This is a genomic window from Flavobacterium sp. F52 (assembly GCF_000278705.1).
Taxonomy (GTDB): domain Bacteria; phylum Bacteroidota; class Bacteroidia; order Flavobacteriales; family Flavobacteriaceae; genus Flavobacterium; species Flavobacterium anhuiense.
The window spans coordinates 115343-230685 of record NZ_AKZQ01000026.1 but is presented as its reverse complement, the minus strand read 5'-3'; the positions used below and the strand labels follow the sequence as shown (position 1 = coordinate 230685).

General features: G+C 32.9%; 114 protein-coding genes (1 of these 114 cut by a window edge). 61 read left to right on the top strand and 53 right to left on the bottom strand.

The features are described from left to right. Together FF52_RS23180 and FF52_RS12495 are read left to right on the top strand one after the other, a co-directional pair. Positions 1–192 carry the 3' end of an HNH endonuclease gene (locus tag FF52_RS23180; RefSeq protein WP_008465944.1) on the top strand. It extends 672 nt beyond the left edge of the window, so only the last 192 of its 864 coding nucleotides appear in the window; its start codon lies beyond the left edge, outside the window; its stop codon occupies positions 190–192. An 11-nt stretch (positions 193–203) separates the two neighbouring features. Next, complete coding sequence (locus FF52_RS12495; protein WP_008465943.1) at positions 204–986, top strand: hypothetical protein; 783 nt, start codon at positions 204–206, stop codon at positions 984–986. A 231-nt stretch (positions 987–1217) separates the two neighbouring features. Here FF52_RS12495 and FF52_RS12490 read toward each other — a convergent pair whose 3' ends face one another. From FF52_RS12490 to FF52_RS12465, 6 genes are all read right to left on the bottom strand, one after another. After that, positions 1218–1685: an OsmC family protein gene (locus FF52_RS12490; RefSeq protein ID WP_008465942.1), complete on the bottom strand. Its 468-nt coding sequence runs from the start codon at positions 1683–1685 to the stop codon at positions 1218–1220. A 257-nt stretch (positions 1686–1942) separates the two neighbouring features. Beyond that, positions 1943–3127, bottom strand: coding sequence for an aldose epimerase family protein (locus FF52_RS12485; RefSeq protein ID WP_035691472.1), 1185 nt, complete (start codon positions 3125–3127; stop codon positions 1943–1945). Positions 3128–3235: 108 nt separating this feature from the next. Further along, positions 3236–4744: an L-arabinose isomerase gene (gene araA / locus FF52_RS12480; RefSeq protein WP_008465940.1), complete on the bottom strand. Its 1509-nt coding sequence runs from the start codon at positions 4742–4744 to the stop codon at positions 3236–3238. 153 nt (positions 4745–4897) lie between these two features. Beyond that, positions 4898–5599: an L-ribulose-5-phosphate 4-epimerase gene (locus FF52_RS12475; RefSeq protein ID WP_008465939.1), complete on the bottom strand. Its 702-nt coding sequence runs from the start codon at positions 5597–5599 to the stop codon at positions 4898–4900. Further along, the gene (locus tag FF52_RS12470; protein WP_008465938.1) at positions 5583–7274 is read right to left on the bottom strand and encodes a ribulokinase; all 1692 of its coding nucleotides are present in this window, start codon (positions 7272–7274) and stop codon (positions 5583–5585) included. Before FF52_RS12470 ends, FF52_RS12475 begins: the two co-directional genes overlap by 17 nt. 274 nt (positions 7275–7548) lie before the next feature. Next, positions 7549–9093, bottom strand: coding sequence for an alpha-N-arabinofuranosidase (locus tag FF52_RS12465; RefSeq protein WP_008465937.1), 1545 nt, complete (start codon positions 9091–9093; stop codon positions 7549–7551). 534 nt (positions 9094–9627) lie between these two features. Here FF52_RS12465 and FF52_RS12460 point away from each other — a divergent pair. Next, entirely contained in the window at positions 9628–10317 is a 690-nt protein-coding gene (locus FF52_RS12460; protein WP_008465936.1) for an NUDIX hydrolase, read from the top strand. 10 nt (positions 10318–10327) lie between these two features. Here the strand turns inward: FF52_RS12460 and FF52_RS12455 are convergent, their stop codons facing one another. After that, the gene (locus tag FF52_RS12455; protein WP_008465935.1) at positions 10328–11320 is read right to left on the bottom strand and encodes a GntR family transcriptional regulator; all 993 of its coding nucleotides are present in this window, start codon (positions 11318–11320) and stop codon (positions 10328–10330) included. 109 nt (positions 11321–11429) lie between these two features. Between FF52_RS12455 and FF52_RS12450 the strand changes: the two genes are divergently transcribed. The 5 genes from FF52_RS12450 (at position 11430) to FF52_RS12430 (ending at position 17719) form a co-directional block, all read left to right on the top strand. Next, positions 11430–12482 carry an aldose epimerase family protein gene (locus FF52_RS12450; RefSeq protein ID WP_008465934.1) on the top strand — a complete coding sequence of 351 codons (1053 nt, stop codon included), beginning with the start codon at positions 11430–11432 and terminating at the stop codon, positions 12480–12482. A gap of 33 nt (positions 12483–12515) precedes the next feature. Further along, complete coding sequence (gene galK / locus FF52_RS12445) at positions 12516–13676, top strand: galactokinase (RefSeq protein WP_008465933.1); 1161 nt, start codon at positions 12516–12518, stop codon at positions 13674–13676. A 16-nt stretch (positions 13677–13692) separates the two neighbouring features. After that, on the top strand, positions 13693–14751 hold the full coding sequence (locus FF52_RS12440; RefSeq protein ID WP_008465929.1) for a UDP-glucose--hexose-1-phosphate uridylyltransferase: 1059 nt from the start codon (positions 13693–13695) through the stop codon (positions 14749–14751). Between the two features lie 251 nt (positions 14752–15002). Further along, a complete protein-coding gene (locus tag FF52_RS12435; RefSeq protein ID WP_008465926.1) occupies positions 15003–16691 on the top strand; it encodes a sodium/sugar symporter in 1689 nt (562 codons plus the stop codon). A gap of 248 nt (positions 16692–16939) precedes the next feature. Continuing rightward, the gene (locus FF52_RS12430) at positions 16940–17719 is read left to right on the top strand and encodes an SDR family oxidoreductase (RefSeq protein WP_008465924.1); all 780 of its coding nucleotides are present in this window, start codon (positions 16940–16942) and stop codon (positions 17717–17719) included. Between the two features lie 140 nt (positions 17720–17859). On the opposite strand, the gene FF52_RS12425 is transcribed toward FF52_RS12430, so the two are convergent. Then, entirely contained in the window at positions 17860–18723 is an 864-nt protein-coding gene (locus FF52_RS12425; RefSeq protein ID WP_008465922.1) for an AraC family transcriptional regulator, read from the bottom strand. 171 nt (positions 18724–18894) lie between these two features. On the opposite strand from FF52_RS12425, the gene FF52_RS12420 reads away from it, so the two are divergent. The 5 genes from FF52_RS12420 to FF52_RS12400 all read left to right on the top strand — a co-directional run bounded on the left by FF52_RS12420 (position 18895) and on the right by FF52_RS12400 (position 23469). Further along, positions 18895–20550, top strand: coding sequence for a UxaA family hydrolase (locus FF52_RS12420; RefSeq protein ID WP_008465921.1), 1656 nt, complete (start codon positions 18895–18897; stop codon positions 20548–20550). A gap of 36 nt (positions 20551–20586) precedes the next feature. Continuing rightward, on the top strand, positions 20587–21351 hold the full coding sequence (locus FF52_RS12415) for an SDR family NAD(P)-dependent oxidoreductase (protein ID WP_008465919.1): 765 nt from the start codon (positions 20587–20589) through the stop codon (positions 21349–21351). A gap of 152 nt (positions 21352–21503) precedes the next feature. After that, positions 21504–22358, top strand: coding sequence for a fumarylacetoacetate hydrolase family protein (locus tag FF52_RS12410; RefSeq protein WP_008465917.1), 855 nt, complete (start codon positions 21504–21506; stop codon positions 22356–22358). 9 nt (positions 22359–22367) lie between these two features. Next, positions 22368–22703 (top strand): L-rhamnose mutarotase, encoded by a 336-nt coding sequence (locus FF52_RS12405; protein WP_008465916.1) that lies wholly within the window; start codon positions 22368–22370, stop codon positions 22701–22703. Between the two features lie 160 nt (positions 22704–22863). After that, positions 22864–23469 (top strand): hypothetical protein, encoded by a 606-nt coding sequence (locus tag FF52_RS12400; protein ID WP_008465914.1) that lies wholly within the window; start codon positions 22864–22866, stop codon positions 23467–23469. Positions 23470–23483: 14 nt separating this feature from the next. Here the strand turns inward: FF52_RS12400 and FF52_RS12395 are convergent, their stop codons facing one another. After that, positions 23484–24734 (bottom strand): NAD(P)/FAD-dependent oxidoreductase, encoded by a 1251-nt coding sequence (locus tag FF52_RS12395; RefSeq protein ID WP_008465912.1) that lies wholly within the window; start codon positions 24732–24734, stop codon positions 23484–23486. A gap of 101 nt (positions 24735–24835) precedes the next feature. Between FF52_RS12395 and FF52_RS12390 the strand changes: the two genes are divergently transcribed. The 35 genes from FF52_RS12390 (at position 24836) to dusB (ending at position 59074) form a co-directional block, all read left to right on the top strand. After that, entirely contained in the window at positions 24836–26356 is a 1521-nt protein-coding gene (locus tag FF52_RS12390) for an HAL/PAL/TAL family ammonia-lyase (RefSeq protein ID WP_008465911.1), read from the top strand. A 251-nt stretch (positions 26357–26607) separates the two neighbouring features. After that, positions 26608–27819: a WG repeat-containing protein gene (locus tag FF52_RS12385; RefSeq protein WP_008465910.1), complete on the top strand. Its 1212-nt coding sequence runs from the start codon at positions 26608–26610 to the stop codon at positions 27817–27819. A 95-nt stretch (positions 27820–27914) separates the two neighbouring features. Next, on the top strand, positions 27915–28646 hold the full coding sequence (gene fabG / locus FF52_RS12380) for a 3-oxoacyl-ACP reductase FabG (RefSeq protein ID WP_008465909.1): 732 nt from the start codon (positions 27915–27917) through the stop codon (positions 28644–28646). Between the two features lie 83 nt (positions 28647–28729). Beyond that, positions 28730–29965, top strand: coding sequence for a beta-ketoacyl-[acyl-carrier-protein] synthase family protein (locus FF52_RS12375; RefSeq protein ID WP_008465908.1), 1236 nt, complete (start codon positions 28730–28732; stop codon positions 29963–29965). Further along, positions 29958–30212, top strand: coding sequence for an acyl carrier protein (locus FF52_RS12370; protein WP_008465907.1), 255 nt, complete (start codon positions 29958–29960; stop codon positions 30210–30212). The genes FF52_RS12375 and FF52_RS12370 overlap by 8 nt, the downstream gene beginning before the upstream one ends. Then, the gene (locus FF52_RS12365) at positions 30213–31097 is read left to right on the top strand and encodes a lipid A biosynthesis acyltransferase (RefSeq protein WP_008465906.1); all 885 of its coding nucleotides are present in this window, start codon (positions 30213–30215) and stop codon (positions 31095–31097) included. A 287-nt stretch (positions 31098–31384) separates the two neighbouring features. Continuing rightward, on the top strand, positions 31385–32287 hold the full coding sequence (locus FF52_RS12360) for a hypothetical protein (protein ID WP_008465905.1): 903 nt from the start codon (positions 31385–31387) through the stop codon (positions 32285–32287). A gap of 17 nt (positions 32288–32304) precedes the next feature. Then, entirely contained in the window at positions 32305–33438 is a 1134-nt protein-coding gene (locus FF52_RS12355; RefSeq protein WP_008465904.1) for a beta-ketoacyl-ACP synthase III, read from the top strand. Next, complete coding sequence (locus FF52_RS12350; protein ID WP_008465903.1) at positions 33438–33869, top strand: hypothetical protein; 432 nt, start codon at positions 33438–33440, stop codon at positions 33867–33869. Before FF52_RS12355 ends, FF52_RS12350 begins: the two co-directional genes overlap by 1 nt. An 8-nt stretch (positions 33870–33877) precedes the next feature. Continuing rightward, positions 33878–34342 (top strand): hypothetical protein, encoded by a 465-nt coding sequence (locus FF52_RS12345; protein WP_008465902.1) that lies wholly within the window; start codon positions 33878–33880, stop codon positions 34340–34342. 322 nt (positions 34343–34664) lie between these two features. Beyond that, complete coding sequence (locus FF52_RS12335) at positions 34665–35069, top strand: hypothetical protein (RefSeq protein WP_008465900.1); 405 nt, start codon at positions 34665–34667, stop codon at positions 35067–35069. Further along, positions 35070–36068 carry a BtrH N-terminal domain-containing protein gene (locus FF52_RS12330; protein ID WP_008465898.1) on the top strand — a complete coding sequence of 333 codons (999 nt, stop codon included), beginning with the start codon at positions 35070–35072 and terminating at the stop codon, positions 36066–36068. It begins immediately after the preceding gene. 63 nt (positions 36069–36131) lie between these two features. Next, on the top strand, positions 36132–36830 hold the full coding sequence (locus FF52_RS12325; RefSeq protein WP_008465897.1) for an ABC transporter ATP-binding protein: 699 nt from the start codon (positions 36132–36134) through the stop codon (positions 36828–36830). Beyond that, complete coding sequence (locus tag FF52_RS12320; RefSeq protein WP_035691470.1) at positions 36820–38103, top strand: ABC transporter permease; 1284 nt, start codon at positions 36820–36822, stop codon at positions 38101–38103. The genes FF52_RS12325 and FF52_RS12320 overlap by 11 nt, the downstream gene beginning before the upstream one ends. Then, positions 38078–38527 (top strand): acyl-CoA thioesterase, encoded by a 450-nt coding sequence (locus tag FF52_RS12315; protein ID WP_008465892.1) that lies wholly within the window; start codon positions 38078–38080, stop codon positions 38525–38527. The genes FF52_RS12320 and FF52_RS12315 overlap by 26 nt, the downstream gene beginning before the upstream one ends. A 49-nt stretch (positions 38528–38576) precedes the next feature. Next, entirely contained in the window at positions 38577–39077 is a 501-nt protein-coding gene (locus FF52_RS12310; protein ID WP_008465890.1) for a hypothetical protein, read from the top strand. A gap of 116 nt (positions 39078–39193) precedes the next feature. Continuing rightward, a complete protein-coding gene (locus FF52_RS12305; RefSeq protein WP_035691469.1) occupies positions 39194–40342 on the top strand; it encodes a beta-ketoacyl synthase N-terminal-like domain-containing protein in 1149 nt (382 codons plus the stop codon). A gap of 5 nt (positions 40343–40347) precedes the next feature. Then, complete coding sequence (locus FF52_RS12300) at positions 40348–40986, top strand: hypothetical protein (protein WP_008465886.1); 639 nt, start codon at positions 40348–40350, stop codon at positions 40984–40986. Positions 40987–41001: 15 nt separating this feature from the next. Then, positions 41002–41619: a hypothetical protein gene (locus FF52_RS12295; protein ID WP_008465884.1), complete on the top strand. Its 618-nt coding sequence runs from the start codon at positions 41002–41004 to the stop codon at positions 41617–41619. 2 nt (positions 41620–41621) lie between these two features. Next, complete coding sequence (locus FF52_RS12290) at positions 41622–41879, top strand: phosphopantetheine-binding protein (protein ID WP_008465883.1); 258 nt, start codon at positions 41622–41624, stop codon at positions 41877–41879. A gap of 139 nt (positions 41880–42018) precedes the next feature. Then, the gene (locus tag FF52_RS12285; RefSeq protein ID WP_008465879.1) at positions 42019–43215 is read left to right on the top strand and encodes a beta-ketoacyl-[acyl-carrier-protein] synthase family protein; all 1197 of its coding nucleotides are present in this window, start codon (positions 42019–42021) and stop codon (positions 43213–43215) included. Then, on the top strand, positions 43215–44279 hold the full coding sequence (locus FF52_RS12280; RefSeq protein ID WP_008465878.1) for a beta-ketoacyl synthase N-terminal-like domain-containing protein: 1065 nt from the start codon (positions 43215–43217) through the stop codon (positions 44277–44279). The genes FF52_RS12285 and FF52_RS12280 overlap by 1 nt, the downstream gene beginning before the upstream one ends. Further along, entirely contained in the window at positions 44276–45052 is a 777-nt protein-coding gene (locus FF52_RS12275) for a polysaccharide deacetylase family protein (RefSeq protein WP_008465877.1), read from the top strand. Before FF52_RS12280 ends, FF52_RS12275 begins: the two co-directional genes overlap by 4 nt. 120 nt (positions 45053–45172) lie before the next feature. After that, positions 45173–45799 (top strand): outer membrane lipoprotein carrier protein LolA, encoded by a 627-nt coding sequence (locus FF52_RS12270; RefSeq protein ID WP_008465876.1) that lies wholly within the window; start codon positions 45173–45175, stop codon positions 45797–45799. Next, positions 45765–46400, top strand: coding sequence for a hypothetical protein (locus FF52_RS12265; protein WP_008465875.1), 636 nt, complete (start codon positions 45765–45767; stop codon positions 46398–46400). Before FF52_RS12270 ends, FF52_RS12265 begins: the two co-directional genes overlap by 35 nt. Before the next feature lie 37 nt (positions 46401–46437). Continuing rightward, complete coding sequence (locus FF52_RS12260; protein ID WP_008465874.1) at positions 46438–47025, top strand: porin family protein; 588 nt, start codon at positions 46438–46440, stop codon at positions 47023–47025. Positions 47026–47027: 2 nt separating this feature from the next. After that, positions 47028–47639 (top strand): outer membrane beta-barrel protein, encoded by a 612-nt coding sequence (locus FF52_RS12255; RefSeq protein WP_008465873.1) that lies wholly within the window; start codon positions 47028–47030, stop codon positions 47637–47639. A gap of 5 nt (positions 47640–47644) precedes the next feature. Then, the gene (locus tag FF52_RS12250; RefSeq protein WP_008465872.1) at positions 47645–48016 is read left to right on the top strand and encodes a 3-hydroxyacyl-ACP dehydratase; all 372 of its coding nucleotides are present in this window, start codon (positions 47645–47647) and stop codon (positions 48014–48016) included. A gap of 2 nt (positions 48017–48018) precedes the next feature. Beyond that, on the top strand, positions 48019–48504 hold the full coding sequence (locus tag FF52_RS12245) for a hypothetical protein (RefSeq protein ID WP_008465871.1): 486 nt from the start codon (positions 48019–48021) through the stop codon (positions 48502–48504). A 16-nt stretch (positions 48505–48520) separates the two neighbouring features. Continuing rightward, positions 48521–49696 (top strand): DUF2062 domain-containing protein, encoded by a 1176-nt coding sequence (locus FF52_RS12240; protein ID WP_008465867.1) that lies wholly within the window; start codon positions 48521–48523, stop codon positions 49694–49696. Positions 49697–49785: 89 nt separating this feature from the next. Continuing rightward, positions 49786–53460, top strand: coding sequence for a 1-acyl-sn-glycerol-3-phosphate acyltransferase (locus FF52_RS12235; RefSeq protein ID WP_008465865.1), 3675 nt, complete (start codon positions 49786–49788; stop codon positions 53458–53460). Then, entirely contained in the window at positions 53460–54977 is a 1518-nt protein-coding gene (locus tag FF52_RS12230; protein WP_008465863.1) for a phytoene desaturase family protein, read from the top strand. Before FF52_RS12235 ends, FF52_RS12230 begins: the two co-directional genes overlap by 1 nt. A gap of 6 nt (positions 54978–54983) precedes the next feature. Then, on the top strand, positions 54984–56648 hold the full coding sequence (locus tag FF52_RS12225) for an acyl-CoA--6-aminopenicillanic acid acyl-transferase (protein WP_008465861.1): 1665 nt from the start codon (positions 54984–54986) through the stop codon (positions 56646–56648). After that, the gene (locus FF52_RS12220; RefSeq protein WP_008465859.1) at positions 56645–57934 is read left to right on the top strand and encodes a phenylacetate--CoA ligase family protein; all 1290 of its coding nucleotides are present in this window, start codon (positions 56645–56647) and stop codon (positions 57932–57934) included. Before FF52_RS12225 ends, FF52_RS12220 begins: the two co-directional genes overlap by 4 nt. A gap of 147 nt (positions 57935–58081) precedes the next feature. Further along, positions 58082–59074, top strand: coding sequence for a tRNA dihydrouridine synthase DusB (gene dusB / locus FF52_RS12215; RefSeq protein ID WP_008465858.1), 993 nt, complete (start codon positions 58082–58084; stop codon positions 59072–59074). Positions 59075–59131: 57 nt separating this feature from the next. On the opposite strand, the gene FF52_RS12210 is transcribed toward dusB, so the two are convergent. From FF52_RS12210 to rbfA, 5 genes are all read right to left on the bottom strand, one after another. Then, on the bottom strand, positions 59132–59344 hold the full coding sequence (locus FF52_RS12210) for a hypothetical protein (protein ID WP_008465857.1): 213 nt from the start codon (positions 59342–59344) through the stop codon (positions 59132–59134). Positions 59345–59360: 16 nt separating this feature from the next. Next, the gene (locus FF52_RS12205) at positions 59361–59903 is read right to left on the bottom strand and encodes a DUF6934 family protein (protein WP_008465856.1); all 543 of its coding nucleotides are present in this window, start codon (positions 59901–59903) and stop codon (positions 59361–59363) included. An 81-nt stretch (positions 59904–59984) separates the two neighbouring features. After that, entirely contained in the window at positions 59985–61412 is a 1428-nt protein-coding gene (locus FF52_RS12200) for an MATE family efflux transporter (protein ID WP_008465854.1), read from the bottom strand. 172 nt (positions 61413–61584) lie between these two features. Then, positions 61585–62784 (bottom strand): ABC transporter permease, encoded by a 1200-nt coding sequence (locus FF52_RS12195; RefSeq protein ID WP_008465853.1) that lies wholly within the window; start codon positions 62782–62784, stop codon positions 61585–61587. 1 nt (position 62785) lies between these two features. Then, on the bottom strand, positions 62786–63178 hold the full coding sequence (gene rbfA / locus FF52_RS12190; protein WP_008465852.1) for a 30S ribosome-binding factor RbfA: 393 nt from the start codon (positions 63176–63178) through the stop codon (positions 62786–62788). A 124-nt stretch (positions 63179–63302) separates the two neighbouring features. Between rbfA and FF52_RS12185 the strand changes: the two genes are divergently transcribed. Further along, complete coding sequence (locus tag FF52_RS12185) at positions 63303–63722, top strand: CBS domain-containing protein (RefSeq protein WP_008465851.1); 420 nt, start codon at positions 63303–63305, stop codon at positions 63720–63722. A gap of 29 nt (positions 63723–63751) precedes the next feature. On the opposite strand, the gene FF52_RS12180 is transcribed toward FF52_RS12185, so the two are convergent. From FF52_RS12180 to FF52_RS12090, 18 genes are all read right to left on the bottom strand, one after another. Continuing rightward, the gene (locus FF52_RS12180) at positions 63752–65005 is read right to left on the bottom strand and encodes a murein hydrolase activator EnvC family protein (protein WP_008465850.1); all 1254 of its coding nucleotides are present in this window, start codon (positions 65003–65005) and stop codon (positions 63752–63754) included. Between the two features lie 24 nt (positions 65006–65029). Beyond that, a complete protein-coding gene (locus FF52_RS12175; protein ID WP_008465848.1) occupies positions 65030–65809 on the bottom strand; it encodes a DUF4292 domain-containing protein in 780 nt (259 codons plus the stop codon). 7 nt (positions 65810–65816) lie between these two features. Then, positions 65817–67169: a tetratricopeptide repeat protein gene (locus FF52_RS12170; protein ID WP_008465847.1), complete on the bottom strand. Its 1353-nt coding sequence runs from the start codon at positions 67167–67169 to the stop codon at positions 65817–65819. A 48-nt stretch (positions 67170–67217) separates the two neighbouring features. Continuing rightward, entirely contained in the window at positions 67218–68234 is a 1017-nt protein-coding gene (locus FF52_RS12165) for a sugar phosphate nucleotidyltransferase (protein ID WP_008465846.1), read from the bottom strand. Positions 68235–68290: 56 nt separating this feature from the next. Next, a complete protein-coding gene (gene dut / locus FF52_RS12160; RefSeq protein ID WP_008465845.1) occupies positions 68291–68725 on the bottom strand; it encodes a dUTP diphosphatase in 435 nt (144 codons plus the stop codon). Between the two features lie 27 nt (positions 68726–68752). Continuing rightward, a complete protein-coding gene (locus FF52_RS12155) occupies positions 68753–70213 on the bottom strand; it encodes a lipopolysaccharide biosynthesis protein (RefSeq protein WP_008465844.1) in 1461 nt (486 codons plus the stop codon). Positions 70214–70309: 96 nt separating this feature from the next. Next, complete coding sequence (locus tag FF52_RS12150; protein WP_008465841.1) at positions 70310–70756, bottom strand: GNAT family N-acetyltransferase; 447 nt, start codon at positions 70754–70756, stop codon at positions 70310–70312. Positions 70757–71419: 663 nt separating this feature from the next. Then, the gene (gene atpG / locus FF52_RS12145; protein ID WP_008465839.1) at positions 71420–72280 is read right to left on the bottom strand and encodes an ATP synthase F1 subunit gamma; all 861 of its coding nucleotides are present in this window, start codon (positions 72278–72280) and stop codon (positions 71420–71422) included. An 84-nt stretch (positions 72281–72364) separates the two neighbouring features. Further along, entirely contained in the window at positions 72365–73942 is a 1578-nt protein-coding gene (gene atpA / locus FF52_RS12140; RefSeq protein ID WP_008465838.1) for a F0F1 ATP synthase subunit alpha, read from the bottom strand. A gap of 37 nt (positions 73943–73979) precedes the next feature. Beyond that, the gene (gene atpH, locus FF52_RS12135; RefSeq protein WP_008465837.1) at positions 73980–74513 is read right to left on the bottom strand and encodes an ATP synthase F1 subunit delta; all 534 of its coding nucleotides are present in this window, start codon (positions 74511–74513) and stop codon (positions 73980–73982) included. 4 nt (positions 74514–74517) lie between these two features. Continuing rightward, positions 74518–75018, bottom strand: a complete 501-nt coding sequence (locus FF52_RS12130) for a F0F1 ATP synthase subunit B (RefSeq protein ID WP_008465836.1) — start codon at positions 75016–75018, stop codon at positions 74518–74520. Between the two features lie 90 nt (positions 75019–75108). Continuing rightward, complete coding sequence (gene atpE, locus FF52_RS12125; RefSeq protein ID WP_008465835.1) at positions 75109–75306, bottom strand: ATP synthase F0 subunit C; 198 nt, start codon at positions 75304–75306, stop codon at positions 75109–75111. Between the two features lie 34 nt (positions 75307–75340). Beyond that, entirely contained in the window at positions 75341–76516 is a 1176-nt protein-coding gene (gene atpB, locus FF52_RS12120; protein WP_008465834.1) for a F0F1 ATP synthase subunit A, read from the bottom strand. A gap of 568 nt (positions 76517–77084) precedes the next feature. Then, on the bottom strand, positions 77085–77312 hold the full coding sequence (locus FF52_RS12110) for an AtpZ/AtpI family protein (RefSeq protein ID WP_008465831.1): 228 nt from the start codon (positions 77310–77312) through the stop codon (positions 77085–77087). Then, positions 77293–77691 (bottom strand): bactofilin family protein, encoded by a 399-nt coding sequence (locus tag FF52_RS12105; RefSeq protein WP_008465829.1) that lies wholly within the window; start codon positions 77689–77691, stop codon positions 77293–77295. Before FF52_RS12105 ends, FF52_RS12110 begins: the two co-directional genes overlap by 20 nt. Before the next feature lie 12 nt (positions 77692–77703). Continuing rightward, positions 77704–80316, bottom strand: coding sequence for a tetratricopeptide repeat protein (locus FF52_RS12100; RefSeq protein WP_035691465.1), 2613 nt, complete (start codon positions 80314–80316; stop codon positions 77704–77706). A gap of 90 nt (positions 80317–80406) precedes the next feature. After that, on the bottom strand, positions 80407–81102 hold the full coding sequence (locus tag FF52_RS12095) for an ABC transporter ATP-binding protein (protein ID WP_008465826.1): 696 nt from the start codon (positions 81100–81102) through the stop codon (positions 80407–80409). A gap of 93 nt (positions 81103–81195) precedes the next feature. Next, positions 81196–82656, bottom strand: coding sequence for a DUF5687 family protein (locus FF52_RS12090; RefSeq protein WP_008465823.1), 1461 nt, complete (start codon positions 82654–82656; stop codon positions 81196–81198). 127 nt (positions 82657–82783) lie between these two features. Here FF52_RS12090 and FF52_RS12085 point away from each other — a divergent pair, with 127 nt between their 5' ends. From FF52_RS12085 to FF52_RS12075, 3 genes are all read left to right on the top strand, one after another. Next, on the top strand, positions 82784–83836 hold the full coding sequence (locus FF52_RS12085) for a 2Fe-2S iron-sulfur cluster-binding protein (RefSeq protein ID WP_008465821.1): 1053 nt from the start codon (positions 82784–82786) through the stop codon (positions 83834–83836). Positions 83837–83961: 125 nt separating this feature from the next. Further along, positions 83962–84270: a hypothetical protein gene (locus FF52_RS12080; protein ID WP_008465820.1), complete on the top strand. Its 309-nt coding sequence runs from the start codon at positions 83962–83964 to the stop codon at positions 84268–84270. A 137-nt stretch (positions 84271–84407) separates the two neighbouring features. Then, positions 84408–84839: a hypothetical protein gene (locus FF52_RS12075; RefSeq protein ID WP_008465819.1), complete on the top strand. Its 432-nt coding sequence runs from the start codon at positions 84408–84410 to the stop codon at positions 84837–84839. A 201-nt stretch (positions 84840–85040) separates the two neighbouring features. On the opposite strand, the gene FF52_RS12070 is transcribed toward FF52_RS12075, so the two are convergent. After that, positions 85041–86060, bottom strand: a complete 1020-nt coding sequence (locus FF52_RS12070; protein WP_008465818.1) for a glycosyltransferase family 9 protein — start codon at positions 86058–86060, stop codon at positions 85041–85043. Between the two features lie 43 nt (positions 86061–86103). Further along, entirely contained in the window at positions 86104–86709 is a 606-nt protein-coding gene (locus tag FF52_RS12065) for a DUF4254 domain-containing protein (RefSeq protein ID WP_008465817.1), read from the bottom strand. A 110-nt stretch (positions 86710–86819) separates the two neighbouring features. Between FF52_RS12065 and upp the strand changes: the two genes are divergently transcribed. Continuing rightward, positions 86820–87473, top strand: coding sequence for a uracil phosphoribosyltransferase (gene upp / locus FF52_RS12060; RefSeq protein ID WP_008465816.1), 654 nt, complete (start codon positions 86820–86822; stop codon positions 87471–87473). On the opposite strand, the gene FF52_RS12055 is transcribed toward upp, so the two are convergent. Beyond that, a complete protein-coding gene (locus FF52_RS12055; RefSeq protein WP_008465815.1) occupies positions 87468–88397 on the bottom strand; it encodes a DUF6427 family protein in 930 nt (309 codons plus the stop codon). The two genes, upp and FF52_RS12055, sit on opposite strands and share 6 nt — an antisense overlap. A 141-nt stretch (positions 88398–88538) precedes the next feature. On the opposite strand from FF52_RS12055, the gene FF52_RS12050 reads away from it, so the two are divergent. Beyond that, positions 88539–88769 (top strand): DUF6341 family protein, encoded by a 231-nt coding sequence (locus FF52_RS12050; protein ID WP_008465813.1) that lies wholly within the window; start codon positions 88539–88541, stop codon positions 88767–88769. Between the two features lie 43 nt (positions 88770–88812). On the opposite strand, the gene purD is transcribed toward FF52_RS12050, so the two are convergent. After that, positions 88813–90087: a phosphoribosylamine--glycine ligase gene (gene purD / locus FF52_RS12045; RefSeq protein WP_008465812.1), complete on the bottom strand. Its 1275-nt coding sequence runs from the start codon at positions 90085–90087 to the stop codon at positions 88813–88815. A gap of 134 nt (positions 90088–90221) precedes the next feature. Between purD and FF52_RS12040 the strand changes: the two genes are divergently transcribed. After that, on the top strand, positions 90222–91532 hold the full coding sequence (locus tag FF52_RS12040; protein ID WP_008465811.1) for a phenylacetate--CoA ligase family protein: 1311 nt from the start codon (positions 90222–90224) through the stop codon (positions 91530–91532). Between the two features lie 44 nt (positions 91533–91576). Next, positions 91577–92098: an ORF6N domain-containing protein gene (locus FF52_RS12035; protein WP_008465810.1), complete on the top strand. Its 522-nt coding sequence runs from the start codon at positions 91577–91579 to the stop codon at positions 92096–92098. A gap of 60 nt (positions 92099–92158) precedes the next feature. Here FF52_RS12035 and FF52_RS12030 read toward each other — a convergent pair whose 3' ends face one another. The 14 genes from FF52_RS12030 to FF52_RS11965 all read right to left on the bottom strand — a co-directional run bounded on the left by FF52_RS12030 (position 92159) and on the right by FF52_RS11965 (position 106683). Further along, positions 92159–92932 carry a glycosyltransferase family 2 protein gene (locus tag FF52_RS12030; RefSeq protein ID WP_008465808.1) on the bottom strand — a complete coding sequence of 258 codons (774 nt, stop codon included), beginning with the start codon at positions 92930–92932 and terminating at the stop codon, positions 92159–92161. Positions 92933–92961: 29 nt separating this feature from the next. After that, entirely contained in the window at positions 92962–93945 is a 984-nt protein-coding gene (locus FF52_RS12025; RefSeq protein ID WP_008465806.1) for a UDP-glucuronic acid decarboxylase family protein, read from the bottom strand. Continuing rightward, positions 93942–95264 carry an O-antigen ligase family protein gene (locus FF52_RS12020; protein ID WP_008465805.1) on the bottom strand — a complete coding sequence of 441 codons (1323 nt, stop codon included), beginning with the start codon at positions 95262–95264 and terminating at the stop codon, positions 93942–93944. Before FF52_RS12020 ends, FF52_RS12025 begins: the two co-directional genes overlap by 4 nt. Next, positions 95224–96312 (bottom strand): DUF1972 domain-containing protein, encoded by a 1089-nt coding sequence (locus tag FF52_RS12015; RefSeq protein WP_008465804.1) that lies wholly within the window; start codon positions 96310–96312, stop codon positions 95224–95226. The genes FF52_RS12020 and FF52_RS12015 overlap by 41 nt, the downstream gene beginning before the upstream one ends. Then, positions 96309–97421, bottom strand: a complete 1113-nt coding sequence (locus FF52_RS12010) for a glycosyltransferase family 4 protein (RefSeq protein WP_192811810.1) — start codon at positions 97419–97421, stop codon at positions 96309–96311. The genes FF52_RS12015 and FF52_RS12010 overlap by 4 nt, the downstream gene beginning before the upstream one ends. Position 97422: 1 nt before the next feature. Continuing rightward, positions 97423–98658 carry an O-antigen ligase family protein gene (locus FF52_RS12005; protein WP_008465802.1) on the bottom strand — a complete coding sequence of 412 codons (1236 nt, stop codon included), beginning with the start codon at positions 98656–98658 and terminating at the stop codon, positions 97423–97425. Continuing rightward, complete coding sequence (locus FF52_RS12000; RefSeq protein WP_008465801.1) at positions 98658–99464, bottom strand: glycosyltransferase family 2 protein; 807 nt, start codon at positions 99462–99464, stop codon at positions 98658–98660. Before FF52_RS12000 ends, FF52_RS12005 begins: the two co-directional genes overlap by 1 nt. After that, positions 99465–100739 carry an oligosaccharide flippase family protein gene (locus tag FF52_RS11995; protein WP_008465799.1) on the bottom strand — a complete coding sequence of 425 codons (1275 nt, stop codon included), beginning with the start codon at positions 100737–100739 and terminating at the stop codon, positions 99465–99467. Positions 100740–100804: 65 nt separating this feature from the next. After that, positions 100805–101329 (bottom strand): hypothetical protein, encoded by a 525-nt coding sequence (locus FF52_RS11990; RefSeq protein ID WP_008465798.1) that lies wholly within the window; start codon positions 101327–101329, stop codon positions 100805–100807. A gap of 42 nt (positions 101330–101371) precedes the next feature. Then, entirely contained in the window at positions 101372–102349 is a 978-nt protein-coding gene (locus tag FF52_RS11985; protein ID WP_008465796.1) for a hypothetical protein, read from the bottom strand. Between the two features lie 7 nt (positions 102350–102356). Beyond that, complete coding sequence (locus tag FF52_RS11980; RefSeq protein ID WP_008465794.1) at positions 102357–104036, bottom strand: DUF6909 family protein; 1680 nt, start codon at positions 104034–104036, stop codon at positions 102357–102359. Positions 104037–104395: 359 nt separating this feature from the next. Next, positions 104396–104608 (bottom strand): hypothetical protein, encoded by a 213-nt coding sequence (locus FF52_RS23890; RefSeq protein ID WP_052017598.1) that lies wholly within the window; start codon positions 104606–104608, stop codon positions 104396–104398. Between the two features lie 69 nt (positions 104609–104677). After that, positions 104678–106165 (bottom strand): GH3 auxin-responsive promoter family protein, encoded by a 1488-nt coding sequence (locus FF52_RS11970; RefSeq protein WP_008465793.1) that lies wholly within the window; start codon positions 106163–106165, stop codon positions 104678–104680. Positions 106166–106176: 11 nt separating this feature from the next. Next, on the bottom strand, positions 106177–106683 hold the full coding sequence (locus FF52_RS11965) for a hypothetical protein (protein WP_008465791.1): 507 nt from the start codon (positions 106681–106683) through the stop codon (positions 106177–106179). 213 nt (positions 106684–106896) lie between these two features. Between FF52_RS11965 and FF52_RS11960 the strand changes: the two genes are divergently transcribed. After that, a complete protein-coding gene (locus FF52_RS11960) occupies positions 106897–107076 on the top strand; it encodes a Sec-independent protein translocase subunit TatA/TatB (RefSeq protein WP_008465789.1) in 180 nt (59 codons plus the stop codon). A 91-nt stretch (positions 107077–107167) separates the two neighbouring features. Here the strand turns inward: FF52_RS11960 and FF52_RS11955 are convergent, their stop codons facing one another. Next, positions 107168–109291, bottom strand: coding sequence for a Tex family protein (locus tag FF52_RS11955; RefSeq protein ID WP_008465787.1), 2124 nt, complete (start codon positions 109289–109291; stop codon positions 107168–107170). A gap of 116 nt (positions 109292–109407) precedes the next feature. Between FF52_RS11955 and FF52_RS11950 the strand changes: the two genes are divergently transcribed. After that, entirely contained in the window at positions 109408–109677 is a 270-nt protein-coding gene (locus FF52_RS11950; RefSeq protein WP_035691457.1) for a DUF1294 domain-containing protein, read from the top strand. 140 nt (positions 109678–109817) lie between these two features. Here the strand turns inward: FF52_RS11950 and rpiB are convergent, their stop codons facing one another. Both rpiB and FF52_RS11935 read right to left on the bottom strand, forming a co-directional pair. After that, positions 109818–110249, bottom strand: coding sequence for a ribose 5-phosphate isomerase B (gene rpiB / locus FF52_RS11945; RefSeq protein ID WP_008465784.1), 432 nt, complete (start codon positions 110247–110249; stop codon positions 109818–109820). A gap of 804 nt (positions 110250–111053) precedes the next feature. Further along, complete coding sequence (locus FF52_RS11935) at positions 111054–111287, bottom strand: putative signal transducing protein (protein ID WP_008465783.1); 234 nt, start codon at positions 111285–111287, stop codon at positions 111054–111056. Positions 111288–111397: 110 nt separating this feature from the next. On the opposite strand from FF52_RS11935, the gene rnr reads away from it, so the two are divergent. Genes rnr through FF52_RS11920 form a run of 3 tightly spaced genes read left to right on the top strand, consistent with a single transcriptional unit; the run spans position 111398 to position 114966 of the window. Continuing rightward, positions 111398–113581 carry a ribonuclease R gene (rnr, locus tag FF52_RS11930; protein ID WP_008465782.1) on the top strand — a complete coding sequence of 728 codons (2184 nt, stop codon included), beginning with the start codon at positions 111398–111400 and terminating at the stop codon, positions 113579–113581. Positions 113582–113603: 22 nt separating this feature from the next. Beyond that, positions 113604–114272, top strand: a complete 669-nt coding sequence (locus tag FF52_RS11925; protein ID WP_008465781.1) for a head GIN domain-containing protein — start codon at positions 113604–113606, stop codon at positions 114270–114272. 13 nt (positions 114273–114285) lie between these two features. Further along, the gene (locus FF52_RS11920) at positions 114286–114966 is read left to right on the top strand and encodes a LysE family translocator (protein ID WP_008465780.1); all 681 of its coding nucleotides are present in this window, start codon (positions 114286–114288) and stop codon (positions 114964–114966) included. Positions 114967–115343 lie beyond the last annotated feature (377 nt).

The window sequence follows — 115343 nt, the reverse complement described above, 5'->3', positions numbered from 1 at the left end:
CCACATTTAGGAGAAGGATTTATAGAATGTCATCATAAAAATCCAATAGCAACTGGAGGAATTAGAATTACGAAGGTCGAAGACCTAGCAATTGTTTGTTCTAATTGTCATAGGATGCTTCATAGAAAAAATAATATTGGAAAGTATTATTCTGTGGACGAATTAAAGTTAATTATAAAGAATAAAATTTAAAAATCTAAAAAATGAGTTTAAATAAGCCTTTCCACAGAAATTATCGCCCTTTAAAGCAAAGCCCTAACTCGGGATATAGTAGCTGGGCTTATATTGTAGACCATTCTTATTCTGACAATCCAGAATATTACACAAGAGCTTTTTCAATTATTCAAGAAGATATAATTAAATTGTTTGAATTTGTTGAGCCTTCAGACATTAACAATTCAACATATTCTTTCAGAATACATGAATTGTTAATCAGAATTTGTATTGAAGTTGAAGCAAATTTCAAAGCAATATTGCGAGAAAACATCTTTAATCCAGTGGATAGATATAATGTAATCCGTCAAGAAAATAGTTGGAACATAAATGATTTTGCTATTGTAAATAAAACTCATCATTTAGATGATTATTCAATCAAACTTCCTTTTTGGAAAGGAACCACAAATATTAGAAAACCTTTTTACGAATGGAAACAAAACAGACCTTTACCATGGTATCAAGCTTACAACAAGTCTAAACATGATAGGGTTCATAATTTTGAAATTGCTAATTTCAGTAATTTAATTGATGCTTATGCGGGTTTATGTGTACTACTCTCTTCTCAATTTAGAACTGAAGATTTTAATCCAGGCAACCAAAGTCTTGGAGTAAATACAGATTCTTATTTTGGAGGAGGCTTCGGTATTGGTAATTTCTTAATTGTTGACTGGCCTGATGATTGGAGTGACTCTGAACTTTATGATTTTGATTGGTCAAATCTTAAAAATGAAACAATTCGCTTTAATAAAATTGATTATAATACAATTTAAAAAGGCATAATATCCCTTAATTGTTTATTTAGTTTCTGATATGCAAACGATAATTTCTTCAAATCCTCAATAAACAAGTTCGACAATTCAACTGTAAAGGGTACTTAAAAACCTCTTCTTAACGGAAGAGGTTTTTTTATGTCTTTTTTTAAACCATATAAGACCTGTAAGTAAATATAACTTTGCGTATAATTCAGTTTTTATTGATTGAACTTATATCACTTATATGGTTCAAACCTCACAACTCGCCTCATGCAAAACAGGAAAATTGCAGGAATTAGCAATAAAACACAACTCATTTGCTTTTTGATGCAGTTCTAAAGCCAATTCAATTTTATCCGAATTTGAGATTTTTACTTTTGGATATAATTTTGCTTCAATAAAACGTCCACTCCCGTCCGGATTTACTTCTAATGTTGCTTCTGCATTGTCTGAATATTCTAAAACTTCTATTCCGTTTTGAGAACAGACGTATAAATAGGACATCATATGGCAGGAAACTAAACTGCTTAACAGTAAATCTTCGGGATTGTATAATTCTGGATCACCTTTGAAGGCTTTTGCCGCTGAAACATCTAAAACTGGTTTTCCTTCAATTTTAATTTGATGGGTTTTGCTATAGAATCTTTTAGAAGAATCAACTGCATTTTTTTGTGAGGCCCAATTTACTTCTGCTTTGAATATATGTTTGAAGGTCATAAATAATTATTATTTTTTGCCACGACCCGAATGATATTGAACAGGCGAAGCAATTCACGAATTTACGCAAATTGAATCGCTTTAAAACGCTGCTTTTTTAATTTCACTAATTAAAATCAATACTAATTACTAAGAAATTCGTGAATTGCTTCGCCTGTTCAATATCATTCGGGTCGTGGTAGAAAAACTTAAATAAAAAAACCTCGAAAGCATTTCCTTTCGAGGTCTTTAGAAAATTAATTAACAAATTCTAAAAATTATTTTTGAACTGAAAACTTAAAGGTTGTTTTCGTTTTATAATTTTCTCCTGGGTTTAGAACCGTTGTTGGGAAGTTTTTTTGGTTTGGAGAATCTGGATAATGTTCTGTTTCTAAACATAATCCTGTTCTGTGTGCAAAAGTTCCTCCGTTGGGCATTGGCAATGTTCCATCAAGGAAATTTCCAGAGTAAAACTGAATTCCAGGTTCGTCTGTTGTCATTTCCATAACTCTTCCGCTTGCTGCGTGATATACTTTTGCAATGATTGTTTTCCCTTTTTCAGGATTGTTCAATACCCAGCAATGGTCGTAACCTTTTCCTTTTTCTAACTGATCATTTTTAGCATTGATGTCTTTTCCAATTAATTTTGGAGTTCTGAAATCGAAAGGAGTACCTGCAACATCATCTAATTTTCCTGTAGGAATTAAATCAGCATCAACTGGAACTAATTTATCAGCATTTAAAGTCAATTCATGATCTAAGATGGTTTTGGTAAAATCTCCAGATAAATTGAAATAAGAATGCTGTGTTAAGTTTACAACTGTTTTCTTATCAGTTGTTGCTTCGTATAAAACTTCCAACTGATTATCTTTTGTCAATGTGTAAGTCACAAAAACTTTCAAAGTTCCCGGATAACCTTCTTCCATATCTTTACTTACATAAGATAATTTTAAAGAAGCCGTTTCACCAGATTTAACCTCATCGGCTTTCCAAACTACATTGAAGAATCCTTGCGGACCGCCGTGTAAAGCATTTGGCGCATTGTTGATAGCTAACTGATATTCTTTTCCATCTAAAGTAAATTTTCCTTTAGCAATACGATTTCCGAATCTTCCAATCAAAGCTCCAAAAAATGGATTTTCTTTTTCATATTGTGCCAAAGAATTAAATCCTAGTACAACATTTTCTGAAACGCCAGCTTTATTGGGCACTTTCAAATCGGTAATTCTTCCTCCAAAAGTGATTATGTCCACTTCCATCCCATTTTGGTTTTTCAGTTTATAGCTCTCCACTTTTTCGCCTTTGGCTGTTGTTCCGTATTCTGATTTTTCGATTGTAACTTCTGCTTTTTTATCTGAAGAAACTGTAGTGTTATCCATTTTTTTATCGCTTTTGCATTGAACTGTAACTGTAGCAATACCTAGCATGCTTAGTATGAAAAGGGAACGTTTTAATACATTCATAAATGATAGTTTTTTAAGTTAGTAAAGTCTCAAAGTCGAAAGTCTTAAAGTCAATTCCTCAAAGTAACTAAATCTTTAAGACTTTATGACATTAGACTTTTGACTAATTTAAAGTCCGTGCTGAAACAAATGATAGTATGCTTCGTTGGCATTGATTTTATCTTTAAACTCTCTTATCGTAGTTTTTTCATCAATAACCAACAATTCGATTCCGGCAATATCGGCAAAATCTTCCATATATTCTGTTGTTAAAGACTGGCTGTAAACCGTGTGGTGTGCTCCACCAGCCAAAATCCAAGCTGTTGCCGCAACTTCAAGATTTGGTTTGCAATCCCAAAGAACGCGTGCAACTGGAAGTTTTGGTAATTCTGCCATTGGTTTTACTGCTTCAACTTCGTTTACAATTAAACGGAAACGAGTTCCCATATCAACCAAAGAAACATTGATGGCATCTCCTGCAGGTGAATTAAATACCAAACGAGCTGGATCTTCTTTTCCGCCAATTCCTAAAGGATGCACTTCGCAAGAAGGTTTCCCGTCAGCAATTGATGGACAGATTTCCAACATGTGAGAACCTAAAACATATGATTTTTGAGGTGTGAAATGGTATGTGTAATCTTCCATGAAAGAAGTTCCGCCTTCAAGACCAACACACATCACTTTTAAAGCTCTAACCATTGCAGCTGTTTTCCAGTCTCCTTCTCCACCAAAACCATAACCATCGGCCATTAATCTTTGTGTTGCAATTCCTGGCAATTGTTTCCAAGCACCAAGATTTTCGAATGTATCTGTGAAAGCTCCAAAACCTCCTTCTTCAAGGAAAGCTCTTAAACCTAATTCGATTTTTGCCGCTTCAACCAAAGAACTTCTTTGAGCGCCGCCTTCTTTTAAAGAATCTGTCAAGTTATAAGAAGACTCATAAACGGCTAATAAATCAGCTAATTGTTTGTCCGTTACTTTCTCTATATGTTTAGTCACATCCGAAGAATCGTATCCATTTACCGAAACGCCAAAACGAATTTGTGCCTCAACTTTATCACCTTCTGTAACGGCAACTTCACGCATATTGTCTCCAATACGAGCAACTTTTAGATTTTGAAGTTCGTCCCATCCAAGAGCAACTCTTGACCAGATGCCTAATTTTTTCTGAACTCTCTCGTCTTCCCAGTGCCCAACCACAACTTTACGTTTTTTACGTAAACGAGACATAATGAAACCGAATTCACGATCTCCGTGAGCCGATTGGTTCAAGTTCATGAAATCCATGTCAATGCTTCCCCACGGAATTTCGGCATTGTATTGCGTGTGTAAATGGCATAATGGTTTTTTAAGGATATTTAATCCGCCAATCCACATTTTTGCCGGTGAGAAAGTGTGCATCCAAGCAATAATTCCGATACAGTTTTTAGCTGAATTTGCAGCCAAACAAACATCTAAAATTTGCGAAGGCGATTTCACCACATCTTTATAAACTACTTTTACTGGAATTGAAGACGAAGCATCTAATCCTTTTGCAATAATTTGCGAATGTTCTGCTACTTTTCTAAGCGTTTCTTCACCGTATAATTCTTGGCTGCCTACTACAAACCATACTTCTTTTTGAGATATATCAATCATTTTGTTTAATCGTTTATTTGTTTAACCGTCAAATCGTTTTTCTTTATCTAAAAATTCACGATTAACGAAAGTCTTTTCTCTATGTTCTTTATTCTATTTTCTTTATTCTATTTTCTTTAATCTAAAATCTGCACTCTAAAATCTAAAATTATTTTACTGCCCGTAATACGAATCTTTTCCGTGTTTACGATTGTAATGTTTCTTTATTAATGAATCTTTTAATCTTGGTGCATTTGGATTTATTTGCAAAGTCAGATAAGCCATTTCTGCCACGACTTCTAAAACCTTACTATTGTAAACTGCTTTTGCTGCGTTTTTTCCCCAGGCAAAGGGACCGTGATTTCCAATAAGGATCATTTCTACTTCTTCATAAGAAAGATTTTTTTCTTTGAAACAATCCAGAATCTGAATTCCAGTATTGTGTTCATAATTTCCTTCAATTAAAGAATCTGCCATTGGCGGTGCGCATGGAATATCAGCCGTTAGGTGATCCGCGTGTGTGGTTCCGAAAATCGGAATATCCAATTGAGATTGCGCCCAAGCCACAGAATAAGTTGCGTGAGTATGCGCAACGCCTCCAATATTTGGCCAATGTTTGTATAAATAGGCGTGCGTTTTGGTATCTGACGACGGACGCAGATTTCCTTCTATAACATTATTGTCAAAATCGACAATTACGATATCTTCCGGTTTTAAATCTTCGTAAGGGACACCGCTTGGTTTTATAGCAAAAACACCATTTTTTCGGTCAACGGCACTTACGTTCCCAAAAGTGTATACCACCAAATTCAATGCATTTAGTTGCATGTTGGCTTCATAACACTCTTGTTTTAAATCTTTATAAAGAGAGCTCATGTTGCGATATTTTAAGGTTTGGATCTGCAAAAGCACTTAGTTTTTCGTACCCTAAAAGCAGTTTGTGATAGGCTTCAACTTTGTCTGTCTGAGGGAAATATTCTCCATCAAAATCACTTCCGATTTTTTGGCTTGCTTCGATTACGTTTGGATAAATTCCGGCTGCAACGGCTGCGTAAATTGCCGCACCTAAAGCTGGAGTTTGGTCTGAAGCCTCAATTTTAATCGGCTTGTTTAAAACATTTGCCAAAGTCTGCATGATAAAAGGTGATTTACGAGCAACACCGCCAATTCCGATAACGCTGTCGATTTTTACACCTTCTTCTTCAAAACGATCTACAATTTTCTTCGCTCCAAAACAAATTGCGTTTACTAAAGCTTTGAAAATATGTGGTGCTTTTGTTCCTAAAGAAAGGTTAGAGATAGCACTTTTTACTTCTTGGTTCGCATCTGGAGTTCTTCTTCCATTAATCCAGTCTAAAGCAATTGGAAGACTTTCAGAAACTGGAATTTTCTCCGCTTCTTTCGTCAATTCTACGATTAACTTATCGCTGAATTCTTCTCTTAATTGTTCTTTTTGAGCATCATTTAAAACAGAAGAAGTTTGTAATAAATGCTCTGTTGGCCACATTAATAGTTCTTTGTACCAAGCCAATAAATCGCCAAAAGCAGATTGTCCTGCTTCTAAACCGATAAAACCTGGAATAACAGAACCATCAACTTGTCCGCAAATTCCGCGAACGGTTTTTGTTCCAACCTCATCATAAGAACCCACTAGGATATCGCAAGTTGAAGTTCCCATAACACGAACTAAAGTATTTTCTTCAATTTTAGCTCCAACTGCACCCGAATGCGCGTCGAAAGTTCCAACAGCCACAACAGTTTCAGTTGAAAGTCCTAAACGATCTGCCCATTCTTGGCTTAATTTTCCAGCAACCAAATCTGATGTATAGGTTTCATCGTATAAGTTGCCGCGAAGCTCTGCTAAGTATGGATGTAATTTTTCTAAGAATTCAACTGGCGGTAATCCGTTCCAGTCTGTATGCCACATGGCTTTATGACCTGCAGCGCAACGGCTTCTTTTGAAAGTTTTTAAATCTTTATCTTCAATTAATAAATAGGTCATTAAATCGCAGTGTTCCATCCAAGTATGTGCAGCATTTTTAACCGCTTCATCTTGTCTTGCAATGTGAAGGATTTTTGCCCAAAACCATTCAGAAGAATAAATTCCGCCCACATATTTCGTAACGTCTTCTCCACCCCAACTTACTGCCAGTTCGTTGATTTCGTTTGCTTCGTTTATTGCTGTATGATCTTTCCACAACACCATCATCGCGTTTGGATTTTCCTCAAAACCTTTTGTCAGGGCTAATGGTGTTCCGTCTTTTGTAACCGGAACAGGAGAAGATCCTGTTGTATCAATACAGATTCCACGAACCAATGACGGATCGACTTTACTTTCTTTGACAACATTCTGTATCGTAATTTCCAATCCTTCGATATGATCTAAAGGATGCTGGCGAAACTGATTTATAGAGGCGTCACAATATTGTTTGTTTTTCCATCTTTTGTAATGAGAAACATTCGATGCCAGCTCCTGTCCATTCTCAGTATCAATCAGCACCGCGCGAACAGAATCTGTTCCGTAGTCCAATCCTATTACATAATTTTTCATTCGTATTTTATTTTAAAATATTGACAAATATAGACATAAATATTTTATAAGTGTACAAAAAACACTTAATTGAAAATGCATAATTAATTTTTGCTATAAATGCATTAAAACAGCATTTTAGCACTAAATCAGAAAATAAATGTTAATGACACATTTATAATATTGCGATTATTTCATCCTAAAACAAAAGTCAATTGTTTTAAAAATTGCATTTTGTTTGCTTAAGCTGTAAAATCCGTTCTTTTTTCCGAACAGATTTTAAGATTTTCATCAATTACTTTCCTTCTAAAACCAACACAGAATAAGGAGGCAATGTTATTTCAAGTTTCCCTTTTTTATTTTCAAAACCTTTAAAAGCAACTGGGACAATTTTATTTGGATTTTCGAAAGAATTATAATCCTGAAGTTTTGAAGCAGTGATTACACTTCCTGAAAAACCTTTTACACCAAGATCTTTTACATCAATTTCTATTTTGTTCTTATTTACTGGGTCAATATTTACCAGCGAAATATGAACAGAACCGTTCTGATCTTTTGAAGCTGAAGCCGAAACTGCTGGGATACTTTGTCCCTCAAAAACATAAGAAGGCGATTTAAAATCTATTGGCAATAATTTGGCATCCTGATGCACGCTGTACATTTTCATCACATGATAGGTCGGCGTCGTGATCATTTTTGCTTTGTCTGTTAAGATTACCGCTTGGAGCACATTAACACATTGGGCTAAGTTTGCCATACGAACACGATCTGCGTGGTTATTGAAAATATTTAAAGTCGCCCCAGCCAAAACTGCATCTCTCATCGTATTCTGCTGATATAAAAATCCTGGGTTTGTTCCTTTTTGAACATCATACCAGCCGCCCCACTCGTCAACAATCATGGCTACTTTTTTTTCTGGATCATATTTATCCATAACGGCAGCATGTTTTGTCACTAATTCTTCCATTTTCAAGGCAGACTGCATCGTTAAAAAATATTCTTTTTCGGTAAAATCAACATCCGAACCTTTTTTCTCCCAATTGATTACTGCATAATGGTGAACACCAACACCGCCAAGCATATTTAAAGGAATGTTTTTCATTAAAACTTCTGTCCAATTATAATCGGAACTGTTGGCTCCAGACGCAATTCTTGTAATTCCGCCTGTATTTCCCCAATCAGACATAAAAGTGGCAAACTTTTTATATTCGTTTGCATAATAATCTGCAGTCATATTTCCTCCGCATCCCCAAGCTTCATTTCCTATTCCCCAGTATTTTACTTTCCAAGGCTCGGTTCTTCCGTTTTTCTTGCGAAGATCACTCATTGGGCTTTTTCCTCCGAAATTGGTGTATTGCACCCAGTCTGCTAATTCCTGAACTGTTCCGCTTCCAACATTTCCGGATAAATACGGTTCTGCTCCAAGCAATTCGCACATATTTAAAAAATCGTGTGTCCCGAAACTATTGTCTTCCGTAACACCTCCCCACCATTGGTTTACAATCGTTGGGCGCTGTTCTTTCGGACCTATTCCATCTTTCCAGTGGTATGTATCGGCAAAACATCCGCCTGGCCATCTTAAATTTGGAATTTTTAAATCTTTTAGTGCTTTTACAATATCATTTCTGACTCCATTTGTATTTGGAATTTTAGACGTATCTCCAACAAAAAATCCTCCGTAAATACAATGTCCCAAATGTTCTGCGAAGTGACCATATATATTTCTATTTATAGTTGGCGCCGAAGCATCATTTTTTACTGAAATAATTACGGACTCTTTCTGTGCAGATATGTTTTGAATGCAAAGCGCAGTAAACAATATCAGTGATAGCTTTTTCATGGTTTTTTAGTTTTTTGGTTTTAGAAATAAGACATAGCTTATTTTTCAATGCTTTTGGTTTTTTAAATTATAAGTGTTTGTTTAACATTTGTAAATTTAAATAAAAAAAAGCCACATAAAAAAATAAAAACATCAAAACAACTGGTTGCAAAAAATGGATTTCGCAATTAGATCTTAAAAACCAACATAAATACAGAGTTCTTTAGAATATGAAAATGTAAAAACCAAAAAAAATCGACAAAAAACCTTTTGACAGTGGTATTTGTAACAAAATTTAAAAAATTTTGAATCTTGAACGCGAAATAATAATCCTTAGATCAATTCTCTTTTAAAAATGTTTCTACCTTTGACTTGTCATTTTGATATAAAACTGAGGACGAAATATAAAAGAACTGCCTTTCATCATGATCTTATTAAAATTGATTGTCAGAAATTCTTTTTTTTGCAACCTTAGTATTAAGTGTAAAATTTACATTAATAATTTATGATACGTTTTAAGAAGTTTATATATTTACCTATCCAAATTAATTATATATGCTAAACAGTTATAGTTCTGCTGATAAAGTTTTACTGGCGGTGGACTGCATCATTTTCGGATTTGACAATGAGGGTCTGAAAATCCTTTTGATTCAAAGAGATTTTGAGCCTGAAAAAGGAAAATGGTCCTTGATTGGAGGATTTCTAAAACACGATGAAGTTTTAGATGCTGCTGCAACCCGAATTTTAAATACCTATACTGGTCTCAACGATATTTATATGGAGCAGCTGTATGCTTACAGCGAAATTGATCGCGACCCGGTAGAAAGAACCATTTCGGTTTCTTATTTTGCTTTGATTAATATCGAAAACCATAATGCAGAACTAATTAAAAATTATCACGCAGAATGGTTTCCTATTAATGATGCGCCAAACTTAATTTTTGACCATAACGAAATGGTCAAAAATGCCATTAAGAGACTGCGCTACAAAACTTCCATCAAACCAATTGGTTTCGAATTGCTTCCTGAGAAATTCACCATGCGTCAGCTTTTAGAATTGTATGAAGCTATTTTGAGCAAAGAACTCGACAAAAGAAATTTCATCAGTAAAATTAATTCTCTTGAAATTCTAAATAAATTAGACGAAAAAGACATGCAGTCTTCTCGAAAAGGTTCTTATCTGTACACTTTTAACAAAGAGAAATACGAAGAAAAACTACTAAATAATTTTGTGCTCAATTTATAATTGGCATTTCCTATAAAGAATTCCTGAGTATAAGAGCAGATTTGTTTTCAATCTGCTCTTTTATTCCCTGCAAAACCATATCGGCCAGAATTTTTCCCATTAATTCAAAATTGGTCGAAATTGTCGTAATTCCGTTTGCCGCAATTTTTTTCAATGGCGTTTCATTGTACGATATAATTCCGAAGTCTTCTCCTAATTTCAAGTTTCTGCTCATTGCATTTTCTATCACCAAAAGCAAATCACGGTCGTGCGGAATAATATATAAATCTCCCAAAGCAATAGACTGATCACTGAAATCTGAAATAATTTCATAATCAAAACTGTAGGCTTGGCAAAAAGATTCAAAACCCAGTTTCATTCCTGGAGGCTCTCTAAATCCAGGGAAAATTAAAATCAGTTTCTTATATTTTGACAATCGAGATTTACCTTTCATTAACCCTTCGTAAATATCTTTTTGGTGGTTCTGGTAAATCGCTGGGAACATTTTTAACTCTGGATTGGTCTGATCCAATATAATTACATCGTTTACTGGTAGGGTTTTTATCGAGTCGACAATATCGGTTAGGTTGGTCGGCATGATAATATATTTTGTATAATTTCCATTACTGTCATTTATGAGTTTTTTGAAAACCTGAACATTAAAATGATGGAAGAAAATATCAACCTGCACATTTTTTCCAATGTTTTTTAAAAACGAATTATAAATATCTTCTTTAAAAATATTCAATTCATCAAAAAGCAAGAAAATCTTCTGAGTTATAGTGATTTCAACACTTTTAACATAATATCCTTTGCCCGGAATGGCATAAATTATTCCTCTTTTCTTTAATTCGTCATACGCCAATAAGACCGTGTCTCGAGACAAGGAAAAAGCCAAACAGACTTTATTGACAGATGGAAGCCTATCTCCTTTAATTAAATTCCCTTCTTCAATTGCTTTTTCGATTGAAAGAATTATCTGCCTATATTTTGGCAGACCAATATTATTTTGAATTGAAATCATGCTCTACGATAAAGTCGTTTTGACTATTTATAATTAAAAACTGGTAGGTACTGGTATGCAAATATAGAAAATGTTTCTACTTTTGGATTTCATTTTTGCTAAAAATTATATGAAAATAAAACACATATCGCATTTAAAAGAGATTCATAATTGCAAATTGTTTGGTTTAATGCCCAATCAGGAAGAAATTTATTCTTTTGATTTGGTTAACAAAAATGGAATGAAAGTTCAAATTATCAATTATGGTGCAACGGTTACTTCCATCCAGATTCCGATCAATGGAAAACTTATAGATATTGTTTTAGGCTTTGATAATTTAGAAGCATATTTAGAATCTTACAATTTGCCAAGCGCACCGTATTTTGGAACAACGGTTGGCCGTTATGCCGGACGAATTCACAATGCTACTTTTAGCCTTAACGATAAAAAATTTCAACTCTGCAGTAACAATAACGGCAATTCACTGCATGGCGGAGAAATGGGGTTTGGGAGAAAAGTCTGGAATGTAACTGATGCAAAAACTGGTGAAAATCCTTCCATTACTTTTGGACTATTGAGCGAGCATTTAGATGAAAATTTTCCTGGCGAAATGACTGTTTATTTAACGTATACTCTGACAGAAGAAAACGAATTAAAACTAGAATATAAAGCAACTTCAACCGAGGATACCATTATAAATTTGACACATCACAGTTATTTTAACCTTGACGGTCACGACGGAAATGTTCTAGAACAGCAAATGTTTATCAAATCGGCTAAAATGCTGGAAACAAATCCAGATAATATTCCAACCGGAAATTATACTGATTTAACAAATCATGATTTTGATTTTAGAATTCCAAAACAATGCCCGTTTCCAATTGACAATTCTTTTGTGGTAAATTCTAAAACTGAAATTGTTGCGCAACTAATCAGTTTAAAAAATAAATTAAGACTGAACGTTTACACCGATCAGCCAAGCGTACATATATATGTAGGCGGAAATTGTTTCGGAAAACTGAAAGGAAAAGAAAATGTTGATTACAATACTCAAAGCGGAATCTGTTTTGAAACGCAGAATTTTCCAGATGCGCCAAATCATGCTCATTTCCCGAATGCTATTCTTAAAAAAGGAGAACAATACTCTCAAAAGACACTTTACAAATTTGAAACCTTAAACTAACTATTTACACAATACACCAATTACACAACAATAATGAATGATATTTTAATACAAAATACTGTTGCTTTTTTTGAGAAGTCTTTCGGTTCTTCTCCGCAGAAAACGGTGCTTTCTCCAGGAAGAATCAACATCATTGGAGAGCATATTGATTACAATGACGGTTATGTTTTACCTGCTGCGATTGACAAAGTGATTTGCTTTGCTTTTGAAAAAAACAACACAAAGACCTCTAAAATAATTGCTATTGATTTAAACGAAGAATTTGAAATCGATTTGACTCAGGAAGTAAAACTGAGCGATGTCGTTTGGACCAATTATATTCGTGGCGTTATCAAACAATTGCAAGATAACGGATTTTCTTTTGAAGGTTTCAATTGTGTTTTCAGCAGTAATATTCCGGTTGGTTCTGGATTATCTTCTTCGGCAGCTTTAGAATGCGGAATGATTTTCGGGATCAAATCTCTTTTCGATTTAAAAATTGAAAAAAAAGACATTGCACTATTAGGACAAAAAGCAGAACATTGGGTTGGAATCAACTGCGGAATTATGGATCAGTTTTCGAGCGTTCATGGTCTTGAAAATAAAGTAATCCAATTAGATTGCAACACTTTAGAATTTGAATATCATAATGCCAACTTTAAAGACTATTCTTTGATTTTATTTGATTCTAATGTTAAACATTCGCTCTTTACATCAGAATATAATACCAGAAGAATTGAATGTGAAGAAGGTTTATCGATCATAAAAAGTCATTTTCCAGAAGTAAAAACTTTTAGAAATGCTACAGAAGAACAGGTTTTGAGCCTTAAAGATAAAATGACTGAAAAAGTTTTTGCTAGAGTTCATTTTGTAGTAAAAGAAATCAATCGCGTTATCAAAGCTTGCAAAGCTTTAGACCAAGGAAATATTGAACTTTTAGGAGAATTGCTTTTTGAAACACATTACGGATTGTCGCAAGAATATGAAGTAAGCTGCGAAGAATTAGACATGCTTGTTGATACAGCAAAAGAAGATGATGCCATTATTGGTTCCCGACTTATGGGAGGCGGTTTTGGAGGCTGCACTATCAATTTAGTTAAAAAAGGACATGAAAATGAGGTTAAGCGTAAGTTTTCAAAGCTTTATTTAGATACATTTGGAATTGAATTAAAATTCTATGATGTAAAAATATCAAACGGAACAACGCTACTTTAAAACCACACACACTACAATGAAAAATTTTGACATTAACGAAGATCCGCACAGACGCTTCAATCCATTAATTAACGAATGGGTATTAGTATCGCCACATCGTGCAAAACGCCCTTGGCAGGGACAGAATGAAACTATTTCAACCGAAGAACTTCCTAAATATGACCCAACGTGCTATTTGTGTCCAGGAAATGTTCGTGCTAACGGAATGAATAATCCGCAATACGAAAACAGTTTTGTTTTTGAAAATGATTTTGCCGCTATGAAAAAGGACGAAATCATTTTTGAAGATGATATTAAACATACTTTTTTTAAGGCAAAGCCAGAACAGGGTATTTCTAGAGTAGTTTGCTTTTCTCCAAGACATGACCTGACTCTTCCAGAAATGGAAATTGCCGATATTGAAAACATCATCAAAACTTGGCAGAAAGAATATACCGATTTAGGAAACATTAAATATATCAACCACGTTCAGATTTTTGAAAACAAAGGAAGTGTTATGGGCTGCAGCAATCCGCATCCGCACGGACAAATTTGGGCTCAATCTTCTCTTCCTACTCAAGTTGAAAAAACACAAAACAGCTTAAAATCATATTACGATAAAAACGAGAGAACTTTATTGGAGGATTATGTTAAAGCTGAATTGAAAGCTGGCGAAAGAATCGTAATCGAAAATGATCATTTTGTTGCGCTAGTTCCTTTTTGGGCAATCTGGCCTTACGAAACAATGATTGTAAGTAAAAGAGCCGTAAACAAAATCACCAATTTTACTGCTGAAGAAAGCACCGCTTTCGCGAAAATCTTAAAGCAGTTAACCACGAAGTACGACAATTTATTTAATACTTCTTTTCCATATTCATCAGGAATTCACCAATCGCCAACAGACGGTTTACTGCATCCAGAATGGCATTTCCACATGCATTTTTATCCGCCGTTATTAAGATCAGCAACCGTAAAGAAGTTTATGGTTGGATACGAAATGCTAGGGGAATCGCAAAGAGACATTACACCAGAAAAAAGTGCTGAAATTTTGAGACAGCTTTCGGATGTACATTACAAAAGCACTGTAAAAGTATAATAGCCTTCTCGTTGTAATAAAGCCAAAAATAAAAATTTAACATAATAATTATCAAATAAATGTAAAAAACACATTTACTAATGACTGATTTCTAAATTTTTATTTTACATTTGGCTTCTGCTTTTATTTTCGCAAAAAAATAACAGAAATAAAACACATCTTGCATTTTTAACAAGATTTAACAACATAAAAACAAATTTAAAACCACATAAACAAACAACCTATAATAATTATTTAAAATACTACTAACAATGAACCAAAACCTCGCTTTCGCAGACTATGCGGTTTTTATTATTTATTTTATCGTAGTCTCTGTCTACGGTTACACCGTTTACCGCAAACGTAAACAGGACGAACATGATGCTAAAGCTTACTTTTTGGCTGAAGGAAATTTAACTTGGTGGGCAATTGGAGCTTCTCTTATTGCTTCTAATATTTCGGCAGAGCAATTCATCGGGATGAGCGGTGAAGGTTTCTTCTTAGGAATCGCTGTCGCTGCTTACGAATGGCTTGCTGCCGTTGCCCTTATTATCGTGGCGGTATGGTTTATTCCTGTTTATCTTAAAAACAAGATTTACACGATGCCACAGTTCTTAAAAACACGTTACAACGAATCTACTGCGCTTATCATGGCAGTATTCTGGCTGTTTTTATATGTTTTTGTAAACCTTACTTCTATTTTATATTTAGGAGCAGTTGCGATTAACAAACTTGCTGGTGGAGAATACCTTCACGTAATTATGCTTGGATTGGCTATTTTTGCTTTGTTTATTTCTCTTGGAGGAATGAAAGTTGTAGCCTATACAGACGTTATACAGGTAGCTGTATTAATTATCGGAGGTTTGGTGACTTCTTATATTGCTTTAACAACAGTTGCGGAAGCTTTTGGTGTTGGTCAAAATGCAATTGCCGGTTTTAAAGTTTTAATGCAGCAGGCTCCCGAACATTTCAAAATGATTATTCCGAAACCAACTGCGACGTCTTCTCAGCTTGAGATCGACAAATATTTAACTTTCCCTGGATTGTTATCTTATGCTGCTGGTATCTGGATTATTAACTTAAACTACTGGGGATGTAATCAATACATTACGCAGAGAGCACTTGGAGCAGATTTACAAACAGCTCGTACAGGAATTTTGTTTGCTGGTATGCTTAAATTATTAATGCCGCTTATTGTAATGCTTCCTGGTATTGCTGCTTACGTTTTATACACAAGCGGACACTTACCTCAATTAGAGGGAGGAGTAAAAGATGAGGCATATTCTGCTATATTAACATTCCTTCCAACCGGATTAAAAGGACTTTCAGTTGCTGCTCTTACTGCTGCAATCGTAGCTTCTTTGGCAGGAAAAGTAAACAGTATTTCTACAATCTATACATTAGACGTTCATAAAAAATACATTCAAAAAAATGCTGGCGAAAAACAGCAGGTAAACATCGGTCGTCTTGCCGTTTTTGTTGCTATGCTTTTGGCCGTTTTATTTACATGGAATGACGTTTTAGGAATTGGTGGCGTTGGAGGATTTACCTACATCCAAAAATACACTGGATTCATCAGCCCTGGAGTTTTTGCCATGTTCTTCTTGGGTATGTTCTGGAAAAGAACTACTGGAACAGCGGCAATCGTCGGTGTAATCTTAGGATTCTTATTATCTGTTTTATTCAATGAATACGCTCCAGCTTTATTTGGAAACGATACACTTTTATACACAGCTTACCATAATGGAAAAGGAGCTTTCGAAATTCCGTTCCACATCTGTATGGGATTATCATTCTTATTCACAATGATTGCAATGATCTTAATAAGTTTTGCTGGTCCAAAAGTAAACCCTAAAGCATTCGAAATTGATTCTGAAATGTTTAAAGTAAAACCGCAGACAACAGTCTTAATCGTTATTACGCTATTGATTATTGCTGCGCTTTATGTTAAGTTCTGGTAATAAATTATCAGTTCTATTCTCTCTATTTTTACAGCTGTTGTTTGTCATGAACAACAGCTGTAAATTTTTAAAAATGTTTTAACACATAGAAGCATAGATTTTTAGCCCATAAGAAAGAGCAAAAAACAAATCTAGATTTGAACCATAACTATGTGCTTTAAAAAAAATGAAATGCCTTTTTAGGCAAATTAAAACTATGTTTCTATGTGTTTAAAAATGTTAGCAATAAATTATAATAAAATAAAATCATGCAGTTATCATTAACCCAAAAAATCATTATCGTTACGGGAGGCGCAAAAGGAATCGGTTTAGGAATCGTTAAGGTTTTAGCCGAAGAAAATGCAATTCCGTTTATCGTTGGACGTAACGAAAATGATAACATCAAAGCCGTAGAAGAATTAAAAGCCATCGGAAAGGAAGCGCATCAAGTTGCTGCCGATTTAACAAAACCAGAAGACTGCAAAAAAGCCGTTGAAGCTGTAATCGCAAAATTCGGAAGAATTGACGGACTTGTAAACAATGCCGGAGTTAATGACGGTGTTGGATTAGAAAACGGAAATTATGAAGATTTTGCCGCTTCGCTTCACAAAAACTTAGTGCATTATTATTTGATGGCACAGCATGCACTTCCGTATTTGAAAGAATCGAAAGGAGCTATTGTAAACATTGGTTCTAAAACTGCCGAAACGGGTCAAGGCGGAACCTCAGCTTATGCCGCTTCAAACGGTGGAAGAAATGCGTTAACTAGAGAATGGGCTGTTGAATTATTGAAATACCGCATCCGCGTAAATGCCGTAATTGTGGCAGAATGTTACACACCTCTTTACGAAACGTGGATTAATACTTTTGAAAATAAAGAAGAAAAATTAGCTGCAATCACCAAAAATATTCCGTTAGAAAACAGAATGACAACAGCTGAAGAAATCGCCAATATGGTGGTTTTCCTTCTTTCAGAAAAATCAAGCCACACCACTGGACAGATTATTTATGTTGATGGCGGTTACACACATTTAGATAGATCTATTTAGTTTTTTCGCAATTTTTTTCGCCACGAATTCACGAATTTTTATAAATCATAATTCGTGAAATTTAAGCTAATTTCACACACATATACTTCATCATTTTAATTCGTGAATTCGTGGCTATTTTTTTTAAGGATTGAGCAAAATTATATAGCACTATTCTTAAAATCCGAAGGCGTAATTCCTTTAACCTTTTTGAAGAGTTTATTAAAGTTTGAAGCTGTTTTATATCCACATGCGTATGCAATCTCAGACATACTTTTGTCAGTTTCCAACAATAATTTACAGGCATTTGAAATTCGGATTTCGTGCAGATAATCCACAAAATTTTTCTTGGTTTTTACTCTAAACATTCTGCAGAAAGAAGTCCGCGTCATATTCGCAACAGCGGCAATTTCTTCTAAGGAAATATTCTTTTTATAATTCTTATTGACATATTGAAAAACCTCTGAAAGACGATCTACTTTCGAATCTTTCTGCATTAACGAATAAATTTCGTCGTTGATGTAAATCTTATCCTGACTTTCCGAAAGAATAGACAAAATCTCAAAAAGTCCGATAATAACTTCGAAGTCTTTTTTTGAAACTAATTTCTCCAGTTTTTTAGCAATCTGTTTATTGGTTTTTCCGATAATCGAAATTCCTTTTCCCGCCTGAACAAAAAGTTCGTTGATTTTTTGGGTTTCTTTTAATTCATAAAAAGTTGGTCCGAAAATATCTTTATGAAAATATACGACAATCGAATTGGCTCTTAAATCCTCAATTCCCTGATAATATTTCTCATCATTCAGCCAAACATGCGGAATATCAGAACCTAAAAAAACCATATCACCAGGCTCAAACGGCATTACCGAATTTCCGATAATACGTTTTCCATAACTCTCTTTCACATAAACCAATTCCAATTCCGGATGCGAATGAAACGGCGCCTGAAAAAACGGTTCAATGCGATTGAGCACCGAAACTTTTGTGTTGAGATAAGACGCTATTTTGGTTTGTTCCAGTTTCATACTGCAAAGATAATTAAAGATTAGATACGGATAATATTAGACTATTAATAAATAGGTAAAAAGGCTAATTTTATTTTTCGTTAACTGCCGGAATTCTATACAAAATCAGAAGATTAAAATGTTATAAAATGAAAGCAGTGACATCAAAAAAAGAAAAAAAACAACAACACAATGTCTGAGAATAACACAAAAAAACTGGTTGTAAAACTGCATCCAGATGATAATGTATTGGTTGCCTTAACCGATCTTCAAAAAGGCGATTCGATTCATTTTGAAAACGAAACTTACGTTTTGCAAGACCTCATCAAAGCCAAACATAAATTCTACATGCAGGATATGAAGCAGGGAGAAGAAGTAAACATGTATGGCGTTTTGGTTGGAAAAGTGCAAAATGACGTGGCAAAAGGAAGTTTAATGACGACCGAGAACTTAAAACACGCCGCAGATCCTTACGCTTACAGAAATGCTTCATACGAATGGAATGCTCCTGATGTTTCAAAATTCGAAAATAGAACTTTTAAAGGTTACAAAAGAAAAGACGGACGCGTTGGAACGGCCAATTACTGGCTTTTTATCCCAACTGTTTTTTGTGAAAACAGAAATTTGGATGTTATTAAAGAAGCCTTACACAAACAATTAGGTTATGCTGTAACGGATAAATACAATCAATTTACGCATGAACTGCTGGAAAGTTATTTGAACGGAAATGACATTAACGATATCCATATTGAATTGAATCCAACTCCAAAAAACAAACGTGTTTTTGAAAATGTAGACGGAATCAAATTCTTAAATCACCAAGGCGGCTGTGGCGGAACGCGTCAGGATGCTTCTACTTTGAGCGCTTTATTGGCTTCTTATGCAAACCACCCGAACGTTGGCGGAATCACACTTTTGAGTTTAGGATGCCAGCATTTGCAAGTTCAGGATTTTGTAAATGATGTCAAAAAACAAAACCCAGATTTCGATAAACCATTATTTATTTTTGAACAGCAACAGACAGGAAGCGAAGAAGTTCTAATTACCAATGCCATCAAAAAAACTTTTCAAGGTTTAATCGAAATTAACCAATACGAAAGAACCGATGCGCCATTAAGCGATTTATGTATCGGTGTAAAATGTGGCGGAAGCGACGGTTTCAGCGGTGTTTCTGCAAATCCTGCTGTGGGCTACACTTCAGATTTAGTCGTAGCTTTAGGCGGAAAAATTCTTTTGGCAGAATTCCCAGAATTATGTGGTGCAGAGCAGAATTTAATCGACAGATGTGTTACCGAAGATAAAGCTAGAAAATTCATTGATTTAATGGAATCTTATGATGAACTGGCGCATAAAGTGGGTTCAGGGTTTCATATGAATCCGTCTCCAGGAAATATCAAAGATGGCTTAATTACGGATGCCATCAAAAGTGCTGGAGCAGCCAAAAAAGGCGGAACTTCTCCTGTAGTTGATGTTTTAGATTATACTGAATTGGTTACAAAACCTGGTCTAAGTTTGGTTTGCACGCCAGGAAATGACGTAGAAGCGACAACTGGAAAAGCAGCTTCTGGAGCAACTTTAATTTTGTTTACAACGGGATTGGGAACACCGACAGGAAATCCAGTTTGTCCTGTAATTAAAGTGGCAACGAATTCTGTTTTGGCAACCAGAATGAAAGATATCATCGATATTGACTGCGGACCAATTATCAGTGGTGAAAAATCTATTGAAGAAATGGGCGAGGAAATTTTGGAATACTGCATCAAAGCGGCAAGCGGCGAAATTATTCCGAAAGCGGTTCAATTAAACCAAGACGATTTTATTCCGTGGAAACGCGGCGTATCTTTGTAAAAGACTCAATTAAAATAACTTAAAAAAATTATATAAATGTTTTCATTACAAAATAAAAAAGCAATTATCACAGGCGGAGGAAGCGGAATTGGAAGAGCGATTTCTGTTTTATTTGCTAAACAAGGAGCTGAAGTTCACATTTTAGAATTGACGGAAGAAAGCGCAAAAGAAACGGTTGAAGAAATCAAATCAAATGGCGGTAATGTTTTCGCTCATGCTTGCGACGTTTCAAATCACGAACAAGTTAAATCAACTTTTGAGAAAATCGGAAATATTCATATTCTGGTAAACAATGCTGGAATCGCACACGTTGGAAAAGTAGACACAACTTCTGAATCTGATTTTGACCGTATCATGAATGTAAACGTAAAAGGTGTTTACAACTGTCTTCACGCTTCGATTCCGGCGCTAAGAAATTCTGGCGGAGGTGTAATTTTGAATTTAGCCTCTATTGCAAGCTGGGTTGGTATTCCAGATCGTTTTGCTTATTCTACTGCAAAAGGCGCTGTTATGGCCATGACTTTATCAGTTGCTAAAGATTATTTACACGATAAAATCAGATGTAATTCTATTTCTCCTGCGAGAGTGCACACGCCATTCGTAGATGGATTTATCGCTAAAAATTATCCTGGAAAAGAAGAAGAAATTTTCGAAAAATTATCTCAATCACAGCCAATCGGCCGTATGGGAAAACCAGAAGAAATCGCCACTTTAGCCTTATTCTTATGCAGTGACGAATCGTCTTTCATCACAGGTTCTGACTACCCAATTGATGGTGGATTTATCAAATTAAACAACTAAAAAAAGGAAATAGCCACGAATTCACGAATTAAAATGATTAAAAAAAATCTGTGAAATCTACTTAAAAAATTAAGCTAAGAATTTCACGAATTGTAATTTTTATAATTCGTGAATTCGTGGCTAAAAAAAACATTACTAAAAAATAAAAGATTATGAAACTTATTAGATTCGGAGAAGAAGGAAAAGAAAAACCAGGAGTTTTAATAAATGATAAAAGATACGATGTTTCGTCTATTGTAACAGATTACAACGAAGCTTTTTTTGAAAACGACGGTTTGGCAAAATTAGGAGAAGCCTTAAAAAATAATCCTTCTTTACCAGAAGTGAGCGATTCAGTACGTTTAGGATCTCCTGTGGCACGTCCGTCAAAAATTATCTGCATCGGATTAAATTATGTAGATCACTGCGAAGAAACTGGAGCTGCAATTCCAGAAGAGCCAATTATTTTCTTCAAATCAACCACTTCTTTATGCGGGCCAAATGACAATTTGATCATCCCGAAAAACAGCGAAAAAACAGACTGGGAAGTGGAATTGGCATTTGTTGTTGGTAAAAAAGCAAGTTACGTTTCTGAAGAAGATGCGCCTAATTATATTGCAGGATATTGCCTTTTAAATGATTACAGCGAAAGAGCATTCCAAATAGAAAGAGGCGGACAATGGGCAAAAGGAAAAGGTTCTGACACCTTTGCTCCTCTTGGGCCAATTATGGCAACTCCAGATGAAGTTGGCGATGTTAATAACCTAAAAATGTGGCTTACGGTAAACGGAAAAACATTCCAAAACAGTAACACTTCAAACTTGATTTTTAAAATTCCATTTTTAGTACATTATTTAAGTCAATTTATGACATTGCTTCCTGGCGATGTAATTAGTACAGGAACGCCTCCGGGAGTTGGATTAGGAATCAAACCAGATCCAATTTACATTAAAGCAGGTGACGTAATCGAATTAGGAATTGAAGGTTTAGGTACAAGCAAACAAACTGCTGTAGCTTACCAAGGATAAATTTAGATTATGGCAACTCAAAAATTCTATCTGGCTTTAGACCTAAAAGATGATGCCAATTTAATTGCAGAATACAAAGAACTGCATGAAAATGTCTGGCCAGAAATCAAGAAAAGCATTCAAGATTCTGGAATTGAAGTCCTTGATATTTATTGCACTGGAAACCGATTGTTCATGATTATCGAGGCTGATGCCGATTTTACTTTCAAAAAGAAAGATCAGGCTGATGCTGCAAACGAAAAAGTTCAGGAATGGGAAACTTTAATGTGGAAATTTCAGCAAGCTCTACCATGGGCAAAACCAGGACAAAAATGGGTTGTAATGGATAAGATTTTTGGATTATAACTTCTAGCTTTCTTCAAATGATAAAAAAAGGATTTCAACTTTGGAATCCTTTTTTGTTTTGAAGCAAAATGAGATTAAAACTTTAATATAAAATAAATTATATATTCATCCTTTTGATTATTTTAGTCGCATAAAAATCAAACCTAATTAACCAAAAAAAATGAAAAAACTAATTATTGCATGCTTCCTTATTTCAGGAGCTATGTTTGCCCAAGACATTAATATTGTTCAAGGAAATTTTGACTTTTTAAAAGATCAGAAAGAAATCAATACCATATTTGATTATAGTAATTTTACTATGATGAAAGAGAAAAAATCTGAGGCGCAATATGTAAAAGAACACAAAGCTGATTTAGACGAAAAAGCAAAAGGAAACGGGAATCTTTGGGAAAAAAGATGGATTGTGGCAAAAGATCAAATATGGACTCCAAAATTTTTGGAAATTGCAAACATTGTTTTGACTAAAGAAAAGAAAGACTTAAATTTTCAGGAAGGAATAAATACGCCTTATACTTTAATTGTACAGGCTGTTTGGATCTATCCAGGCTGGGATGCAGGAATTATGAAGCAGCCAGCAAAAGTAACAACCAATTTAAAGTTTGTTGAAACGGCTAACAAATCAAATGTATTGTTAGAAATTAACAGTGAAGAAGCTCCAGGAGACCAATGGGGAAGCAATTTTAATAATGAAACCCGAATTGGTGAAGGATTCGCAAAAACAGCAAAAACATTGTCAAAACTTATCGTGAAAAAAGCATATAAATAAAAAAAAAGCTCTGATTATTCAGAGCTTTGTTCTTTTTGCATATTTAGCAAATACGCCATATTGGCAATTACGTGATCATGTTTTTTGACAAACGAATTTTCTTCGTTCCATACATAACCAGCTAAAACGGCACATATTTTTTCTTTAACTTCTGGATTTTCTGGCTGATGGAAGAATAATGTCTGCAGATTCCCTGTATACCATTCTTGCACGTAAGTGGTGAAAACGGCAATTCCGCGTTTCATGTATTGTGTAAATTCAACTTCCCAATCAACAGGAATTCCTTGTGATTCTTTTAAGTATAATTTTGCTGCCAACATTCCAGATTCGGTTGCAAAAGCTACACCCGAAGAGAAAACTGGATCTAAGAATTCTGAACTGTTTCCTGTTAAAGCAAAACCGTCACCATACATTCTTTTTACAGCTCTTGAGTAGTTTTCTAATTTAACTGGTTCAAACAAAAATTCTGTTCCAGCAAATCTTTTAATATAATAATCTGATTTCTGAATGGCATTTCGTAAAGCCTCAGCATTATCTTTATTTTCAGAAAGCGAATTGATGAAATCTGTTGGCCCGACAACACCCAAACTTGTATTTCCGTTAGAAAATGGAATTACCCAAAGCCAAACTTCAGTTTCCAGAATATCAAATGAAATCTGAGTTCCCTCTACCCCTTCTTCTCTATTAATATCTTTGACATGGGTAAAAATAGAAGAATGCGGATCTAATTTTGAAGGCGTATCTAAATCTAAAAGTCTTGGCAATACTCGTCCGTATCCGCTCGAGTCGATGATAAATTTAGCGTGAATTTCTTTTAAATTTCCATCTTTATCTTTTACAATAGTTTTTGAATTTTTCCCTTCAAAAGAAACTTCCAGAACTTCTGTTTCAAATTCTAAATCAATTCCTTTTCTTATAATTTCCTGAGCCATTGTATTGTCAAAATCAGCTCTTGGAACCTGCCAAGTCCAGTCCCATCCTTCGCCAAATTTTACGCTGAAATCAAAATTGCATATTTCTTCTCCTCTGATAAAACGAGCTCCTAATTTTTTTTCGAAGTTCATCGCATCTAGGGCGTCAAACAATTCTGCTTCAGCAAAATGGTCCATTACACGCGGAATAAGACTCTCGCCTACTACAAGTCTTGGAAACTTTGTTTTTTCTACAACTTTAACCTTTACGTTGTTTTTAAAAAGGTACGATGCCGAAACACATCCAGACGGTCCCGCACCAATCACTAAAACATCAACAAACTCCTTTGTCATATTAGAATTATTATCATTAATTAGCCTACATTTGCCATCATCAAAATAACTACATTTATTTTGATAAATAAAATTAAATTAGCGCAACCAAAATCGATTTGATGAATACAATAAATGAATATCTAAGTTTAGCAGAATTTGAAGCCATAATCTTTGGAAAAAACAAAGTTGCCATAAGCGATGTGGTCTTAAATCGAGTAAACGAAAGTTTTAATTTCTTAAAAGAATTCTCAGGAAATAAAGTAATCTACGGAGTAAATACAGGATTTGGTCCAATGGCTCAATACAGAATTAAGGAGTCAGACCAAATTCAATTGCAATATAATTTAATCAGAAGCCATTCTTCTGGAACTGGAAAACCTTTAAATGCTGAGTGCGCAAAAGCAGCAATTTTGGCAAGGTTAAATACACTTTCTTTAGGGAACTCAGGCGTTCATTCTTCTGTAATTCATTTAATGGCAGAATTAATCAATAGAGATATTACGCCTTTAATTTTTGAACATGGTGGTGTTGGTGCCAGCGGAGATTTAGTGCAATTATCACACTTGGCTTTGGTTTTAATTGGCGAAGGCGAAGTTTTTTATAAAGGTGAAAGACGCGCAACAGCAGAGGTTTTCGAAATTGAAGGTTTAAAACCCATTCAAGTAGAAATTAGAGAAGGTTTGGCGTTAATCAACGGAACTTCTGTAATGACAGGAATTGGAGTAGTAAATGTTCATTATGCAAAAAAATTATTAGACTGGTCGTTAAAAGCTTCTTGTGCAATTAACGAATTAGTTCAAGCTTACGATGATCATTTCTCAGAAGAATTAAACCAAACCAAACGTCATAAAGGACAACAGGAAGTTGCTGAAAGAATGAGACAAAATCTTTCTGACAGTACTTTGATCCGTAAAAGAGAAGACCATTTATATTCTGGCGAAAACACCGAAGAAATCTTCAAAGAAAAAGTTCAGGAATATTATTCATTAAGATGCGTTCCTCAAATTCTTGGGCCAGTTTTAGAAACTATTAATAATGTCGCTTCTATTTTGGAAGACGAATTTAACTCGGCAAACGATAATCCAATCATCGACGTGAAAAACAAACACGTTTACCACGGCGGAAATTTCCACGGAGATTACATTTCGCTTGAAATGGATAAACTGAAAATCGTTATTACGAAATTAACGATGTTGGCAGAACGCCAATTGAATTATTTATTGAATTCTAAAATCAACGAAATTCTTCCCCCATTCGTAAACTTAGGAACATTAGGTTTTAATTTCGGAATGCAGGGTGTTCAGTTCGTTGCCACTTCAACCACTGCAGAATGCCAAACATTATCTAACCCAATGTATGTGCACAGTATTCCAAACAACAATGACAACCAAGACATTGTGAGTATGGGAACCAATGCGGCAGTAATTACATCAAAAGTTATCGAAAATTCTTTTGAAGTTTTAGCAATCGAATTAATCACTATTGTTCAGGCAATTGATTATTTGAAACAAAAAGATCAGATCTCGTCTACGACTAAAAAATGGTACGACGATATCAGAAATATAATTCCAGAATTTAAAGAAGATCAAGTAATGTATCCTTTTGTTCAAAAAGTAAAAGATTATTTGATCAACAGTTAACTGTGGTTGTAATTATTTTTAAACAAATAGAAACAATAGTTTTTAGTTTTAAATAAAAGAAAAAAGGTAAAAGAAAAAACTAGTTTTCACATATAGCTATGTTTATTTCAAAAAAGTGAAACGCCTTTTATTGACAAAGAAAAACTATGTTTCTATGTTAAATTAAATCTTGGTTAATTTGTAATTTCATCCAAAGGTTTAAAACAGTTAAAAATCTTTAATTTACAGTATTAATATTGAATCTTAAAACCATGAAAAAGTCACTTGTTTTTTTATTGCTATCCTGCATTCAATTTGTTAATAGCCAAGAATTAGCATTAGTTAAGAAAAATGCTAAAATTGGATATCTGTCTAAAGACGGATCTTTTAAAATTGAGCCTCAATATAAATCTGCCAGAAGTTTTTCTGAAGGTTTAGCAGCTGTAGAAAATGGCGGAAAATGGGGATTTATCGATGCAAAAGGAAGCTGGGTAATTCCAGCCGATTTTAAAGATGCTAAAGATTTTAACAGCGGAATTGCAGTTGTACAAAAAGACAAAGACTGGGTTTACATTAATACAAAAGGAGAAATTCAAAAAGCACCTGCTTCAGAAAAATTATTTGATTTTAATGACGGCGTTGCTTTTATCAGACAAAATAATAAAGTTGGGCTAATCAACAATAAAATGGGAGTGGTTTTAGAACCAAAATACGACCAGATCAAACCATTTGAAAATGGGTACGCCAGAGTTGAATTAAACAAAAACTGGGGAATTATTGATACTAACGGAAAAGAATTGGTTGAACCTATTTATGCCGAAGTTGGAAACTATTTTAAAGGAACAACTTGGGCAAGAAAAGACAAAACTTTCGGATTGGTAAGCGGCGGAAAATTTATCCCGGTTGACGGAGCTGAAAAAATCTGGGATTTTGAAACTCAAGATTTGACTTACGCTAAGAAAAACGGAAAAATCGGATATATAGATTTAAAAGGAAATTGGGTAATTCTTCCTATTTATGATAAAGGAAAAGCGTTCTCAAAAAATTTAGCTCCAGTTTTAGTTGGAAAAAAATGGGGATTCATTAACCCACAGGGGAAATTTGTAATCGAACCAACTTACAACGATGCCGAAGTTTTCAGTACAAACGGTCTGGCTCCAGTAAAAGAAAGCAATTGGGGATTCATTAATGAATCTGGAAAATTAGTAATCCCTACTCAATATGGGATCACTGCAAATGCTATTATTGCAATGTTTACACAACAAGACAAAGGATTTATTGGTGGTGTAGCCAGAGTAAAAAACGAAGGAAAATGGGGATTTCTTAAACCTGACGGAACAGTTTTGGCCAACCAATGGTTTGAAAATGCGGAACTGTTTTCTAAAAGTGCAGAAAAACCTCAGCCTGCTGCAGCTCCAGCCGAAAAACCAAAAGAAGAAACTAAATCAGTAGCAAAAAAACCAGCAGCGAAAAAAAAGAAATAATATTTATCTCCAAATAAATTAGAAATTTGCATAAATGAAATCGCATTCTATAACGCGGTTTCATTTATGACGAATAAAAATAAAACCAACATTAAATGAAATGTGTATTAGTAACAGGCGGTTCGAGAGGAATTGGAAGTGCGATTTGTAAAAAACTAGCCGTAGAATCCGATTATCATATTCTGATTAACTATCATTCGAATAAAACGGCAGCCGAAGAAACATTGCAAGAAGTACAAAAATTAGGTGCAACAGGCGAAATCTTAGGATTTGATGTTTCTAATTTTGAAGAAGTACAAAATGTTTTAACAGCTTGGCAGGAAGCCAATCCTGAAAAATTGGTTGAAGCCATTGTAAACAATGCCGGAATTACCAAAGATGGTCTTTTTATGTGGATGACACCAGAAGACTGGAACGGCGTTATGAACACAAGTGTTAACGGTTTCTTTAATGTTACGCAATTTTTTATTCAAAAAATGTTACGCAATAAATATGGCCGAATCGTAAATATGGTTTCGGTTTCTGGAGTAAAAGGAACTGCAGGACAAGCCAATTATTCTGCGGCAAAAGGTGCGATCGTAGCAGCAACTAAGGCCCTAGCGCAAGAAGTTGCCAAAAGAAATATTACTGTAAATGCTGTTGCTCCAGGTTTTATCAGAACCGATATGACGAGCCAACTGGACGAAAAAGAATTATTAAAATTAATTCCGGTAAATCGTTTTGGGGAAGCAGAAGAAGTAGCAGATTTGGTAAGCTTTTTGATTTCTAAAAAAGCAAGCTATATTACAGGAGAAATTATCAATATAAACGGCGGAATATATTCTTAAGAATGGTATGTTTGCGAGATTATTTTAAGATTGTTAAACATATAAATTACACTTTAAGGATAAAAAATTACTTTTGAAAGACGATGAATAGAAGAGTTGTAATTACTGGAATGGGAATTTATTCTTGTATCGGAACTTCTTTAGACGAAGTAAAAGATTCGTTGTACGAAGGAAAATCTGGTATTCAGTTTGATTCTGAACGAAAAGAATTTGGTTTTCAATCGGCCTTGACAGGAATGGTTCCGAAAACCGATCTTAAAAATTTATTGACAAGAAGACAACGTATGAGCATCGGCGAAGAAACCGAATATGCTTATATGGCCACTATAGAAGCATTGAAAAATGCGAATATTGATGACGCTTTTTTTGATACTCACGAAGTAGGTATTATGTACGGAAACGATAGTGTTTCTAAAGCTATTATTGATGCAACAGATATTATACGCGAAAAAAAAGATACTGCTCTAATTGGTTCTGGAGCCATTTTCAAATCGATGAATTCTACCGTTACGATGAATCTTTCCACGATTTTTAAACTTCGTGGCATCAATCTTACCGTTAGTGCGGCCTGTGCAAGCGGTTCTCACTCTATTGGTTTGGCTTATTTTTTAATTAAAAGCGGTTTTCAAGACATTGTAATTACTGGCGGAGCTCAAGAAATCAATAAATATGCAATGAGCAGTTTTGACGGATTAGGTGTTTTTTCTAACAGAGAAGGAGATCCAACAAAAGCGTCAAGACCTTTTGATGCTGGTCGTGATGGACTTATCCCGAGTGGCGGAGGAGCCACTTTAATTCTTGAAAGTTACGAATCTGCAATTGCGCGCGGTGCCAATATTATCGCAGAAATTGGCGGTTACGGATTTTCTTCAAACGGAGGACACATCTCAACTCCAAACGTCGAAGGGCCTGCGACAGCAATGAAACGCGCACTTGACGATGCAAAATTAGAAGCTTCGGATATTGAATATATAAATGCTCATGCCACCTCAACTCCTGTTGGAGATGCAAATGAAGCAAAAGCCATTTTTGAAGTTTTTGGAGAAAAAAATCCTCCGGTAAGCTCTACAAAATCTATGACAGGCCACGAATGCTGGATGGCCGGAGCAAGCGAAATCATTTATTCTATCTTAATGATGCAGCACGATTTTATTGCACCAAACATCAATTTGGAAAACCCAGACGAAGATGCGTCAAAATTAAATTTAGTTAAAACTACGTTAAACAAAAAATTTGACATATTTTTGTCCAATTCTTTCGGTTTCGGAGGAACCAACTCTGCGTTGGTGGTTAAAAAGTTTAAATTGAACAATGAATAAAGAAGAGATTATAGCAAAAATTAATGGTTTTTTAGTTGATGAATTTGAAGTTGATAATGACGACATTGAACCAAATGCTAATTTAAAAGATACACTTGGGTTAGACAGTCTGGATTATGTTGACTTAGTCGTTTCAATAGAGGCAAACTTTGGTGTAAAACTAGTTGAAGCAGATTTTGTTGGAATTTCTGATTTTCAAAGTTTTTATGACTTAATCGAAACTAAAATCAAAGCCAAATCAGCTTAAATGAGTCAATGGGATGGTAAATCCAAAGGAACTGTTTTAGGTTATAAAATATTCGTTTTTTTAATTCAAAAAGCGGGTGTAAAAGCTGCTTATGTCTTACTTTACTTTGTTGCTTCTTATTATTTTTTATTTCTAAAAAAAAGCAACAGAGCCATTTTTTATTATTTTAAAGAAAGACTTCAGTATTCCTATTTCAAATCTAAAAAGATGGTTTTCAAAAGCTATTATACTTTTGGGCAAACCATTATTGACAAAATTTCTATTTCGGCAGGAATGCGCAACAAATTCACGTACGAATTTGATGGAATAGAAACACTAAAAAAATTACTTGCCGAGAAAAAAGGCGGTGTTTTAATTAGCGCTCATGTTGGTAATTTTGAAATTGCAGAACATTTTTTTGGAGAAATCGACCTTGATTTCCAAATCAATCTTGTTACAACAGATTTAGAACATTCTGCCATTAAAAATTATCTGGAAAGCGTTTCTAAAAAACCTACCGTAAAATTTATTATCATCAAAGAAGATCTTTCTCATATTTTTGAGATCAATGCTGCTTTGGCCAAAAACGAACTGATCTGCTTTACAGGTGACCGTTATTTTGAAGGAACAAAATCACTTTCTGAGAATCTTTTAGGCAAAGAAGCCAATTTCCCTGCGGGTCCATTTTTAATTGCTTCAAGATTAAAAGTTCCTGTAGTTTTTGTGTATGTAATGAAAGAACCAAATCTTCATTATCATTTGTACGCAAGAGAAGCCGAAGTAAAACACCGTGACGAAAAAGCGCTTTTGAAAGAATATGTAAAAAGCGTAGAGAGCATCCTTCATCGATACCCTTTGCAATGGTTCAATTATTTTGATTTTTGGAACGGTATAAAGGAGTCTTAAATTTTTTCCGCCACGAATTCACGAATTTTCGCTAATCATTTGTGTCGAAATTTTAATCCTGAATTTCACCAATTTTCATTAATCTGTTTTTGTAAAAATCAAAACTTTTGCACGAATCATCATTCGTGAAATAAAATATCATTCATAATTTATACAAAATCATTCAGCATTCCAGCATTTTGAATAATTCGTGAATTCGTGGCTAATAAAAAACGTTGGTCGAATTAAGAAAATTCGTTTAAATAAATTTACTTACTTTTGCGAACCACCAAAGCCAAAAAGACCTAATGAAAAATGTTCTCGTAATTTATTATTCTCAATCTGGACAATTGGAATCTATTGCAAGAAATATTGCAAAACCGTTTCTAAATTCAGAAGAAATAAATCTTACTTTTCACGAAATACAATTGGAGAAACCGTTTCCGTTTCCTTGGAACAAAGAATCATTTTTTGATGCGTTTCCAGAATCGTTTTTACAGATTCCGACTGCATTAAAACCTGTTCCAGAAGAAATCTTAAACACAAAGTTTGACTTAATTTTATTTCATTATCAGGTTTGGTATTTATCGCCTTCAATTCCAATCAATTCATTTTTGAAAAGTGACGATGCCAAGAAAATTTTGAACAATACACCTGTTATCACCATAAGCGGTTCAAGAAACATGTGGATAATGGCTCAGGAAAAAATCAAAGTTCTGCTAAGAAAAGCCAATGCCAATTTGGTTGGAAATGTAGCTTTGGTAGACCGCGTTGGAAATTTAATCAGCGTTATAACGATTGTAGAATGGATGTTTTCTGGAGTAAAGAAAAAATATTTAGGTATTTTTCCGCTTCCAGGAGTTTCAGAAAAAGACATACAAGAATCGAGTCAGTTTGGAGAAATCATGCTTGATTCTTTGCAAAAAGATAATTTAACGCAATTACACCCAAAATTGGTCGAGGCTGGCGCTGTAAAAATAAGTTCCTATTTAGTGACTGTTGACAAAACGGCCAATAAAATTTTTAATAAATGGTCAAACATCATTTATAAAAATCAAAAAAAGCGAAAACAGCTGCTTAAAGTATTTAATATTTATTTATTCCTTGCGATATGGTTAATTTCACCAATAGTGTATATATTGCACCTTATTACCTATCCGCTTAAGTTCAAAAAAATAAAAAAGGAAACTCAATATTATCAGGGAGTTTAGAAGACGAAATTTAGATTATGTTTGAAGTATATATTACAAAAGCTGCAAAGTATTTGCCAAACGAAGCCGTTTCAAATGACGAAATGGAAGCCTACTTAGGCCTTATCAATGATACTGCTTCAAAAGCAAGACGTATTATTTTGCGCAACAATAAAATTACAAGCCGATATTACGCTGTTGACAAAGAAGGAAAGAGCACTCATAGTAATGCCGAATTAACAAGAAATGCTATTTTACCGTTATTCGACGAAAATTTTACGCCTCAGGATTTAGAAGTACTTTCATGTGGGACCTCAACTCCCGACATTTTTCTGCCTTCGCATGCTGCGATGGTTCATGGTCTGCTAAAAAACAAATCGGTAGAATTAAACTCTTCAACTGGAGTTTGCTGTGCTGGAATGAACTCTCTTAAATTTGGTTTTCTTTCTATTAGATCTGGAAATTCAAAAAATGCAATCTGCACAGGATCTGAAAAAGTTTCTACCTGGCTAAATGCTCAAAAATACAATCACGAGGCTGACAATTTAAAAAGCCTTGAAGAACAGCCAATCATTGCCTTCAAAAAAGATTTCCTTCGCTGGATGTTATCTGATGGTGCTGGAGCTTTTTTATTAGAAAATAAACCAAGAGGACCGATTTCGCTAAAAATCGAATGGATGGAAGCTTTTTCGTATGCGTACGAATTGGAAACGTGCATGTACGCTGGAGGTGATAAATTGGAAAATGGAGAAATTAAAGGCTGGAGCGATTATTCTCCAGAACAATGGCTGAACGAATCTGTTTTCTCAATAAAACAAGACGTTAAATTATTAGACGAATTTATCCTGTCTAAAGGTGCAGAAAGCATGAAAGAGGCAATGGATAAAAACAATATTAAATCGGAAGATATCAATTACTTTATTCCTCACGTTTCTTCAAACTTTTTTGTGGAAGGACTGAAGAAAGGATTAAACGAAAAAGGTATCGGAATGAGCGATGACAAATGGTTCATGAATCTTTCTAGAGTTGGAAATGTTGGCTCTGCTTCTATTTACCTGGCTCTTGAAGAATTAATGAATTCAGGAAATTTGAAAAAAGGAGATAAAATTTTATTATCTGTTCCAGAAAGCGGAAGATTCTCTTTTGCTTATGCATATTTAACGGTTTGCTAATGGAAACAATGGCACTTCTAGAAAAAGAAATGGTAGAAAATTTATTGCCGCAAAAGTTCCCTTTTGTGATGGTAGATGCTATGCATTCTTATTCTGAAACTTCTTTGGTTTCTGGTTTAGAAATTAAGCACGATAATATTTTCGTATTAAATGATGTTTTTCTTGAAGCGGGATTAATAGAACATATGGCACAGTCTGTAGCGTTGCATACGGGATATCAATATTTTTTAAGAAACGAAATTGCCCCAACTGGCTACATTGGTTCTATTAAAGAAATTGAGATTAAAGAGCTTCCAAAGACAAACGACAATATTCAATCTGAAGTAACAATTCTACAGGAATTTGCTGGAATTACTTTGGTGGATATTGTAACAACATTAAACAATGAAGAAATTGCCAGGGGACAAATGAAAACTGTTTTGGCAAAATAAAAACCATAATGAAGGCTACTGCTGTTGACATACAAAATTATTTACCCCACCGAGCACCAATGCTTATGGTGGATTTGATTTTGAATATTGATTCCAGTTCAGTAGAAACTGTTTTTCTTGTTGAAGAAGACAATATTTTCGTTCAAAACAATATTTTTATTGAAGCAGGTTTAATCGAAAACACCGCTCAGACTTGTTCGGCAATTGTTGGAAAAAAATACTTTTTTGACGACAACGGACTTGAAAATGAAAACGTAAACGTAATCGGATTTATCAGTGCTTTGAAAAATGTAAAAATTCATGCGCTTCCAAAAGTCGGTGAGACTATTATAACCAAAGCTGATTTAGTTTCGAAATTTACTGGCGACGATTATACTTTATGTACAATGAGCTGTCAAAGTTCTGCTGAAGACCAGATACTCTTAGAATGCGAAATTAACTTGTTTATTCAAAAAACAATTTCGGTTGGATAATACAAAGAAAATTATTTTACATCTTGTAATCCGAATCGGAATTCTGATCCTTTTGCTTGGTTTGGTTTTCGCGTTTTGGCATTTTTCTTTTGACCCTCATAAATATTGCGACGAAACGAAACACAGGCATGTCGACGGTGGATTAGGATTATTTATAATCGCATTTCTAATAACACAAATGTTTTATCTGGGATTGTTGATAGAAATGATTTATTTATTCGTGAAGAAAAAGCGAATTTTAGCTTTCGCAAATCTTGGATTTTTAATAATTAGTTTATGTATAGTTTTAATCTGTATGTTTCTAATAAATTAAATTAGCAAAATGGAAAAAGATAAAGTACCTCAGGATCAAAGCAATTTAACGAAAAACAACGTTAAAGAACTTTTGTACGCAACAGATGAAAACGGTAATTATACCACAACTTTAAGTACAGGCTGGGAACCTAAAACAATAGCGCTTTCAAATTCTATTGATGAAATAAACGAGCGAATTGCCGATGCCAAACAGCAGGTTTTGAATGGCGAAGCAAGTCCGATTGTGTATTTTATGGAAGCCAATAAAATGGATCTTAACATATTATCCAGTTATGTGGGATTTTGGAAATGGCGTGTAAAAAGACATTTTAAACCAAGCGTTTTTGCCAAACTAAACGATAAAATCCTGAAAAAATATGCTGATACTTTTGGAGTATCAATCGAAGAATTAAAAAACAGCATTACCAAATAAATGGAATTAACTTTCACACATCATCAGTCTGCTCATTGCGAGAATGGAGTAGCGTCAAATCTGCTAAAAAACAGCGGACTAAACATTAGCGAACCGATGGTTTTTGGTATTGGCTCTGGATTGTTTTTTGTATATCTGCCTTTTATAAAAGTGAATCATGCACCGGCAATCAGTTACAGAACTTTGCCTGGACAGATTTTCAATAAAGTGGCCACTCGTTTACATTTAAAAATAAAAAGACAAAAATTTTCTTCTATAGCAAATGCGAATAAAGCTTTAGACGAAAATTTAAAAAATAATATCCCAACCGGATTACAGGTTGGCGTTTACAATTTAAGTTATTTTCCTGACGAATATCGTTTTCATTTCAACGCACACAATTTAGTCGTTTACGGAAAAACCGAAACCGAGTATTTAGTGAGCGATCCTGTTATGGAAACCGTTACGACTTTAACTTACGAAGACATGAATAAGGTACGTTTTGCCAAAGGAGCTTTTGCGCCACGCGGTCAAATGTACTATCCGATTCAAATCCCAAAAGAAGTTGATTTAAAAAGCGCTATCATAAAAGGGATCAAAAATACATGCCGAGATATGCTTGCGCCAATGCCAATTGTTGGTGTTCGCGGTATCAAAATGGTTTCTCGCCAAATTCGTAAATGGCCTAAAAAACACGGAGTTAGAAAAGCCAATCATTATTTGGCGCAAATGGTTCGTATGCAAGAAGAAATTGGAACCGGAGGCGGTGGTTTTCGTTTTATTTATGCGGCATTTTTACAGGAAGCTTCAGTTATTTTGAATAATGAAGAATTAAAAACACTTTCTAAAGAAATGACTCAAATTGGAGATTCATGGCGTGATTTTGCTGTTGAAGCTTCACGAATCTACAAAAATAGAAGTGCCAAAGAAGATGCCTACAACACTATTGCCAATGAACTTTTGGACATTGCCAATAGAGAAGAAATCTTTTTCAAAAAATTAAAAAAAGCGATCAGCTAAAACACTATTTTGCAGTCTATCATTCAAATAGAATCCCTTTCGAAAAAGTACAAAAATGCAGAAATGTATTCTTTGAACAATGTTTCGCTAAATATAAATGAAGGCCAGATTTTTGGCTTGCTCGGTCCAAATGGTGCTGGAAAAACCACTTTGATTTCCATGCTCTGCGGATTAGTAAAGCCAACTTCGGGGCATTTTACCATTGATGGTTTAGACTATCAGCATCATGCTTCAAAAATTAAAAAAATCATAGGCGTTGTTCCTCAAGAATATGCTTTGTACCCAACGTTGACAGCCAGAGAAAATCTTCTTTATTTTGGAAGTATGTATGGTTTGAAAGGTTCTGATTTAAAAGATAAAGTAATCGAAACTTTGGATCTTTTGGGTTTATTGAAATTTGCCGATAAACAAGTTCAGACTTTTTCGGGCGGAATGAAACGCCGTGTAAATCTGATTGCAGGAATTCTTCATAATCCGAAAGTTTTGTTTTTGGATGAACCAACAGTGGGTGTCGATGTACATTCTAAAACTGCTATTATTGATTATTTAAAAGTGTTGAACCAAAACGGAACGACTATTATTTATACTTCTCATCATTTGGCTGAAGCCGAAGATTTCTGTTCTCAAATTGCGATTTTAGATCAAGGGCAGATTTATGCGCAAGCAACTCCGTCAGCATTAATTGAATCGACAAAAGATGCTCGAAACCTCGAAGATGTTTTTATTTCATTAACTGGTAAAGCGTTGAGAGATGATATATAAAATTTGGATGTCGATAGTAAAAGAATTCCTTTTGCTAAAAAGAGATTTAGGCGGACTGATTATTTTATTTGTCATGCCTTTGGTTTTGGTAATTGCCGTAACCTTAATCCAAGACAGCACTTTTAAAGCCGTAACCGATTCTAAACTTGAGATTCTTTTGGTTGATCAAGACCACGGATCTGTTTCTAAAACCGTTTTTGAAAATTTAGAAAAAAGCAAATATTTTACCGTTGTAACCCAACTTGACAATAAAACGATTACCGAAGAAATTGCCAAAGAAAATGTATACAAAGGAAAATTTCAGCTGGCCATTGTAATTCCAGAAAACTTAAGTTCTGATTTACAGGAAAAAGTAAATCAGAATGTAGAGAAAATTGTCAGCAATTTAGGTTTGACGGACAGTACAACAGTTGCCGAACCTCAGCGCGTTATTAAAGAAAAAGAAGTAAAACTGTATTTTGATCCAGCGGTACAAATGAGTTTCAAAAATGCGGTCATGAGTTCGATCGACAAAATGATTTCGCAGATTGAAACCAAATCGATTTATTCGACTTTTCAAAAACAATTAGGAGAAGAAACAATCGATTTTGAGCAAAAGAACTTTATTACATTCAAAGAAATAATTCCGAGAATAAACAACAAAGAAGTTCGTCCAAATTCCGTTCAGCATAACGTTCCGGCGTGGACCCTTTTTGCGATCTTTTTTATCGTGATTCCGTTATCTATTAATATTGTAAAAGAAAAATCGCAGGGAACTTTTGTTCGATTAAGAACTAATCCTGTTTCTAATCTCGTTGTCATTATCGGGAAAACCATCACCTACTCGATCATTTGTATGATTCAGTTTTATATGATGGTTGCCGTTGCGGTATTCTTATTCCCATCCATCGGATTGCCTTCTTTAAATATCGAAGGTCATTTTGTATTAACAAGTGTTGTCGCATTATTTTCAGGTTTTGCTGCCATCGGGTTCGGAATTTTATTAGGAACTGTAGCCAGCACACAAGAACAATCGGCTCCTTTTGGCGCGACAAGTGTGATCATTTTAGCCGCAATTGGCGGTGTTTGGGTTCCTGTTTTTGCAATGCCAAAAATCATGCAGTATATCGCAAAATCATCTCCAATGAACTGGGGATTAGAAGCTTTTTATGATGTATTGCTTAGAAACGTTTCTTTCGTCGAAATCATACCAAGAATAAGTTTGTTATTTTTGTTTTTCATTATTACCACTTCCATCGCATTATTTTATGATAAAAAGAAAAGAGCAGTTTAAAGAAGCTACAGATCTAACCGTTTCGCACGAAATTAGGATTCGTTTTAACGAAACAGATCCGCTTGGAATTGTTTGGCACGGCAATTACATTACGTATTTCGAAGATGGACGTGAAGCGTTTGGGCGCCAGCATGGACTTACTTATCTGGATATTGCAGCAACAGGCTATACAACTCCAATTGTAAAATCAACCTGCGAACATAAATTGTCTTTGCGTTACGGAGATGTAGTAACAATTGAAACAACGGTTGTTGACACTCCAGCAGCAAAAATGATATACCGTTTTAAAATTATTGACGATAAAGGAGAAGTGGCCTGCACAGGAGAAACGACTCAGGTTTTTTTAGATGCAGCAGGAAATTTAATGCTGACGAATCCTCCTTTTTATGAGGAATGGAAACGAAAAGTTGGGCTATTGAAGTAAAGTTTTAGCCACGAATTCACGAATTAATATTCATAAAATTTTAGATAATTTGAATACTAAAAAAGAAGTAACAGTAAAAGGATCTTTATTAAATTCAATTTTTGCAATAGTAATTTTTACCGCTATTCCATTTTTTATTTTTTGTAGTTTTCCAAATGAACTTCTTCATTGGAAGAAATTTAATTCAAATATTTTATACAATATCATCTTCTTTATATCCATTTTTATTGCTTTTTTAAGTTGGATTAATCTTTTTGACGATGATCCGATACTAAATTTTAATAATAAAGGAATATGGATGCGAAAATCAATCTTACCATTTTCTCCTTTAAAATTTTGGGATTGGAATCAGATTAAGTTTGTTGAATTAAGTACACGAAAAGAACAAAGAGGAAGAAAAACGACAATTTTAGTTATTCACAGAAATGATTCAAAAACAAAAACAATAAATTTGGATGATCTAGATTATCCATCTGAAGAAATAATAGCAGTAGTTCGGGAGTTTTCTAATTTTCTAAACTATAAAGACAGAATGGAAGTTAGACAATAAGAGTAATTAAATCTGCTTAAATCTGTAAAATCTGCATGAAACCTTTTTTCAGATAAAGCTTTAAAATAAATACCTACAAGGTTTTAAAAACCTTGCAGGAGAAATCGAAATTTAAAATGTTAAGAGAAATATACATCACAGAAACAAATTGCATCACACCTTTAGGTTTTGATGTTGAATCTAATATCAGCGCCATTCTTCGTGGTGATTCTGGAATTCAGCTTCATAACGATGTTTCTTTGATGCCGAATCCGTTTTATGCTTCGATTATTTCTGATGAAAAAATAAACAGTGCTTTTGCAAAAATCAGCACTGAGACAAAATATTCTCGTTTAGAGAAAATAATGATTTTGGCTTTAGAACCTATTATCAAAAATTCAAACGTAGAATTAAATTCAAAAACCACTTTTATACTTTCTACCACAAAAGGAAATGTAACCGCTCTAGCAAATGATTCTGAAGAAAGTTTCAACAACGCACATTTAGATGTTTTAGCTAAAAACGTTGCCAATTTCTTCGGATTCCAGACTCAACCCATTGTGGTTTCAAATGCATGCGTTTCTGGAATTTTAGCGGTTTCTGTTGCCAAAAGAATGATTCAATCTGAACTTTACGACAATGTTTTTGTGGTGGCGGGCGACGAAGTTTCAGAATTTGTTTTGTCTGGTTTTAATGCTTTTCAGGCGATGAGCGAACTGCCTTGCAAACCGTATTCTAAAAATAGAACGGGTGTAAGTTTAGGCGAAGCAACAGCAGCTGTTTTAGTTTCAGCGAATCTGGCAACTGCTAAAATAAAAGTGATTGGCGACAGTTCGATAAACGATGCCAATCATATTTCGGGTCCATCAAGAACGGGAGAAGGTTTGTTTAGAAGTATTCAGAATGCTTTGAAAGAAGCTCAAATTGAAGCCAACAAATTAGATTATATTTCAGCTCACGGAACCGCAACTCCTTATAATGACGAAATGGAAGCAATTGCTCTAACTCGTTTAGATTTACAGAATGTTCCTGTAAATAGTTTGAAAGGATTTTACGGCCATACACTTGGTGCTTCAGGATTATTGGAAACCGTAATTGCGATAGAATCTGCTAATCAAAATAAACTTTTTGAATCAAAAGGTTTCGATGAAATTGGGGTTAGTGAAGCTATCAATGTGATTGAGAAAAACATAGAGTCAACTATTGAATATTTTTTGAAAACGGCTTCTGGATTTGGAGGTTGTAATACGGCTGTGGTTTTTGAGAAGGTGAATTTTAATTCATAATTGAAATGAAAATAATTACTTTTCTCTTTTTGTTTTTTTATTTAAATACTTGTGCACAAATTCAAGATGAATTTTTCGTTAATGATGTGAATTCTATAGAATTGTTGACAGTAAATTTTTGTGTTGATAATCTTGGGAAAACAAGTTCTGTTGTTGTAATTCCAGAAAAAACAACTTATAAAAATCAAGAAAATATTGCTCAGGTTGTAGCTTATCGAAAAGGAATAGAATATTATCCTGACAGTAAATTACGAAACAATTGTTATGACTTTATATTTAGATTTATCAATGCAAGGTTTGAAAATAAAAAACTTGAAGAATCTAAAATTTCAAAGTGTAAAGAATTCAAAAAGGGTATATTTAAATATAATGATGGTGCCTATTCTGATATAATTATAGAGAGAGACGAAAAATTTCAAGTAGAAAAAAATCAGAGTGGTTTTTCAAAATACAAAATCGATTGGATAAATGACACCAATTATGTGCTTACTTATTTAGAAGTAAGTGATAAGAATTTAGAATACTTAATTGGTGAAAAAATGAATGTCGAAATCATCGAAATTCTAGAAGATGGAAGTTATGTTTATAAAAGCAATTTATTAGATCGAACACGTATAACTGGAATTATAAAACGAATAAATTAGCCTCTGATTTAAAAAATGACTCAAAACAAAACCTACATACAATCCTACATCACCATTCAAAATAACGAAATTGTTTTGAACGGAACTTCTGTATTCAAAATTGAACCAACCGATTTTGCAGATTTCTCTAAACAAGCGTATCGTAATTTTGAAATGCAATATCCAAAATTTTTTAAAATGGATGCTTTAAGCAAACTGGCTTTTTTAGGATCAGAATTGCTTTTGAGTCCGATAACCTCAACAGAGCAAGAAAATAATATCGCTTTAGTTTTGGCCAATAAATCGTCAAGTTTAGATACCGATGTAAAATATCAGGAATCTATTTCAGACAAAGAAAACTATTATCCGAGTCCGGCGGTCTTTGTTTATACGCTACCAAATATTTGTTTGGGCGAAATAAGTATACGCCATCAGCTGAAAAGTGAAAATTCTTTTTTTATATTTGATGCTTTCAATGCCGAATTTTTGTCGAACTATTCGGAGATTTTGTTAAACACAAATAAAGCAGATTCTGTTTTGTGTGGCTGGGTAGAATTTTTTAATGAGAGTTATAAAGCGTTTCTTTGCATCATAAGTGCAGACGAAAACGCAAAATATAAAAACGAAACAATCAATACATTATACAATAAATAATCATGGAAGCATTAAAAGAAGAATTAAAAAATAAAATCATAACGACTTTAAACCTTGAAGATATCGCAGTTGAAGATATTGCTGATAACGATCCATTGTTTGGAGACGGTTTAGGTTTAGACTCGATTGATGCACTTGAATTGATCGTGATTTTAGATAAAGATTACGGAATTAAATTGGTTGACCCGAAAGAAGGAAAAGCGATTTTCCAGTCAATCGAAACTATGGCAGCGTATATCAGCGCTAACAGAACGAAGTAAGACTTCTTAGACTCACTTAGATTTTTAGACTTCTTAGACAATGTTTTCCAAAAATCTAAGAAGTCTAATATCTAAAATTCTAAGCCAGTCTAAAAAAATCTAAGAAGTCTAAAATTCTAACAATCTAAGAAGTCTAAAAATGAAAGGTGTTGCAATAACGGGAATGGGAATTATCTCTGCGATTGGCAATTCGGTTGAGGAAAATTATATTTCGCTGACCGAAAACAAAATCGGCATTTCTCGTATTCAAAATATTTCGACTGTTCACGCAGATATAATTAAAGTTGGCGAAATCAAAAAAACCAACGAAGATCTTATTGATGAACTGAAATTAAATGAGGATAATAATTTCTCGAGAACCGCTATGATTGGCACTTTGGCAGCAAAACAAGCTGTTGAAAATGCTGGCATTACCGACATAAATGAATTTAGAACGGGACTTATTTCCGCGACAAGCGTTGGCGGAATGGACATGACGGAAAGACATTATTACGATTATTTTGAAAAAACAGAACTGGTTAAATATATCACGTGTCACGATGGCGGGGATGTTGCTGAAAAAATTGCCGAAGAATTAGGTTTAAAAGGAATGGTAACAACCATAAGTACCGCTTGTTCGTCTGCCGCCAATTCGATTATGTTGGGTGCAAGATTGATCAAAACGGGAAAATTAGATCGCGTAATTGTTGGCGGAGCCGATGCTTTGGCAAAATTCACCATCAACGGATTTAAGACTCTGATGATTTTATCTGACGATTACAACAAACCCTTTGACAATACAAGAAAAGGATTAAATCTTGGAGAAGCTGCTGCATTTTTGGTTTTAGAATCGGATGAAATTGTTGAAAAGCAAAACAAAAAGGTGCTGGCAAGAGTTTCGGGTTACGGAAATGCAAACGACGCTTTTCACCAAACTGCTTCTTCAGAAAATGGAGACGGCGCTTATTTGGCGATGAAAAAAGCGTTTGATGTTTCGGGTTTAAAACCTTCTGAAATTGATTACATTAACGTTCACGGAACGGCAACGCCAAACAACGATTTATCTGAGGGAAGAGCTTTACTTCGAATTTATGAAAACGAAAAAGTTCCAGATTTTAGTTCTACAAAACCTTTTACAGGACATACTTTAGCGGCTGCTGCTGCGATTGAAGCCGTTTACAGCGTTTTGGCTATTCAAAATAATGTGGTTTATCCAAACTTAAATTTTGAAACTCCGATGGAAGAATTTGATTTGAAACCGCAAATCTCATTAAAAAATAAAAATATCGAACACGTTTTATCCAACTCTTTTGGTTTTGGAGGAAACTGTTCAACTCTTATATTTTCAAAAAGCTAATGACAAAAAAAACATATATAAATGGAGTAGGCTGTATTTCGACTCAAAAAACATTTGATACTGTTTTTTTGGAAGATGCCAATGTTAATCACGACGAAAATGTACTCGCAATTGTTCCGCCAGCTTACAAAGATTATATTTCGCCAGCAGCCAGCCGACGCATGGCAAAAGGTGTAAAAAACGGAATCGTAGCTTCGGCTTTGGCCATGAAAGATGCCAATGTCGAAAGCGTTGAGGCCATTATTACCGGAACAGGTTTAGGATGTATTGAAGATTCTGAAAAATTCCTGAAAAGCATTTTAGATAATAACGAAGAATTTTTAACTCCAACTTCTTTTATTCAATCAACCCACAACACAGTTGGTGCGCAGATTGCTCTTTTACAGCAATGTAAAGGTTATAATTTTACGTATGTAAACGGAGCAGTTTCTTTTGAATCGGCTCTTATTGATGCTAAAATGCAGATTGAAGAAGATGAAGCTAACTCGATTTTAGTGGGCGGTGTTGATGAAAATGGAGATTATACTACTGCCCTTTTCAAATTAAATGGACGTATTAAAAAAGACAATTCGGCTCCTTATGATGTTTTGAACTCAACTACAAGCGGAGCAGTTTATGGTGAGGGCGCGAGTTTTTTTGTTTTAGAAAACGAGAAAAAAGAAAACACTTATGCTGAACTTCTTGATGTTTCTATAATAAATACTTTGGAAGAAAATGAGGTTGAAGCAGCTGCTGTTTCTTTCTTAAAATCAAATAATGTAGAAATTTCAGACGTTGATGCGGTTATTTTAGGTTTTGACGGAAATGCTGGTTTTGAGAATTATTATAGAAATCTTGCCGAAAATTCGTTTGCCCAAACTCCTGTTTTATATTACAAACATTTGAGTGGCGAATATGATACAGCTTCTGCTTTTGCTTTTTGGATGGCTGCTAAAATTTTGAAAAATCAGGAAATTCCAGAAATTGTAAAAGTAAATGCGATCCAAAAATCAGATTACAAAACAATTTTATTATATAATCAATTAAACGGAAAAAACCATAGTTTTACGCTGCTGTCAAAATGATAACGCACAAAAACATATCGCTGTTTTTTATCTTTTTATTGCTTTTATTGTTTCTTCTGAATCTTTACATCGCAATTCATTTTCTGTGGTTTATTGTTATAATTCTAATTTGGATTGGAATAAATGCTTTTGGTTCTGCACGAATTTCTTCCAATTATCATGTAAAAGCATTTTGCAGTAATCCGTTCGAAACAGAAAAAAAAATCGCGCTTACTTTTGATGACGGTCCGAGCATTTATACTTTGGACGTTTTAGCGCTTCTGAAAAAATACAATGTCAAAGCGACTTTTTTCTGCATTGGAAAAAACATTGAAACGCATCCTGAAATCCTTCAAAAAGTAATTTCCGAAGGTCATTTAGTTGGAAATCATTCGTACTCGCATTCTAAATTTTTTGATTTTTATAATGCTAAAAAAATAACCGAAGAAATTCAGAAAACAGACACGCTTCTAGAAAAATTCACTTCTAGAAAAATAAACTTTTTTCGTCCGCCTTATGGAGTTACAACGCCTTCGATCAGAAGAGCTTTAAAAGTAACGGGACATAAAACAATTGGCTGGAATATCCGTTCTCTTGATGGAGGAACGAAAGATCAGGAATTAATTTTCAATCGGTTAATTAAACATATTTGTCCCGGCGGAATTGTACTTTTGCATGATACAGGAAAACATTCTGTTTTAGTCTTGGAACAGTTTTTGCAATTTTTACAAAAAAATAATTATCAAGTCGTTTCGATTGAAGAACTTTTGAATCTTAAAGCTTATGAAAATTGAACGCGGATAAAACAGATTCGCTTTCGCGAAGACGCGGATAAAAACGGATTTTATTAAATTAAAATTCGTGAAAATTGGTGTAATTCGTGGGCAGAATAATAAGCACATTTTTGAAAAAATATGAAAACTAAAATAGCATTACTCATTCTATTTATATCTAGCAATTTGTTCGCGCAAGAACAAAAAATGACCGATGCCGAAATCGCGTCTTTTAAGCAAGACGTGAATGTCGTGGCGAAAAAAATCAAAACCTTAACTACTGATTTTGTTCAGTACAAGCATTTAGACTTTTTATCGAAAGACATTGAAACTTCAGGAAAAATGGTTTTTAAAGAACCAGCTTTACTTCAATGGCAATATAAAAAACCGTACAACTACAGCATTACTTTCAAAAACGGGAAAATTTTAATTAATGACGAAGGAAAGAAAAGCGCCGTTGATATCGGAAACAGTAAAATATTCGCTCGAATCAATAAATTAATTGTGGGAAGCGTAAGCGGAAATATGTTTGATGACAAAGAATTTACGATTTCGTATTTTAAATTGAAAGGTCAGAATCTGGCGAAATTCATTCCGAAAGATGCGACGCTGAAAAAATATATTAAACAAATTGAACTGACTTTTGATAAAGAAGAAGCAACTGTTGTTCAGGTAAAACTGTTAGAATCATCTGAAGATTATACTAGAATTGTACTTAAAAATAAAGTGATCAATGCAAAAATCGACGATTCAGTTTTTACTAATTAATTACTTTCTGGCAATTGTTTTAATTTCTTGCGACTCAGTCACAAAAAATTATACGCCTAAAAAATTAGATAAAACATCTTATACCGTTCCGTATTTCACAGATTCAAAAACCGACTATGTTTATAAAACCAATATCAGTGTTTACGGAAATGAATTGTCTGGAATTTTCATTGCCAAGAAAATAAACGACACGACACACCGAATTGTTTTTACTACCGAATTCGGAAATAAATTGATGGATTTTGAAATTTCAGAAACCGATTTTAAAATCAATTCTATTGTTTCAGAATTAGATAGAAAAATATTGATCAACACTTTAAAAGAAGATTTTAGACTGCTTTTAAAGAAAGAATATCCGATTCAGGAACAATTTGAAAACTCTTCAAATGACATTTACAAATCGGCAGATGGAAAACGGGACAATTATATTTTTATCTCCAAAAAAGATCAGAAATTAGAAAAGATCGTTCATGCTTCTAAAACAAAAGAAAAATTTACACTACTTTTCAATTCAGAAAACAATATTTTTGCTGAGAAGATCCAAATCATCCATCAGAATATTAAACTGAAAATTGAGCTGAATTATTTCAAATCAGAATAGAAAATTAAACAAACCATAAACTTTAAATCAATTAAAAATGAGAAATTTTGTTGTACTTGCATTTGTTTTATTAATCGGAATCCAGGCAGAAGCGCAGGTAAAAGTTAGCCCTGGACTTAGAGGCGGTTTGAATATATCAACACTAAGCAATATTGATGATAACAGTTCTAAAACTGATTTTTATGTTGGTGGATTGGTAAATATTAAATTCAATAGATTTTTTTCGGTTCAGCCAGAATTAAATTATTCAAGACAAGGTGATGAAGGAAGATACTTTGAAAATGGTCGTTATTATTCTGAAAAGTATGAGTTGAATTATATAACACTTGGAGCGGTTGCAAAATTTAACTTTAACGGTGGCGGTTTTCATCTGTTAGCAGGGCCATCTTTAGATTTAAAAGTTAGTGATAATTATGTAAACACTAAACCTGAAGATTACGATCTTTCATTTGTTGGAGGTGTTGGTTATACTTTGCCAAATGGTTTAACTTTTGAAGCTCGATTCAAACAAGGGTTAATTGATATTTATGGTTACGATGGAATCGACGATGGTTATTATTATGATCAAGTAATTTTAAATCAGGTTTTCCAGCTTGGTATTAGTTATACGTTTAAAACAAAATAAAAATGAACAAAAGAATATTCTTCTTTTTTGCTGTTTTTTTTACGGTTTTAAATATTCAGGCTCAAGTAACGGCGAAACCTGGTTTAAGAGCGGGATTTAGTTTTTCGACCATTTCTGAAATGCATGCCGATTATAAAACTGATTTTTATGCTGGTGGTTTTACTGATATTAAGATTACAAAAATTTACTCGCTACAGCCAGAAATTAATTATAGCAGACAAGGTTCTAATAATGTTGCGCGAAATTATTATGACGAAGCTAGTCAAACCAATAAGGTAGAATATTTAGATTTGGATATCAATTATTTGTCACTTTCTGTAATCAATAAATTTACTCTGCCACAAGGAATTCAGTTTCAAGCGGGACCAACTTTAGATATTTTATTAAATGATAATCTTGCGGTTAGAAAAGCACAAAATGATCTTGGTTTGGTTTTGGGTGTTGCTTATGCTCTGCCTTCTGGATTAACATTTGAAGCTCGATTTAAAAAAGGTCTGCTTGATGTTTTAAGCAGCGATTATTATCAAAATGACTCCAATAATTATTATTTATTTGGAGATTATAACACAAATATTAATTTTCAGTTAGGAGTTTCCTACTCATTTGGAAAATAAAAAATATGATTTTACAAGATTTTTATAAAATACTATCAGAAGAAAAAATATCTGATTCAAAATATATTGTTACCATTTTAGTCAATGAAAAACATGAGGTTTTTAAAGGGCATTTCCCTGGAAATCCTATTATGCCTGGTGTTTGCATGATTCAGATTATCAAAGAACTTACAGAATCGATTACCAAAAGTTCATTGATGATTCAGTCTTTGGCGAATGTAAAATTTATGGCACTTATTAATCCTGAAGTTACACCAGAATTAAGATTGGAGCTTGATGTTACAACAACTGAAGACGGTTTAGTAAAAGTTAAAAACACGACTTACTTTAACGACACAACAGCTCTTAAATTGAGTAATGTGTACAAAAAAATATAATTATGAAACTATTATTGACATTCCTTTTATGGGTTAGTTTTGCTGGAACGCCAGATTTGGCTTCGATCCGCAAAATGTATGCTGATGTAGCAAAATCAGAAAGCAATGCCAAAGATTTTGTCGCAAAACTTTCTGGAGTTTCAAATAACGATGATAAAATTTTAGTAGCTTACAAAGCAGCTTCAATTTTAGTAGATTCTAAATTTGAAAAGAAATTAAGGCAAAAAATGGATCGTTTTAAAGAAGGTGCAAAATTGCTTGAAGCAACGATAAAAAGTGACCCAAGTAATATTGAAATGCGAATGATCCGATTAAGCGTTCAGCAAGATGTTCCTGCTATTACGGGTTATAAGAAAAATATCAAAGAAGATAAAAAATTCATAACAACGTATTATGCATCACAAGGTGCCGCTTTGAAAGATTATCTTAAAGACTTTGTTTTACAATCTGAAAGTTTCTCTGAAAAAGAGAAACAATTTGTAAAGTAAGCTCAAAAAATACCACATGAAATCACAGCAAGAATTACTTAGTTCGATTCACTTTTGCGTTATTGTGCCTACTTACAATAACCAAAAAACACTGAAAAAAGTACTGGATTCTATTTTAGATTTCACCACAAATATTATCATTGTCAATGACGGTTCGACTGATTCTACTACCGAAATTTTAAAATCGTATTCGCAAGTGACTCAAATTCATCATCCTAAAAATTTAGGAAAAGGACGAGCGCTAAGAAATGGATTTAGAAAAGCGTTGGAAATGGGTTTTGAATATGCCATTACAATCGATTCTGACGGACAGCATTTTGCCGCTGATATTCCTGTTTTCTTGAAAGCAATACAAGACGAGCCAAACGCTCTCTTGATTGGAAGCCGAAATATGACACAGGAAAATGTTCCGAAGAAAAGCAGTTTCGGAAACAAGTTTTCGAACTTTTGGTTCAAGTTTGAAACTGGAATCAAGCTAGACGATACACAGTCTGGATTTAGATTATATCCGCTTCGATTGCTTCCAAAACGTTTTTTCACTAATAAATTTGAATTTGAAATCGAAGTTATTGTGCGTGCAGCATGGAAAGGAATTGTGGTAAAAAACATTCCGATTCAGGTTTTGTATGATCCTGCTGAAAGAGTTTCGCATTTTCGTCCGTTTCAAGATTTTACCCGAATTAGCATTTTAAATACGGTTTTGGTGACCAATGCCTTGCTGTATATAAAACCAAGAGACTTTTTTAGAAGAGCAAAAAAAAAAGGTTTTAAAAAATTCTTTCTAGAAGATATTTTAGAAAGCAACGATTCTAATTTTAAAAAATCAGCTGCAATTGCGCTTGGTATTTTTATCGGACTTTCTCCTTTTTGGGGATTTCAGACCGTATTGCTTTTTACGTTTGCAGCTTTGTTCAGACTTAACAAAGTCATTGCTTATCTCACTTCAAACGTAAGTTTTCCGCCTTTTATACCGTTTATTATTTATGCTTCGCTTCAAGTTGGGAGTGTTTTTGTCAGCAGCGAAACGCCACTGGTTTTGGACAGTTCAATAACTCTTGACGATATTCAAAAAAATGCTACGCAATATATCGTAGGAAGTCTTATTTTAGCAACCGTTTCAGCACTATCAGTTGGCTTTATAAGTTATTTGCTTTTAACGGCTTTTAGTTCTAAAAACAAAACAAATATTTAAGCTATGTTTCCTTCGAATTTCACAAATTAGCACAAATTAATTCGTGAAAATTCGTGAAATTCGTGGCTTAAAAAACTTAAGCGATAATCATGCATCAATATTTCTACGCCATTCATTTGTTTGTTAATCGAAGAAAATCTCTTTCGATGCTATTGGCTATTTTGATGCTTTTGGTTTTTGGATTTTTCGCTTCAAGATTAAAGTTTGAAGAAGACATTACCAAGCTTATTCCAACAAACGACAAAACCGATGTTACCGCCAAAGTTTTAAAACAATTAAACTTTGCCGATAAAACCACCGTAATTTTTAGCTTAGATAAAAATGGTTCTGCAGATGATTTGAAGGAAATGGCAACCATTTTTTCAGACAGCGTTTCCAAATCCTGCAAACCATACATAACGGGAATTCAAGGAAAAATTGACGAAGAAAACATTCAGGAAACTATTGATTTTGTTTACAATAATTTGCCGCTTTTTCTAGATGATAAAGATTATGATGCTATCGAAAAGAAACTCCAAAAAGACAGTATTGCAGCAACCGTTCAAGGAAATTACAAATCGATTATTTCTCCGTCTGGATTTATTACCAAAGATTTTATTCTGCAAGATCCGTTTGGGATTTCTTTTATCGCTTTAAAAAAATTACAGCAATTAAATATTGGAGACGATTTTACGCTTGAAAATGGTTTTGTAATGACAAAGGATAAAAAGAAATTATTGCTTTTTATCACTTCCAATATTCCATCTAGCGAGACAGAAAAGAATACCATTTTTGCTGAAAAACTAAAATCAATTCAGGAAAATTTAAATACACAGTTTAAAGGAAAAACTTCTGTCAGTTATTTTGGTTCCGCTTTAATTGCCGTTGCCAATGCTAAACAAATTAAGGGAGATATTATTCTCACGACTTCAATTGCGATGTTTACCTTAATGCTAATCCTAATTTTATTTTATCGAAAACTGTTAATTCCGCTGATTATATTTTTGCCGACAGTTTTTGGAGGTTTGTTTGCGGTTGCGTTCCTATACTTCGTTAGAGAACAAATCTCAGCAATTTCATTAGGAATCGGTTCTATTTTACTCGGAATTACGATTGATTATTCCATTCATATTCTCACACATTACAAACATAACAGCGATGTAAAGACTTTGTACAAAGACATTACAATGCCTGTTATTATGAGCAGCTCTACAACTGCCGTTGCTTTTTTATGTCTGCTTTTTGTAAAATCGGATGCGCTGAATGATCTCGGAATTTTTGCCGCCGTTATCGTTATGGCTTCTGCTGTTTTCTCGCTTTTAATTGTTCCGCATTTATACAAACCAAAAGAAAATCCTGCAGATCATAAAAAGAATGTGATCGATAAAATGGCTCATTTTTCTTTTCACAATAATAAAATCTTAATCGCACTTTGTGTTATCATTACCATAATTTGCTGTTTCACTTATAATGATGTTGGTTTTAATAACGATTTATCACAGCTAAATTTTATTCCGAAAGAAATTAAAGCGGCCGAAAAACAGTTGGAAGAAAGTACGAGTTTAACTTCCAAAACAATTTATGTTGCTTCTTACGGAAAAACTATGGAAGAAGCTTTGCAACATAACAGTAAACTTTTTGACGATTTATCCAAAGAAAAAAATCAGGAGAGAATTTTAAATTTCAGTTCTGTTGGCGGAATTATGCTTGCTCAAAAAGAACAAATCGAAAAAATTGAAAAGTGGAATTCGTTTTGGACTCCGCAAAAAAAGCAATTCATACAATCAGAATTAATTGCTGAAGGTTCAAAACTTGGCTTTAAACCCACAACTTACAATTTATTTTTTGATCATTTAGATTTTGACTTCAAGCCTGTTTCGGCAGATGAATTTTTAAAAATTAAAGCACTTCAATTACAAGAATTTATAACCGAAAAAAATGGTTTTTATACCATTTCAACTTTAGTAAAAGTATCGCCAAAACAGCGAGATGCTTTTGTAAAATCGGCCTCCGCAAAAGAAAACGTAATTGCAATTGATCGTCAGCAGATGAACGAAACGTTTTTCAGCAATCTAAAAACCGATTTCAATTCGCTTGTAAATTATTCTTTTGTAGCGGTAATTTTAATTCTATTTTTCTTTTTCCGAAGAATCGAATTGGTAATCATAAGCTGTATTCCAATTGCTTTGACCGGAATTGTAACTGCTGGAATTATGGGCATTTTTGGCATTCAGATGAACATTTTCAGTATGATTGTCTGCACCTTAATTTTTGGTCATGGAGTCGATTTTAGTATTTTCATGACCAGTGCGTTGCAAAAAGAATACACCAATGGAGTCAACGAAATTGCCATTTATAGAACCTCAATTATTCTGGCGGTAATTACGACAATCTTGGGAATCGGCGCGATGATTTTTGCCAAACATCCTGCACTTACTTCAATTTCACTAGTTTCATTAATCGGGGTTTTTGCAGCACTGATTATTACTTTTATATTCTATCCGATTTTATTCAAACTGTTTTTATCCAATCGCCCGAAAAAAGGAAATCCGCCTTTTCAATTGCGAACTTTTGTTCATGGCGTAATTTCATTTGCGTATTATGGTTTGGGCGGAATCGTAATGTCGATTTTCAGTTTTACGATTATGCCGATTTTGCCTTTCAGCAAAAAATCAAAAATGAAAACTTTCCGATATGTGATTTCAAAATTCATGAAATCGGTTTTGTATTCAAATCCGTTTATTCGCAAAAAAGTCATTAATAATTTCAATGAAACTTTCGAAAAACCAGCCGTAATTATTGCTAATCATTCTTCTTTTCTGGACATTTTAGCCATCGGAATGTTAAGTCCAAAAATCATTTTCTTGGTAAGCGACTGGGTTTACAACTCTCCCATTTTTGGCGGTGTTGTGAGAAAAGCAGGTTTTTATCCTGTTTCTGAAGGTCTTGAAGGCGGAGTAGAACATTTGCGTAAAAAAGTAAACGAAGGATATTCTTTGATGGTTTTTCCAGAAGGAACGCGATCAGAAAATAATGTGGTAAAACGATTCCATAAAGGAGCATTCTTCCTTGCCGAAGAATTTAAAATAGATATTATTCCTATTGTAATTCATGGCGCGTCAGAATTAATTCCGAAAGGCGATTTTGTCATTCATCACGGAAAATTGACGGTTACCATTTTAGAAAGAATCACGCCAGATAATTTTTCATTTGGAGCCAATTATATTGAAAGAACCAAGCAAATAAGCACTTTCTTTAAAGCTGAATACCGCAAAATAAGACAAGAACTTGAAGGTCCTGATTATTTCAAAAAAATGCTTATTAACAGCTACGACTATAAAGAAATCGAGGTTGGAAATAGCGTGAAAAAGGATTTAAAACAAAATCTAGAAAGGTATTACAGCTTAAACAAATACATTCAGCCAAAAGCAAAAATCCTACATTTAGCAAACGATTTTGGGCAATTGGATGTTTTACTGGCTTTACAGGAACCACAGCGAAAAATATTTTCTTTTATAAATGATGAAGAAAAATTGCTGGTTGCCAAAACGAATTATATTGTTACAAAGAGAAAAATATTTTATCTCGACAATTTAGAATCGGCACTTGAAAATCATTATGATGTTCTTTTGGTTTCTGATGAAAACTATCAAAATGAAATTGTGAAAGTAATTTCGAATGTTGCTTCTATAATTTTAGTGAATTGTACCCATTTAAGAAATCAGTTTGAGGATTTTGAAATTGTTTCTGAAGAAAATGCTTTATTAGTTTTAAAGAAAAAATAATGAAAAAACAATACGATGTAGTTATAATTGGCAGCGGTTTAGGCGGATTAGTTTCTGCCGTTATTCTGGCAAAAGAAGGCTACAGCGTTTGTGTACTCGAAAAAAACAATCAATACGGAGGAAATCTGCAGACTTTCGTAAGAGATAAAACCATTTTTGATACGGGAATTCATTATATCGGAGGTTTAGGCGAAGGCCAAAATCTTCATCAATATTTCAAATATATTGGAATAATAGATCATTTGAATCTGAAAAAAATGGACGAAAATGGTTTTGATATGATTTCTTTTGATGACGATAAAACCGAATATCCGCATGCGCAAGGTTTCGAAAATTTCATTGAAAACCTAACTCAATATTTTCCTGAAGAAAAAGAAAATCTAGAACGTTATTGCCAAAAAATAAAAGCGGTTTGCAAAACATTTCCGCTTTACAATCTGGAATCTCAAGGAAAATATGACGATGAAATTTTAATGCTTAACGCGAAAGAAACCATCGATTCTTTTACTGAAAATGAAAAGCTAAAAGCGGTTTTGGCAGGTTCTAATTTTCTCTATGCGGGAATTCCTGATAAATCGCCTTTTTATGTTCATGCCCTTATTGTCAATTCCTACATAGAAAGTTCATGGCGCTGTATAAATGGCGGAAGCCAAATTACCAAACAATTACTGAAACAACTTAAAAAATTTGGAGGCGAATTTTTTAAACATAAAGAAGTCACAAAAATTGAAGTTGAAGACCAAAAGGTAAATTCGGTACAAATGAAAGACGGAACCAAGGTTTCGGGAACGTTTTTTATTTCGAATATCGAACCGAAAACGACTTTAAAAATGGCTGGTCAGGAAAATTTTAGAAAACCATTTTTCAATAGAATTCAAAATCTCGAAAACGTACTTTCTGCTTTTAGTTTATACATTGTTTTTAAACCTAAAACTTTCAAATACATCAATCATAATTATTACCATTTTAAAAGTGCAAATGATGTTTGGACCGCACACGAATACGATGAAAATTCATGGCCCAAAACCTTTATGGCATGTATGAATCCGTCAAAAAAAGATGAGGAATGGGCAGACGGAATGACATTTTTGACCTATATGAAATATGATGATGTCAAAGCTTGGGAAAACACTTTCAACACTACTTTCGAAGAAAATGATCGCGGAGAAAGTTATGACGAATTCAAAGCCAAAAAAGCCGAAAAGCTTTTAAAAGAAATCGAAAAAAAATTCCCAGGCATAAAAGATTGCATCAAATCGGTTCATACTTCTACGCCACTTTCTTACCGCGATTACATTGGTGGAGACGGTGGAAATATGTACGGATATGTTAAAGATTCAAATAATCCAATGAAAACTTTGATTCCGAACAAAACTAAAATAGAAAATCTTTATCTTACAGGCCAAAGTATTAATATGCACGGTGTCTTGGGTGTTACAGTTGGAGCGGTCATAACTTGCTCTGAAATTGTAGGAAAAGAATATCTGCTGGAAAAAATTAAAAAAGCATCTGAATAAATTATTATGAAAAACCGCATCCTATATATTTTCTTCGTCGGTTTTTTTAGTTTGCTGATTTCCTGCGGTACTTCAAAATCAAAAAAACATACGCCTGATATTACCGCTTTCAACAATACAAAACCCATTGTACAAAAATTATCAGACAGCATTTTTCTTTCTGGAAAAAATTCGCTTTTAAAAAACAAACAAGGTCTTTGGGAATTATATGTAGAAGGTGATCCACTCGAAATTGGACTTTCTACTGGTGCTTTGACTGATTCGCTTTTGCACACACAACAACGCATTTTTTTCTCTAAAATTACCGATTTAATTCCGTCAAAATTTCAGCAAAAGCTGCTTCGCCAATTTCTTAAATGGTACAATCGAAAATTGTATTTGAATGTTCCCGACGAATATCAAACGGAGATTTATGGCGTTTCGCAATATACTTCGAATGATTTTAATAATATCGCACCGCAATATCAGCGCAGTTTGTATCTGCATGCAGCGCACGATATTGGACACGCTTTGCAAGATCTGGCTTTGGTTGGCTGTTCTTCTTTTGCTGCTTGGAATGAAAAATCGGAAGATGGAAATTTAATTCTAGCTCGAAATTTTGATTTTTATGTGAATGACGCTTTCGCGGAAAATAAAATTGCGGCCTTTATAAAACCAGAAGAAGGTTATCCGTTTATGATGGTAACGTGGCCTGGAATGATTGGCGCCGTTTCTGGAATGAATTATGAAGGGTTGACCGTTACTATTAATGCTTCAAAATCTAAAATTCCGCTTAGCGCGAAAACTCCTATTTCGATTCTGACCCGAGAAATTTTACAGCACGCCAAAAATTTGGATGAAGCGATTTCTATTACAAAAAAAAGAAAAGTATTTGTCTCTGAATCGATTATGGTTGGTAGTGCCAATGACAACAAAGCGATTTTAATTGAAGTTTCGCCAAATAAAATGGACGTTTATAATGTTTCAAATAGCGATCAATTAATTTGTTCAAATCATTTTCAGGGCGATTCTTTTAAGAATGATAAGCGAAATCTCGAACAAATTGCGAACAGCCATTCTGAATATCGTTATGAAAGAATGCAGGAATTGCTATCTGAAAATCCAAAAGTAAATCCTGAAATTGCTTCGAAAATCCTTCGAAACAAAGAAGGTTTAAAGGACATTTCTTTAGGATATGGAAATGAAAAAGCGCTCAATCAATTGCTTGCCCATCACGGAATTATATTTAAACCAAAAGAAAAATTGGTTTGGGTTTCGGCAAATCCATTTCAATTGGGCGAGTTTGTCTGTTATGATTTAAATGAAATTTTTGGAGAAAACAAAAATGCAGCAAAATCTTTTCAAAAGGAAAATTTAAACATTGCTAAAGATCCTTTCTTAGAAACAACTGCCTTTCAGAATTTTAAAGAATTCAAAATAGAAGATCATAAAATGGACTCGATTTTAAAAAAGAAAGAAACTGTTTCTCCAGAATTCCTTCAGCAGTATCAAGCACTAAACCCTAATTATTGGGTTGTATATTATAAGGTAGGATTGTACTTTTACCAAAAAAAGGAATTTCTTCAGGCAAAGCTTAATTTTGAAAAAACTTTAAGCCACGAAATCACTACAGTTCCGCAAAAAGAAGAGATTGAAAAATATTTAAAAAAAGTCAAAAGAAAAGTACAATGATTCCAGCAATAGAAAAAGATTCTTTAGAAGAGATTAAAATTTTTCAAGAAAAAAAATTAGCCGAACTTTTAGCTTATATCGGCGAAAATTCTCCTTTTTATAAAAGACTTTTTGCAGGACAGAATATTGATATTTCAAAGGTAAAAACGCTGGAAGATTTACAGCATTTGCCTGTTACAACCAAAGAAGATTTACAGCAATACAATGATGATTTTTTGTGTGTTCCGCAACATAAAATTATTGATTACGCTTCGACATCAGGAACTTTAGGAGATCCTGTAACTTTTGGTTTAACCGATTCTGACTTGGATCGTTTGGCTTATAATGAAGCTATTTCTTTTGCCTGTGCCGGAATTGCAGAAGGCGATGTTGTTCAATTGATGACGACAATCGATAGAAAATTTATGGCTGGTTTGGCTTATTTTCTAGGCCTTCGAAAATTAAAAGTTGGCGTAATTCGTGTTGGAGCCGGAATTCCAGAAATGCAATGGGATTCGATTTTAAAATACAATCCGAGTTATCTGATTACAGTTCCCTCTTTTCTTTTGAAATTAATTGAATACGCCGAAATGCACGGAATCGATTATAACAATTCGAGCATAAAAGGTGCCATCTGCATTGGAGAATCTTTGAGAGAACAGGATTTTTCAATGAATATTTTATCCAAAAAAATTACAGATAAATGGAATATTAAGTTGTTTTCGACTTATGCCTCTACTGAAATGAGTACTGCTTTTACAGAATGCGAACATGGAAAAGGCGGACATCATCATCCAGAATTGATCATTGTAGAAGTTTTAGACGAAAATAATCAGCCTGTAAAAAATGGAGAAACTGGAGAACTTACTTTTACTACTTTAGGAATTGAGGCGATGCCTTTACTGCGTTTCAAAACAGGCGATATGGTTCAGTTTCATGACGAGCCTTGCGCTTGTGGCAGAAATACTTTACGCGTTGGACCAGTTGTTGGTCGCAAAAAACAAATGATTAAATATAAAGGAACAACATTGTATCCGCCAGCGATGAACGATGTTTTGAGCAGTTTTGACAATATCGAAAATCATTTGATTGAAATCTCTACAAACGATTTAGGTACCGATGAAATCCTAATTAAAATTGCCGTTAAAAATCAAACCCCAGAATTTTTACAGGAAATAAAAGATCATTTTAGAGCCAAATTAAGAGTTACGCCAAAAATAGAATTTGCTTCAAAAGAAGTTTTAAATCCGTTGGTCTTTAATCCAATGAGCCGAAAACCAATTCGATTTTTTGATTATCGAACTTAAGTAAAGTGACAGAGAAACAAAGATACAAAGATACAAAGTTGAAAAGGCCCTGAGTATAAAACCTTTGCAACTTTGTCACTATGTCACTTTGCACTCAATATCACGCCAATTCGAAGAAAAGTTGTAATTTTGCAAAAAATTACGAAGATGGTCAAGATTGGCAACATAGAATTACCCGAATTTCCTTTATTATTAGCACCGATGGAAGATGTTAGCGATCCGCCGTTTCGCAGGTTATGCAAAACACACGGAGCTGACTTAATGTATTCTGAATTTATTTCGTCGGAAGGATTAATTCGTGACGCTATAAAAAGCCGCATGAAGCTGGATATTTTTGATTACGAGCGTCCTGTTGGAATTCAGATTTTTGGTGGTGATGAAGAAGCAATGGAAATGTCATCTAAAATTGTTTCGACTGTAAAACCTGATTTAGTAGACATCAACTTTGGTTGTCCGGTAAAAAAAGTTGTTTGCCGTGGCGCTGGAGCTGGAGTTTTAAAAGATGTCGATTTGATGGTTCGTTTGACCAAAGCGGTTATCAAAGGAACTGATTTGCCTGTTACGGTAAAAACCCGTTTAGGTTGGGACGAAAACTCTATCAACATTGATGAAGTTGCAGAAAGACTTCAAGACATTGGTATTCAAGCCTTAACAATTCACGCCAGAACTCGTGCACAAATGTACAAAGGCCATTCTGACTGGTCGCATATTGCTCGTGTCAAAAACAACCCAAGAATTACAATGCCAATTTTCGGAAATGGCGATATCGACAGCCCAGAAAAAGCATTACAATATAAAAACGAATACGGAATTGACGGTATTATGATTGGCCGTGCCGCTATTGGTTATCCATGGATTTTTAACGAAATCAAACACTATTTCAAAACAGGAGAACACTTACCTGCACCAACGGTTATTGATCGTGTTGAAGCGGCAAGAAATCATTTAAAATGGTCTATGGAATGGAAAGGCGAACGCTTAGGAATTGTAGAAATGCGTCGTCATTATACTAATTATTTCAAAGGAATTCATTCGTTTAAAGAATTCAAACAAAAACTAGTTACCACAGATGCTCCTGAAGATTTATTCGCTATTATGAAAGAAATCGAGGAAGTTTATGCAGGATATGAATTTGTTTAAAACAGAAAAAAGACCTTCAACTTTGAAGGTCTTTTTTTATATACATTTTAACCAAAATTATTCTAATGCATTTCTTTTGGCTAAATCAATAGCTGATTTTAGTTCAGAAAAAAATAATTTTGCTTCTTTCTCATTTCGAATTGATTTAGTTAGGTTATCGTTATTATTTGATTCCATAACATCTCTGCTGTTTGCAATATTTTTCTCCGAAGCAGAAGCTAAAGCAATTTCCTGAATTTTATTAATCTTATTTTGAATAGAATCTTTCATAAAGCAAATTTAAACATTATTGATTTAAACTAAACATATAATATCTATAAAGATCATTAGTTTTTCTTTGAAAATCAAAAGGTTCAGGTTTTGGTTTAAAAAATGCCAATCCATTATTATCTAGTTCAATTGTTCCGTTTCGAAGTAATCTTACATACCAATCTACTCCAATAATTACCAGAAAATCTTTCAAGTTTTTATAATTATATCTAAACATTCTATGATATAGATTTGCTCGTAAATCATCTGAACCATCAATGCCAATTGAGATATGAGGGTTGTTTTTTAAAAAAGTTATCGAAAACAAAATGATTGTCGAAAACACTTTATTACTATCCTTATGTTTAAGATTTACAGAATCATTTATTTTTCCATTTGCATCAAATGGACCAAAAGCCAAATTATAAACATTAGGTAGTAATGATTCAGCTATGTTTGTAAACTTAACTTTAAGTGGAGTTATTGTATTATCCTTTAATTGCGATTCAAAAATATATTGGTCAAAATTGGGACTTACATATGTGGCTTCAAACGTATCTTCTAAATTAATTTTAATCATAAAAAACAAATTTTACAATACAAAATTAAGGTATTTTTCTTACAAAAAATTATTTGACTTAACAAAACTTTTATTTACAAACTAAACTTGTACCCTCTTCCACTTTCCTCTTTTATAGAAAACAATTCCAGTTAAAGTAATTGCGGTTTCTGCAACAGGAATGGCAATAAAAACTCCTGTTGGTCCCATATTGAAATGCTTCGCTAAAACAAAAGCCAGCGGAATTTGAAATAGCCAAAACCCGAAGAAGTTAATTCCTGTTGGTGTCCAAGTATCTCCAGCTCCATTAAAAGTATTGATTAAAACCATTCCAATTCCGTAGAAAATAAATCCTATGCTCATGATCTGCAAAGCTTCAATCGCAATGGTTTTGACCTGCTGATCATTCGTGAAAAACGAAATAATATATTGTCCAAAAACCAAAGTAATAATCATAATCGAAGCCATGAAAATTACATTATATCTTGCGGTTGCATAAACGGATTTTTCGGCACGTTCAATTTGTTTGGCTCCTAGATTTTGACCAACCAAAGTTGCGGCGGCATTGCTCAATCCCCACGCAGGAAGAATAAAAAACATCATAATTCTCAAAGCAGTCTGATATCCAGCAGAACCGTGGTCTCCACCAGTTGTTGCAACTAACTGCGCCAAGAAAATCCAGCTACAAGAAGCAATTACAAATTGTAAAATTCCAGGTGCCGCAATTTTTACTAAAGCTTTTATCTGTGTAAAATCTGGAGCGAAATATGGTATTTTGATTTTTAAAATGCTATTGCCAAAAAACAAATGATAGACTTGGTATAAAACCCCGATACTTCTTCCAATTGTTGTTGCCAGAGCAGCGCCAACCAGTCCGAAAGCAGGAACTGGTCCAAAACCATTAATTAAAATCGGGCATAAAATAATGTTGCAAATATTGGCAATCCAAAGACTTTTCATAGCAATTGCAGCATTTCCAGCTCCGCGAAAAATTCCATTTATTAAGAACAAAAGCATAATGCATAAACTAGAACCAATCATAATTTGAGTAAATCGAAAACCATGTTCGGCAGATTCTACAGAAGAACCCATTAAAATCAAAATATCTTTTGCGTATATAATTCCGAGAATGCTCATTACACTATTAATAACAAAAGCTACAATAATGGCTTGCATTCCCGCTTTTGCAGCGGCAACTGGATCTTTTTCTCCAATACGTCTTGCTACAACTGCTGTTGCGGCCATGCTCATTCCGATCGCAAGTGAATAAATTACAGTCAATACCGATTCGGTCAAACCGACAGTCTGAATAGCAAAACTGCTGTGTTCCAAATGTCCGACGAAATATAAATCGACCAAAGCAAAAACCGATTCCATCATCATTTCCAAAACCATCGGAATGGCTAATAGAATTACAGCTTTTTTTATACTTCCAGAAGTATAATCAAATGAATCATCGCCTTTTAAGGCTTGTTTTAAAGTGGTAAAAATTTTAGAAAAGAAGCTTTTCTTTATAGTTGTTTCTGTCATGATTATTTAGGATAAATGATAAAATTGGTCCAGATGTAATTTTCAATCTGAACTAAAAAGTAAAACGTAAGTATCCTAATTATTCTAAAAAATAAAATAGGATTAGGCAGAAACAATCATATGCTGTAGATTTTCAAGGCGTTAAATATAAGTAATATTTTTAAAGGAGAAATTAATCTAGTAATTTTTTACTCACTCGGCTACTTGCAATTAGCGAAGCAATAAACCCTAAAGAGATAATTGTCGTCATTACGATGATAACATTTTCAACTGTAAAAACAACTGGATAGGCCAAGGTTGGCGTAATCATGATAAGTTCAAATTTCTGCTGTAATATCACGAGAATAATACCTAAAACAAGTCCGATCAAGCCACCAAAAACACTTAATAAAGTACCTTGAAGCAAAAATATTTTGCGAAGATCGCCAATGTCAGAGCCCAAATTGAAAAGGGTTTTAAGATTTCCTTTCTTTTCTAAAATCATCATAATCAATGCACCAATCAAATTAAAAAGTGCTACAATGATAACGAGAGTAAAAATCAGATAAACCGCGATGTTTTCGGTATTAAGCATTTTATACAAAGACTCGTTTAACTGTGCTCTATTTTTTAAAGTGATCTTATTTTTAAAAATAGAATTAAGTTCTGCTTTTATTGCACTCTCATCTGCATTTTCTTTTAATTTAAATTCTAATCCCGAGATTTGATTGTGCTTGTACATTAGCAATTCTTGCACTAAACCTAAATCTGCAAATACATATTTTGAATCTAAATCTTCGCTAATGGAGTAAATCCCAACTGGTAGAACATCGGTTTTATTGAAAGCCTCTTCGGGATTTTCGATTCCGCCTTTTCCTGGCTTTGGAGCAAAAATTTGAAGTGGATTTTCAAAATCTAAAATTCCCATGGAGAAATTTTGAGCCAAACCATAGCCAATTACAACCTGAAAACTATCCGGTTTTAGCCATTGACCATTAAAAAGTTTTTTCTTGATATCGTTAACAACTGGATATAAACTGTCAACCCCTTTTAAATACGTAACTTGCTGTTTGTCTTTGAATAAAAACAAAACACGCTCTTCTATGATTTTGGTGTAAGAAGCAACACCCTCTATTTCTTTGATTTGTTTTTCCTGATCGGGTGTAATTAAAAATGATTTTCCATAAGTACTTGTCAATTTCAAATCAGGATCGATTTCGTTTGTAAACGAAAGACTAAAAACCTTTAATCCGCTGAAAACAGATAAAACAACAAACAAAGCCATTGTACCAACAATGATTCCCATGCTGGCAATACGGTTGATGATATTGATAGCATTGTTTTTACTGCTGCTAAAAATATAACGTTTGGCTATGTATAAAGGGAAATTCAAATTATGACTTTCTTCTCTTTTCTAAAAGATCACGGTTTTCTATTGGGTTTTCTTTTCCTGCAAGTGCATTGTCAATTTTCTCTATATAATCTAGAGAATCATCTATAAAGAATACCAAATTCGGAACACGGCGCAATTGCAAACGTACACGCTGTGCCAAATCATGTTTGATTAAATTTGAATTTGTTTTTATGGCTTCTAAAGTTTCTTTGGCTTTTTCTTGCGGAAAAATGCTTAAATATACTGTCGCTATAGATAAATCTGTAGTTACACTTACTTTGGATACTGAAATTACCAAGTTCGTAATTCCGTTTTTTCTCACTTCACCTTGCAAAATGTCAACCAGATCTTTCTGAAGAACACCGCCTATTTTTTTCTGTCTATTTGTTTCCATACTGCAAAAATACTAAAATTTAGTCGTATTACATGTTCTTTTAATTCTTTTAAAAGCTGATAAAGGTCATAGCGTTTGAGGGAATTATTCTACATATTTGATATAAATATAAAACTAATCTATCATGAAAAAAAGAGAACCAATTAGCCACATTATGACAAAAACTGTTGTGACTGCAAACGAAAAAGATGATCTTAAAACAGTGGTCGAAAAATTAAAAGCAAATACAATTCGTCACATTCCAATTGTAAGAGGCAAAGAAGTAATTGGAATTATCAGCCGAACAGATATTAACCGATTGACTTTTGGCGCTTTGTTTGAAGGTCAAGACAATGCTGATGAAGCCATATTAGAAATGTTAACCGTTCCTCAAGTAATGACTTCAAAACCAAAAACAGTTTCGTCTGATACTATAATAAGAGATTTAGCCGAAATTTTTGTAAAAGAAGATTTCCATGCTCTTCCTGTTGTTGACAATAGCGAACTTAAAGGTATCGTAACAACAACAGATGTTGTGAGGTACTTCTTAGAACAATACGATTAAAAAAGGGAGCTTTCAGCTCCCTTAAATTTTTATCTGCTTTGCAGCCATCCTTCTGGATTATTGTTTGATGTGTTTTGTAGAATCAGGAATTTAATGATTGTTTTTCCTGTATCTCCACTTGTTCTAACTCTTCCGATAGTCTGTTTAGTTGTCACTTTATCTCCTTGGCTTACCGAAACCGAACTTAAGTTTTGATATACTGTAAAGTAGTCTCCGTGCTGAATTACAACTGCTTTATTTACTGGTGATAATACAATAACCTTAGAAACTTCTCCAGCAAATACTGCTCTAGCGCTTGCGCCATCTTCGGTAGTAATCTCAACTCCAGAATTATGAACAGTGATTGATGGATGCAACGGGTGTGGCTGATCTCCATAACCAAGCGAAATAAATCCTTTTTCTACTGGCCAAGGCAATCTTCCTCTGTTTGCTTTAAAGTCAGCCGCCAGAATTTTATCTTCTGGTGTCAATGCAATTTTTGAAGAAGAAACCGGTGCTTTTGCTTCGCTAGAACCTGGATTTGCTTTTGCTCGTTCTGCAGCTGCTTTTCTGTTTGCTTCGGCAATTGCTTCACGAATTAAACGATCAATCTGTCTGTCAATTCTTTTTGCTTCACTTTGTTTTGATCTAATATCTGCGGCAATTTTATTTTTATCTTTTTTAAGCGCATTAACCAATTTCTGCTGTTCTTTTTTCTCTGCTTCTAGAGTAACTTTCTCTTTTTGATTTTCAGCAATTATCTTCTTTTTTACTTGTCTTTGCCCGTCCAGTTTAGCATTAAATTCTACCAATTGAGCCGTTTTTGACTGAATTTCAAGACCTTGGTTTTTTCTAAAAGCAGTATATTGCTTTAGATATTGTGCTCTTTTGTAAGCTTGTAAAAAACTTTCAGAAGATAAAATGAACATGGCACGACTCTGTTCAGAACGACTTTTGTACGATTTTAGAATCATCTCAGCATAATCTTCTTTTAGAACTTTTAATTCTTTTTTAAGTTTATTTACCTGAACTTGATTAATGTACATGTCGTTACTAATCAGCCTTTCTTGTTTTGCTGTTGTATTGATTAATTTCTCTTTAAGTTTGATTTTATTCGCTTGGATTAAATATTCGTTCACAGCAGATTTCTCTTTTTTTCGAACAGATTGCAACATCTTTTCGTTATCTCTGATTTCCTGCTGAATTTGAGCTTTACGCTGCTCCAGTTTTTCTTGCTGAGAATCCTGCGCCCATACAAATGTAGTGGCACAAATTAAAACTAGACTTAGGAGAAATTTTGGCATGTTTCTGTTTTTATTTTTGCAAATTTACTTAATTGTAACTTTTTTATAACCGCTTGGAACACTATACGGAAAAGAAAGCTCTTCATTAAATGAAATGTTGTTGTAATTTAAATTAATACTTGTTTTGCCTTTTGGCTGAACGGCATTGATTTCTATACTTGTCGGTAATATTCCCTGATCAAAAGTTTTAGTGTCAGAATAAGCAATTTGCAATGTTCTGTTTTCAGACGGTTGCGAAATCTCTTCTTTCTGAATTAAATATTTTTCTCCATCTAAGAAGAAAGTCTTTTTTAAATTAGCATCTTTTTCTTCGTCAAGTCTAAAAAGATTTTCTACGATTGTCTGCGTATATTTTCCTTTTCTTAAATCGTCAAAAGCTTCTCCAACCAATAGATTTTGAACTTTAGAATAGTCTAAATCTGTTCCAAGCCATTTGCTTAAACTTGTAAAATCTCCTTCGTAATAAGTACTGTTTATTTTCTCATAATAACTTACTGCATCAGGAGTTATTAACGCTTTAGCCATTGTAATTCCTAAGAAACGCACACTTATTAAAATCTGTTTGTCTTTTTCGATTCTAATTTCAGCCGTAACATTTTGGCTTTGTTTTTCATCAGCGTATTTTGCACTCGCTTTTATATACAAAGTAGAAAAATCTAACTTATTGTTGTAATGTTTTTCGATTACTTTTTTGTCTTCTTTCTCTACAATGGTCTGGCTTGTATTTCCTTGCACTGCTACTGCTTTTGATTTGCATGAAATTACGGCAATAGACAATACTAGTATTGATATATATTTTTTCATCTAAATTTTATTTTTTCTTTTTTAATAATTCATTTGCCTTCAAAAAGTATTCCTCTTTTTTCTTTGCATCTCCCAATCCATTGTATGCCTCTCCTAACTGAATATTAAAATTTGATTCTAATTTTACGTCATCCACTACATAATCAAGACCCATTTCTAAGACGGTTTTTGCATTTTTAAATTGTTTCTGCTGATTGCTTCCTAAACCAGCATAATAGTAAAATTGAGCCTGACTCGGATAAACTTCAATCAACATCATGGCTCTTTTGGTCATTGGCTCGTATTGTTTTGCTTGCGCATAGGCTTCCAACAACAGCATATTGGTTTCAAGATCTGTATCTGAATTCGCTTTTAAATCTTTTTCGTAATATTTAATCGCATTTTCAAATTGTCCCTTACTATGATAAAATTTTCCAATTTCTTTGGCAACGTCAACCTCTTTATCGTTATCAAAATAAGAAATAGCTTTTTCTAAATCGGCAGAATACTGTGGATTTTTATTTACATAAATCAAAAACTCATTCAAAGTCCTATGTTTGATTTTTGAATCGATTTTTGAACTTGCTAAAATCACATTCATTGATTTTATAGCTTTTTCTGCTTGGTTGGCATCTAAATAGGTTTTGAACAAACTTACCTGTCCCCATTCTGAATTTGGAATTTCTTTTGCCAGCTGTTTTGCTACTTCAAGCGATTTCTCATTTTCATTGTTTTTTGAATACAATAAAATAAGATTCAAATAATTGGATTCTTCTTTCGGATCTTTTTTAATCTGTTGAATTAGATTATCAATTTCAGCATTCTGATATTTTCCTTGAGATAAAATCTGAGCTTTATAAATTTCGCGATCAGAAGATTTTCCGAACTTATCGTTCATTTCATTAATCGCGGTCAATGCCTTGTCATACTGATTGGTAATCATGTATAACGAAATTAAATCATCTTTATATTCTTCGTCAAAAACAATTATTTTTTGTATAATTTCAATCGCCAAAGGATAGTTTTTTGTCTCGTAACTTACATCGTAAATTCCGAGCCAGAACCATTTATTTTTAGGATCAAGCTGTGCCGCTTTTTCAAAAGCAGTCTGTGCATTTTGATATTCTTTCAGCGCAAAATAGTTTTTTCCTAACTCAAAATAAGCAACTGCATCATTGGGTTTAAGTTTAATACATTTCTCCAATGATACAATAGCTTTATCATAATTTTCAATTCCTTTTTGTTTTAATGATTCATAAAATGAGTCTTGATATTCGTCTGTTGCCATAGCAATATCCTCGGGTTCTGTCTGTGCAAAAACCGAAAATGGTGTGCTGAATAAAGCAAAAAACAATATTATGAAAACTCTTTTTTTAATCATTTCTAAAAATTACATTTTAAACAAAACGAAACTTTCTTAATTTTTATTTTATTCTAAAACAGCGTAATCTCCAATACTGATTCTTGTAAATTTGCCATCGTAACTCACATGGTTTCCGATCATTGCATTATCTAAAGCAGCATTTTTAATTTGAGAATAAGTCTGAATCAAACTGTTTTTGATTGTACTGTCTGATACATGGCATCCTTTTCCAAGCGAAACATTTGGACCGATTGTCGTATTTTTCAAAACCACATTTTCTCCAATATAACAAGGAGGAATAATAGTTGAATTTTCTAAAGTCACACCATAATCTACTAAATGCTCTCCGTCATTGTGAAGAAAACCTAGCATCCTTGTATTGGTTTCAACCGTAACATCTTTATTTCCGCAATCCATCCATTCATCAACGCTTCCAGTTTTAAAAACTTTTCCGTTTGCCATCATCGCTTTGATACCATCGTTAATCTGGTATTCTCCACCATTCTGAATATTATTATCTAAAACATTTTGAAGTTCATTTCTTAAGATTCCAACTTCTTTAAAATAATAAATTCCGATAACGGCCAAGTCGCTAACAAATTCTTTTGGTTTCTCGACCAATTCTATAATTTCATTATTCTGGTTCAGCTTAACCACGCCAAAAGCTTCTGGCTGATCTACTTGTTTTACCCAAATTACAGCATCTGCTTCTGGATCTAATTCAAAATCTGCTCTAATTAAAGTATCTGCATAAGCAATTACAGCTGGACCAGAAAGAGATTCTTTGGCACACATAATAGCGTGTCCAGTTCCTAGTGGCTGATCTTGACGATAGATTGAAGCTTTTGCTCCTAATCCTTTTGCTAGATCTTCTAAACTTGCTACAACGTCATCTCCGAAGAAAGCTTCATCTCCTAAAATAAAAGCAACTTCTTCAATTGGTTCTTTTAATATTTTGGCAATATCTTCAACTAAACGGTGTACGATAGATTTCCCTGCAACTGGAATTAACGGCTTTGGAACCGTTAATGTATGAGGCCTCAATCTTGATCCGCGGCCTGCCATTGGCACAATTATTTTCATTATTTACTTGATTTTATGTGAAGATTAAAATCTTCGTTGGGTTTGGTCATCCTTTTTTATTTCACTCCAGTGCTCCCAAAGCCTCCTTCACCTCTTGATGTCTCAGAAAGTGTTTCAACTTCAATCCATTCAGCTCTTTCGTGTTTTGCAATAATCAACTGCGCGATTCGTTCTCCATTTTCGATTACAAAATCGTCATTAGATAAATTTACTAAAATTACTCCGATTTCTCCTCTGTAATCTGCATCAACAGTTCCTGGCGAATTTAAAACCGTTACACCTTTTTTTGCAGCCAAGCCACTTCTTGGTCTTACTTGTGCTTCATAACCAATCGGCAACTCGATAAAAAGTCCTGTTTTTACAATGGTTCTTTCTAAAGGTTTTAACGTGATAGGTTCTATAATATTGGCACGAAGATCCATTCCGGCAGAAGCAATCGTTTCGTAATTTGGTAAATCGTGCTGTGATTTATTAATAATTTGAATTTTCATTTTTGAATATAATTTTCTTAAAACGTCTTATTTTCTCTTCATTATTCCTTTTATAGTATCTTTTTCAAAATGATATACGAGATACATAAAAGCTAAAAGCAACGGAATTCCAACATAATATTTTTCTCTAAATCCGTAAAATGAGATTATTGAAAATAATATGGAAACGCCTAAATAAGCACCAATCTTGTTCATATCATAAGGAATTGGATAATATTTATTTCCTAAAACATAAGAAATAAGCATCATGCTTCCATAAGCTGAAATAGTTGCAATTGCAGATCCGTAATAGCTATATTTCGGAATTAAGAGATAATTTAAAATCAAAGTTACAATGGCGCCCACAATAGATATGTATGCTCCAATTTGTGTTTTATCAGTAAGTTTATACCAAACCGATAAATTGTTGTAAATGCCCAAAAAGAAATTTGCCAAAATAATGAGTGGCACGACTTTCATTGCTTCCCAATATGATTTGTTGTCTAATAACAAATATTTTAAAACGTCCGCAAAAACAATTACACCCAATAAAATCAATGATCCTAAAATCACAAAATACTTGGTAATAACGGCATAAGTCTGCGGTGCGTTTTCATTTTTTGCGTGGCTAAAAAAGAAAGGCTCAATTCCTAATCTGAAAGCTGTCGCAAAAAGAACCATAAATAATCCTAATTTATAACACGCTGAATATGCTCCAACTTCAGATTTTGCTAAATTTTCAGGAAGTAAATAACCCAACAAGATTTTATCGAAATGTTCGTTGACAGCAAAAGCCAATCCAGCAACCAAAATTGGAAGCCCGTATTTCATCATTTTTTTCCAAAGAACAGGATCGAATTTTCGTCCAAGCGAAAGATAATTTGGAGAAAGTACAATAAATGTGGCTAAACTTGCCAAAAGGTTTGCAATGAAAATATAGGCAATTTGGAAATTTTGAACATATAAATTATCCCAAATAGAATTAGGACTTGCCTCTGCCAATTTTGGAAGATATATCAAGAAAAATATATTCAGCAATAAGTTTATCACAACATTTCCAATCTTGATGGCCGCATAAACCATTGGTCTCTGATTGGCTCTAAGTTTTGAGAATGGAATTAAAACCAATGCATCTAAAACTAAAATCCAAATAGTATAGGTAATATACTGGACATCTACTTCTGCTAGATTTGCCAATGTGTTTCTAAAAATCAATCCGGCGAAAAGAAAAATTATAGAAGTCCAAAATATTGAAATGGTAGATGTTGCGATTACATTTTTCTTATCCTCTTCGGCACTATAGAATCTAAAAAATGCAGTTTCCATTCCGTAAGAAAGCACTACGTTAAAGAAAACCATCCAAGACAATACAATCGAAACTTCACCATACTCTGCTGTAGGCAAAATTCCAGTATATAATCTCACTAATAAAAAACTCAGCATTCTTGGTAAAACTGTAGCCAGTCCGTAAATTGCCGTTTGTTTGAATAGATTTTTATATAATCCCAAAATATAATTCTAATAATGTTTGTAAGACAAAAATAACCATTTCTTTTGTTTAATGGGTGCTTTTGTTGATGCAATAAAGAAAACTTCTGATTGTTTTTAAACCGTTAATTTCTTTTCGTCCAAAATTTTTACAAAATGAAATCCTCGCGGAGCGTAACCCTGATTATAATAAAATCGATGAGCACCAAAATTTCCAGTAAATGCATCTAAAACGATACTGCTGCAATTTAATTCGATAGCTTTTTTATCAACATAATCGGTAAGCATTTTCCCGATTCCTTTAGATCGATATTCTGGATTAACAACAAAATTGTCAATCTCAAGATATTTTCCTGTCCAAAGTTTTGTAGCCGACCAGCAGCCAGTTAATCCAAGACAGATATCATCTTCAAAAACTGCAATTTGAATATAATTATGCGGAAGCATTTCAGAAAGAAATGATTTATATTTTTCAAGAGAGATATTGGGATATAAAAATCGAATCGTATTGATTTGAGCTGCCATCTCATCGATAGTAGTAAGCTCTTTTATTTGTAAAGCCATTGTTTAAAAGAAATAGGATTCAAAAATAATTAAAATATAGACTAATAAAATAGACTACATATTTGAAAAATAAATTAAACTTAACAAAAAAAGAAGAAAAGTGTTACAATATATTCTTAAATTACTTATCTTTAGACAATTATATACGCTTTTTTAACACAACATGTGAAATATATAAAATAGAGGTGAAAATTATGTAACATTTTTTTAACACTCTTTATTTAAATTTGTTACAAAGGGAATGAGAAAGCTAGTACAACCCTTTAAAAAAGAAAGCACTGGGACTGATAAAGCTTGTTTGTTCCCATAAAAGACAAAGCATAAGGGATTGATTCAGCTGTACTGTAACCCTAATAAAAACAGAGCACTGGGACTAATAAAGCTTGTTTGTTCCCATAAAAGACAAAGCACAAGGGATTGATTCTGCTGTATTGTAACCCTTAAAAAAACAGAGCATTGGGATTAATAAAGCTAGTTTGTTCCCATGAAAGACAAAGCACACAGAGTTAATCTGTCTATTTTTATAAAATGGTAGTGATTCTCAACTTAACTATAATTTGAGAATCACCATTTTATAAAAGTATTTTTAAAAAAGAATAAAACTTCCAATAAAAAAGAAAAGCCAGCTAATGCTGGCTTTCTTTTTATTTATTATGTAATAGATTATCCATTTAAAGCTTCTGCTCCACCAACAATTTCCAAAATCTCACTTGTAATCGCAGCCTGACGAGCTTTGTTATAAGTTAATTTTAATTGGTTTCTTAAAGCTGTTGCGTTATCTGTCGCTTTGTGCATTGCAGTCATACGCGCGCCATGCTCAGAAGCGAATGAATCGCGGATACCTTTGTATAATTGTGTTTTTAAAGACTTAGGGATTAAAGCCAGTACAATTTCTTCTTTTCCTGGTTCAAAAATATAATCTCCAGAAGTTGCAGCTTTATCAGTATTAATAGGAGCTAACGGTAAAAACTGTTCTACTTGAACAATTTGAGTTGCAGCATTTTTAAACTGATTGTAAACTAACTCAATTCTGTCATATTCTCCAGTTAAAAACTTTTGTGTCAAATCATCCGCAATTCCAGCAACATTTTCAAATGTCAAATGATCAAAAATTGCATTATGATGACCGTGAACTTTATGAGTTTTGCTTAAAGCATCACTTCCTTTTTTACCAATAGCAAAAACATCAACTTGCTTTCCAGCATAAAAATCAGTACGATTTTTAATCTCTTTAATAATATTTGAATTGAAAGCACCACATAAACCTCTGTTTGAAGTTACAGCTACTAACAATACTTTTTTTACTTCACGTTGTGTAGTGTAATCTCCTCCTACTTCACCTTCTAGTGTAGCAGAAAGATCTTGCAATAACTCTGTTAATTTCTCGGCATAAGGACGCATTGCAGTGATTGCATCTTGTGCTTTCTTAAGCTTTGCAGCAGAAACCATTTTCATAGCCGATGTAATCTGCATCGTCGATGAAACGGAAGTAATTCTATTACGGATTTCCTTTAAATTTGCCATCTATTGTAGTTGTTGGTTGTTAGTTGTTGGTTGATAGTTACTTGGATAATTCCAAACAATCAACCAACAACCGTCAACTAATAATTAGTTATATTTTGCTGAAATTTCTTTTGCTGCTTTTTCAATAACGTCAGTAATAGCGTCATCTAATTTACCAGCTTTCAAAGCGTTAAGTGTATCTTTATGTTTGCTGTTTAAGTACGCTAAGAAATCTGCTTCGAATTCTTTTACTTTATTAACAGGAACATTTCTTAATAAGTTTTTAGAACCAGCATAGATAATAGCTACTTGGTTTTCAACTGTATAAGGATCATTTAAACCTTGTTTCAAAATCTCAACGTTTCTTTTACCTTTTTCAATTACGTTTAAAGTAACAGAATCTAAGTCAGAACCAAATTTAGCGAAAGCTTCTAATTCACGGAATTGAGCTTGGTCTAATTTTAAAGTTCCAGAAACTTTTTTCATTGACTTAATTTGAGCATTACCTCCAACACGAGATACAGAGATACCTACGTTAATTGCAGGACGAACCCCAGAGTTGAACAAATCTCCATCAAGGAAAATCTGACCATCTGTAATAGAGATTACGTTTGTTGGGATATATGCAGAAACGTCACCAGCTTGAGTTTCGATAATTGGTAAAGCAGTTAATGAACCGCCACCTTTTACGATAGATTTGATAGAGTCTGGTAAATCGTTCATGTTTTTAGCGATACCATCATCAGCGATTACTTTACAAGCACGCTCTAATAAACGAGAGTGTAAGTAGAAAACGTCTCCAGGGTAAGCCTCACGTCCAGGTGGTCTTCTTAATAAAAGAGAAACCTCACGGTAAGCAACAGCTTGTTTAGACAAGTCATCATAAACGATAAGAGCTGGACGACCTGAATCTCTGAAGTACTCTCCAATAGCAGCACCAGCGAATGGAGCATAAACTTGCATTGGAGCTGGGTCAGAAGCATTAGCAGCAACGATAACTGTATAAGCCATTGCTCCCTTTTCTTCTAACATTTTCGCGATTCCTGCTACAGTTGAAGCTTTTTGTCCAATTGCAACATATATACAGAATACAGGTTTTCCTGCATCGTAAAATTCTTTTTGGTTTAAGATTGTATCGATACAAACAGTTGATTTACCTGTTTGACGGTCACCAATAACAAGCTCACGTTGTCCACGACCAACTGGGATCATAGCATCAACTGCTTTTACACCTGTTTGTAATGGCTCAGTTACTGGCTGACGGAAGATAACTCCAGGAGCTTTTCTTTCTAAAGGCATTTCGTATAAGTCACCACCGATTGGTCCTTTTCCATCAATTGGAAAACCAAGAGTGTTAACTACACGTCCTACCATTTGCTCACCAACTTTAAGAGAAGCAATACGTTGAGTTCTTTTTGCTGTAGATCCTTCTTTAATTCCTGTTGATGGTCCTAATAATACAACCCCAACATTATCCTCCTCAAGATTCAATACGATACCTTCCATACCGTTATCAAATTCCACTAACTCTCCATATTGTACATTAGATAGCCCGTAAACACGAGCAATACCGTCTCCAACTTGAAGTACTGATCCTACTTCCTCTAGCGTAGCACCAGATTCAAAACCTTCTACTTGCTTTCTTAATATTGCTGAAATTTCAGCAGGTTTGATTTCCGCCATCTTAATTTATAATTTAGACACTTTTTGTGTTATAAAACTAATTACTTAACTCTCTTTTTAATACTTGTAATCTGTATGCAACAGAAGCGTTGTACTGATTATCTCCTATTCTCAAAATAAATCCGCCAATGATTGAAGGATCTACTATATTTTCAATTGTAATTTTTTTATCTGATAAAGTTGCAATTTTAGCCAAAACTTTAGCTTCTAAAGCAGCGTCCATTGGAATAGCTGTTGTAACTTTTGCTACTTGAACGCCATTATTTTCATCAAATAATTTATTGTATTCTACTGCAATTGCATCTAGAATTTCAAATCTTTTGTTTTCGAATAATAAACGAAACAAACCTTTAGTTACTCCATTTACATTTGCAAAAACTTCTAAAAGAGCACCTTCCTTAACTTCAACAGTTGTTGTTGGGTTTTGAATAAATGTACTCAATTCTTGATTAGTCTCAATTGCAGTTGCAATTGATTTCATATCGTTATTGACAGCTTCGGCAACACCTTTAGAGTTTGCTAAGTCTAGAATTGCTTTTGCATAACGAATTGCTGCTCTTGTACTTGCCATAATCTTAGTTTAACTTTACGTCACCTAACATTTTCTCAACCAATTTAGTTTGAGATTCTTTGTTAGATAATTCTTCTTTCAATAATTTTTCAGCAATACTCAATGATAGAGAAGAAACTTGAGATTTCAATTCCGCCATTGCAGCATTTTTTTCGCTTTCGATAGCTGCTTTAGCTTGGTCAATCATTTTTTGACCAGCTTCTTGAGCTTCGTTTTTAGAATCAGCAATCATTTTCTCTTTCATTTCGCGAGCTTCTTTCAACATCGCGTCACGTTCAGCACGAGCTTCATTCAAAATTCTTTGATTGTCAGCTTGTAAATTTTCCATTTCTCTCTTTGCGTTTTCAGCAGAAAGCAATGCATTTTTAATACCTTCTTCTCTTGCAGTAATAGATTCCATAATTGGTTTCCAAGCAAATTTTACTAAAAGTAAAATCAATATTACCAAGATTAAAGCTTGCCAGAAGAATAATCCGAATGAAAAATCGTTAATTAACTTATCCATTTTATATAACTATATTAAATATTTAATTTCTTTTTTAAAAGTAACAACATCTTTAACCAACCGTTAAAGATGCTGTTATTTCTCTCTTTATTATTTTCCTAAGATTAAAGCAGCGAATGCTAAACCTTCTAATAAAGCCGCGATAATAATCATCGCAGTTTGAATTTTACCAGCAGCTTCTGGCTGACGAGCAATAGCGTCCATAGCAGATCCACCGATTTTACCTAAACCTAAACCTGCACCGATTACTACTAAACCAGCACCTACTAAAGTTGGAATTGTTCCCATAACTATTTATATATATAAAATTAAACTTCTAAAATTAAATAATCGCAGTTTCGTCTTCGTGGTGGTGAGCGTGATCATGATCTTGAACAGCCATACCAATAAACAATGATGATAACATTGTGAAGATAAACGCTTGTAAAAATGCAACTAAAACTTCAATAACAGAGATGAACAAAGTTAATCCTAATGAGATTGGCAAATCTGCTGCTAAATTTTTTCCAACAAAGATCATTGCAATTAAACTCATAATTACTACGTGACCTGCAGTAATGTTTGCGTACAAACGAATTAATAATGCGAATGGTTTTGTTAATGTTCCTAAAACCTCAATTGGAGCTAAGATAATTTTCATTGGAACTGGCACTCCTGGCATCCAGAAGATGTGTCCCCAATAATCTTTGTTTGCACTAAATTGAGTAATGATAAATGTAAAGGCCGCTAAACAAACTGTAATAGCAATGTTTCCTGTTACGTTGATTCCTAGTGGAGTCATTCCTAATAAGTTTAAAACCCAAACAAAGAAAAATACAGTTAATAGGTAACCCATATATTTACGGTATTTTTTCTCTCCAATATTAGGAACTGCAATTTCATCTCTGATGAAAATTACAAGTGGTTCTAAAACTCTACCAAATCCTGTTGGGATTGGTCCTTTTTTGTATGATTTTGCTAAACCAGTAAACATGAAGAACAATAATACTGATACGAAAAGCATTGAAACAACATTTTTAGTAATTGAAAAATCTAATGGTTTTTCGTTTGATGGATGACCGTGCTCATCAAAGTTGATTGTTCCGGCAGCATCTGTTTTGTAAATTTTACCGTGAACTAATTTGTAGTAGCTACCGTCAACTTCTGCAACTTCTTCTCCGTGGTGTAATTTTGAAGAAGAGAAAACTTTTAAACCTCCATCAATAAGGATAACTGGTAATGAGAAACCGTAGTGTTTATTTTCTTTTTCATCTGAAAAGAAAACAAAGTCATGAGAATCTTGTAAGTGGTGATCAATAAAAGCATCCACTTTTGCCTTTGGGTCAAGAGCAACATGCTCTCCTTCTTGGTGAGCATTATGTGAAACTACTTTCTCTTCATGAGCAGTTTCAGTTTGAACATGCGTCGAGTCATTCTCTGGATTTGCAAAACCCATAATCGGTAGAGAAGCTACAAAAGCAGCAAGAATAAAGCTGAGTGGTTTGTTTGAAATCACCATATCGTGGAAAATCTTATTTTTTTACGTTTCTAAAATTTGGTGCAAAGGTACATTTTTTATTAATATTCAAAAGGATATGAAAAATTATTTTTAAACCTTGTTTTAAAGAATTGTTATTTTAAGGCTTTTCATTTAATAATCGGACAGTTAAAAGCGTCTGAAATAACAAAAACAGCACAAATGTTATAAAAAAACTGACTTTTTCAATATTGGTTTCCTCAGTTTGATTTTTTAAAATTGGCTGCAGAACTAGATAGGCTAATAACATTTGTGTAAAAGTTCCAAATAGAAATGTCATCCCAACGATTTCAAAATTCTTCTTTTTTACTACTAATAATATAAGGTATAATAAAGATGAAATTGCGAAAAAAGATATGTACAGTAATTCTAAACTGTAATGAAATTTGTCCGCATTAATTTCACTAAAGAAAAAAACGGCTTTATGTAGAATATAAGTTCCTAAAGCAAGGCATAACAAATAAAAAATCGGTTTGTAATTTTTTGAAAGCATTTGAAATAATTTTAGTGCAAAGATGCAACTTTTATCTCTAGCCATTTTATATACAAACTACTTTGTTTTATTGATATCATTTACTTGTCGGATTACATTATATAATGCAACTCCAACACCAACTAGTACAAAAATGGTATTATAATACACTTTCGGGCTCGGATGTTCTTCATCAAGCCAAGTTCCGAAATAAGAGAATACAAAAATAATGACTCCCATTTGAAATGGAATATTAATAAATGCGAGCCATTTATTTCTCCTATTATTATTCGGCTCCTTTTCCATCTTCTAGCATGATTACAGGATTCGAATGGGCAAGCATGGTACAGGTTGCTGTGAAGTCCGCTCCTGGTTCTATCGAAAGTTTTCCTACTGCCACTTCTCCGTGTATTTGAGCAGTCGATTTAATATTAAGGGTTTCTAGAACTTTTATCTTCCCGTGAAATTCTCCTTCAATATCAGCATTGTTACAAATTATTTCTCCTTTAACAGCTCCTTTGGCCCCAATCACTATTTTGCCTTGCGAAGTAAAGTTTCCTATCAATTCGCCGTCTAATCTAAAATCGGCTTTTGAGACTATATCTCCTACGATTGATGTTCCTTCAACAATTCTATTTGTTCTTCCTAATTGTTCAGTTCCGTTTTTCTTTACTTTTTCAAACATGGCGGTTAAGATTTAAGGGGTTTTCGGGGTCAAGTATGCGTCTAAATTCTTTTTGATCTGAACGATTTTGTAATTATCATTTGATATTATTATAGCCTGATCTGGGATTTTATATTTTTTATCTTCTCTGAAAACTCCAGCAATATCATTTGCGTAAGCCTCAGATTTTAAACCATGAATAACTACAAAACTTTCTGTTTTATTGTATTTATCCAAAGATGTTGTCAATCTTTCGTAATTTTCAACTAATAAAAATACTCGGATCGCTTCTTCAATTCTTTTAACGGTTTTGGTATCGTTGTTAGCAACACGATACAATATTTTCCAGTTTTTAGTATCAGTTGTTGTAAAACTAAGTTTTTCTAAAACAGGTACTTGTTTCTCAAGAATTTCTCTGGCATTTTTACCTTCTTCACTATTCGGATAATTGTCTGCCACATTCTCAAGTCCTTTTTTATAGGCTTCTAAACCATTTACTTTTCCTAAAGTATTGGCTTTTAATAATTCGTATTTTGACACAATATCGTCTCCCGAATATTGATTAATAAGGTTGTCAATATTGGCTAAGACCTCGTCGAATTTCTCTTCTTCAAAAAGTTTATACCATTTTTGATATTCTTTATCGGGACTTGAATTTGGATCGTCTTCTTTATTGTTTAAAATATGGGCATATCTCGAATCTGGATATTTCGTAGAAATCTCTGCTTTTATAGCTTCTGCTTTTGCCGGATTTGTTATCTGATAAATTTTGTACAAATTGTACATCGATGGCAATACGTATTTTTCTTCAGGGTTATTTTTAAGCAACTGTTCTAGTTTGTCACTAGCCAAATTATATTCTTTAAACTTCTCCTTATATATAAGTCCCAATTGATAGTATGAAAAATTACGTTCTTTACCAATACTATCCATCGCAGCTTGCGAAGTTGGAAGCTGTTCTACATAATATGCCACAGTATATTTTTCAGGAACAATAGTGTCTTTTAGCGCATTGGCAACTTCTTTCGTATTAATAGTGTCGTTCATTGCCGCATCGTTTGCAGATTTTACTCCTGCCAATCTCCAATTTCCGCCCAATGTTCTGCTTCCCCACATTTTTTTAAACTGCAGTTTTCCATAAGCAACCGTTGTTGGGTTGTAAAAATAAAAGGTACTTGCATTATCATTTCCACCTGGAGGCATGCCAAGCCCTTCTGGTTCTACTGGTTTACCTAAAGAATTGGGATTAACAGCTCCGTTTCCTGAAAAATCTGCTTGAGAATTTCGATCAATATTGGCCAATCGCTCTTTTTCTTTTTCTTCTAAAAGACGTTTTGCTTCGTCTTTCTTTTTAAGCTCAGCGATATAGTTTTCGAAATAATCTTTCTTTTCGTTTGGTGGCAGGTTGAATACCTTAATAATACTATCGTTGCGTTTTGCAATAGCTTCGTATTTAATTACGTCATCAAGATTTTTTCTGTTTTTTTCTATAAAAGCGAATTCTCTGGTTTTAGGATCCAGTTTTACCAAAGTACTGTCATAGTATTTGGCTGCCATTGAGTAATCTGTATCTTTAAAATACATATTTCCAATATTTCTATAAGCCGAAGCCATCAAATAGGGGTCTTTAGATTTTCTTCCTAAAGATTTATTGTAAAATTTCAAGGCATTTTCCTGATCTTTCTTTTTATCATAATAAACTCCCATTTCATAAAAAAGAACATCATAGTAAGGGCGATTTTCACGATCAGTCACCAATTTATTAAATGTCTTTAAGAAAATTGTATCATTATCTTTTCCATAATCAAACATCTGTGCTTTTTTCGCGTAAGCGTGCATCATATACTTACGATCTGCCTTTCTGTTTAAATCAATAACAGCATCATAGAAGTAAATGGCACTGTCACGTTTTCCTTCTGCTTGATACATCTGGCCAAGAATAAAACGATATCTTGCCCGTTCTTCGTTGCTTTTTGTAAATTGTTCAGCAACTCTAAGTCTAGAAACAGCGCTGTCTTTTTGTTCCAGATTTAAAAAAGCTTCTGCCAAAAGTGCATTGGCATCAGCATAAGTCTGTTTATCTAAATCTGTTTTTTTAAGTAAAATTTTGATGTTTTTAAGCGCAATTGCATCATTGCCTAAACGCATATTGGTTTTTTCGCGCCAGATTTTTGCAGTATAAATGTTATTGCTTTCTGGGTATTTATATAAAATATAATTAAATGCCTCAATTGCCGGGATAAAACGCTGGTCGTAATATCTTGCTTTTCCAAGCATTAGATACGCTTCATCCATCTGCCAGTTTCTTTCTCTTCCGCCAATATTCATGGAGTGTTTCTGAATGGCTTTTGTAGCTTTAGTCTCTGCTTTTTCAAAATCAGGATTTTTAGCTTTTTCGCCTTCAGAAAAATTTTCATCAAACTGCATTTTCTCAATTGGCAGCTGTTTCCAAAAATTATCTTCGTTATTGGCCTGAATAGATTTTAACCCTTTATCAAGGCCAATTCCTCCGTTATAAAGAATATTATATTTAGTCCCAATCGAGTGAGAACTTCGAGCCAAAAAGGTATTTTTTTTGGTAGAACAAGCTATCAAAAAGAATAAAAAAATGGGAATAAAACTATATTTAAGAGTATTCTTTTTCAATAGAAAAGAGTTTAAAACACATAACTACTAAAAACTAATTTTAGTATAATCACATGTAAAAATACGCTTCTTTTTGAAATATAGAAATTCTTACACGGCAAAAAATAATTCTAGTTCTTGTAAGGTCTCTTTTGAGGTCTGAATATCTTTGACAATCTCACCTTTGTTAAGCGCAACTATTCTATCACAAACCTCTACCGTATGCTGTAAATCGTGGCTTGAAACCAAAACGGTTACATTTGGATCGTCGGCTAATTCTTTGATAATTTTTTTTAATCGGCTTACTGTAGTTGGATCCAAATTTGCAAAAGGCTCGTCTAAAATGACTACTTCTGGATTTCCAATAAGCGTTGCAATAATTCCCACTTTTTTCTGATTTCCTTTAGACAGATCACGAAGGTATTTTTTATTCTTTAAAATTTCACCGTTAAAAAACTCTTCATGTTTCGCTAAAAGTGCATCAATATCTACTTTGTTTTGATTGCGTAAATCTCCGATGAAATAGAAATATTCTTCTGGAGTCAAATATCCGATAAGGAAATTTTCATCTAAAAAAGATCCTGTAAAAGATTTCCAGTTTTCACTTGTATTTACCTGAATATTATTGCTTTTTATATATCCTGTTGAAGGCTGAATAAGATCCAGAAGCAAACTGAAAAATGTTGTTTTTCCCGCACCGTTATTTCCCACCAAGCCAAAGCTCTGTCCTTTTGGAATTTCTAAATTGCTGATGTTTAAAACTGTAGTTCCGTTATATTTTTTTGAAAGTTCATTTACTTGTATCATGATGTAATTTTAGATTTTAGATTGTTGATTTTAGATTAAAAAATTGTCTTTTTTATTTGGATTTTCTAATTGACAAATTCTCTAATTATCAAATTAACTCTTTTGTTTATAAGCACTTATCGTACTATATTTCTCTACTTTGTATCTTTTTTCTATTAATGAAAACACTTTTTCTTTGAACACAAATCCTAACACTCCAGCTCCGGCAACCAATGCTAAACCAAGATTTTTATTATTCAAATAAAGTCCGATGGCATAAAGTCCTAAAGGCAATAAAATTTTTGGAAGCGTCAATAACATTGCATTTACATTGAAAGCTTTTTTATCTCCAAAAGCACCGCCAGCATTACTTAAATCTATTGGCGTTTTGGTAAATGCACCGCCAAGAAGCACTAAATGAGAATTGACCCCAATGTTATAAATTGCTCCAACTACAATTGTGAGATAAATTTCCCATCCTAAAAACAGATAAAAGGAAGCCAATATGGTAGAAAGAAAAGTTACAATAACAATGAGCCACCATTTTGAAGTAATGTAACCTCGATACGGAATATTTTGTGTCATCATTAATTGATAATACGAACTGTCCCAGCTTGGTACAAACTGTCCAAATACAAACAAAAATCCGCCCGAAACAAAAATGCCGGCAAAAATGTGCATTACAGGGGGCTGATGAGAGTTTCCGAAAAAGAGAAATCCGTAGAACAAAAAGAGAACGCTCATGAAAATCGTTGTTTTAGATCTTTTGTTTCTTTTAATGAGTTTAATATCATTTTTCAAGAAAGTTCCCAAAGTCCCAAATTGATTAAGCCACGAAAAATTTTCTGTTGTTGCAACGTCTTCTTTTACAGAAAGTCCTGCATCCAGATATAAATTGTTTTTAAAATATTTGAAAGTGAAAGCATATAAACCCCCTAAGATCAGAACAGGAATTAAAAATACCCCTTCAATATCGTAAAAGCTCTGAAAGAACGGAGTTGTAAATGTTGTGATATCAAAAAACTGGTAGTATTGTGCTCCCGCCAAAGCCAAAATTAGTACCACAAATACAACAAACAATTTGTCGATGTTGCTTAAAATAATATTCAAAAAATTGTTGATATAAATAAAAGCCATCGCTCCTACGTACCAAAAAAAGATTCCAACAACATCGTATCCCTCCAAAATTAAGACAACTGAAAAAGGCACAAAAAACAAAGCGTGAACCCAATTGAAAAACGACAAAGCTGTTTTTCCTAATGAAAAATGAACAATTACTGGCTTCTTAAAAGGCAGTACCAATAATGGTTTGATGTTTAAAACCGGTATTGATTGAAGTAATAATCTAATTACTAAATCAAACAAGAAATAATAAATTAAAAATTTGTTTATTGTAGCCAATGGTTCCAAATTCATGTCTTTAAGAACATAAAATGCGCCAACGCCCATTGCGACAAAAACTAATGAAAAATAGATCATCAGAAAACCTATTATAATTTTCATTGCCAGATTTTTACCAAAAGATGCCGACCTAATAAAAGCCTTCCATTCTAAATAAATAAACTTCTTAATCATGGTTTATGGTTTAGTATTTTTGTAGTAAGAGACCAAAAGTAGGAAAACGTTACAAAAAAAGTTAAAAAAAATAATTTCGTGCTAAACTTTTAATAGTGGTTTGCTACTTTTGCATAAAAATTCTATCATGCCTTCATTCTTAAAACTTATAATTAAAGAGGTTAAACGCGAAACTGCAGATGCTGTTTCTATTCTTTTTAATGTTCCTGAAGAACTAAAATCAGACTATAAATTTATAGCTGGACAATATATAAATTTAAAACTAACTCTTGACAACCAAGAAATTAGACGAGCTTATTCTATTTGCTCGGCACCAGACAGCGGCGAGTTAAGGATTGCTGTAAAAGCAGTAAAAAATGGTCTTTTTTCTCAGTTTGCCAATACTAAATTAAAAGCGGGAGATGTTCTTGAAGTGGGTCAGCCAGAAGGTAAATTTACTTTTGAGCCAGATGCTGAAAGACAAAGAAACTATGCGGCGTTTGCTGCTGGAAGCGGAATTACTCCAGTTCTTTCTATCATAAAATCGGTTCTTAAAAATGAGCCTAAGAGTTCATTTGTATTGGTTTACGGAAACAAAACTCCTGAAAGCACAATTTTTCATCAAGAACTTCACGATTTGCAATTGCAATATGTAGGCAGATTTTTTGTGCATTATGTATACAGCCAAGCAAAAGCTGAAAACGCTTTATTTGGAAGAATTGAAAAATCGGCTGTGAATTTTGTTTTAAACAACAAACACAAAGAACTTCAATTTGATAAGTTTTTCCTTTGCGGACCAGAAGACATGATCAATACTGTTTCTAATGTTTTGAAAGAGAAAAATGTAAAAGAATCTGCTATCAAATTTGAGTTGTTTACTTCTTCTTCTGAAGAACATGCAATTCAAGGTTCTCAAGAAGGACATACAAAAATTACTGTTTTGGTAGACGATGAAGAAACTACTTTCGAAATGTCTAAAAAACAAACTATTCTTGATGCTGCTCTAAAACAAGGCGTTGATGCTCCTTATTCTTGCCAAGGCGGAATCTGCAGCAGCTGTTTAGGACGCGTTACAAAAGGAACTGCCGAAATGACAAAAAATTCTATTTTGACAGACGGCGAAATTGCAGAAGGATTAATTTTAACTTGTCAAGCGCATCCAACTTCAGAAACTATTTATGTTGATTACGACGACGTATAATATTTGATAAATTCCAAAATATAAAATCCAAATTCCAAACTAAAACGGAATTTGGATTTTTTTATTTTTAAATTTGTCCTATTTGGAATTTGGAATTTGGAATTTTTACTATTAAGTATTTATAAATGAAATCGGTGCGAGAAATTTTTAGAAATAAGGAATATCTTCTGGATGAACCAGAAGTTATGAAGCTTGTTGATTATTGTGAAGAGCTTCAGGATGAAATTGTTGAATTAAAATTTCAAAAAACCGACAATAAAGAACTTGCCTTGCTCGATATGATTAAAGAAGTTATAAAAGGATGCGAAAGCGTTGAAAGAGAACAAATGGAACATGAGCGCTACGGTTATGATGCGCCAAATTACCAAGAAACCATAGCAAATCTTAAAAGTTATATCTACCGTCGCTGTCGCGATGAAAAGATTTGGCTCTAATTGAAATAAAAGCAAAATTTTATCGAAATATTGCTGAATTTTCATTAAATTAGGGGTAAAATTATAGCAATGGCAATCTCATGATTTGAGAATTTGCAGAGCTAATCAAACTTGTCAAACATTTAACATTAAATATCATGACAGCTCACGTTCACCACTTTCATCTATCTTTACTTATTATGCTGATTGTAACTGCTTCGCTTTGCGTTCTGGCAGTTATTATAAAAATGAAAAACAAAAAAGGCCCGAAGTTACTTGAAAGAGAAAAATACAATTCAACTTTGACCGAAAAAATGGAAGAAGTCCAAAAGACCGATTCGAATATTTTTAATATCTGGCCTTATGTAAGCAAACTTAAATCGGCTAAAGTTTTATCTAAAAAAATAAAAGATAATGACTTAATTTATAAAGTTTACAGAGATTCATCACAAAAATTCGAACATATTCTTTTGTCAACTGAGGACAAAAATAACTTTGTTTCCATTATAGTAAACAAAAAAAGAAAAAAAACAATAGGATATTCTTTCCTCGATTCTGATGAAAGATATTTAAACAAAAATATTGCTTAAAACATTGTTCATAGCAAATACACCAGCGGAGTAAAATATTTATAGGATCACAATAAAACAAAAGAAAAAAGCTCCAGCGGAGCGACATTATTATAAAAAACATGTCGCTCCGCTGGAGCTTTAATATTGTAGACGCATATTTTACTATAAATATTTCGCTTCTCCGAAGCTTATAAAAAGTGACACCTTCTAGTTTATTTTCTAATCCTTTATGGAAAGCTGCTCTATAACCTTTTCAACGACCTGTTGTGGTAAAATTGTCCTCATAGCATCCTCATAACCTTCAACAACTTTATTGCCATAAACTGATGTTGGCAATTTTGGATATTGATTTCGGTCTGAAGTCAGTGCTTTTTCTAAACTTTGATTAAAAGGCAAAAATCCTGCATAAGGATGTGTCGCGCCCCAAAGTGTAACGACTTTTACGCCAAGCATTGCTGCGATATGCGCATTTCCAGAATCCATAGAAAGCATCACATCAAGATTGCTTATCAATTGTAATTCCTGCTGAAATTTGATTTTTCCAGCCATATTGATTACATTTTCAAAAGGCTCAGAAATTGAATCTAAAATTTCGATTTCTTTTTTTCCTCCGCCAAAAAGCAAAATTTTATAGGATGGATTTTCAGCCAATTTTGCAATTACTTCTTTCATTAAATCCAAAGGATAAACTTTAGAATCATATTGTGCAAAAGGCGCAATTCCTATTAGTTTTTGATTTTCATTTCCGATAATGTCTAAAATATCAGAACTTAAAACTGCCTTTTCAGGAAATACTGGTTTCGATAAATCTAAAGGAAAACCAAGAGCTGAAAACACTTTTGCATGTCTTTCGAACATGGTTGGCAATTGTTTGAAAACCTTATTTTCGGCTCGGGTTAATTCTTTTTTTCCTTCTCTCCCTTTATCAACGGTTGCTCTTTTTTTTCCGCTTAAAGCGAAAAGCAAACTCACCACTTTAGAGCGTAAAACATTATGAAGATCCGCAAAAGCATCAATCTTCAATTTTTTTACATCTTTAAACAATCGTAAAAGTCCTGGAAATCCTTTATGTCTTTCTTTTTCATCAAAAGCAAAAAATTCAAGATTCGGAATTCCATCAAAAAAAGGTTTGAAAAACGGACGAGAAATAACAGTCAGTTTTACCGTTGGATATTGTTTTACAAAAGTCTGTAAAACAGGAACCGTCATGGCGACATCTCCCATTGCGGATAGTCTCATGACGGCTATATGTTTGATTTTGTTGTTGGACAACGCTGCCAAATTATTTCTTATTTTGATATAAAACTGGGTTCAATTCATCATCGTTGTACATTTTCATTTGTTTGTACACTTTCATGAATTTATCACCGTTTTCGATATCTGTCAATAATTCTTCAATTGCTGTAGATAAATCTGTCCTTTGCTCTAAAAGCACATTCAATTTTTCTTGACATTTATCTCTATGTTCCTGAGAAGCTTCTGCACGATTTGCTTCTTCATGCATGTGATAAATTTTTAAAGCCAAAATAGACAATCTGTCAAAAGCCCAAGCAGGACTTTCAGAATTGATTTTTGCCCCGTCTTTTACTTTTACATTGCTGTATTTTTGTAAAAAGTAACTATCAATATATTCCACCATATCAGTACGTTCCTGATTTGATGCGTCAATTCTTCTTTTTAAAGTTAATGCCGCAACTGGATCAATCTGCGGATCACGAATAATATCTTCAAAATGCCATTGAACGGTATCAATCCAATTTTTTAGATATAACAAATGCTCGAACTTATCTTTTGGATAAGGATTATTGATCGGCTGATCTACATTATCAAACTGGTGATAATCTTTGATGCTTTGCTCGAAAACAGAATATGCTAATTTTGAAAACATGTCTTTATTTTTTTATAGATACAAAGATACTTTTTATACTTTTATGCTGCGAAGAAAAGAAATTATTTTTCGTTTCATCATTTTATCTCTAAATAAATTACAATTTCATCATGAAAATTCATTATATCTCTGAAAATAACAGCGTTTTAAATCATTTCTTAGGTCAAATTAGAAATGTAAATGTTCAAAATGACAGCATGCGTTTTCGTAGAAATATTGAACGCATTGGCGAAATTATGGCTTATGAACTGAGTAAAATTTTACCTTATAAAAATGTTGAAATCCAAACTCCTCTTGGAATTAAGAACACTACAGAAATTGATACGGATTTAGTTTTATGTCCTATTTTAAGAGCTGGACTTCCTCTCCATAATGGCTTTTTAAATTATTTTGATCATGCAGAAAACAGCTTTGTTTCTGCTTGCAGATTCCACCCAAATAATGATGACGAGTTTGAAATTCGAGTTGAATATCAGGCTATTTCAGACTTAAATAATAAAACCGTTTTGCTTCTAGATCCGATGCTGGCTACGGGACAATCAATTGTTGCAGTTCACCAAAAATTGGTCGAAAACGCTATTCCAGCAGAAATACATATTGTTGTCGTTATCGCTGCCCCAGAAGGAATTGCTTATCTAGAAAAAAATCTTCCTGAAAACTGTCATTTATGGGTAGCTTCTTTAGATGAAAAACTAAACGTGAAAAACTACATTGTTCCAGGTCTTGGCGACGCTGGTGATCTTGCTTACGGAAGTAAATTATAACTGAGAGAAAAACGTAAATAAACTACACACAATCAGAGTGTAATAAACAATTTCGTTATTCAGTTTCTGTTGCATATATTCTACGTGGCTCGTTGCCATAATGCTTAATGGTGCAATACTAAACAATAGCAAATCGTTGCTTTTATTTGGCGAAATGATGTAAACAATGGCTGCTATAAAAAAGCAAGCTACTATTTTCTTGTATGAAGAATGAACAATTTGTGGTCTATTTGACAATGTCATTAGCATCGAAGTAACAAAAAATAGGGCTACAGCAGTGTATATTGAAAGTGCTGCATTTTCATAATTATTCTTAAAATAATCAATTCTAAAATCGATTACTGCTCTTTCCTGAATGAAAGCTACGGCATCAAAATTTAAAATTAAAGATGTCATGTAGAATAAAATTGTTACTGCTAAAAGTGCTATAAATGGCAAAACCCAGTTTCTATAATCTCTTGAAACGTGAAAAATAATAGAAATATAAACCAATATTAAGAAGAGAATACTCCAAAATTGAAATAAAGAAGCTATAAAAATCCAAAATGCTGCATCAAATATTTTTTCTTTTGATGCTTTGAGAGATTGGAGCGAAATCAATCTTCGAAGTGCCAATAAAATAAAAAAATTGGCATAGATAACATTTGAGTCATTAAATATGGTTGGGAAAAATAGAACAAACAACAAGTAAAAAAGTATCGCATAACCATTGTCTTTACTGAGTCCATTCTTTTTTACAATGAAATTAATCATAAAAAAAGAAGCCAAAATAAAGCATAATAAACTCACTTTTTGGAAAGCCAAAAAATAAGAAGTAACCCAAGAAGGGTCTTTAATTTGGAACATAAAAAAGAAAACCAGTATTAAAATTACAACCAATGAATAATTTAATGGCGTAGATTTTTTAAAAACACTTGTTATCATAAGGATATTTTATACTTTTGTGATTGTAAAGATACTACTTGTTTAAAAGGAAAAACCTAACAAGTTGAAAAAAGATTTGGTTTACCGAATTTTATCTTCAAGGCATTACACAACAATAAATAACATATAATTTTTAAAATTATGACAGCTTTTTTCGAAGGAATTCAATACCTATTCGTTAACATTTTGTTTGCTCCTCTTGACTTTTTACGTCGTTTGGAATTAATTACATGGTTTGGTGCAAACACTATTAACTGGATTTTCATGATCATCTGTGCGTGCGCAATTGGTTATTGGATTAAACAATTACGTATTTTTGATGATGCCGGAACAGAAAACCAAGATACAACAGCTCACTCATTTTTAAAATAAAAACCAAACCCTTTAATTAAAAAGGGTTGGTTCTATTTATTTTTTAAATTAGATCGAAGCCAATATCTTTTCTAAAATACATCTTATCAAAGCTTAGTTTATCTATGTTTTGGTAAGATTTTTTTATGGCCTGTTGGAAATCGTCTCCATAAGATGTTACAGCAATTACACGTCCTCCATTAGTAACGACATTTTCGCCATCTAATTTTGTTCCCGCATGAAAAACTATAGAATCTGTAATATTTTCTAATCCAGAAATTACTTTTCCTTTTTCGAAATCTTCAGGATATCCGCCAGAAACTACCATTACCGTTGTTGCACTTCTTGGATCTACTTCTAAATTAAAGTCTCCTAATTTTTGATCTGCAACAGATAAAAACAATTCAACTAGATCTGATTTTAATCTTGGAACCACAACTTCGGTTTCAGGATCTCCCATTCTTACGTTGTATTCAATAACGATTGGTTCACCTTTTACATTGATCAAACCGATAAAAACAAATCCTTTGTACTCGATTCCGTCTTTTTGGAAACCTTCGATTGTTGGCTTTACGATGCGTGTTTCAATTTTTTCCATCAAAACTGCATCTACATAAGGAACTGGAGAAACCGCTCCCATTCCGCCTGTGTTTAAACCTGTATCTCCTTCTCCTATTCGTTTGTAATCTTTTGCTGTTGGAAGAATTTTATAGCTTTTCCCATCTGTTAAAACGAAACAGCTCAATTCGATTCCATCCAAGAACTCTTCAATAACTACTTTTGAACTTGCTGTACCGAATTTTGCATGAACCAACATGTTACGTAATTCTGTTTTTGCTTCTTCAAGATCCTGAATAATCAAAACACCTTTTCCAGCGGCTAATCCGTCTGCTTTTAAAACATAAGGAGGTTGTAATGTTTCTAGAAATTTACATCCTTCTTCAACCGTCTCAGCAGTAAAACTATCATATGCTGCAGTCGGGATATTATGTTTCATCAAGAATTCTTTGGCAAATTCTTTACTCCCTTCTAATTGTGCGCCCAATTTTGATGGCCCGATAACTGGAATATGTTTTAAACTTTCGTCATTTTTAAAATAATCGTAAACACCTTTTACCAAAGGATCTTCTGGCCCTACGACTACCAAACTTATATTTTCTTTAAGCACTAATGCTTTTACTGCTTCAAAATCAGTTGGAGATATTGCAACGTTTTCAGCAATTGCAGCAGTTCCCGCATTTCCAGGCACTACAAAAAGTTTTTCGCAAAGCGGACTCTGTGTCATCTTCCATGCAAATGCATGCTCTCTTCCGCCTGATCCCAATAGTAAAATTGTCATGTGTTGTTGTATTTTAGTTGTGGTGCAAAAATAATTGCTTTTGAACGTAAAAAATAATTAAATCTTAAAAACTTCGTGATTCTTGATTGTTAGTAATTGCTAAATATTATTTTTGACGAAAATTATCCCGAAAAATGATTCGCCTTTTTGATCTTTCACTCAAACTAAATGGTTTTCCAATTAAGGAAGCCAAAGCCGAATTGGATAAAATTGTTCACTTTTCTGAAGAAGAGTGCACTTCGTTTATTGAAAAGAAAAAGAAAGAAATTGTTGATTTTCATTTAAATAACAATTCTTTTTATCGTGATTTGCTTGGAAACAAAAAGATTGAAAACTGGAATGATCTTCCGATTTTGAACAAACAGAATCTCCAAAAACCTCTTGAAGAAAGACTTTCAAAAGGGTATTCGAAAAAAAACATTTATCTTAACAAAACATCCGGATCGAGTGGAACTCCTTTTGTTTTTGCTAAAGATAAATATTCTCATGCTTTGACTTGGGCTTCCAATATAATGCGTTTCGGCTGGTTCGGAATTGATTTTAATCATTCGTATCAAGCACGCTTTTACGGAATTCCGATGGATTTTATTGGATATCAAAAAGAACGTTTTAAAGATTTTTTGACACATCGTTTTCGTTTCCCCGTTTTTGATTTGTCTGATGCTGTTTTAGAAAAATTTCTAAAAAAATTCAGAACTAAAAAATTCGATTATATCAACGGATATACAAGTTCAATTGTTCTTTTTGCTAAATTTTTAGAACAAAAAAATATCATTTTAAAAGAAATATGTCCAACACTAAAAGCTTGTTTTGTTACTTCAGAAATGCTTTTTGAAACGGATAAAAGACTTTTGGAAAAACAATTTGGAATTCCAATTATAAGCGAATATGGCGCTTCTGAGTTAGATTTAATTGCTTTTGAAAATCTTAAAGGAGAGTGGCAGGTAAACTCAGAAACACTTTTTGTCGAGATTTTAGATGAAAATAATAATCCTGTTCCACATGGAACGGAAGGAAAAATTGTGATTACTTCTTTATTCAATAAAGCAAATCCTTTTATAAGATATGAAGTTGGCGACATTGGAATTTTGGACGAAAAAAGCACTCCTCAGAAACCAATTCTTAAAAAATTAATTGGAAGAACCAACGATGTTGCTGTTTTGCCAAGTGGTAAAAAATCTCCAGGTTTGACATTTTATTATGTAACCAAAAGCATCATTGAAGACGATGGAAACGTAAAAGAATTTATCATCAAACAAACCAAATTAGATACTTTTGAAATTGAATATGTAGCTGAAAAAGAATTAATTTCAGAGCAAATTCAAAAAATAAAAAAAGCCATCGATTTGTATTTAGAACCCAATTTAAATTTCACTTTTACCAAAAAAATGGTTTTAGAAAGAACCAACCGCGGAAAACTAAAACAGTTTAAATCTTATTTATAAAATATAAATAAAATCTTACATTTGTTTTTTTTAATTAAAAACTTATGGATGATAATTCCTTACTTTCTGAAGAAACAATTTCTAATAAAATATATTTTATTCGCGGGCAAAAAGTCATGCTTGATCGTGATCTTGCCTCACTTTATGGAATTGAAACTAAAGTTTTGAAACAATCTGTCAAAAGAAACGCTGCCAGATTTCCCGAAGATTTTATGTTTGAATTATCACAAATTGAATTTAATAACTTGAGGTCACAAATTGTGACCTCAAGTTGGGGAGGAACAAGAATCCTGCCTCTAGTTTTCACTGAACATGGAATATTAATGCTATCAAGTGTTCTTAAAAGCGACAAAGCCATTCAAACCAATATTCAAATTATGAGAATCTTTACGAAAGTGAGACAAATGCTTTTGGATACAACAGAAATTAAAGTTGATATTTTACAGATTCAGAAGAAGTTAGAGAATCATGACAAAAACATTGAATTAGTATTTTCTTATTTAGATGAATTGACTGAGAAAAAAGAAAATGAATCAGAAAGAGTAAAGATTGGCTATAAAAAATAGTTCTTTAAGGTCACAATTTGTGATCTTAAAAACTTGATGTCACAAATTGTGGTATCAAGTTTAATTTAAAATTTTCTTAATATATTTTCGCTTGATTATCAATTGAGTAAATAAAAACCTCATCATCAGCAAAACAGAAAAAACAAGATTATATCCATGAAATTCTCTATAAACACCAAAATTGTGTTTTATTAGTCTAAATTTTGAAGAAGAAACAGAGTTTTTTCTAATTCTGTAAAAGGCCAAAGGTTCTGGAACTGGTTTTGCTATTTTAATTTGCTTTAAAATTGTTAACCAAATTCTCCAATCCTGACGTTTTTGTGTAGTTTCCAGAATGATTTTTCCGAAATAATCTGAATCATATATAGCTGTCAAATTGCCTACGTAATTACAGAAAAACAATTCGTTATAAGTTAAAGGATTTGGTGACTCAACCCTTCTGCTTAAATTATTTCCTTCCTCATCAATAGAATCATAATAACTAAAAGTAAAAGGCTGATTATTCATTTTTAAAAACTGAATCTGCTTTTCCAATTTTTCAGAAAACCATAAATCATCTGCGTCTAAATAGGCAATATATTTTCCTGTGGCTTTTTCTAAAGCGGCGTTTCTTGCAAAACCGTTTCCGCGATTTTCTGGTAATTTAAAGAGTTTAACTCTACTGTCATTTTGAGCAAATTCTTCTATAATAGAAACGGTTTTGTCTGTAGAGGCATCATCTACTAGAATCATTTCCCAGTTTTGGTAGGTCTGATTTTGAACTGATTCTATAGTTGCTCTAATGAACTTTTCAGTATTGTATGTTGGTGTTAAAATAGATACTAAATCGTTCATTAGATTTATTATTCTTTCAGAATCTTAATTTATTTTATATAGCTTGAAAAGTCTTTGTGTTCTTCTTTTGCCAGTTCTTCAGGAGATAATGATTTGAAATACTCATAAGTAATTTTCATTCCTTCTGCTCTGCTTACTTTGGCTTCCCAGCCCAACAATTCTTTTGCTTTTGTTGTATCTGGCTGACGCTGTAATGGATCGTTTATTGGCAGCGGATGATAAACTACTTTCTGATTTGTCCCTGTCAGTTTTATAATTTCTTCTGCAAAATCTTTGATTGTGATTTCGTCAGGGTTTCCAATATTTACTGGATATACATAATCTGAATGTAGCAATCTGTAAATCCCTTCAACTTGGTCATCAACATAACAGAAAGAACGCGTCTGCATTCCGTCTCCAAAAATCGTTAGGTCTTCACCACGTAAAGCCTGGCCAATAAACGCTGGAATTACACGTCCGTCGTTTAATCGCATTCTTGGCCCGTAGGTGTTAAAAATACGAACGATTCTAGTTTCTACTCCATGAAAAGTATGATATGCCATGGTGATTGACTCCTGAAAACGTTTTGCTTCATCATAAACTCCACGTGGACCTATTGTATTTACATTCCCATAGTATTCCTCAGTTTGTGGATGTACTAAAGGGTCTCCATAAACTTCAGAAGTTGATGCAATCAAAATTCTTGCTTTTTTTACTCTCGCCAATCCAAGTAGATTATGGGTTCCCAAAGATCCCACTTTTAAAGTTTGAATTGGAATTTTTAAATAATCAATCGGACTTGCTGGCGAAGCGAAGTGTAATATATAATCTAAATTGCCTGGAACATGAACAAACTTAGTAATATCATGGTGATAAAACTCGAAATTTTCCAGTTTAAATAAATGTTCAATATTTTTAAGATCTCCTGTAATCAAATTATCCATTCCAATTACAAAGTAACCTTCTTTAATAAATCTGTCACATAAATGTGATCCTAAAAATCCTGCTGCTCCAGTGATAAGTATTCTTTTCATTTTAATATTTTCTGTTCATTATAATAATTTACTGAATTAAACATGCAGTAAAAAACTATAAAGAAAATTATTCCTCTTTGTCGACTCAAAAAAGATTCGGTCAAAAATAAGACTATCATTGTTACCGCAAAAGCAATATGAACAAAATCTTTATTTATAATTCCCTTTTTCAATGTAAAAAATAACATACTTAAAACTATCAAAAAACCAACTACTCCCAACTCTGCAAATATTTGAATATATTCATTATGAAAATTCAATTCTCCATAACTTGCGTGTAAATTATGCTGTTTTATTTTCTCTCTAATTTTATATTGAGCAGCATCTAATCCAAATCCTGTAAAAAAAATAGATTCTTCCTGAACCATTTCTTTAAAAATTCTAATCTGAAACAATCGAAAAGCTGCTCCTGGGAAAAAATCGTTCTGCTGGAATTGATCCTGACTCCAAGCTTGCTTTAAACTTATATTATAAATTGGTCCTTGATTTTCTTCTGTCGCATTATTTAAAGAACTATCTACAAATATTGTTTCAAATTCAATCATAAATCTATCTCTAACTGGCTTAATAAAAAGCACAGAACTTATAGAGATAATTATAACCGCCAAAAGCATTATTTTCTTAGTTCCCCTAGAAACTGAAGAAAAAAACGAATAATAAACTATTATCATCATCAAATCTACGATAATGATATTCTTGGATGACAACAAAAATATAAAGACAATAAGAATCCAAAATCCTATTTTATCAATAATTGATTTTTCTTTTTTAACAAGAAAAAAAAACATGGCTAAAGAACCAAAAACAGCCATGTAAATTGCATTTAGTTCTAAACTGACTAATTCATGATAAAAGAAAACGCCCTTGTCTCCTGAATTTATGAATTTTACAATTGCCTTTAGAAAATAGAAAATAGAAAATCCAACCATAGTAAAACTGAACCACTCAATAGCCTTATCTACAACATTTCTATTCATTTTTGGAAATGTGCTAAATGCTAAAGGGATCACTAAAAACAATATTTCTTTTTGTAATCCCTTTATTGTCAGTTTACTTTCTATCGACCAAATTGAAGATATTAACATCAAAACATACAACAGTATTGGAAGCAGTAAAACTCTAGATAATGAAAAATCTGTTTTTTTTGCTTTGAGAAAGGAGACCAATAAAAAAACTATACAAGTTAAACTTCCAATATTATGTTTTAATGGAAGCGTAATCAACATTGCAGCTATCAAATAAGCTAGCAAACTTTTATTCTTCGATAAATCAGTCATTTTATTGAAGGCTTTTTTCAAATAATCTGAGATATGATTCATTTATTTTATTCCAATTAAATTCATTAATAATCATACTGAAGTTATCTTGAATTATTTGTTCATAATCTTCTCTTTTAATTTTTTTCAAGATTTGATTAATGTCTGAGGCATTTGAAAAGTAAAGTGCTCTATTCTCTAAAATGCTATAATTAAATTCATTTTTATGAGCCACAATCATAGCTTTGGCCGCCATTGCTTCAAGTAACGATGGATTGGTTCCTCCAACTGAGTGCCCATGAAAATAAATGTTTGAAAAAAATCTTAAGTTATCCAAATGTTCTTTGTTGTAAATGGCTCCAATAAATCTTAAATTTTGATTATTTTGAAATTTACGTTTAAGCTTTTTTCCAAAATTATTATCGGTATTTCCAATTATCAAAACTGTTTTTTTGTTATTACTTTGAACAATGCCCTCTAAAATTGTCTCTATATTATTCTCGGGTTCTAATCTTGCAATAATTAGATTATAATCATACTTGTCAACTTTATATTGTTTGATTAGGTTTTCATTTTCGTTTTCAAAAGGTTCTGCACCATAAGCAATATAATGAGCCTCTTTATCGTATTTTTCTTTTATATAGTTCTTAATTCCAATCGAATCAGCTATTAAATAATGACTTTTTTTTACCGCAATTTTTTCTGCAATTTTAAGGAACTCTTGAATTTTTTTTGAATACTTGCTCCTTCTCCATTCCAATCCGTCCATATTGGTAATGATAATTGTTTTTTTAGGTAAAAGAGAAGACCAAATAGAACTACTTGTATAACCTAATTGAAGGATAATGTCAAAATTTCTTTTTCTTGAATCTAATATACAATTCAAATCATATAAAAACTGCCCAGCCGTTCCAATCTTATACTCAGGATCATACTGGTGAATAATGTGAACGCCTTTAAATTTTTTGTGTTGATAAATGTGATTATGAGGACTGTAAACATAAATTTCATGATTTTTTTCTGCTAAATAAACAGCAAAAATTTCTGCAAATTGCTCAAATCCTCCATAATTATTTGGAATTCCTCTCGTACCAAGAATTGCTATTTTCATTTAGTTTTGGAGCTGTTATTATTTAATTCTTCTAGAAATAGCAAAGCAGAGTACTTCCAATTATATTTCTCTTTTATTATTTCCACATTATTCATTTTTTTACCTTTATTCAAATTTATTTTTATTTTTTCATTCAAATCGTTCTTGTCAAAAGGGTCAAATCCATTATCATGCAGGAAACTAAAATCTTTCATTGCTGTTCTATTAGAATATAGTGACGGAATTCCAGCGGCGGCGGCTTCTAAAATCGGAATACCAAATCCTTCAGCAATTGAAGGATAAATGGAAACTTCGGCACCTTTTACAAGCAATTGAAGATCATCAAAACTAAGATTTTCTAGAATAATTATCTTATTTTTAATTGATTCGGGTAACGAATTATATAAATTATTAAACTTCTTATTTATTAAATCTCTTTTCCCCACCAAAACCAGAAAAAAATCTCGATAGTAATTGTTCTCAACAAATACTTCTAACAAAAAATTATGATTCTTTCGAGGTTCCCATCTACTTATATAAATAAAATAATCTTCTATTTTGTATTTTTTAGCAACGCTTAATTTAATTGTTTCTTTGTTATATTCTGCAAAAAAAACATCATTAACGGCATTAGGAGTAATCACAACATTATCGATATTAAAGAGTCTTTGAATTTGTTGTTTTGAATATTCTGAAACAGTAAATATTATATCGGAATGTTTTACACTCCACTTAAATAGAAATTTATTTTTAACTCTATACATCCACGGAAAATATTGTGGGTATTCTAAAAACAATAAATCGTGAATTGTGTTTATATATTTACAATATTTTATTGGCGGCACAATATATTGAAAATGGGCATATTGAATATTATTTGCCTTGATAAGCTTAGGAATATCAACCAGTAAACGATAAAATTTATTTTTATGTGCTAGTTCAAGATATTTAACATTCTCAGCAGTACCAAAAACTTCTTCAAGAATTGCGGTATTTTTTGCGGCAAAATAAAACGTTTTACTATTATCTTTTATTAGTTCTTGATACAAACCAGTAATATAGGTTCTTGTTCCTTCAAAATTTTTATCAAAAATATGACAGTCTACAAATATTTTTATTTTCTCTTCCATATTAAGAATCTTGTTTGAAGACATTTGGTCTTGAAGAAAATACCAATAACCCGCCCAAAATTAAAACAATTACATCTCTTGTATTATATATACCTGTAATTGTTAAGGTTGTGAAGAAAAATGACAAACCTATCACTCCAATAAAAACTGGAACAAATTGATATGCAAAATAAGTATATCGATAAAAACGAGATAAAAAATATAATAATAAAATTAACCCAATAATCCCAGTTTTGTAAAAAATATAAATGTATCCGTTGTGTGTTTCTGATATATATCTCATTCCTTCTTGGTCGAGAGGGGCTTTAAATTTTAGATCAATTAACGAACCAAAACCAGTACCAACAATATAACTTAAAGGATTTTCTTCCATTAATTTCAAAGCTCTTTTAGCTTCATATCCACGCCAATGATCCCATAATTCCTTATGATTTTCCCTATCGATTTTTGTTTTAAACATTTCTTCGGGTGCAATCTTTACCTTATATAAAAAGGCTTCCAAACCTTTTGCGTTTCGATCTAATTTAACCGAAAACAAGTAAATATATAATACGCCAACAATTGAAACTAAACCAAGAAAAATTTTTATGTTTCTTGAGTTGATCTTTGTGTAGCCATAAATGGTTAAAACTGCTAGAACAACAACGGCAAGCATTGTTCTTGAAAAATATAAAATACAAGATACCAAAAGCGTAAAGAAAATTATATAATGGGCAATTCTTTTTTTGAATATTTTATCATCAAAAAATTTAGCATAAAAACACAAAAACAATAAACTAAAACATTCTAGAAAGTTATCTTTTCCAAAATCATTTCGAAGTTCATTCATATTCTCAATAGACAGCTTGCTGTTCGATAAAACTAAACAAATATGAAAAAGGGCCATAAAAAAGCCTGTAAGAATGATTGTTTTTACAAATGCTTTAAATTCTATTTTTTGAAAGAAAAGATAACCTAAGGTTAGTCCTAAAATAGGTTTTAAAAAATGCGTTATGTCTTTTACTAAATGAATAAACTCGAAATGATTTCCAAAAAAACCTAAAAACCCAATGGTAAAAATCAAAAATAGCGGTGTAAGTAAGCTTAAAATTTTCAGGCTTATTTTAAATTCATTTAGCAACAACATTACGAATAGAACAATAAATTGAATAACAAAATTTATTCTAAATGAAGAAAGGTAAAGTTGTGAAAACACTACTATCAGAAATAAAAAAAGTATGACTTGCCTTATTTTCATTAAATATTTTTTGCAATTCTTTTTATAAGAATATTGATCGAAATCATTAATAATGCGAACTGTTTTTGTACTCCAGAAAAATGTTTGGAAGAATAAACTTGGTAACCTTGCATCAGGTTTCGATTTCTGGTCTTATTATGTCCAACAAAATGAATATAATCAATTGATGGTATAAAAATGCATATTTTTCCAATATCATGCATTCTTTTACATAAATCTACATCCTCAACATACATAAAGTAATCTTTATCAAAACCATGCAAATCTAGGTAATCTTTCTTTCTTAATAACATAAAGGAACCCGTTACCCAATCTACTTCATACGTTTTACTCAAATTAAATTTGCCATGAACAAACTCTTTTCTTTTATCAGCTAAGAACGAAATTTTTAACAATTTTAAAGGAGAAGGAAATTTACCTACAGCACTAATATACTGTTGTTCTTTATTAAGCATGTTGATGGAGACAATACCAATATTGTTTTTTGAGTACAAAACCTCAACAGCTGATTTAAGATTGTTTAAAAGAATAGTATCATTATTTAACAGCAAAATGGTTTCTCCTTTAGCAAAAGAAACCCCAATGTTATTTGCTTTACCAAAACCTAAATTTGTTTGATTTTCAATAATAATTACATTGGGAAATTTTTCTTTAATAAAACTTATACTGTCATCACTTGAGCAATTATCAACCACTATTATTTCAAAAGACAAATCTCTTAAATAAGTATACAAAGAATTGAGACAATTTTCTAAATATTGAATACCATTATAATTTACAATAATAACTGAGATTAATTGCTCCATCTAAAATAAGGTATAGAAACCCAATTTTTTCTTTATATAATAAACACATAAAAAATTGAGCAGTAAGTTTGTAAATAATCCTGCAAGTGCGGCTCCAAGAATTCCATAATAGGAAATGAGTGCAACATTTGCCATAACATTAGAAACGAAACAAATTAACGTAATGTTTCTTAAAATATGCTGATTATTGGTCATATTTAGTATCTGATCACCATTTCCTGACATCGCATTGACTAGAACACCCAAAATTAAAATGATTAATATGTTTCCAGCTGCAACGGCTTCAGAACTAAAAAAAGATAAAATTAACTGATTAAAAATTATGACTACTAAAACCAATGGAATTGTTAGAATTGATATCAGTTTTGTTGCGTTTTGAATCGTTATTTTTAATTCCTCATGTTTATTTTCACCAAATAACCGTGCAATTTTAGGAGTAGTTATTGTACTAATCGAAACAATTATAAGCAATCCTAAATTGGCTATTTTAAAAGCCACATTATAGATTCCGAGATCCTTCTCATTTACCATTAAGCCTAATATAACAACACTTGTAGCGTTTAATAGATATATTAAAAAACCGCTGAAAAATAAAGGCGAAGCCGTTTTTAGTAACTCTCCCGTGGACTGAACTTCCAAATTTTTATCTGATTTCCATTTAAAAATTGTAATAATTTCAATAAGAACAGTGAAAAATATAGATAGTGAAAAAGCTAAAATGGTGAAATAACTGTCTTTACCTAAAAAATGGAATAGTGATAAAAATCCAATTAAAAGTATGTTTGGAATAACAAAAAAAAACAGGTTGAAATTGAAAAACTTCTTTGTTGCAACAAAAAAATAAACAAAAATTTCGTGGACCACAAAAAATGGTATAGATAAAGCAATTATTAAAAAATAGATGTAAAGGTCTGTGTTTTTAAAAACGGTATCTGCCAAAAAATGCGATCCGAAATAAAAGAAAATCATCGGAAATATCGCAAATAAAAGCACTATTTTACATCCTTTCAATAATAAATTTTTCGCTTCTAGGTAATTATAATTTTTATTTCCAATAACTTTAATAAGCGTGTTGGGAATTCCAAAAGTTATAAATAACGTACAAATCTGAGTAATTGTAACTACTAACGCATATGCACCATACGTGGCAACTCCGAAAAATCTATTAATTAATAAAACAATTAAAAAAGATATAGCCAGACCAAAAATTCTAAACTGAAAGTTTTTTACAAAAGAAGCTATCAAATTTTTATGTTTTTTATCAATCAACTTCATAATCGATTCTCCTTATAGATGCGGCTTCATTAATAAAATAATGTTTCTGTCATAGAGCTATTGAACTATTGCTTCAATTCATTAGCCATTTTATCCATTAATAAATCATTTCCCAACAAATATGGATCATAAGAACCATTTACCGAGCTTAATTTATATCCATAATAATTCATGTCCCAAGTCACAAATTCATTGGGCGTAAACCAGTCAAGAAAGATTTCGTTTCCTCCATCAAGCGATTTATCTTTAAATTTTATTACAATATTTTTTATAGTAACATAAGATTGACTTGGATTTACTCCTAAATCTACTCTAAGATTTTTTGGTGTGACATCTTGAGGTAAATCTAAAACTATTTTTTGCATTTTATTAGATGCATAAATTGCCTGTGAAATAGAATTTTCATTACTCCAATCTTTTCCCTCTACTAAATAATAAACTTCCAATTTGTCATTTTTTTGAAAAAGCCCTTCTATTTCAATCGAATAATTATCTTTTTGTTTCTGCGTTTCTGTTTTAAAGGAATTTTGACAAGATCCAATTATTAATGATAGTGAAATAGTTAGAAAACTAAGAAATTTTGCTTTCATTTATTAAAATTAACTTTTAAAAATATTTATTTAATTTTTTTATCAAGTAAGTAACTGTTGCTTTCTATAAAAACTTCTGGATTTGATCCAGAATACAAACAACACTAAAAAAATTAATGGAAGTAAAAAATTGAATTTAAGAAAGAATTTTTTTTTGTTTTCAATATTAATTGAAACACTGTTTTCTTTAACAATTTTATCAAAACCTATTAATTCAATTCTATGAAAAGACTGTTCATTTAGTAAAGCGTCTTTTGTTTTAATAATATCGTTTAATTGCGTGTTTTCATTGTAATACACCAATTTATCATTCTTAAGAGAACCTGTTGTTGTTTGAGAAAAATTACTTAAAACACCATCAATTTGTTTAATAATAGAGTCTATTTCTTTGAGTTTTGAAACAACATTAAAATAGGTTTCTTTTTGAATTTTAGAATAATATTCCGATTCGTTAAAGTATTTTAAAAGCGGCTGAATTAACTTCTTATCTGATGATTTTTGACTGGTTGATAAAATTATCAATTGGTTTGTATAATTTTTGCTGGTTAAATTGTCTTCCAAAATCTTTTTTATATCACCATCTTCAGCCATCAATTTTATTAATTGAAAATTTTCCGGTTTATTAGTAATGAAATTATAAACATCTGCAATTGGTTTTATTTCAATACTTTTTAAGATTTTAGGCTGTTGAATACCTACTACATTTTTTAAAAAATTGGTATCTCTTTCATTAATTTTTGAATTGATTAAATCAATCTTAGCATATAGATAGTCTGTACTTTTAAAATTGGGTGTAACAATGATCTCGTGCTTATACGTTTTTTGAACGTTATCCAAAACTACTCCCAAAGCAAATCCAATAGCAACTAAAATCAAGATAATTACCCAATTTTTAATAAAGAATTGAATGCTTCTAAAAATCGAAGTATTTATTCTCCCAAAAAAAATATTGATTTTTTTAGAAATCTGCACCAAATCAATCTCTGGGTCATTTGAATTCTGCGGTACTTTTGTACTCATTTACGATTTATTTTATATTGAAAATTTGCTCTAAAATCTTAATAGTAATCAAATAAGTTGGTTTTACACCGGTTGTTCCCAATCCGCCTGAAGCTAGTGTACTTCCGGTTTCCAGAGGATTATCTGAAGCATAATAAGCATAGCGAACTTTGATATCATGAGGAACACTTTTTCTAATTTTAGATGCTGATTGAATCGCTTTTTGGTAATAAGATCCTTCCATTTCAAGACCAATTACTCCCCAAGTTGATTCGTGGAAGAATTTCAATAAATCTCTGTTTTGCAATGAAGTTCCAAGAACGGTAACCATCGCACCTTCATAAATGTCTATATCATTTCCTTCAAACATTGCGCCTGTTAATTCGTTTTCGAAGAAATAATTATCTGCCGTTCCTTCATTGATATGTGCTGTTGGAATCATGATATCTCCTTTTCCGCCTTCTAAAATTCCAGCTTTACCCATAATCGAAACCGATTTTACATTCAATAAAGTTTCTTTCTTGAATGGTTTCAAAAGCTCGTCAATAGTTTCATAAGCTTGCTCTCCAAAAGCATAATCCATTACAATTAGAACTGGTTTTTCTTCGCCTACATTAGCATGTGAAAAAGCTGTTTTTGACCAGTCAATTTTGGCTGTATCAAAAATCTGGACGTCAATATTGGTTCCAGAACAATCTGGCAGCGAAATCATTCCATTTTTTAAAGCTAAATCTTCTACTTGAGCTCTAATTTCTTTTGAACCAGAACCGCTTAATTCTTCATAAATAAAGAAATCTGTTTTTCCTTTATATTTTGTTTTTAACAACGGCGTTGCAAAAATAGAATTCATCACACTATGCATATTCGCACTAATTACGTGAATTGGTCTTTTCAGCAAATCGTTTGCTTTTAGAACTTCTTTAATATTTGTTGCCCAAATTTCTCCGTGAATATGGTGTCCTAATCTTTCGCGCAAAACTGGACTAAAAGTGATGGTACGCTTGTTGTTTTCAACAATTTCTTCAATCGCCAGTTTTCCTAACCAATAAATTACGTGCAAGAAACGGTCTGGTGCATTTTCTGAACCAAAAGCATCGTAAATATCTAAAACTTCTTCAAATGTTCTAGCCAAAATATTTGCTACATGAGAAATTGCTTTTTCTTTTTCTACCAAAGTAAGCTTTTTGGTTTGCATAACAGCTTGTTCCAGTTTCTGCCAATCACGAGAAACTTCTCCTCCATCGTCTATTAAAACCCTATTTTTAATTTTATGAGATTCAATAAAAATGAAAGTCAAATGTGTTAAGATATCATAAATGTCCGAACGTCCGCGAGTAATCTCAACGTTCATTTGCTCTTCGTCGATTCTGTAGCAGTTTCTTCTTCTTTTTGGTGGAACAATCGGCTGAAAATGTGATTTAGAATATCCTTCGTCTGAAGTTAAATTAATAAAACGGCATTGCTCAATTCCGATTGGAAGACGCTCAATTACATATAGAAGTCCGTTTAATTCTACTTTTTCTTCCGCGATATTTCCATAAATTTCTGGACGTAAAGCCAATAATGATTCGCGCAAGCTGTCGCCAGAAACTCCCATTGGTTTGTAAAAACCACGGTTGAATAAATGGCGCATTGTAATGTACATTTTTTCTATAGCCGCAGATGATTCTTGCGCTCTAGATCTTGATATATGTTTAGTTTCTTTCATGTTTTTTCTATTTTAAAAATCATCTTCATTTTTAAAGAAGATGCGAATATTTCGATAAACGAAAGTAGGAAATATTAATATTATTTCAATCGAAAACTAAAAATGTGATTTAATTATAACGTTTATTTCAAATTAGGATTTACCATCTGTTTTAAATTTATCCTTTGCCCAATTTTCTGGATTTGAAACAATGTAATCAGAAATTCTTTGATATTGATTATTGTCTCTAATGATATTGTCATAAAATAATTTTTGCCATTGATGCGTGTATCCCAATCTATTGGCGTGTTTTGTTACAGCAGATTTATATGATCCAACAATTGACGAAATGGTGTTTTTTCCAATGTTTTGAAAACGTTTTAAACCTGGTTTTTGAAATTCGACATGCGACGACGTTCGGCAATAATTCCGACATGCGATAAAATCATTTTATTATTTTGAACTTCTCCAAAATAATGTTCTCTGTTTTGTGTACAAATTGTTATAAAATAGGCTCCATTCCAGCCATAATCCCACCATTGAGCTCTAATTGAAGAAATACGATATTTATTTTGAAACTTTCCTTGACTCATTTAATTTTCATTTACTTATCCATCCTAATTCATCTGAATAAATAACTGCTTAATCTTGGAAATATTATTTCATTTTGTAAGATTATCCGCAATATCCCTATTATTTGATAATCTCGGAATTTTATTCTGTCCACCCAGTTTTCCTTGCGATTTCATATAATCTTGAAATCCGTTTTTAGAAATCTTTGTAATCACTACTTTTCTTAAAACATTTCCAGTAATTAAATCGTCGTAATAAATATTCTGTTTACGCATTGAATTATCGATCGTTTCGGCAAAAGCTTCCATGTTTTCAGGTTCTTTTTCGAACTCAATTAGCCACTCATGATACGGTAAACCGCTGGCAGGAGTAATTTGCGGTGCGACTGTAAACTCGTTTATTACAATATTTGTTAAATTTACAGCCTCTTTCATTGCATTTTCGACTTCATTGGCAATAACGTGTTCTCCGAAAGCAGAAATATAATGTTTGATACGTCCAGAAACTATAACACGGTAAGGCGCCAGAGAAGTAAACTGGACGGTGTCACCAATATTATAACGCCAAAGTCCCGCATTGGTAGAAATAATCAAAACATAGTTCACTCCTACCTCAACTTCACCAATGGTGTAGACTTTCGGGTTTTCGCTAAAAAATTCATCTGCTTTTATGAATTCGTAGAAAATTCCAGAATTCAAAAGTAGTAACATTCCTTTTTCTTTCTGCGAATCTTGATACGCGAAAAATCCTTCAGAAGCAGGAAACAATTCGATGCTGTCTACTTTTTTGCCTATCATCTGCTCAAATTTAGCACGGTATGGTTCGTAATTGACACCGCCGTAGATAAACAGATTAAAGTTTTTGAATATCTCACTAATCTTTTTACCGCCACTTTTTTGCTGTAAACGTTCAAAATACATCTGTACCCAAGACGGAATTCCCGAGATAACCGACATATCTTCTTTTATTGTTTCGTCTACAATAGCATCTACTTTGGTTTCCCAGTCTTCTATACAATTGGTTTCCCAAGATGGCATTCTGTTTTTCTGGAGGTATTTAGGAACAAAATGTGCTACAATTCCAGAAAGTCTCCCAAATTTGATTCCGTATTTCTCAGTCAAGATGGGACTTCCTTGTAAAAAAATCATTTTCCCGTCAACAAAATCGGCTTTTCCAGTTTCGTTAATATAATGTAGAATGGCATTTCTGGCCGCTTCTATATGATAAGGCATTGATTCTTTGGTAAGCGGAATAAATTTCGCCCCCGAAGTCGTTCCCGAAGTTTTGGCAAAATATAATGGTTTCCCTTTCCATAAAATATCTGATTCTCCTTTTACAACCTTATCAACATAAGGTTTTAAATCTTCGTAATCCCTTACAGGAACTCGTTTCTGAAAATCTTCAAAAGTTTTTATCTGATTAAAATGATGATCTTTTCCAAATTCGGTGTTTTGTGCATTTTCAATCAGATTTTTAAAAATCTTTTGTTGCGTTTCAACAGGTTTTTGAGCCCATTTTAGTGTTTGTTTATATATTTTTCTGGCAAATATTTTTGCCGCAATTGACTTAATTGACATTTTCAGTGGTATTATTTTTTATCACTTTTCTTTTTGTCTTGAGATTTAGCCTTCAGTTCTTTTTCTGTTTCGGCTACATCTTCTCTCAGTTTTATTTCAGCATCAGATGCTTTCATATTTAAATCTGAAGCATCTTCAACAGATTCTGATAATATTGAATCTTTATTAAATTTTGAATATTCTAATTCGCCTTTTAAGACTTTCTGAATCCCTTTTATATAAGCTTCATTTTGTCTCAAAGCCGTTTCTAAAGAATCTGATTTAATGGCCAGTTTAGTAGCATTTCGTTTCAATTCTGTAGAAGAATATCCAGGGATAAATTCGCGAAGGGGCGTAAAAGCAATGATAAAAGTAGTAACCAAAATTAGAAATATTCCTCCTAAAGTAAACGTTACAAAGACATTCATTAAAGTAAGCCTAAAAGAAAATATTTCTTCAAAAGTGTCTTCATTTAAAATTACTAACCGGTTTTTAATGAACAGTTTTTTTCTAAAATTCTTTTTCTTTTTTTGAGTCATTATCCTTCTTTATGCTAGCAAATATAATAATTAATCAACATGATATTTATTCGAAAAATTACTTGAAGAGCTATAATTTACGATTTTATAAAATATTTAACGCGGTCTAATACGAATATTTTAAACTAAAAATACTTCTATTTCGTATATTTCTATATACCTTTGCGGAATAATTAAGAAAAATAATTTGCTTCGGCATTAAATATATTAGTCATGGGAAGATTAGGTCTTACAGAAATCCTTGTTATCGTAGGTATTGTGATATTACTTTTTGGAGGTAAAAAAATTCCAGAATTAATGAAAGGTTTAGGAAGTGGAATTAAGGAATTTAAAAACGCTGCTAAAGACGATCAACCTGCTGCTTCTAAAAAACAAGAGGAAGAAACAAAATAAGAAATTCGAAAAAATTAAAATCCCAGATTACAATGTAGTCTGGGATTTTTTTGTTTGTTCCAATTGGAATTTGGAACTTTATTTTTGAAATTTAAAGTATCATCGTCAACTGAATTCTCTTTCTATCTTCATCAACTTCAGTCACTTTAACATCAACATGCTGATGTAATTTCACAACTTCGTTTACATCGCTTACAAATCCAGCTTTTAACTGAGAAATGTGAACTAAACCGCTTTCTTTGATTCCGATGTCAACAAAACAGCCAAAGTTGGTGATGTTATTCACAATTCCTGGTAATATCATTCCGGTTTTCAAATCTTTGATTGATTTTACATTGGCATCAAATTCAAAAACCTTGGCCGACTTTCTTGGATCTAATCCTGGCTTTTCAAGCTCTTTTATGATGTCTTTTAATGTAAGTAAACCAATTTCAGGCGTAACATACTTTTCGGGCTTAATAAGCGCTGTTTTCTCTTTATTTGCAATTAATTCATTCAAAGAAATATTCAAATCCTTAGCCATCTTTTCAACAACCGGATAAGCTTCTGGATGCACCGCCGAATTATCCAACGGATTTTTAGCATTTGTAATTCTAATAAACGCTGCTCCTTGTTGATACGCTTTGTCTCCAAGACGAGGTACTTTTTTCAACTGTTTTCTATCTTCAAAAGGACCGTTTTCAGAACGGTATTGTACAATGTTTTCTGCCAGCTTCTCCCCGATTCCACTCACATAACTTAACAAATGTTTACTTGCTGTATTGATGTTAATTCCAACTGAGTTTACACAACGAATTACCGTGCTATCCAATTCTTCTTTCAATTTAGTCTGATCAACATCGTGCTGATACTGCCCTACTCCAATTGCTTTAGGATCAATTTTTACCAATTCGGCCAACGGATCTGAAAGGCGTCGCCCAATAGAAACCGAACCACGAACTGTTACATCATAATTTGGAAATTCTTCTCTCGCAATTTTTGAAGCAGAATATACCGAAGCTCCCGCCTCAGAAACCACAAAAACTTGAACTGGTTTGTCAAACGCGATTTTTTTGATGAAAAATTCAGTTTCACGAGAAGCCGTTCCGTTCCCGATAGAAATGGCATCAATTTGATAAGCATTTACCATCGAACGGATTTTTTTTATCGCCATTGATTCCTCGTTTTGAGGCGCGTGCGGATAAATCGTTTCGTTGTATAATAAATCGCCTTTTTCGTCTAGACAAACTACTTTACAACCGCTTCTAAATCCTGGATCGATTGCTAAAATACGCTTTTCTCCCAACGGCGGAGCCAATAACAACTGACTTAAATTGTTGGCGAAAACCTGAATTGAATTCGCATCTGCCTTGGCTTTTGCTTCTTGCAACGTTTCATTTCCAATTGCTGGATTCAGTAAACGTTTATAACTGTCCTCAATCGCTAATTGTAAATGAGCTGTTGTATTATTTTGTTTTTTAATGATGATTTCGTCAATTACATCATATGCATCGTCTATATCAACATCAATTTTCATTTTGATAAAACCTTCATTTTCTGCACGCAACATTGCTAATAAACGGTGCGCTGGCGCTTTTGTCAACGGTTCTTCCCAATCAAAATACTGGCTGAATTTCTGTGCTCCTTCTTCTTCGGCTTTCTTTTTAACCACTTTTGTAGCAATAGTCGCTTTTCGCTGAAACAATCTTCTTAATTGTTTACGAACATAAATATTTTCGTTAATCCACTCGGCTACAATATCTCTTGCGCCTTGAATAGCGGCTTCTTCATTAATAACATTTTCATTAATATACTGAGTCGAAATAAAATCGATATCGGCATCACTTTCAGATATAATGAGTTTCGCTAAAGGTTCAAGACCAAACTCACGAGCGACATCAGCTTTTGTTTTTTTCTTCTTTTTGTATGGAAGGTAAAAATCTTCTATTTCTTGTAAATCAAAACTGTCTTCAATTTTTTTCTTCAAATCTGGCGTAAGCGCTTTTTGCTCTTCAATAGATTTTAAAACGGCTTCTTTACGTTTAATAAGTGTATCATAATCTTTTTGAAGTTTTGCAATCTGCTCAATTACAGTTTCATCTAGATTTCCGGTTGCGTCTTTTCTATATCGCGAAATAAACGGAATCGTACAGTCCTCTTCTAATAATTTAACTGTGTTTTGAATACTGACTGCGGGTGCCTGAACAGACTTGGCAATGAATTGAATATTAGTCATACTTTTAATGAAATGATTTTCTTACTTAAAAATGATATAATTTACTTGTTAAAGCGTTTCTGCAAAATAGTAAATCATTCGGCTAAAATAATATCTTTGTTTTTAATTTTAAGCCAATGAAAGTTTTATTACTATATTTTTTATTTATAAACATTCTCGTTTTTATTTTCGCGGGATATGACAAATCTCAAGCCCGAAAAAATAACCGACGTGTTCCCGAAAAAACCTTATTTCTCATGGCTTTAACTGGTGGATCGCCAGGGTTATTAACAGCGATGTTATTATTTAGACATAAAACGAGTAAAACTTCTTTTATTGTGAAGTTTGCCGTGATTTTACTAATTCAAGTGACTCTTATACTTGCTTATATAAATTATAAAAAGTAGATATTAATATTGTTGATAACTCAAAAATTACATTTTAAAATACTGAATAATAAACACTTAAAATAAAAAACCGAGCAAATTAAAAATCGGCCCGGTGTGTTTATGAATAGGTGCGAAGCACCGAATTTTTTTTTGACTTTTTATGCGCAAGCAATTTTATTCACTCTATTTTGGTGTCTTCCGCCTTCAAACGCTGTATCAAGGAAAGTTTCAACGATTTCAACAGCTTGATGAATAGAGGTAAATCTCGCTGGAATACTCACAATATTGGCATCATTGTGTAAACGCGTCAAATACGCGATTTCTTTAGTCCAGCATAAACCAGCTCTCACTTTCGGGTGTTTATTAACAGTCATTGCGATTCCGTTTCCGCTTCCGCAGATTACGATCCCAAAATCAGCTTTTCCTTCAGATACATCATTAGCAACTGGATGTCCAAAATCTGGATAATCTACAGAAGCATCAGTATCTGTACCGTAGTTAGTTACTTCATATCCTCTAGCTTTAAGCATTTCAACAATTGCTTTTTTATATTCTGGTCCTGCGTGGTCGTTTCCTATCGAAATTTTCATTTTTCTATACTATTAAGTTGTGTTATGCAAATTTACTCAATTAATAAATGGTTGCCACGAATTACACTAATTTTCACAAATTTTTTTCTTTTCAAATACTATATAAACATTCCAATATAAATTCGCGTCATTCGTCAAATTAGTGATAGAAAAATAACAATCACAACTATCTTACTGTCAAAAACTTAAAGGTTATTAACAATTTTGATAACTCTATAACTATCTCACAATCAATGAAGAATAAACAGAATATTTGTTAAAATTTTGAGGTGTTAATAGCAGTTTGTAATTGCTTGATATTCAATTAACTTTAAGTTAACAGAAAATGTTAATAAGTTCGAAAAGAAAATTAGAAGTTTTTTTTGGTTGTTTTTAAAAATTTCATAATCCAAAACTGAAATTAAATATGCAAGAAAAGTTTCGTGAATTTTTGGAAAAGTTATCAATATCAAAAATACCATTTTCAACAGAAATCAACATATCAACTTATCTACAAAATCAATTCAATTTTGGTTGTCAACCGTTGTTAATTAAAATACAAAAAGTCTTATAAATTAATCATTTAACCAAAAATAACTATGTTGATAACTCAGAATAAATAAGTAAAACGAGATTTCAATGGCTTCAAAAAAAAAATTATTCGACATATTAACAAGCTATAATAACAACCAAATTTTTTTAAATTTTAAAAATTCTTTTTTGTTGTATTTAATATATGTTGAAAACTAAAAAAGTTGAAATTGAAAAAATTTGATTTGAGTTTGAATTTTATTCTGATTTGAAATTGATTTTTGAATTTTTGTTTCAGACGATTTTAAGCGGATTGTTGAGATTGTCTAGAATTTGCTGGACTTCTTCGAAATCGTTTGGATGGACTTTGAGTTTGATTCCGCCCAGAGCAGCCGAGTACAAGGGAACGACTGAGAGCGTCATTTCATTTTCGAAAAAATAAGGGATTCCTTCTTGTTCCAGTAAGTGTTTGAGAACTACGGTTTCGTGCAGATAATTGAATACGGCGATCGTTTTAAAGCTTTCCATATTAGGTCTTTTTGTAAATGTACGAAAAGTTATAATTTTAATAATTCTATTTGTTAAAATCTGTAATCTGATTTCTTATTCGTAATTTTAAACCTTATTAGAAAAGATATATGAGTAAGAAAATTAGAAAGCCGATAAAAAAAGAGAAAGATTTCTCTGGGAAAATCCTGAAGATTTTATCGCAAAACGCTAATAAGCCATTCAATTACAAACAGATAGGAGCAAAGCTAGAACTTGATGATACAAAAAGCAGAAATCAGATTATAAAAGATCTAAAGATTCTGGCAGCTCAGAAGAAAATCATAGAAACAGGACCTGGAAAATATTTAGTAAAAGCAATTAGCCAGGATTACTACGAAGGAACGATAGATATGACGAGCAGAAAAACGGCATATTTTATTTGTGACGAGTTTGAAGAAGATGTTTTTATTCCGACCAATAATTTGAATCGTGCTTTAGACAAAGACAAAGTAAAAGTTTACGTTTATAACAGAAGAAAAGGAAAAAGACCTGAAGGTGAAGTAATTGAAGTTATAGAAAGAGATAAAACTGAATTTGTAGGTGTAATAGATATGCAGCCAAATTTTGCTTTTGTTTCTACTGCAAATCCTAAAATGTATACCGATATTTTTATCCCTAAAGATAAAATTGGTGAAGCAGAAAACGGTGATGTTGTTTTAGTTAAGATTGAAGATTGGCCAAAAAGAGCCGATAGTCCGTTTGGATCTGTAATTCGAGTTTTAGGAAAACCTGGAGAACATAATACTGAGATTCATGCTATTTTGGCTGAATATGGTTTGCCAGCAGATTTTCCAGTAGAAGTAGAGGTTTTTGCACAAAAACTAGATACTTCGATTCAGGAATCTGAGATTGCAAAACGTCGTGATATGCGTGATACGCTTACGTTTACGATAGATCCAAAAGATGCAAAAGATTTTGATGATGCCTTGTCTTTCAAAAAGTTAGAAAATGGAAACTTTGAAATTGGAATCCATATTGCCGATGTTTCGTATTATTTAGAAGAAGGAACAATCCTAGATGATGAAGCGTATCAAAGAGCTACTTCGGTTTATTTGGTCGATAGAGTAGTGCCAATGCTTCCAGAAGTATTGTCTAACTTTGCTTGTTCACTTCGTCCAAATGAAGAGAAATATACCTTCTCAGCGATATTTGAAGTTTCTCCAACAGCTCAGGTTATCAACCAGTGGTTTGGAAGAACTGTAATTTATTCAGATCAGCGTTTTGCTTACGAAGAGGCTCAGCATATTATTGAAACAAAAGGAAATAATACGATTCCAGTTGATATTTCTATTACTGGAGAATCCTATGTGGTTTCAGATGAAATTGTTGAAGCTACTTTGAAACTAGATGAATTAGCTAAGATTTTGAGAAAGAAAAGAATGCAGCAAGGTGCTATTTCTTTTGATAAAGTAGAAGTGAAATTTAATCTTAATGAAGAAGGTGAACCAGAAGGAGTTTATTTCAAAATCTCAAAAGATGCCAATCATTTGATTGAAGAATTTATGCTTTTGGCCAATAGAAAAGTGGCTGAATACATTGGTAAACAAAAGAAAACTTTTGTTTACCGTATTCACGACGAACCAAATGAAGATAAACTTATTGCAATGCAAACTGTTATTGCTAAGTTTGGTTATAAAATTGATTTTAGAACAAAAGGCGATATAGCAAAATCAATAAACGCTTTGATGGAAGAAGTAAACGGTAAGAAAGAACAAAATCTTATTGATACTCTTGCCATTAGAAGTATGAGTAAAGCCAAATATTCGACCGATAATATTGGACATTACGGTTTAGCTTTTGATTATTATAGCCATTTTACATCGCCAATTCGTCGTTATCCAGACGTAATGGTACACCGTTTGCTGCAATATTATTTGGATGGAGGAGCTTCTGTAGATGAAGAAACTTATGAAACCAAATGTCTGCATTGTTCAAACATGGAAAACTTAGCAACAAATGCTGAGCGTGACAGTATCAAATACATGCAGGTTAAATACATGCAAGATCATCAGGACGAAGAATTCCTTGGCGTTATTTCTGGTGTGACCGAATGGGGAATTTATGTTGAAATCGTTTCTAACAAATGTGAAGGAATGGTAAGAATCAGAGAGATAAAAGAGGATTACTATACTTTTGACGAAAGGCAATATGCATTGGTTGGAGCAACTTTAAACCGTTTACTACAGTTAGGAGACGAAATTTATGTGAAAGTAAAAAATGCCGACTTAGTGAAAAAACAACTGGATTTTCATTTTTTAAGACGAGCAGAATAAATATTAATTTAAAAATAAAAGTATGAAAAAGCTAATTATAGGAGCAGCAATTTTATTTGTACAAATGTCTTTTGGTCAAGTTACCAAAGAGTTAGGTGATTTTGATACCGTAAAAGTATTTGATAAATTAAGTGTAAAACTAGTTCAAGGATCTGAAAATAAAATTGTTATAAAAGGAGCAAGAGAAGCAGAAGTTGAGGCTGTTAATAAAAATGGTATTTTGAAGTTAAGAATGCCTTTTCCAAAACTGCTGTCAGGAAATGATCTTGATATAACTTTGTATTATAAACACATCGAATTGATTGATGTAAATGAAGGAGCAGAGGTAAAAAGCAATGAAGCCATCAAAGCGACTTCTTTTAAAGTGAGTGCTCAAGAAGGAGGTATCATTAACGTAGATTTGGATGTTGATAAACTAAAAGTAAGTTCAGTTTCTGGCGGTAAAATTACGCTAACAGGAAAAGCTGCAAATCAAGATGCAAGTTTAGGAGCAGGAGGATATTTACTAGCAAGTAAATTAGAAACGTCTCAGACTACTGTAAGCGTTTCTGCGGGCGGAAAAGCCGATGTTAATGCTTCTACCCTTGTCGATGCAAAAGTAAGCGCAGGAGGCTCTATTTACATTTATGGAAAACCAAAGCAAATAAACCAAAAAACAGTTTTTGGCGGTAAAATAGAAGAAGTAAAATAACAAGTAGTAATTGATGATTAACGATATTCTAGCGGGACTTCCTTGGGGACTTGTTCTTAGTTTTATGGTAGGTCCTGTATTTTTTGTTTTATTAGAAACCAGTATTACAAAAGGATTTAGAGCTGCACTTGTTTTTGATTTAGGGGTAGTATTGGGCGATATTTTCTTTATTGCTATAGCTTATCTCGGAAGTTATAGATTGATTTCTAGTTTAAAAGACGATCCAGCACTTTTTATTTTTGGAGGAATAATTATGCTTACTTACGGTATTATTTCGTTTGTAAAGCTAAAGAAGGAAGAAAAAATAAACGATGAAGAGATTGACCGTGATATTCTGAAAAGAAATTATGGCAGTTTGTTTGTAAAAGGTTTTTTATTGAACGTTATCAACATTGGTGTTCTTGGTTTCTGGCTTGCTGTAATTATTTCTGTTGGGCCAAAATTAGATATGCAAACTTCAAGAATGATGACATTTTTTACTGCTGTAATCATCACTTACTTATTAATTGATTGTGCTAAGATTTTATTAGCCAAACAGTTAAAATCAAAAATGACTCCGAATAATATTCTTAAAATTAAAAAAGGAATTAGCGTTGTTTTAATGATTTTCGGATTTGCGTTAGTAATTCAAGGATGGTTTCCAAAAGAAAAAGAAATGGTTAAAAATGCTTTCGAAAGAATAGAAAAGAAGTAGTTGTTAATAACTCAAAACTATAAATTAAACCTCTGAATTTCAGAGGTTTTTTTGTGTTTATAACTGTTAGTTTTGTACTTTGTCAAAGTTTCAAACTTTGACAAAGTTGACAACAGTTTGTCATTTCGACGTAAGGAGAAATCTTCACGAGAAGCTCTACAAAGATTGGACAAATTGTTGCGGAGTTACTTGTGAAGATTTCTCCTTACGTCGAAATGACAAGATTATGGAAAAATTAAGCATAAAAAAAAGAGACACATTTCTGTATCTCTTTTTGAGAAATCGTTCGGATTCGAACCGATATATTTAATTAATTTTTTCTAAAAATTAGACATAAAAAAAACCTTCAAATTGCTTTGAAGGTTTTGAGGCATCGT

Bases quoted from the DNA above. Each gene is read 5' to 3' on its own strand.
- FF52_RS12495 (WP_008465943.1), top strand. From the start codon at position 204: ATGAGTTTAAATAAGCCTTTCCACAGAAATTATCGCCCTTTAAAGCAA.
- FF52_RS12490 (WP_008465942.1), bottom strand. From the start codon at position 1,685: ATGACCTTCAAACATATATTCAAAGCAGAAGTAAATTGGGCCTCACAA.
- FF52_RS12485 (WP_035691472.1), bottom strand. From the start codon at position 3,127: ATGAATGTATTAAAACGTTCCCTTTTCATACTAAGCATGCTAGGTATT.
- araA (WP_008465940.1), bottom strand. From the start codon at position 4,744: ATGATTGATATATCTCAAAAAGAAGTATGGTTTGTAGTAGGCAGCCAA.
- FF52_RS12475 (WP_008465939.1), bottom strand. From the start codon at position 5,599: ATGAGCTCTCTTTATAAAGATTTAAAACAAGAGTGTTATGAAGCCAAC.
- FF52_RS12470 (WP_008465938.1), bottom strand. From the start codon at position 7,274: ATGAAAAATTATGTAATAGGATTGGACTACGGAACAGATTCTGTTCGC.
- FF52_RS12465 (WP_008465937.1), bottom strand. From the start codon at position 9,093: ATGAAAAAGCTATCACTGATATTGTTTACTGCGCTTTGCATTCAAAAC.
- FF52_RS12460 (WP_008465936.1), top strand. From the start codon at position 9,628: ATGCTAAACAGTTATAGTTCTGCTGATAAAGTTTTACTGGCGGTGGAC.
- FF52_RS12455 (WP_008465935.1), bottom strand. From the start codon at position 11,320: ATGATTTCAATTCAAAATAATATTGGTCTGCCAAAATATAGGCAGATA.
- FF52_RS12450 (WP_008465934.1), top strand. From the start codon at position 11,430: ATGAAAATAAAACACATATCGCATTTAAAAGAGATTCATAATTGCAAA.
- galK (WP_008465933.1), top strand. From the start codon at position 12,516: ATGAATGATATTTTAATACAAAATACTGTTGCTTTTTTTGAGAAGTCT.
- FF52_RS12440 (WP_008465929.1), top strand. From the start codon at position 13,693: ATGAAAAATTTTGACATTAACGAAGATCCGCACAGACGCTTCAATCCA.
- FF52_RS12435 (WP_008465926.1), top strand. From the start codon at position 15,003: ATGAACCAAAACCTCGCTTTCGCAGACTATGCGGTTTTTATTATTTAT.
- FF52_RS12430 (WP_008465924.1), top strand. From the start codon at position 16,940: ATGCAGTTATCATTAACCCAAAAAATCATTATCGTTACGGGAGGCGCA.
- FF52_RS12425 (WP_008465922.1), bottom strand. From the start codon at position 18,723: ATGAAACTGGAACAAACCAAAATAGCGTCTTATCTCAACACAAAAGTT.
- FF52_RS12420 (WP_008465921.1), top strand. From the start codon at position 18,895: ATGTCTGAGAATAACACAAAAAAACTGGTTGTAAAACTGCATCCAGAT.
- FF52_RS12415 (WP_008465919.1), top strand. From the start codon at position 20,587: ATGTTTTCATTACAAAATAAAAAAGCAATTATCACAGGCGGAGGAAGC.
- FF52_RS12410 (WP_008465917.1), top strand. From the start codon at position 21,504: ATGAAACTTATTAGATTCGGAGAAGAAGGAAAAGAAAAACCAGGAGTT.
- FF52_RS12405 (WP_008465916.1), top strand. From the start codon at position 22,368: ATGGCAACTCAAAAATTCTATCTGGCTTTAGACCTAAAAGATGATGCC.
- FF52_RS12400 (WP_008465914.1), top strand. From the start codon at position 22,864: ATGAAAAAACTAATTATTGCATGCTTCCTTATTTCAGGAGCTATGTTT.
- FF52_RS12395 (WP_008465912.1), bottom strand. From the start codon at position 24,734: ATGACAAAGGAGTTTGTTGATGTTTTAGTGATTGGTGCGGGACCGTCT.
- FF52_RS12390 (WP_008465911.1), top strand. From the start codon at position 24,836: ATGAATACAATAAATGAATATCTAAGTTTAGCAGAATTTGAAGCCATA.
- FF52_RS12385 (WP_008465910.1), top strand. From the start codon at position 26,608: ATGAAAAAGTCACTTGTTTTTTTATTGCTATCCTGCATTCAATTTGTT.
- fabG (WP_008465909.1), top strand. From the start codon at position 27,915: ATGAAATGTGTATTAGTAACAGGCGGTTCGAGAGGAATTGGAAGTGCG.
- FF52_RS12375 (WP_008465908.1), top strand. From the start codon at position 28,730: ATGAATAGAAGAGTTGTAATTACTGGAATGGGAATTTATTCTTGTATC.
- FF52_RS12370 (WP_008465907.1), top strand. From the start codon at position 29,958: ATGAATAAAGAAGAGATTATAGCAAAAATTAATGGTTTTTTAGTTGAT.
- FF52_RS12365 (WP_008465906.1), top strand. From the start codon at position 30,213: ATGAGTCAATGGGATGGTAAATCCAAAGGAACTGTTTTAGGTTATAAA.
- FF52_RS12360 (WP_008465905.1), top strand. From the start codon at position 31,385: ATGAAAAATGTTCTCGTAATTTATTATTCTCAATCTGGACAATTGGAA.
- FF52_RS12355 (WP_008465904.1), top strand. From the start codon at position 32,305: ATGTTTGAAGTATATATTACAAAAGCTGCAAAGTATTTGCCAAACGAA.
- FF52_RS12350 (WP_008465903.1), top strand. From the start codon at position 33,438: ATGGAAACAATGGCACTTCTAGAAAAAGAAATGGTAGAAAATTTATTG.
- FF52_RS12345 (WP_008465902.1), top strand. From the start codon at position 33,878: ATGAAGGCTACTGCTGTTGACATACAAAATTATTTACCCCACCGAGCA.
- FF52_RS12335 (WP_008465900.1), top strand. From the start codon at position 34,665: ATGGAAAAAGATAAAGTACCTCAGGATCAAAGCAATTTAACGAAAAAC.
- FF52_RS12330 (WP_008465898.1), top strand. From the start codon at position 35,070: ATGGAATTAACTTTCACACATCATCAGTCTGCTCATTGCGAGAATGGA.
- FF52_RS12325 (WP_008465897.1), top strand. From the start codon at position 36,132: ATGTATTCTTTGAACAATGTTTCGCTAAATATAAATGAAGGCCAGATT.
- FF52_RS12320 (WP_035691470.1), top strand. From the start codon at position 36,820: ATGATATATAAAATTTGGATGTCGATAGTAAAAGAATTCCTTTTGCTA.
- FF52_RS12315 (WP_008465892.1), top strand. From the start codon at position 38,078: ATGATAAAAAGAAAAGAGCAGTTTAAAGAAGCTACAGATCTAACCGTT.
- FF52_RS12305 (WP_035691469.1), top strand. From the start codon at position 39,194: ATGTTAAGAGAAATATACATCACAGAAACAAATTGCATCACACCTTTA.
- FF52_RS12300 (WP_008465886.1), top strand. From the start codon at position 40,348: ATGAAAATAATTACTTTTCTCTTTTTGTTTTTTTATTTAAATACTTGT.
- FF52_RS12295 (WP_008465884.1), top strand. From the start codon at position 41,002: ATGACTCAAAACAAAACCTACATACAATCCTACATCACCATTCAAAAT.
- FF52_RS12290 (WP_008465883.1), top strand. From the start codon at position 41,622: ATGGAAGCATTAAAAGAAGAATTAAAAAATAAAATCATAACGACTTTA.
- FF52_RS12285 (WP_008465879.1), top strand. From the start codon at position 42,019: ATGAAAGGTGTTGCAATAACGGGAATGGGAATTATCTCTGCGATTGGC.
- FF52_RS12280 (WP_008465878.1), top strand. From the start codon at position 43,215: ATGACAAAAAAAACATATATAAATGGAGTAGGCTGTATTTCGACTCAA.
- FF52_RS12275 (WP_008465877.1), top strand. From the start codon at position 44,276: ATGATAACGCACAAAAACATATCGCTGTTTTTTATCTTTTTATTGCTT.
- FF52_RS12270 (WP_008465876.1), top strand. From the start codon at position 45,173: ATGAAAACTAAAATAGCATTACTCATTCTATTTATATCTAGCAATTTG.
- FF52_RS12265 (WP_008465875.1), top strand. From the start codon at position 45,765: ATGCAAAAATCGACGATTCAGTTTTTACTAATTAATTACTTTCTGGCA.
- FF52_RS12260 (WP_008465874.1), top strand. From the start codon at position 46,438: ATGAGAAATTTTGTTGTACTTGCATTTGTTTTATTAATCGGAATCCAG.
- FF52_RS12255 (WP_008465873.1), top strand. From the start codon at position 47,028: ATGAACAAAAGAATATTCTTCTTTTTTGCTGTTTTTTTTACGGTTTTA.
- FF52_RS12250 (WP_008465872.1), top strand. From the start codon at position 47,645: ATGATTTTACAAGATTTTTATAAAATACTATCAGAAGAAAAAATATCT.
- FF52_RS12245 (WP_008465871.1), top strand. From the start codon at position 48,019: ATGAAACTATTATTGACATTCCTTTTATGGGTTAGTTTTGCTGGAACG.
- FF52_RS12240 (WP_008465867.1), top strand. From the start codon at position 48,521: ATGAAATCACAGCAAGAATTACTTAGTTCGATTCACTTTTGCGTTATT.
- FF52_RS12235 (WP_008465865.1), top strand. From the start codon at position 49,786: ATGCATCAATATTTCTACGCCATTCATTTGTTTGTTAATCGAAGAAAA.
- FF52_RS12230 (WP_008465863.1), top strand. From the start codon at position 53,460: ATGAAAAAACAATACGATGTAGTTATAATTGGCAGCGGTTTAGGCGGA.
- FF52_RS12225 (WP_008465861.1), top strand. From the start codon at position 54,984: ATGAAAAACCGCATCCTATATATTTTCTTCGTCGGTTTTTTTAGTTTG.
- FF52_RS12220 (WP_008465859.1), top strand. From the start codon at position 56,645: ATGATTCCAGCAATAGAAAAAGATTCTTTAGAAGAGATTAAAATTTTT.
- dusB (WP_008465858.1), top strand. From the start codon at position 58,082: ATGGTCAAGATTGGCAACATAGAATTACCCGAATTTCCTTTATTATTA.
- FF52_RS12210 (WP_008465857.1), bottom strand. From the start codon at position 59,344: ATGAAAGATTCTATTCAAAATAAGATTAATAAAATTCAGGAAATTGCT.
- FF52_RS12205 (WP_008465856.1), bottom strand. From the start codon at position 59,903: ATGATTAAAATTAATTTAGAAGATACGTTTGAAGCCACATATGTAAGT.
- FF52_RS12200 (WP_008465854.1), bottom strand. From the start codon at position 61,412: ATGACAGAAACAACTATAAAGAAAAGCTTCTTTTCTAAAATTTTTACC.
- rbfA (WP_008465852.1), bottom strand. From the start codon at position 63,178: ATGGAAACAAATAGACAGAAAAAAATAGGCGGTGTTCTTCAGAAAGAT.
- FF52_RS12185 (WP_008465851.1), top strand. From the start codon at position 63,303: ATGAAAAAAAGAGAACCAATTAGCCACATTATGACAAAAACTGTTGTG.
- FF52_RS12180 (WP_008465850.1), bottom strand. From the start codon at position 65,005: ATGCCAAAATTTCTCCTAAGTCTAGTTTTAATTTGTGCCACTACATTT.
- FF52_RS12175 (WP_008465848.1), bottom strand. From the start codon at position 65,809: ATGAAAAAATATATATCAATACTAGTATTGTCTATTGCCGTAATTTCA.
- FF52_RS12170 (WP_008465847.1), bottom strand. From the start codon at position 67,169: ATGATTAAAAAAAGAGTTTTCATAATATTGTTTTTTGCTTTATTCAGC.
- FF52_RS12165 (WP_008465846.1), bottom strand. From the start codon at position 68,234: ATGAAAATAATTGTGCCAATGGCAGGCCGCGGATCAAGATTGAGGCCT.
- dut (WP_008465845.1), bottom strand. From the start codon at position 68,725: ATGAAAATTCAAATTATTAATAAATCACAGCACGATTTACCAAATTAC.
- FF52_RS12150 (WP_008465841.1), bottom strand. From the start codon at position 70,756: ATGGCTTTACAAATAAAAGAGCTTACTACTATCGATGAGATGGCAGCT.
- atpG (WP_008465839.1), bottom strand. From the start codon at position 72,280: ATGGCAAATTTAAAGGAAATCCGTAATAGAATTACTTCCGTTTCATCG.
- atpA (WP_008465838.1), bottom strand. From the start codon at position 73,942: ATGGCGGAAATCAAACCTGCTGAAATTTCAGCAATATTAAGAAAGCAA.
- atpH (WP_008465837.1), bottom strand. From the start codon at position 74,513: ATGGCAAGTACAAGAGCAGCAATTCGTTATGCAAAAGCAATTCTAGAC.
- FF52_RS12130 (WP_008465836.1), bottom strand. From the start codon at position 75,018: ATGGATAAGTTAATTAACGATTTTTCATTCGGATTATTCTTCTGGCAA.
- atpE (WP_008465835.1), bottom strand. From the start codon at position 75,306: ATGGGAACAATTCCAACTTTAGTAGGTGCTGGTTTAGTAGTAATCGGT.
- atpB (WP_008465834.1), bottom strand. From the start codon at position 76,516: ATGGTGATTTCAAACAAACCACTCAGCTTTATTCTTGCTGCTTTTGTA.
- FF52_RS12110 (WP_008465831.1), bottom strand. From the start codon at position 77,312: ATGGAAAAGGAGCCGAATAATAATAGGAGAAATAAATGGCTCGCATTT.
- FF52_RS12105 (WP_008465829.1), bottom strand. From the start codon at position 77,691: ATGTTTGAAAAAGTAAAGAAAAACGGAACTGAACAATTAGGAAGAACA.
- FF52_RS12095 (WP_008465826.1), bottom strand. From the start codon at position 81,102: ATGATACAAGTAAATGAACTTTCAAAAAAATATAACGGAACTACAGTT.
- FF52_RS12090 (WP_008465823.1), bottom strand. From the start codon at position 82,656: ATGATTAAGAAGTTTATTTATTTAGAATGGAAGGCTTTTATTAGGTCG.
- FF52_RS12085 (WP_008465821.1), top strand. From the start codon at position 82,784: ATGCCTTCATTCTTAAAACTTATAATTAAAGAGGTTAAACGCGAAACT.
- FF52_RS12080 (WP_008465820.1), top strand. From the start codon at position 83,962: ATGAAATCGGTGCGAGAAATTTTTAGAAATAAGGAATATCTTCTGGAT.
- FF52_RS12075 (WP_008465819.1), top strand. From the start codon at position 84,408: ATGACAGCTCACGTTCACCACTTTCATCTATCTTTACTTATTATGCTG.
- FF52_RS12070 (WP_008465818.1), bottom strand. From the start codon at position 86,060: ATGAGACTATCCGCAATGGGAGATGTCGCCATGACGGTTCCTGTTTTA.
- FF52_RS12065 (WP_008465817.1), bottom strand. From the start codon at position 86,709: ATGTTTTCAAAATTAGCATATTCTGTTTTCGAGCAAAGCATCAAAGAT.
- upp (WP_008465816.1), top strand. From the start codon at position 86,820: ATGAAAATTCATTATATCTCTGAAAATAACAGCGTTTTAAATCATTTC.
- FF52_RS12055 (WP_008465815.1), bottom strand. From the start codon at position 88,397: ATGATAACAAGTGTTTTTAAAAAATCTACGCCATTAAATTATTCATTG.
- FF52_RS12050 (WP_008465813.1), top strand. From the start codon at position 88,539: ATGACAGCTTTTTTCGAAGGAATTCAATACCTATTCGTTAACATTTTG.
- purD (WP_008465812.1), bottom strand. From the start codon at position 90,087: ATGACAATTTTACTATTGGGATCAGGCGGAAGAGAGCATGCATTTGCA.
- FF52_RS12040 (WP_008465811.1), top strand. From the start codon at position 90,222: ATGATTCGCCTTTTTGATCTTTCACTCAAACTAAATGGTTTTCCAATT.
- FF52_RS12035 (WP_008465810.1), top strand. From the start codon at position 91,577: ATGGATGATAATTCCTTACTTTCTGAAGAAACAATTTCTAATAAAATA.
- FF52_RS12030 (WP_008465808.1), bottom strand. From the start codon at position 92,932: ATGAACGATTTAGTATCTATTTTAACACCAACATACAATACTGAAAAG.
- FF52_RS12025 (WP_008465806.1), bottom strand. From the start codon at position 93,945: ATGAAAAGAATACTTATCACTGGAGCAGCAGGATTTTTAGGATCACAT.
- FF52_RS12020 (WP_008465805.1), bottom strand. From the start codon at position 95,264: ATGAATCATATCTCAGATTATTTGAAAAAAGCCTTCAATAAAATGACT.
- FF52_RS12015 (WP_008465804.1), bottom strand. From the start codon at position 96,312: ATGAAAATAGCAATTCTTGGTACGAGAGGAATTCCAAATAATTATGGA.
- FF52_RS12010 (WP_192811810.1), bottom strand. From the start codon at position 97,421: ATGGAAGAGAAAATAAAAATATTTGTAGACTGTCATATTTTTGATAAA.
- FF52_RS12005 (WP_008465802.1), bottom strand. From the start codon at position 98,658: ATGAAAATAAGGCAAGTCATACTTTTTTTATTTCTGATAGTAGTGTTT.
- FF52_RS12000 (WP_008465801.1), bottom strand. From the start codon at position 99,464: ATGGAGCAATTAATCTCAGTTATTATTGTAAATTATAATGGTATTCAA.
- FF52_RS11995 (WP_008465799.1), bottom strand. From the start codon at position 100,739: ATGAAGTTGATTGATAAAAAACATAAAAATTTGATAGCTTCTTTTGTA.
- FF52_RS11990 (WP_008465798.1), bottom strand. From the start codon at position 101,329: ATGAAAGCAAAATTTCTTAGTTTTCTAACTATTTCACTATCATTAATA.
- FF52_RS11985 (WP_008465796.1), bottom strand. From the start codon at position 102,349: ATGAGTACAAAAGTACCGCAGAATTCAAATGACCCAGAGATTGATTTG.
- FF52_RS11980 (WP_008465794.1), bottom strand. From the start codon at position 104,036: ATGAAAGAAACTAAACATATATCAAGATCTAGAGCGCAAGAATCATCT.
- FF52_RS23890 (WP_052017598.1), bottom strand. From the start codon at position 104,608: ATGAGTCAAGGAAAGTTTCAAAATAAATATCGTATTTCTTCAATTAGA.
- FF52_RS11970 (WP_008465793.1), bottom strand. From the start codon at position 106,165: ATGTCAATTAAGTCAATTGCGGCAAAAATATTTGCCAGAAAAATATAT.
- FF52_RS11965 (WP_008465791.1), bottom strand. From the start codon at position 106,683: ATGACTCAAAAAAAGAAAAAGAATTTTAGAAAAAAACTGTTCATTAAA.
- FF52_RS11960 (WP_008465789.1), top strand. From the start codon at position 106,897: ATGGGAAGATTAGGTCTTACAGAAATCCTTGTTATCGTAGGTATTGTG.
- FF52_RS11955 (WP_008465787.1), bottom strand. From the start codon at position 109,291: ATGACTAATATTCAATTCATTGCCAAGTCTGTTCAGGCACCCGCAGTC.
- FF52_RS11950 (WP_035691457.1), top strand. From the start codon at position 109,408: ATGAAAGTTTTATTACTATATTTTTTATTTATAAACATTCTCGTTTTT.
- rpiB (WP_008465784.1), bottom strand. From the start codon at position 110,249: ATGAAAATTTCGATAGGAAACGACCACGCAGGACCAGAATATAAAAAA.
- FF52_RS11935 (WP_008465783.1), bottom strand. From the start codon at position 111,287: ATGGAAAGCTTTAAAACGATCGCCGTATTCAATTATCTGCACGAAACC.
- rnr (WP_008465782.1), top strand. From the start codon at position 111,398: ATGAGTAAGAAAATTAGAAAGCCGATAAAAAAAGAGAAAGATTTCTCT.
- FF52_RS11925 (WP_008465781.1), top strand. From the start codon at position 113,604: ATGAAAAAGCTAATTATAGGAGCAGCAATTTTATTTGTACAAATGTCT.
- FF52_RS11920 (WP_008465780.1), top strand. From the start codon at position 114,286: ATGATTAACGATATTCTAGCGGGACTTCCTTGGGGACTTGTTCTTAGT.